Below are 115343 nucleotides of genomic sequence, written 5' to 3' on the forward strand. Positions count from 1 at the left end.
CGCCGATGGTGCCGCCCTTTTTGCATAAGATGGTGGGTTTGGGGCTACGGCCGGTCTCGGCGCAAGCGAACCTCGTCCTTCGAGACGCCCCTGCGCCGAGCCATTCGCGCATAGCGCTCATGGCCTTCCTGCGCTCCGGTCGCTCCACAGGAGCGCCCGGTCCCTGCGGGTCGCTTGGAAGCCTCAGGATGAGGTTCTCTCAGCCTCAGAACTGCCAGACCTCATGGTGAGTAGCGGCGTAGCCGCGTCTCGGATCCCGAGTGTGCTGCGCGGGCTTACTCATGTCCCAGCCCTGCCCCTATGCCTTGTCGTCGTCCCCGACGCCCGGGGTTTCTTTCCAGCGCTTGACCATGGGCAGTTCGAGATCGAAGAGGTCGAGCGCGCGGCCGACCGACTGTACGACGATGTCGTCGAGCGTCTTGGGCCGGGTATAGAAGGCGGGAACCGGCGGCATGATGATGGCGCCGTTGCGGTTGGCCTGATCCATCAGCGCGATATGCCCGGCATGCAGGGGCGTCTCGCGCAGCATCAGCACCACGCGACGCCGCTCCTTGAGGCACACATCGGCAGCCCGCACGATCAGGTCTTCATTGTAGCAATTGGCGATGCCGCTGAGCGTCTTGATCGAGCACGGCGCGACAAGCATGCCGGCGGTGCGGAACGAGCCGGACGAGATGGCGGCCCCGATATCGCGGAAGCTGTAGAGCACGTCGGCCAGCCCCTTGATCTCATCGGGACCCATGTCGACTTCATCCTGCGCCGTGCGCAGGGCGGAGGGCGACAGCACCACATGGGTTTCGACATCGGCCACCTCGCGCAGGAGCTGCAGGGCGCGGATGCCATAGATAATGCCGGATGCACCGGTCAGCGCGATGATGATGCGGCGCAAGAGGCCGAACTCCATTGAAGATGATTGATATCGTTACGAAACAAGGCCCGCACCGGACCAGCATCGACCGCTATCGGCGAGCGGGAACTGCGGCTCAAACGCCCATGGCCAGTTGCGGCTTTTCGCCCGTATCGCCATCTCCGCCATCGGTGAGATAGGCCTCGGCCGACCGGAAGGCCGACTGCGCAGAATTGGCCACATGCTGCTCGGCAGCGGCGCGGGCAGCGGCCTTGTCGCGCCGGCTGATCGCATCCACGATGGCGTCGATCTCGGCGATGGACTGCTGCTGGCGCTCAGCCCGGATGATGGAGGGCCGGCGCAGCGGCGAGGTCAGCAGCGTCAGCTTGGTGAGGATATCGAAGGCGATCGGGTTGCCGGCGCGCTTGCACAGGAGATCGTAGAAGGCGCGCTTGGCAGCAACGATGCGGTCGGCATTGCCGGATCTGTATTCGCCCTTGAGCGTCTCGGCATTGCGCTTCAGTTCGGCCACCTGCCGATCATTGGCCCGCTCGACGAACTGCTCGACGATCAGCGCCTCGAGCGCCCCACGAATGCGATAGACATTGGCGGCGTCGTCACGCGAGACCTTGGCGACGGTCAGGCCGCGATTGGACGCGTTGACGAGAATACCCTCGGCTTGGAGCTGGCGCAGCGCTTCGCGCAGGGAGGTGCGGCTCACATTGAGCTGCTCGCAGAGATCCTTCTCCACGAGCCGCGTGCCCGGCTTCAGCACGCCCGACTCGATGGCCGAGCGCAGGGAATTGATGATCTTGTTCCGCAGGGGCGCGGATTCATGCTGCAGCGGGTCGAGCCGTCCGTCGATGCGTTCCACCATGACTGCGATCTCCCTCGCTCCCGACACGAAAGCCTGCCGCCCGGCACCTGGCCGGATCGGCGCTATTGGTCATACTAACATACGAAGACTCTACGGCAAGCGCGGCATTTCACTGAGCGAAAACCGCGCTCGCGAGGCCAGTCCCGGCTAGGCCGCCGCATCCTGCAGGCTCTGCCAGATGCGCAGCGGGGTGGCGGGCATGTCGATATGGCGCACGCCGCGTGTGGCGAGCGCATCGCAGACCGCGCTCATCACGGCGGCGAGCGCCCCCACTGTGCCGGCCTCGCCCGCACCCTTGATGCCGAGCGGATTGCTCGCGGTGGGGGTGGGGTAGCTTTCCACCAGCATCTGGGGCGCATGCTCGGCGCGCGGCATGGCATAATCCATGAAGCTGGCCGAGATCAGCTGGCCGGTCTCGTCGTAAACGATTTCCTCGAGCAGTGCCTGGCCGATGCCCTGCACCACCCCTCCCCGGATCTGGCCCTTGACAAGCAGCGGGTTGATGACGCGGCCGACATCGTCGACCACGGCATAGCTCACAAGCGAGGTGGCGCCGGTAGCGGGATCGATCTCGACCTCGCAGACATGGCAGCCATTGGGGAAGGTGGCGTTCTTGGCGCTGATGAAGGCCTCGGCCTCGATGGGGCCGGAGTGGGCGGCCAGCACCTCGGTGAAGGCGATGTGGCGGTTGGTGCCGGCAACCGCGAACGAGCCCTCGGCAAAGCCGACATCGGCAGGATTGGCCTCGAGCTTTTCGGCGGCCAGGGGCGTGAGCTTTGCGACGATCTCGTCGACAGCCGCGAGCATCGCGGCACCGCCGGCCGAGAGCGTGCGCGAGCCGAAGCTGCCGGTGCCTTTCGGAACGGTGGCGGTGTCGCCGGTGACATAGGAGACTTTCGCCGCATCGAGACCGAGCGTTTCGCCCAGCACCTGCCGGAACGCCGTGCCGTGCCCCTGCCCCGTATCGACGCCGCCGGTCATCAGCATGCCCGATCCGGACGGATCGAGTGCGAGGCGGGCGAATTCGGGATTGGGCTTGCCCAGCGGCCCGCCGGCGATCTCGATGGGGTTGGAAATGCCGATGCCGCGCAGCTTGCCATCCGCTTCGGAGCGGGCACGGCGTGCGGCGAAGCCTGCCCAGTCCGCCACGACCATGGCGCGATCGAGAAGGCCGGGGAAGTCGCCGGAATCATAGGTGAAGGTCAGCGGCGTCTTGAACGGCATCTGCTCGGGCGCGATGAGGTTCCGCCGGCGGATCTCGGCCTTGTCGAGCCCCAGTTCATGGGCGGCAAGATCGATCATGCGCTCGATGATATAGGTCGCCTCGGGCCGGCCGGCGCCGCGATAGGGGGCGGTGATCTGGGCGTTGATGAACACGCCCTCGATGCGGACATGGATGGCGGGCGTGCGGTAGACGCCCGCGAGCCCGCCGATATTGGCGGTGGGCGGATGCGGCGTCGATGGCCCGATATAGGCGCCGAGCCCGGCGCGGCCCAGAACGTCGAGCGCAAGGAAGCGCCCCTCGGCATCGAGCGCGAGGGTGGCATCGACCCACTGGTCGCGGCCATGCGCATCGCACTGGAAGGATTCGAGCCGGCTCGCGAGCCAGCGCACCGGCGCGCCGACGCGGCGGGCGGCCCAGAGCACCAGCGCGTTTTCGGCAAAGGCGACATTCTTCATGCCGAAGGAGCCGCCGCAATCGAGCGCCTTGACCGCGATGCGCTCGGCCGGAATGCCGAAGACATCGGCCAGTTCGCCCGCCATGCGATGGGGGGACTGGGTGCCAAGATCGAGCTGGTATGTATCGTTCGCCGGATCGTAGCGCCCCACCGCCGAACGCGGCTCGATGGGCGCTGCGGTGACGCGGGAGATGCGCATGCGCTGGCGCACCACATGTGCGGCGGAGGCAATGGCAGCATCGGTCGCGGAAGCATCGCCCTGATCGAAGATGAAGGCGAGATTGTCCGGATACTGGTCCCAGACGCGGGGCGCATCGGGAGCAATGGCGGCCAGAGGATCGCTGACGGTCTGGCGCTCGGTGATCTCGACGACCACCGCCTCGGCCGCATCCTCCGCCTCCGCGCGGGTCTGCGCGATGACGACGGCGACGGGTTCGCCCAGAAAGCGGACTTCGTCGATGGCGAGGGGCAAAAAGCGCGGCTGGCGCATCGGCCCGCCATCGGGACCCGGATGGGTGAGGCGCGGCTTGAACGGCTTGATGCCATCGGCGAGGAGGTCGGGCCCGGTGAAGACGGCGACGACGCCCGGCATGTCGAGCGCGGCCGAGGCATCGATGCTGTCGATATGGCCGGCACCGACCCCGGAGCGCACGACCACGAGGGCGAGTTCGCCCGGAAAGCGCACGTCGGAGGTGTAGCGCCCCTCGCCCCGGATCAGGCGATCATCCTCGATGCGCAGCTGCGACTCGCCCATCCTCATGGCGCGTTAGCCCTTCTTTTCGATGTTGCGGACCGGCGTCTCGGGCTTCATGCCGCTCTTGCGACGATCGAAGGTGTTGGCGCCATTGGTGCGCCAGTCGCCCTTGACGGCGGCGTCGGCGAATGCGCTCCAGCGATCGTCCCAGTCACCCAGGTGGTAGCCGTGCCAGGGCGGCTGAGGGGTGAGCGCAGGCAGCTGAAGCTCTTCCCAGATGGTCTTGGCGCGTGACATGAACTGCTCGGCCGGCAGCGCCAGAGGCGGCATCGGGGCCTTGAGCGTCGCATCGATCATCAGCGTCGATTCCGCGCTCTTGCCGCCCGATTTCGGGCCGTGCCCGCCCGACCGGTACGGCATGACATGAAGGTCGTCGGTCATGTTGGCGCGATAGGCCAGCGACCAGAACACCGCATCGGCATTGCGCGCATCGATATCGTCGGAGACCGCGATAACGATCTTGCCGCACTGGGCCTGCAGCGTGGCAGCGCCCTGCATGCCGCGCCAGATTTCGGACTGCGGCGCCGACCGGTCGAACTGCAGGAAGAGCACCTTGCGGATATTGGTGAGCGGCTCGTGCATCACGACGTTCTTGATGCCCTTGATGTTGAGCTGCGTCTTGAGGTGATCAAGGAAGAGCGGCTCGTAAGCGACTCTTTTCAATACGCTCGATTCGCTCGGGGTCACCTGCGAGACGATCGAGACGAAGACCGGCTTGCGCTTGCGGGTGATGGCGGTCACCTGCATCGACATGTTGAAATCCTCGAGCGCCACGTGGCCGTGGCTCTCTCCGAAGGGACCCTCGGGCTCGAGTAGCTCGGTATCGATCAGGCCCTCGATGACGATTTCGGCGTCGGCGGGCACTTCGAGATCGACGGTCAAGCATTTGACCACCGGGATCGGCTTGCCGACGAGGCCGCCGGCCACCGCCATTTCGTCCTCGTCGATCGAGAGCTTCTGCGGCCCGGTGAAGATCACCGCCGGCGCGCAGCCGAGCACGATGGCGCAGGGCATCTTCTGGCCCATCTTCTGATATTTGAGCCAGTGCTGGTAGCCGCCGGCGCCTGAAAGCCGGCTCGCCATGCGCACGCCCAGCCGATCCTGCGCCTTAAGCGCGGCGCGGTAGGTGCCCATGTTGCGGATGCCGTTTTCGGGATCCTTGGTGACGCAGAGCGTTGCGGTGAGATATGGCGCGCTGTCAAAGCCGGGCGTGGAAATCGGCACGGGCAGCGAGGCGAGCCCGCCGCCAGGCCTCGTGAGATCCTCGCCCGTCATCACCACCTCCTGGCAGGGAGCGGTTTCGACACGGACCGGGGCGATGGGGTTGTTCATCGCCCTCACCCAGACATCGCCGATAGCCTCGGGCGCAACGCCCAGGCCCATGGCATAGATGGCCGGGTTGGCGGCAAGGATGCCAACGGCGACGGGAATATCGTAGCGCTCGCCCCCGGCCCCGACGACATCAGTAAAGAGGAAGCCGCGACGCTGTTCCTCGCGCAGGCCGCCCTGGAACTGCCAGCGCGCGAGGGGATGGAGTTCGCTGTCCTTGTCGATTTCGCGACCGATCCGGGTCAGGAGACCGGCCTTGTCCAGCCTCGCCAGATGGTCCTGAAGGTCCATCGGGGCTCCATCATACTCGCTCATGACTGCCTGATCCCTGATTGCTGCTGACGGGCCCGCTTGCGCTGCGGCTCTCTATTGACACATGGGGCCAAGACCTTGAAATCCCTCGCATCCGCAAGGAACCCGGCGCGCCCCCGACACCTCCGGACTTCGCCCCTGCCCGAGGCCGGACGAAATTTCCTGTTGCCAGCAATACTGTCATACATTAATACGAAGATCAACAGCGACGGACGCTGCGAACCGGCCTTGCCAAGGGCTCGCAGGCGCCGCAACAGACACGAGAAGAGGTCTCATGGCACCCTTTCCGTCTCCTGGAGACCCGGGCGACCATCGTCAGCCACTGCCCTCGGCCTGGCCCAATGACAGCTATCCGGTCCTGCGCCATGTGGGCGACAAGCTTTTTCGTCATATCGGCAAGCCGATCGAGCGCAAGGAAGATCAGCGCCTCGTGACCGGCAAGGGCCGGTTCAGCGACGACTTCTCGCTGCCCGGCCAGACCTTCGCGGCCATGGTGCGCTCGCCTCATGCGCATGCGCGCATCCGCGGCATCGACGCCTCTGCGGCGCTCGCCATGCCCGGCGTGCTGGCCGTGGTGACGGGACAGGACCTGCTCGATGCCGGCCTCGTGCCGGTGCCGCACAACCCCGTGCCCTCGACCCGCTATGACGTGAAGCTCACCGCGCCCGGTGGCGGCAAGCCGTTTATCGGTCCGCACCTTCTTTTGCCGGTCGACAAGGCGCGCCATGTCGGCGAGGCCGTCGCCATGGTCATCGCCGAGACCGCTGCCCAGGCCGCCGATGCGGCCGAGCAGGTCGAGGTGGACTATGAAGAACTGCCCTTCGTGGTCGAGACCGCCAAGGCGTTCGCGCCGGGCGCGCCGGCGGTGTGGGATGAAGTTGCCGACAACGTCTTCATCGATTCCACCTATGGCGACGAGGAGGCGACCGACCGGGCCTTTGCCGAAGCCGACCATGTGGTGAAGGCCCGCTTCCACATTCCGCGCGTCACCGCCGTGACGATGGAGCCGCGCGCCGCGCTCGGCGCCTTCGATGCCGAGACCGGCCGCTTCACGCTCTGGGCCGGCAGCGGCGGGGCGGTGCGCCAGAAGCGCGAACTCTCCGAAGTGCTTGGCATCAGGCCCTCGGCGCTCAGGGTGCTTTCCTTCGACGTGGGCGGCAATTTCGGCGCCCGCAATCGCGTCTATGTCGAATTCGGGCTGGTGCTGTTCGCGAGCCGGCTCGTCGGCCGGCCGGTGAAATATACCGCGACGCGCTCGGAAGCCTTCCTCACCGACTATCAGGGCCGCGACCTGCTGACGACGGTGGAACTGGCGCTCGACAAATCGGGCAAGTTCCTGGCGCTGCGGGCTGACAATGTCTCGAATGTGGGGATGCGCTGCGTGTCGCTCTCCCCGCTCTCCAAGGGCTCGGGGCTGATCACGGGCTCCTATGTCATTCCGCATGCGACGCTCAGGGCCCGCGCGGTGTTCACCAACACCATGTGCACCCAGGCCTATCGGTCGTCCGGCCGGCCCGAGGTGACCTATGCGATCGAGCGTATCGTCGACATCGCCGCACGCAAGCTCGGCTTCGATCCCTTCGCCTTAAGGCGGATGAACCTCGTGCCGCCCGAGGCGATGCCCTACCGCAACGCGGTGGATTCCACTTATGACAGCGGCACCTATGAAGCCAATATGGACCGGGTGCTCGAACTGGCCGGCTGGGCCGACCTGCCCGAACGCCGGGCGGCGGCCAAGAGGCGCGGGCGGCTGCTGGGCTTCGGCTTTGCCAATTACGTCGAAAGCTCCATCGGCACGCCCAAGGAGCGCTCGGAAATCACCGTCAAGGCCGATGGCAGCATCGCCGTGGTGATCGGCACCCAGCCCTCGGGACAGGGGCACGAGACGAGCTTTGCTCAGGTGGTTGCCGACATGCTCGAAGTGCCGGTGGCACAGGTCAACATCGTTCTGGGCGACACCGATATCGTCAGCGTCGGCGGCGGCTCGCATTCGGGCCGCTCGATGCGCCATGCCGGCACGGTGATGGCGCTTGCGTCCGACCGGCTGATCGAGGAAGCCCTCACTCGCGGTGCCACGGTATTCGACGTGCCGCGCGAACAGATGGCCTATCGCGACGGGCGCGTCGTGGCCGAAGGCACAAATCTGGCGCTCGACCTCTTTGAACTCGCCGAGCGGACGGAGGCCGATTTCGGGCCCCTCGCCTCGGTGGCCGACAACGAGATGCATACCCCGGTCTTCCCCAATGGCGCGGCGGTGTGCGAGGTGGAAATCGACCCCGAGACCGGGCTTGTCGAGATCACCCGCTATACCAGCGTCGACGATGTGGGGCGCTGCATCAACCCGCTGATCGTGCACGGCCAAACCCATGGCGGCATCGCGCAGGGCGTGGGCCAGGCGATGTGGGAGCTCTCCTATGTCGACCCCGACACCGGGCAGCCGCTGGCCGGCTCGTTCATGGATTACGGCATGCCGCGTGCCGATGGCCTGCCCTCCTTCACCGCCGAAATCGCCGAGGTGATCTCGCCGACCAATCCGCTCGGCATCAAGGCCGGCGGCGAGGGCGGCACGACCCCGGCGCTGGCGACCGTGACGCTGGCCGTGCTCGATGCTCTGCGTCCGCTTGGCGTCAGCGACATCAAGATGCCTGTGACCCCGCTCAATGTCTGGACCGCCATCCAGAAGGCGAAGTCCAACCCCAATACCGACCCGGAGGCCTGGCAGGAATGAGTGAGACGACCAAAACGACGGTGCGGGTCATCGCCTTTCCCGGCGCGCCCAACCTTCCGGTCTTTGCTGCCGAGGCGCAGGGCTTTTTCGCGCGCGAGGGGCTGACCCTCGAATTCACCGCAACCCCGAGCTCGGTCTACCAGGCCGAACAGCTGGCTGCCGGTACGTTCGATATCGCCTTTACCGCCTTCGACAATGTCGTGGCCTATTCCGAGGGCCAGGGCGCTGCAAAGATCATGGGCGATCCCGGCTTCTGCGTCATCGCCGGGGCGACCCAGCTCGAGCTCGCCTTCGTCGTTGCGCCCGATGTCGAGCGCTTTGAGGATCTCGGGCAGCGCTCCATCGCGCTCGATGCGGTCAATACCGGCTTCGCCTTCGTGCTCTACGACATGATGGAAAAGCACGGCATCGACCCCAAGGCCTATCCCTTTGCCGCCGTGGGCGCGACCCCGCAGCGCTGGCAGTCGGTGAAAGCCGGCGAGCATGTGGGCACTTTGACCATCGAGCCGTTCACGGCCATGGCGGTCAATGATGGCTTCCGCGTGCTGATGCGCTCGACCGAACTCTACGACGCCTATCAGGGCGGCATCATCGCCTCGCGGCGCGACTGGGTTTCGTCCAATCCCGAGACGGTCAAGGCCTTCCTGCGCGCTTATCTCGCCGGGCTCGACTGGACCCTCGACCCGGCCAATCGCGAGGCGGCCGAGGCGTTGCTGCTCTCGAAGATGGAGGCGATCAAGCCGCAGGCGGCAAAGCCGGTGATGAAGAGTCTGCTCTCGGAGCGCTCGGGGCTGACCCCAAATGCCGCGATCCTGCCCGAGGGCATGCAGAAGGTGCTGGAGCTGCGCTCGCGCTATGGCGGGGGCAAGACGCTTTCGGGCATCGATCGCTATCTTGCACTCGATGCCTATGACGCGGTGATGGCGGAACGCTGAGGCCCGACGGGCTGACGGCGGGCGAAAGGAACGGCGATGGAACTCAAAGGCGCATATCAGATCCCCGCCCCGCGCGAACGGGTCTGGGCCCTGCTCAACGATCCCGACGTGCTGGGCGCCTGCATCCCCGGCTGCGAAGGCCTGACCGGCAGCATTGAGGACGGCTTTGCCGCCAAGGTGACCACCAAGATCGGGCCGGTAAAGGCGACGTTCACCGGCGCGGTGACCCTCTCCAACATCAATGCGCCCGAGAGCTATCGTATCTCGGGCGAGGGCAAGGGCGGGGTCGCCGGCTTCGCCCGCGGCGGCGCCGATGTGCACCTCGCCGAGCAGGATGGCGGCACGCTGCTGACCTATGACGTGCAGGCCCAGGTGGGCGGCAAGCTGGCGCAGCTGGGCTCGCGCCTGATCGATGCCACCGCCAAGAAGCTCGCCGACGAATTCTTCTCCTGCTTTGCCGCCAAGGCGGCCCTGCCCGCCGATGCCCCGCAGGCCTCTGCCGGTGCCCCGTTGGCGGAGGCCCTGACGGCAGCGCCTGCCGCGGCCGCGCCCATCGCCGCATCGCAGCCCATGGCGGGCAGCATTCCCGCCGCGGCGCCGGCACGGCGCAGCATCGGCGACAGGCTGATGCCGGGCCTCATCCTCCTCGGCCTTGCGGCCACCACCATTCTCGTCATCGCCGTCAGCTGACGGCCGACCTTCGCGGAGACCACCCATGACCCATGTGACCATGACCGTGAATGGCAGGCCGGTATCCGGCGACGTCGAAGGCCGCACGCTGCTCGTGCAGTTTCTGCGCGAACATCTGGGCCTCACCGGCACGCATGTGGGCTGCGACACCACCCAGTGCGGCGCCTGCGTGGTGCATATGGATGGCCGCTCGGTCAAAAGCTGCACCGTGCTGGCGGCCTCGGCCGAAGGCGCGAGCGTTACCACCATCGAGGGCCTCGCCAATGGCGAGACGCTGCACCCCATGCAGGAGGCTTTTCGCAAGCATCACGGTCTGCAATGCGGCTATTGCACCCCGGGCATGATCATGGCGGCCGTCGATATCGTGCGCCGGCATGGCAACGCGCTCGACGAAAAAACGGTGCGCCACGAGCTCGAAGGCAATCTCTGCCGCTGCACCGGCTATCACAATATCGTCGAAGCCGTGCTGGCGGTGGCCAAGGACGCGCCGGCCCCGGCCCACACGGGCGCCTGAGGAGGATCGCATGTACGCAACCAACTATCTGCGCCCGAAATCGCTCGCCGAAGCCGCTTCCATGTTCGCCGATGCCGGCGACGCCGCTTATGTCTCGGGCGGCCATACACTGCTGCCGGCGATGAAGGGGCGGCTCGCCGCCCCCGCCAACCTCATTGACCTGCGCCACCTGCCCGAGCTCAAGGGGGTTTCGGCCGATGCCGGCCGGGTGACGATCGGGGCGGGAACGAGCCACGCCGAAGTCGCCGCCAACCCCACCGTCAAGGCGCACCTGCCCGTGCTGGCCGGGCTGGCCGGCTCCATCGGGGACATCCATGTGCGCCATATGGGCACCATCGGCGGATCGGTCGCCAATAACGACCCGGCGGCCGACTATCCCAGCGCGCTCCTCGCGCTCGATGCCATCGTCACCACCGACCGCCGCGACATTCCGGTGGCCGACTATCTCGCCGGGCTCTACACCACCACCCTCGAGGAGGGCGAGATCGTCACAAAAGTGAGCTTCGCCGTGCCCCAGAGCTGCGGTTATGCCAAGTTCCGCAACCCGGCATCGCGCTATGCCATGGCAGCGTCCTTCGTGGCACGCTTTGCCGATGGCGTGCGCATCGGCATCACCGGCTGTGGCGACGAAGGCGCATTCCGCTGGAACGAGGCTGAGGCGGCGCTGTCAGCCCGCTTTGCCGAGGACGCGATCGACGGGCTTGCACTCGATCCGGGCCGGATGATGGGCGATATCCATGGCTCCAGCGAATATCGCGCGCACCTTGCCAAAGTCATGACACGGCGGGCCGTGACCAACCAAGGAATGGTGCTGATCCAGCCGTGAGCCTGATTTCGTAAAGTTCGGTAATCGATACGCCGGAAGCAACTGTTAAAGGCTTTCGTGCATTCTCGGACGTCCGCGTCAGGCTCGGGCTGGGCAGGAGTGCGGAGGTCCTTTAATGAGTGGGTGCCGGCGAATGATCGCGGGTACATGGCGGACCTGGCCGGAGGAATGCCTTGCTCGACGCCCTCATTGCGCTCTGCACCACCGAGACGGGCCTTCTGACCCTCTCGCTGACCGCTGACATCCTTATAGCGGTCGCCTATTTCTCAATCCCGCTCTCCATGTTGTGGGTGTTCCGCAACCGGCGCTACGACCTGCCCTATCCGATGCTGTGGATCGCCTTCGTGCTGTTCATCTTCGCATGCGGCATGACCCATCTGGCCCACGCCATGACGGCCTATACCGGCAATCCGCTGCTGGAATTCCGGGCCGCGCTGCAATTGGGAACGGCTCTGATCTCGATCATCACCGCCGTGGCGCTGACGATCGTGCTGCCGCAGATCAACCTTCTGCCGTCTCCGGCGCAGCAACGCGCCGAGCTGCAACGCGCCGTCGAGGAAGCCACCCGGGAAAAGGATGCGCTGCTGCTCGAGATCAACCATCGCGTCGGCAACCAGCTGGCCAAGATGGGCGCCATGGTGCGCCGGGAGCTGCGCGACGCCGATGCCGGCGCCCTTCCCGGACTGCTGCGCATCCAGGACCTTCTGGATGAACTGGGCGAGGAGCACCATCGCCTCGCATCGCGCGATTACGGCAGCGGGCACCCGGCCAAGCGTTTCGTCATCGCCTCGCGTGGCAAGGGGGCGTTGGCTCTGGACGCATCCAAGCCTGCCGATACGGCGAACTCGCAGCAATCCTGACGCCGCAGACATCGATGCCCTGCACCTCGGGGCAGTCCGGCAAAAGCCCGATAAACCGGGCGTTTTCGTGCCCATGCAACGCTTCGCAACATTTCTCCTCGTGGACCGCGGGCTCTCATCGCCCTCTAGTCGAAGCTGAATGCGCGCTCTGATTCCCTTCGTCATGCGCGCAATATCCGTTACGGGGGCTTGGGGCGCATGGTGGGGCAAGGTTTTTCGCGGTGGGCGATGCTGTTCGGCATTGCAGCCGTCACGGCGATGGCAGCGAGCCTGGCGCCAACGTCGAGTGCGATGGCTGCGCTTGGCGATTCCTGCATCACCGCAGGCACCCTGCTGCCGGGGACCGAAGACAATGGCGGGCTCTGCCAGCCCACCACACCCGCTCCTGCCGCCGGCTTCAGCTGCGGCGACAATCTCTATTTCAATGGCAGCCAGTGCGTGGCCAACAATTCGAGTTGTACTGCCGGCACCGATCCGGGCGCCTATGTCAACGGCATCTGCGAGCCACTGCCGAGCGCACCGGTGCCGGTCACTCCGACGGCACCCGCCGGCTTCACGCTCAATCCCAATGCTGGCGAAGCCCCGGGCGGTGGTCAGCAGCCGATGTGCGTCAACGCCTCGCCCTTCATTGGCGGCGGTGTATTCGTGGTGAGCGGCACGGTGCTGTGCTACACGGGCGCGGGCAAGAACACGGCGATCTACGCCTATACCGATGCAGGCGGCAGCGGCGGCGCCTGGGACCCCTTCAACCCGGCCTCGTGGGATTCGCTCAACCTCAAGGACCTGTTCGCTCAGGACGACGTGACCGCGCTCGGCACGCTCAGTGTCTTCGGCGGCGCGCAGATCTATTCGCCCGATGGCAAGACCGGCCTGCAGATCGACAATTCCGGCGTGCTGATCCGCTCGGCCGACGATGATGGCAATGTCGCCAGCCTCACCGTGAAGCCGGAGGACATCGTCCTTGCGGCAACCGATGGCGCAGGGTCGTCGTCCTCGCTCTCGGTCAGCGGCTCGGAGGGGATCGGGCTCGTGGGGACGGTAGCCGAAGGCGGACCGGGCGTCACCATTTCGGGCATGATCGGCAGTGCCAGCGATGCGCGCATGGGCGTGGTCATCACCGGCAGCGGCCAGGGCGCCACGACCGCTCCGGCCAGCGGACCGGCCGACTGGGCCGACGTGCTTCTCGCATCCAAAAACTTCACCCTCGACAACGGGCTGGGCTCGGGCATCGTGGTCAACGACTATGGCGTCTCGGTACGCTCGGCGAGCGTGGGCAACAGCTACAACGAATTCGGCTCGGGTGCCGGCAATGCCGCGGGTTCGAGCCTCGTGAACGTCATCGGCGATGGCGGGGCCGGTAGCGTCACCAACTATATCGGCCGGGCCGGGAACACCGGCACCAACGTGGTCAACGAGATCGGCACCGCCGGCAATGGCGGCGCCTCGACCAACCGCATCGGCAACACCAATACCGGCACAAGCGTCGGCGCACAGGCCGGCACCACCTCGATGATGCTGATCAGCGGCGCGCTCGATCTCGTCACCGGCCAGGGTGGATCGGTGCTGACCAATCCGACCCAGCTTGTCAGCGGCGGCACGGCGACGGCCATGCTGGGCACCGACAGCCGACACGCCGTCGTCGACCGGAACGGCCGCGTCACGGTGGTCAACGCGCCGGCTTCGGAGGCGTCATCGGCGCTCTACATCACCAATGGCCGGGGCACGACCAATGGCGTGGTGGCGACCGAGCACGATACGACGATCTCCGGGGGCGAAAACAATGCGACCTCGGCCCGGTTCAGCGATACCGGCATGCATCTTTCCAACAGCGTCACGGGCGACCCCGTGGTGGTCTCGGGTGTGGCGGACGGCGTCGGGCCATTCGATGCGGCCAATGTGCGCCAGCTCGAAAGCGGCCTTGCCTCCGTCGCGGCGCTGACGGGTCTTCCGGGCGTTCAGCCGGGCAAGAAGAATTCGGTGGGCTTTGCCGTCGGGCATCACGGCAGCGGCGTGGCTCTCGCTCTGGGCGGAGAATCGCTCTTCGGCAGCGCCGGGACGATCAAATACGGCGCGGCCCTTTCCCATGCCAGCGGTCGCCTCGACACTTCGGCTTCGGTCGGCGTCGGCTTTTCCTGGTAGAAGCAATGGCAGGTTTGCGCCGCATGCTAGGGGTCATTGCGCTGCTCTGCGCCGTGACCCCCATGCCGCAGGCCCTGGCGCAAACCTCCGCGCAGCCGCAATTGCTGCAGATGACCCCGCTCGGGCAGGCCGCGGCTCAGCGCGGGGTCAGAACCTGCCTCGCCAATGTCGACGCCTTCGCGCGCGATCTGGGCGATCGCTACGATATCGGGGTCTACATCTTCAACAAGCTGGAACAGGCGGACAGGAACCTGTTCTCGCTATCGCTGGAACTGAGCCCCTCTCCCTCGGGAGATGCCTTCTACATGTCCGCCAGTTTCGCGCCGGCCGTGGACGGGCAGTGCCATGTGATGCTCGAGAGCACGATCATCTGGCGCAGCAGCTGCGCAGCGGTCGGGCTGGCCTATCCCGGCTTCCAGCCCGGCAATCCTCTGCTGCGCGATATCCAGTCCTTCGCAACAACAGGTGCCGAGCGGCTTTTCCTGATGCCATCGGGACCCGATGGATGCATATCGATCGAAAAGAACCTCTATTTCTCCGCCGTGCCGTCCCAGTCGCGCAATACGGCGCCGCTGAACAGATAGCCCTGCCCGCGCACCGCCAGCACCGGCAGATCGCCGCCAGCCTCGGCACATTTGCGCCGCAAGCGCGAGATCAGGATGTCGATCGCCCTGTCCTTGGGATTTTCCGCAGGCCGGCCAATCAGGGCATTAAGCACCGGGCGCGGAACCGGACTATCCTCGCCGGCCTGCACGAGCCGCTGAAGCACGAGATATTCGTTGCCGGTGAGCTTGAGGCTCGCCCCATTGGGCATGCGCAGGAGCCAATCCCCGCTCCGCAGACCCCAGCCTGATACCGGAGCGATCGTAGCCTCCGGGGGCCGGGCGATATCGGGATCGGGGACAACCGCAGTCCTCGCCTCCTGCCCGTCCTCCATGGCGACACGACCTTCGCCCGGCGCGGGGATGAGAAACTGCCGGGCACTGATCGCCACGAGTGCGATCGACATGGCGAGAGTGACGGTGACACCCAGGGCGACGATCAGGCTGTCGAAATCGGGCTGCATTTCAAGCCCGCCGACGCGCAGGTGCATCAACGCGCGGATGGCCATACCAAGCGCGGTTCCCCCTAGAGCCACCATTGCCACGCGAAGGATGACGCTGCGCGACCGCCGCGCATGGACCATGAAGCTCTGCAGGGAGACCAGCGCGAACCCTGCGATGATGGCCGAGACGAGCGCGACGCGCTGCGGCAGTTCGGCGCCCGAAACATAGGCCGCCGCGAAGGCTGCTGCCGCAACCGCAGCAAGCGGCATGAGGCCCGCCTGCGTCTGGCCGGCCATGGCGCGCGCGCCGGCAGCCATGAACGCATGACCCGCGATCAGCATCAGATTGGCGACGAGGATCGATGCCAGATCAGGGATGTTGCCGCGGAGCACGATGAGCAGGATGGCTATCGAGGTAAGCCCGCCGCTGAGGGCCCAGAGCACCAGTTGCATGGGCCTGCGCCGCAGTAGATGCGCCAGCCAGAGGCAGACGAGCGAGATCAGCGCACACAGCAGCAGGCAGAGCTGCACGAGGTCAACCGTAAGACTTGGCGCCTGCACAGTGAAGACCGCCCCTGTCGTGGAGCCGTACGAATGGCCGAACGACTCTCCCCCGCCGTCATACATGCAGAACAGCGCGGCATCCGGTCAAGTCGAGACCGGCATCATGCAGGGCAAATGGGCGCGTCGGAGCCGCTCAGGGCGCAGTGTCGATCAGCACGTCCAGCAACTGCCCCGGCACCAGCCCCGCATCATCCCGCGTCACCTCAAACACCACTTCGATGACCCGCGTATCGATGCGTTCGGCAGTGCCCCCCGCCAGCGTGGTCTTGGGCTTGAGCAGCGGCTCGCGGCGGAGGAAGGTGAGAGGCACTCCCGCATCGGGCCCGGCCCCCCGCGGATAGCCGGTTGCGGCCGAGCCATCGACCAGCAGCGGTAGATCGGCCTCCTCGACTTCTGCCCGCACCTGGAGGGGGCCGACGGGCGCGAGGGTGACGAGCGGATCGCCAGATCCACCCACCGCCGCATATTGCCCGGATCGCGTGGTGACCGTCAGCACCCGACCCGCCACCGGCGCGCGGATTTCGGTGATGGCGAGTTCGGTTTCTGCGACCACCAGGGCGGCCCGCGCATCATCGACGGCAGCGCGCAAAGGGAGGAGGCTCGTGCCTGCGCGTTCGGGATCGAACTGGTCGCGCTGTGCAGCCGCCTGGTCGCGACTGGCCTCGGCCTGGGCGAGCTGGGCGCTGGCGGTGAGCAGCGCCGTCTGCTTGCGCTCGAGTTCGCGCCTGGCGATGGCGTTTCGGCTGGCAAGCTGCTCGCTGGCGACCAGCTCTGAGGCGGCCTCGTCGCGCTGGGCGATCGCGGCGGCGACGGCAGATTCGGCCACCGCGACAGTGGCGCGCAGGGCCGGCAGGGTGCCCTCGGCCTGCGCAAGGGCGGCCTCGGCCGAGGCCACAGCCTGCCGCGCCTGCGCCAGACGAACGCGCGGCAGACGATCATCGAGGCGGAACAATACGGCGTTCTCGTCGACCATCTCTCCGGGCGCCACGAGCACCGCCGTCACGAGGCCGGCCGCCGGCGGCGCGATCGCGACCACCCCGCCCGGCGGCTCCACCGTCCCCAAGGCCCCGATGCGCAGCGGCTCGGAGGCGGTTGCCGCAACACTGGCCGCGACGGGGCTGGCATCCGGCGTATTGCTGCGGATAATGGAGAGCGTGGCCGCGCCGAGCCCGAGGCTCGCTGCGCCAAAGAGCCCGATGGCGAGAAGAGTGCGGGGGCGGATCATGGCGCGGTCCTTGCTGTCCTGCGGTCGTCAACGATGCGACCGTCGCTCATCTCCACGATGCGGTCGGCAAATGGGTAGATGCGGTCGTCATGAGTGACGACGATGACGGCGCGATTGTCCGACGCCGCCAGTTCGCGCAGCAATTCCATCACGGCCTGCCCCGATTTCGCGTCGAGCGAGGCGGTGGGCTCGTCGCAGATCAGCAGGCCAGGTTGGTGGATAAGCGCGCGGGCGATGGCGACGCGCTGCTGCTGGCCGCCCGAGAGCTGCGAGGGCAGCTTGCCGGCCTGCTTGCCGAGCCCCAGCTTTTCGAGCAGGGCAACGCCCTTGCGCCGCGCCACGGATGGGCGCTCCCCAGCCACGACCAACGGCACCCCAGCATTCTCGGCGGCATCGAGCGCCGGGATGAGATTGAACTGCTGGAAGATGAAGCCCACGCTTCGGCCCCGAAACCGCGTCAGCCGCCCGCCGCGCATCCGATCGATACGCTCGCCGAAGAGGCTGACTTCGCCCTCTTCCGCCTTGAGCATGCCGGCGAGCACGGAGACAAGCGTTGTCTTGCCGCAGCCCGAGGGCCCGATGATGAAGGTGATCTCACCCGGCATGACGGTGAAGTCGATGCCGTGCAGAACGGTGGTGCGGGTCTCTCCCCTGCCGAAGCTCTTGGTGACGCCGCGCGCATCCACGATGGGTTGCATCATCACCCCCGGAACACGGTGGCAGGATCGAGCCGCAGCACGCGCCTGAGGCTGACAAAAGTGGCGATGATCGAGATGACGATGGTTGCGACGGCCGCGGCTACGGCGATCTGCCAGGGCAGGTAGAAGCCCTTGAGATCCGAGGTCGGGCGGTTGACGCCGTCGAAAAAGCCGGATGCCGCCCAGAGCCCGATGCCATAGCCGATAAAGGCGATGACCATCGCCTGGGCAAGCACCATCAGCACGATGCGACCATTGGTGAGCCCGATGGCCTTGAGCACGGCAAACTGCCGGGTGAGATCGCCGATGAACATGTTGAAGGTGAGCCCGACGATCGCCACGCCGACGATCGCACCGAGCCCGATCACCACGCCGAACGAAAACGCGATGCCTGTATTGGCAATGACGTAATTGAGCGTCATCGCCGCAAAGGCATCGGAGGGCATCGCCTTGAGGCCCGTGGCGGCCCCGATGGCCTCGGCAACCGCCGCGCGATCTGCCCCCGGCGCGACGGTAACCAGCGCAAAGGTGGGCACGGTGCCGGTTTCGGGCGAAAAGATGCCGGCCTGCGACAGGCGGGTATTGACGATGATCGGCGCTGAAAAGCCCGGCTGGGCGTCGGTTATGGCGGCAATCACCGCCCGCCTGTCGTTGAGCTCGATGCTGCGGCCGACTTCGATGGGCGCTCCGGGCCAGAGCTTGGTGTAGCCCAGCACATCGATGGCGATGGCATCGGGACGCCGCAGATCGTCCCGCGTGCCCACCATGAATTTGTCGGTCATGCCGCGCAGGCTGGCATCATCGACGCCGAATACAGCCGCGCTTTCGGTGCGGCCCTCGGCGGTCTTGATGGTCGCGACCGAGCGCGCCAAGGGGGCGACACTCGCCACGCCCGGCACCCCGCCGATGCGGTAGAAATCCACGGCGCGCAGCGGCTGGGTGGTTTCGGCGGATTCGGTGGCCGCATCCATGACCCAGATGTCGACATCGCGGGCATCGAGCACGATGCTGGCGGAGCGCGAGATCAGCCCGATGAAAAAGCCGCCCTGCTGGGTCATCAGCAGCACGGAAAAAGCGATGCCGAACACCAGACCGATGGTCTTGGTGATGTCTCCGAACAGCATCTTGAGGGCGATGGAGAGCATGGGTGAACCGGATGGGACCGCGGTACGTTTTATATCTCAGTTGAGCTAACAAACGTCGCTTGTCTCGCGGCGGATCACGAAGCGGAACGATTTCATGGCAAGGCCACGCGGCGCCCGCAGCCAGGGCTTTGCGGACCGTCGGCGCGCGCTGCTGGAAAAGCTGGCGGCACGGCTCTCAGAACCGGATGGGCACAGGGCCAGCATGAGAACCCTGGCTGAAAGCGCCGGGGTGAGCGTCGCCACGCTGAGGCATTATTTCGACAGTCGCGAGGGGCTGCTTTCAGCCTATTTCGCCCAGTCGCGCGCGGACGGGGACCGCTATCTGCAGATGATGGCGGCAACCGAGCTGCCGCTCGACAAATCGATCGCCGAGGCGTGTCGCTGGATCGGGGAGGCCGGGCTGATCCCCGAATTCCGGGCGCTGCATGAGATCGGGCTGCGCGAGGGCCTCAACGGACCAACGGGGGGCGCCTATCTCGAAGGGGTCTTCGAGCCGACACTTGCGGCGCTGGAGGCGCGGCTGGCGCTGCATGTGGCGCGCGGGGAAATGCGGCCAGCCGACCTCAGGACGGCTGGGCTGATGCTTCTGGCGCCGCTGACGCTCGGCACCCTGCACCAGAAGAGCCTATCGGGCGAAACCATCCGCCCGCTGGATCTCGATGCATTCCTCGCCGAATTGGCAGAGGCCTTTCTCAGGGCATACGCACCACCGGCTCAGTGACTGACGCGGGGCACGTAATCGCCGCTGCCGCCGACGAGGAAATCGAGATCGGCGCCGGTGTCGGCCTGCTGCACATGCTCGACATAGAGCTTTTCCCAGCCGCGCGTATAGGGCGAGACGAATGGTTCGAGCGCCTGCCGCCGGGCTTCGAGCTCTGCCTCGTCGACCTCGAGGTGCAGCCTGCGGGCCGCGACATCGAGGGTGATGATATCGCCGTCGCGCACCAGCGCCAGCGGGCCGCCTGCGGCGGATTCGGGGGCGACATGCAGCACCACGGTGCCGAAGGCGGTGCCGCTCATGCGCGCATCGGATATGCGCACCATGTCGAGCACGCCCTTCTCCAGCATGCGGCGCGGGATGGGCAGATTGCCGATCTCGGCCATGCCCGGATAGCCCTTTGGCCCGCAATTGCGCAGCACCAGGACGGTGTTCTCGTCGATGGGCAGGTCCGGATCGTCAATGCGGGCCTTAAGGTCATCGGCATCATCAAAGACGATGGCCGGCCCCGAATGCTGCATGAGCCTTGGCGTTGCGGCAGAGGGTTTGATCACCGCCCCGCCCGGGGCGAGATTGCCGCGCAGGACGGCGATGCCGCCGGCCGGCTTGAACGGCGCATCGAGCGGGAAGATGACGTTGCGGTCATGCACTTCGGGCGAGACATGGCTCTCCCCGATCGACCGGCCCGTAACGGTGAGCGCGTCGGCCTCGAGGCGGCCGGCGATCTCACCCAGCACGGAGGGCACGCCCCCGGCATGGAAGAAGTCTTCCATCAGATACTGGCCCGAGGGCATGAGGTTGACGAGGCAGGGAATGTCGCGGCCCGCTGCATCCCAGTCATCGAGGGAGAATTCGACCCCTAGACGGCCGGCGAGCGCGAGCAGGTGCACGACCGCATTGGTGGAGCCGCCCAGCGCCGCATTGAGCCGCACGGCGTTGAGGAAGGCGGCGCGGGTGAGGATTTTCGACATGCGCAGATCCTCCCACACCATCTCGACGGCGCGGCGGCCCGAGGCGAAGGCGAAGGCCTGGCGGCGGGCGTCGACGGCGGGGATGGCGCCGTTTTCGGGCAGCGCGATGCCGAGCCCCTCGCAGATGCTGGCCATGGTGGAGGCGGTGCCCATGGTCATGCACGAGCCGGCGCTTCGCGACATGGCGGCTTCGGAGGCCATGAATTCATCCACCGACATGCTGCCGGCGCGCACCGCCTCCTTGAAGCGGATGACATCGGTGCCCGAGCCGATGGGCTTGCCCTTCCAGCGGCCCGAGAGCATCGGCCCGCCCGAGACGACGATGGTGGGCAGATCGACGCTGGCCGCGCCCATGAGGCTGGCCGGCGTGGTCTTGTCGCAGCCCACGAGCAGCACCACCGCATCTAGCGGATTGGCGCGGATAGAGGCCTCGACATCCATGCTGGCAAGGTTGCGAAACAGCATGGTGGTGGGGCGCATGTTGGATTCGCCCAGCGACATCACCGGGAATTCGACGGGAAACCCTCCCGCCGCATAGACACCGCGCTTCACATGCTCGGCAAGCGCGCGCAGATGGCCGTTGCAGGGGGTTAGGTCGGACCAGGTGTTGCAGATGCCGATCACCGGCTTGCCCTGGAACATCTCGGCGGGATGGCCCTGGTTCTTCATCCAGCTGCGATAGATGAAGCCGTAGGAATCCTGCCGGCCAAACCATTCGGCGCTGCGCAGCTTGCGGGTCTTGTCGCTCGTGCTCATGGCTCGCGAATTCCTTATTCCAGCCAGTCCAGAATGCGCCCGGTGACCACCACATGCTGGCCCTGGCGGACGCGGGCGCCCCAGGCCTGGCTGATGACGACGCCATCGACCCCGGCGCGGGCCGGCCATGCCGGCGCATCGATGCGCTCGAAATCATGCACCAGCCCAACCGTCTCGCCCGCCGAGACGCGCGTGCCGCAGGCGATCAATGGCTCGAAGATGCCCGAGACCGGCGTGGTGGTGAAGCAGGCGCGATCGACCATCTCGGCCTTGAGCTGGGTATTGTCGCGATGATGCGCGATGGGCGCGATCTCGCCTTCGAGCAGCCCGTTGCGGATGGCGGCGGCGAGCACGCCGTGGCGGCCATAGCGGATGCCAGTTTCGCTGACGGCGGCGCCCCAGCCCAGTTCGGAGCCGATAGTGATCTTGCCCAGCCGCTCGGCCTCGGATGGCAGCAGGCCGGGCGTCTCGTTCTGGTAGACGATGACGATGGGCGTGCCGAACCAGCGCGCGGTCTCCTCGATGCGTTTGCCCTGCACGGGATCGTCGATGGGGTGAAAGCTCGTGCCCTGCGCGAAGCGGCCGACCTCGCCACCGGCATGCAGATCCATCACCATATGCACATGCGGCCAGATCGCCTCGCGCACGAAGCGGGCGATGCGGTGGGTGATGCGCCCGAGCGCGGGCACGAGCCCTGCCCCATCGACAAAGGCGCGGTTGAGGTTGACGCCATCATCGAGGGTGGAATCGCGGGTGCCGGCGCGGAAAGCGGCCGGGTTGAGCACCGGCACGAGGATGATGCGGCCGCGCACCCGCCCGATATCGATCTCGGACAAAAGGTGCCTGATGACCACCGGCCCCTCATATTCATTGCCGTGGTTGGAGCCGAAGACCACGAGGCCCTCGCCGGCCTTAGCCTCGGGGCCGACCATGACGGTCAGGGGGATGAGATGATCGCCCCAGATGGAATCGTGCTCGAGGGCGACGAAATAATCCCGGCGACCGGGGCTTTCGAGATCGAGCTGATCCGGCTTGACGATCTGGCGGTGGGACATCTGAGGCCTCAGAGGGAGACGCGGTGGGCGGCGATGAAATCGAGGTCGACGGCAACTCCGCCATCCGGCCCGTCGGGAATGGCGATCATGCCCTCGGCATCGAGTGCGAAGCCGGCCCGGGCGATGCCACGGGTCAAGGCGCTCTGGCTGACATTGAACTCGACGAAGGGCGCGCGTGGCAGGCTGGCGATGAGTTGCAAACTGTAGCCGGTGAGCAGGTGCGTGAGCCAGGAATGGGGCACGAGATCGATATTGGCGCGCTCGGCCATCTGGGCGATGCGGCGCGCGACGGTGAGGCCACCGCAGCGCGACAGGTCGGGCTGCACGATATCGACGCAGCCACCCTCGATGAAGCGCTCGAACTCCCAGACCGTGGCGAGCTGTTCGCCCGCCGCGATGGGCACGGGACTGATGGCGCGGATTTCGGCGTATTCGTCGAAACGCTCGGGGTGGATGAAATCCTCGACCCAGCCGACATTGTAGTCGCCCAGCCATTCGCAGAGCGCGATGGCCTCGCGACGGCTGCGCATCGGGCCCGGTTTCGTCCAGCCGGCGGGGTACCAGCCGGGATCGACCAGAAGGTGTCGGTCGGGGCCCAGCGTGTCGCGCGCGGCGGCAACCAGTTCGCGGTCGCGCCCGGGATCCTCCCCGAACACGCCCCAGCCGAATTTGACCGCCTGGAAGCCCTTGTCGATATAACCCTGCGCCGCCTCGGCCATGCCTTCGGGGGTGGAGCGGAAAAGGGTGGAGGCATAGGCCATGACCGTGTCGCGCCGCCGCCCGCCCAGCAGCTGGGCGATGGAGAGGCCGGTCGCCTGGGCGCGGATCGACCACAGCGCATTGTCGATGGCCGAGATGCACTGCATCGCAATGCCGCGCCGCCCGTAATAGGCGCTGCCGACATAGAGCTTGTCCCAGAGCCGCTCGATATCGAGCGGATCCTCGCCGATGAGGATGTTCGAGAGCGTATGGAAGCCCAGCGTGCCCATGCCCTGCCCGGCGATGATGGCGACGGCGGCCGGCGCGAGGGTTTCGGCATCGGCCCAGGCTTCGAGCCCCTCATCGGTAGCGACCCGCACGAGCAGCTGCCAGTCGCCATTATCGGTGGCTTCGGCGCCATCGGCGGGCGAGGCATAGGCTTCCGAGCCGCGCAGGAGGATGGGTTCGACCGCGGTGATGCGCATGGATGGCCTCAGGACGGGGTTGAGAGCGGCGCCGGAGAAGCGGTTTCCTCGGCGAAATGGCAGGCGACGGTCTGGCCCGGAGCGATCTCGCGCAGCATCGGGTCTTCGACGCGGCAGCGATCCCGCGCCAAGGGGCACCGCGGATGGAAATGGCAGCCCGATGGCGGATTGAGCGGGCTCGGCATCTCGCCCCGCAGCCGCTTGCGCGAGTGGCGCAGGCGGGGATGCGAGACCGGCACGGAGGCGAGCAGCGCCTGCGTGTAAGGATGGCGCGGGGAGACATAGAGCTGCGCCTTGGGCGCCGTCTCGACGATGCGGCCAAGATACATCACCGCGATACGATCGGCGATGTGTCGCACCACCGCCAGATCATGGCCGATGAACAGATAGCTCATGCCGAGCTCGGCCTGCAGATCCTGCAAGAGGTTGATCACCTGCGCCTGCACCGACACGTCGAGGGCGGAGACCGCCTCGTCGCAGATGATGAATTTGGGCTTGGGCGCGATAGCGCGCGCAATGCCGATGCGCTGGCGCTGTCCGCCCGAAAACTCGTGCGGATGGCGCTGGGCATGGCGGCGCGAGAGGCCGACCTTTTCGAGCAGATCGCCTGCATAATTGGTGAGCGCGGCCGAAGGCTTCTCGCCCTGCGCGTAGAGCGGTTCGAGGATGATCTCCTCGACCCGCATGCGCGGATTGAGCGAGGCGTGTGGATCCTGAAAGATGATCTGGAGATCACGGCGCATGGCGCGCAGCTTTTGCGGCGCGGCGGCGATGAGGTCGGTGCCCATGAAGCGCACCGCGCCGGCGCTGGGCGCAATGAGCTGCAAGATGAGCCGGCCGGTGGTGGATTTGCCGCAGCCGCTTTCGCCCACGAGGCCGAGGGTTTCGCGCTCGCCAACGGTGAAGCTCACCTTGTCGACGGCGCGCACAACCGGGCGATCGCGTTTGAACCAGTTGTCCGAGGAGAGCTCGAAATGCTTGACGAGGTTCTCGACCTCGAGGATCGGCGCGCTCATGCGGGCACCCCGGCTTCGCGCTTGGGCGCCCGGATGCAGGCGGCCTTCTGCCCGCCGGAGAGATCGATGAGCGGCGGCTGGGCTTTCGTGCAGGCGTCGACGACCTTCGGACAGCGTGGGGCGAAGAGGCACCCCGGCGGCAGCGCGCCGGGCGAGGGCATGGCGCCGGGAATGGTGATCAGGCGCCGGGCGGTGCCCGCCATATCCGGCGTGCTGCCGAGGAGGCCCTCGCTATAGGGGTGCTGCGGGGTATCGAAGAGCTGGAAGATATCGGCCTCCTCGACCACGCGGCTGGCATACATCACCACGACGCGATCGGCGACTTCGGCCATGACGCCCATATTGTGGCTGATGAGCAGGATGGCGGTGCCCAGCCGCTCGCGCAGCCCGTTGAGCAGATCGAGCAGTTGCGCCTGGATGGTGACATCGAGCGCGGTGGTCGGCTCGTCGGCGATCAAGAGGCGCGGCGAACCGGCCAGCGCGATGGCGATCATCACCCGCTGGCGCATGCCGCCCGACATCTGGTGCGGATAATCTTCGAGCCTGCGGCGCGGCGAAGGAATCCCCACCTGATCGAGGAGTTCGACCGCGCGGTCGGCGGCCTGCTTGCGGCTGACTCCACCGAGTGCGCGCACCGCCTCGCTGATCTGGTCGCCCACGGTGAAGACCGGGTTGAGGCTGGTCATCGGCTCCTGGAAGATCATGCCGAGCTGCCGGCCGCGCAACTGGCGCAACTGGCCGCGCGAAAGACCGAGCATGTCGCGCCCTTCGAACAGCAACTGGCCCGAAAGCATGGCCGTTGGCGGCAGGAGGCCCATGACGGCAAGCGCGGTGACGCTCTTGCCCGAGCCGCTTTCGCCCACCACGCCCACGAGCTCCCCGGGGCGGATATCGAAGCTCACATCATTGACGGCCAGTACATGGCCCTTGCCGGCGGGAAAGCCGACAGAGAGGTTGCGAACGCTGAGAAGCGGCTTGTCGGTCATCCCTGCTCCACCTTCATGCGCGGATCGAGGACGTCCCGCAGCCCATCGCCCAGGAGGTTGAGGCCGAGAACGGTGATGGCGATGGCAATTCCGGGCACGAGGGTGAGCCAGGTGGCCTCGCGCATATAGGTGCGCCCCTCGGAAATCAGCACGCCCCAGCTGGGCACGGTGGGCGGCGCGCCGAGCCCGAGAAAGCTCAGCACCGCTTCAGACAGGATCGCATAGGCGAAGACGAAGCTCAGCTGCACGATGAGCGGCGCCATGCAGTTGGGCAGAATGTGCTTCCACAGGATGCGCAGATCGGTAGCGCCGGCGGCACGCGCCGCCTGTACGTAGTCGAGTTCGCGCACCACGAGGATCGAGGCACGCACGACGCGGGCGGTGCGCGGAATGTAGACCACCGAGAGCGCGATCACCGCCGTCATCGCCGAAGGCCCGAGCGCCGCCGCGATGCCGATGGCGAGCAGCACGGCGGGAAAGGCCATCAGTGCATCGGCAATGCGCATGAGGATGTTGTCGAGACGGCGATAATAGCCGGCCAGCGCCCCGAGCAGCACGCCGAACAGGGCGTTGAGCAGGATGACGGCAAGGCCGATGGCGAGGCTGAGGCGCGCGCCATAGAGCACGCGGGCCAGCATGTCGCGCCCGAGATTATCGGTGCCGAGAAGAAAGGTCAGCGAGGGCGGCTGGAAGCGGTTGCGGATCGAAAGCGCATTGGGATCGGTCGGGATCAGCATCGGGCCGAACAGCGTCGCAAGGCAGATGAAGCCGAAAAGGATGGCGCCGAGCATGAAGGAGCGGTTGGCGAACATGCGGCGCAGCGTGGCGCGCGTTCGCGCAAAGCGCGGCGGCGCGGTGGCGACGATATCGGTCATTTGCCGCCCCCGACGCGGATGCGCGGATCGAGCCAGGTGTAGAGCACGTCGACCACGATGTTGAGCAGCAAGAGCGCGGCGGTGACGAACAGCAGCCCGCCCTGGATCATCGGATAGTCACGGCTGGAAATGGCATTGCCCAACAGCGCCCCGATGCCGGGCACCCCGAAGATGCTCTCGATGACGATCGAGCCCGAGAGCAGCACCGACAGGATGAGCCCGAGCACGGTCACCACCGGCATCATGACATTGGCGAGGGCGTGCTTGCCCACCACCACCCATTCGGATAGCCCCTTGGCGCGGGCGGTGCGGATATAATCCTGGCTCAGCACCTCGAGCATCGTCGAGCGGGTGATGCGGGTGAGGAGCCCGGCCTGGAGCAGCGCGAGGGACAGCGCGGGCAGCGTCGTGGTGCGCAGCCAGCCCCAGGGATCGGTGGTGAAGGGGATGTAGCCGCCTGTCGGCAGCCAACCCAGTTGCACCGAGAACAGCACGATCAGCACCAGCGCCAGCCAGAAATTGGGCAGCGAGACACCGATCAGCGCGAAGATGGTCGCCGCCTGATCGATCCAGCGATTGTGGTTGAGCGCGGCGATGATGCCGGTGACGAGCCCCAGCACGATGGTGATGACGAGGGAGTAGATCGCCACCCCGATGGTGATCGGCGAGCGCTGGATGATGGCTTCCGTGACCGGGATGCCCAGCATCAGCGAGCGTCCGAGATCGCCCTGGAAGAGATTGGTGTAGAAGGTGACGATCTGCATGTAGAGGGGCTGGTCGAGCCCCAGATTGGCGCGGATCTGGGCGAGATCCTCGGCCGTGGCCGAGGGTCCGCCGATGACCGTCGCCGCATCGCCGGGGATCAGGTAGATGATCCCGAAGGCCATGAGGCTGACGAGGATGAGGATGGGGATCGCCTGCAACAGGCGGCTGATGGTGTATCCGATCACGCGACAATCCCCATGGCCGAAAGGTGGCCGGACGAACCGGCCGCCCTGCCCTTACTGTTCCAGCCAGACGTTCGAGACGCGGGTGTTGTAGTAGGGCTGGTAGTTCTCGACATTGGCACGAATGCCCTGGGCGTTCTGCATGATGCCGAAGGGAATGGCCATCACCTGCTCGAAGGCGATCGCCTGGGCTTCCGCGAACGCGGCGCGGCGCGTTTCGAGATCGGCGCCGGACTGGATGCGGGCGAAGGCCTCGTTGAAGGCGGCGTCGCCCTCATTGTTGACCGGCTTGTAGACATTGTTGGGGTTGGCGAGATTGCGCAGCGAGGTCGGCCCGCCCTGCGCCGTCACCGTGGCCCAGAAGGTGAAAAACACGTTCCAGCCGGCCGTTTCCTTCTCGCTGGTGGCGAGCGCCGTCGGCCAGTCGAGCACGCGCAGCTCGGCATTCATGCCGGCTGCCTGCAACTGCGCGGCCATGACGAGCGCGCTGTTGTACATGTTGGGGAACTGCTGGTTGGTGAGCAGCACGATGGGCTCGTTAGTGTAGCCCGCCTCGGCCAGCAGGGCCCTGGCTTTTTCCGGATCGGCCTGGTTGTAGAATTCCTCGCCGGCGGTGGAATAATAGCCGGTGTCGGGGAACTGGAACGACGGGTTGAGCTTGAAGGCGCCGTCGGTGGCCGCCTCCATGATCTCTTCCATGTCGAGCGCGGCGAGCATCGCCTGACGCACGAGCGCATTGTCGGTGGGGGGCGCGGACCAGTTGGGATAGGCAACGTTGAGCGCGAAATTCTCGAGCCGCACCACTTCGACCCCGGCCGTGCCGGCCAGCCGCTCCTGGGAGATGGCGGGAACGTTCTCGACAATGTGGACTTCGCCGGTTTCGAGCGCCGCCATGCGGGCGCCGGCCTCGGTCAGCATGCGGAAGGTGACGGTATCGACGCAGGCCTGCTTGTGGCCGGCAAAGCCGGAGAGATCGCCGAAGGTATCGTTGGCCACATATCCGTCATAGCGCTCGAGCCTGACATGGCTGTCGGGCACGAATTCGACGAACTTGAACGGGCCGGTGCCTATCGGCGTGATCTGATTGGCAGGCTTTGCCGCTTCCTCGGCAGGGAGGATGACGATCGGCACGGTGTAGGAGGAGAGGCTTTCGAGGAAGGTCGGCTGGGCCTGCTTGAGGGTAATGACGAAGGTAATGTCATCGGTGGCTTCCCACTTTTCGACGACATCGAGCGTGGCGCGGTTGACGCCGACTTCCTTGTAGCGATCGAAGGACGCCACGACATCGGCCGTGGTCAGCGGCTTTCCATTGTGGAAGCTGATGCCGTCGCGCAGCTTGAAGGTGTAGGTGAGCCCGTCTTCGCTGGTCTCGATGCTCTCGGCCAGATCGGGCGTCGGGGTCATCGCGGCATCGCGGATGACGAGGGTTTCGAAGATGTTCATCGCCACGTTGCGCGTGGCCGAGGAGGTGGCGGTGTGCTGATCGAGGGTGGGCACGCCCGCCTCCATCCCCACGATCAGGTCGCCACCGGTCTGCGGGCAGCTGAAGGCGGCCTGCGCCAGAGCGCTGGTGGATGTCAGAAGGCCGGCGGCCAGGGCCGGCGCGAGGAGGCTAAGGAGACGACGAGACTGCATGAGACACTCCAATTGACGGGGTTGGTTCAGATGCGGCGGTCGTCCGATCCGCCGGTCAGGTTTGCAATCCGCCGTGCCACCAGTGCTCGAACGGATTGGAATGGATGATGGCTTCGATGGTTTCCGAGGAAACGCGCGGCAGCGCGGTACCCTCGACCTGGGCGTTGATGGCCCTCAGACCGTCGATGCTTTCGCGCACGCCGGCAAAGGGATAATCGGTGCCCCAGAAGATCTTGCTGCGCTCGGAAATGCGATATTCCTGCGCCGAGATCAGGATGTTGTAGAATTGCCAGGGCCGGTAAAACAGCGCCGAGACTTCGCAATAGACATTGGGGCGCTTGCGGGCGACCACGATGCATTCATCGGCCCAGGGATGGGCCATGTGCGCCATGATCATCTTGAGATCGGGATAGCGGCTGGCGATTTCATCGACCAGCATCGGCCGGCCATATTCGATGGGCGCGTTTTCGGCAAACGTGGTGCCCATATGCATGGTGAGCGGCAGGTTATTGGCCACGCAATATTCGTAGACCGGCACCATGCGCGGATCGAGCAGAGAAACACCGTTATAGATCGGGCCGAACTTGACGCCCTTGAGCTTCAGATCCTGATGGGCGCGTTCGAGCAACGCCATCGCATCGGGGCGGCGCGGATCGACGGCGGCAAACCCCACGAACTTATCGGGATATTTCGCCACGGCCTCGGCGGTGACATCATCATCGCCATCGATGCCGGCGCTGTCGCCATAGCGCAGCGTGAAGGCGATGGCCTTGTCGACCTCGGCCATGGCCGCATAGACGGTGTCCGGATCGGCCTGCGGGCTGACCGAGCCGGGGCGGGAATAGGCCGTGCCCACCGCAAAGAGCGGCCGGACATGCTCGGGCTTCCAGAGATTGACGTGGCAATCGACGATCATCGCGTCAAACCCCTTCAGAGAACGCCGAACTCGGCATAGACCTCGGCGAGCCCGCGCCCGGCAGCGAGTGCGTCGCGGGTGTTGTTCTCGCCCTTGAGCTTGTCCCAGGCCGCATCGACGACCTGCTGCTCGATGGCCTGGGGGATGACCACGACGCCATCGGCATCGCCGAACAGGATGTCGCCGGGATGGATGAGGACGCCCGCGCATTCGACCGGCACGTCGATGGCAACGACCTTGCCCCGGCCCTTGCTGTCGAGCGGTCCGATGCCGCCGTGAAAGACCGGGAACTCGAGTTCGCGGATGTGGCGGATGTCGCGCACCAGCCCATCCATCAGCGCGCCGGACGCACCGCGCACTTTCGATACGGTGCTCAAAAGCCCGCCCCAGGGGGCGATGCGGCCGGTAGCGCCACAGGCGCAGACCGCGACATCGCCGGGCCCGAGGCTGTCGACCAGCTTGATCTCGAGCTCATAGGGGTTCTCGCCCTCGGCGGGCCGGGCATAGACGTCGGCATAGAGCATGGTGCGGGCGCGCCCGACCATCACGAGGCTTTCATCGAGCGGACGCACATGCGGGGGAAGCGCCTGATGCATGTAGCCAAGGCTATCCAGCACATCCGACAGCAGCGCCGAGAAGAAATGCTGCCGCATGGAGGCGATCAGATCGGATTGGGGCTCGCTCGCTTGGGTCATTTGGCCTCGTCCATACTTTATCGTTAAAGTTGTGACGCTCTTTCCGAGACTCGTCAAGCGGGTGGACGGATTTTTCCTTGGATCGCTAAAACCGGATCAACTGGAGAGGGCTGGCTGGAAGCCCACGGGCAGCACGATGTCGGGGGCGGAAAAGCTGCCGGTGCGGAAGGCGAGGAGCAGTTCCTCGGCGGCGCGCATGCCCATCTCATAGGCCGCAGACCGCACGGTGGTGAGCGTCGGCGTGCTGTAGGCGGCGAAATCGAAGGCGTTGAAGCCGGTGACGCGCACCCTGTCGGGTACCGGCACGCGCTGGGCGGCGAGCCAGTTGAGCGCGGCGAGCGCCATGCGGTCATTGCCGCCGATGATGGCATCGGGCAGGCCGGCAGCGCTTACCGCCACAGCCAGCGCCGCCTGGGTGTCGGCAAGCCCTTCATCGCCGCAGCGGACGATTTCGAGCCGCGCGCCGGCCGCCGCGCAGACGGCACTGACCCCGGCCTCGCGTTCGTTCATCGCCGGCCACTCCTCGGCCGGCAGCAGCATCATGATGCGGCGTGCCCCGCGCGCCAAGACGTGCCGCGCGATCTCGACCGCGCCGCCGCGATCATCCTGCCTGATGGTGCACACGCCCGGGGCGACGATATTTTCCTGCACCAGCACCAGCGGCAGATCGAGCTTCATGAGGCGCTGCAAGAGGCTGCGGCGCTGCTGCGGAGTACCCGAGAGCAGCGCGCAGACGCCATCGGCCTCGAGCTGTGCCAGAAGCGGCGCATCCTCGAAATTGCCGTAACGCACCCCCTGCAGCAGCAGCGTATAGCCCTGGCTGGCAGCGATGTTGGAGAGGCCCGAAATCACCTGGTTGGTGAAGGGGTCCGAGAGAAACGCCGGCACGTCGTCGAGCACCAGCATGCCGATGGCATTGCGCCGCCCGCTGCGCAGTCGGCGGGCCACCGCATGCGGGCGATAGCCCAGCCGCTCGACGGCGGCGTTGACCTTGGCCTCGGTCTCGGCGCTGACCTGGCCGCTGCGGCGATTGAGGACATTGGAGACCGTCATCGGCGTGACGCCGGCAAGGGCCGCCACGTCCTTGAGCGTTACAGTGCGCTGTGCCCCGAGTTTTGGGCGTCCCTGCCCTGCCATGGTCTTGATCCGGTTGACGTGCCTTGGCGCTAAGCCGGGCGTGTGCCGGCGTCAAGCACTTGCCGGCAGATCAGTCGACCTTTTCGCCGCCCAGATACACCGTGAGCGCATCCTGCCGCCGGAGAATGGCGATGTCGGAGAGGGGATCGCCATCGACCAGCAGCAGGTCGGCGAGCTTGCCCGGCGCGATGCGGCCGGCGTCGATCTCGAGCAGATCGGCATTGGTGGCGGTGGCGGCGATGATCGCCTCCATCTCGGTGAGCCCGCCTTTGACCAGAAGCGCGATCTCGCCCCAATTGTCCGCGCCATGGGTGATCATGAAGCCGGCATCGCTGCCCGAGCAGATGCGCACGCCGGCGGCGCGGGCCCGCGCCAGCGTTTCCCACTTGGCCTCGCGCGAAGCTTCGAGCCAAGCCCAGTTGCGCACCGGAACGCCCAGTTCCTCGCGGGTGAAATCGAAATTGCGCTCGTTGACGAGCAACGTGGGCACGAAATAGGTGCCGTTCTCGACCATCAGCGCGATGGTTTCCTCATCGGTGAAATGGGCGTGCTCGACGCAGTCGACGCCATTGCGGATGGTTTCGGCCACCGGCGTGCCGCCGACCGTATGGGAGGCGACCTTGACCTCGCACTGATGGGCCTCGTCGCAGACGGCGCGGATCTCGTCGGGGCTCATTTCGAGCCGACCATAGATGCCGGGCGTGCGCGTGCTGGAGGTCGAGGAATTGATCTTGATGAAATCGGCGCCGCGCTTGATCTGCTCGCGCACGCCGCGCCGGAAGCCGTCGGGCCCGTCGCAGGGCGCCGTCATGCCGGTAAAGGCGACATGGTCGCCCCAGCCCGGCTGGTCCATATGCCCGCCGCGAATGGAGAGCCCTGCCCCGCAGGCCTTGATCCGCGGCCCTCGGACATGGCCGGCCGTAATCGCGCGGCGCAGATCGATGATGGTGCCGCCGGGCGCATGCATGTCGCGCAGCGAGGTGAAACCGGCCCGCAGCGTATCCTCGGCATAGCGCAGGGCGCGCAGCGCGATCTCGGCATAGTTCATGTCGACATGCTCGGCGCGGAAGGCCTTGCGATCGAGGCTGCCGGAATAAGCAAGGTGCACATGCGCATCGATCAGCCCCGGCATAAGGGTGGCATGAGGGGCATCAACGATCTCGCAGCCCTCGGCGCTGCCGAATTCCCCGGCCGGAGCCACGGCGACGATGCGCTCGCCCTCGGTAAGCACGGCCATGCCGCCACGAGACGTGGCCGAAATACCGTCGATCAGGTGGCCGGGGCGGAACAGGCGTTTCATGGCAGATCCTTGGCGTGAGGGCGGGATGGAGCAAGAATGGGCAGAGGCATGGTCTTCGACCCACCCCGCACAGGCGCATGGAAGCCATGTGCTGAGTGCAGATCGAGCCGGACCAAAGCCGTTGCAATCGACGGCGATCTTGTAGATTGTTAGACAATCCACGACGAGGGGCAAGATGTCGAAACGGGGCGCAGCGTGATGGCAGAGACGGCGCGACCTTTGCTGGAGGTCAGGGACCTTACGGTCGAAATCCCCGGCGATGCGCACGTCTATAAGCCCGTCGATGGTGTCTCGTTCTCCGTCGCGGCCGGTGAAATCCTCGGCCTCGTGGGCGAATCCGGGGCCGGCAAATCCGTTACCGGTTCGGCCATCATCGGGCTCTTGCAGCCGCCCGGCCGCATCGGCGGCGGCGAGGTGATCCTTGCCGGCGAGCGAATCGACCAGCTCGCCCCGCGCCAGATGCGCAGGCTGCGCGGCAAGCGCATCGGGCTCATCGCGCAGGACCCGCTGACCAGCCTCGACCCGCTGATGCGGGTGGGCGAACAGCTGATCGAAACCATCACCACCCATCTGCCGCTGTCGCGCAACGAGGCGCGCAGGAAGGCCCTGGGCCTCCTTGAAGAGGTCGGCATTCCCGACCCAGAACGCCGCATCGATGCCTATCCGCACGAATTTTCCGGCGGCATGCGGCAGCGCGTGGTGATCGCGCTGGCGCTCTGCGCTGACCCCGAACTGGTGATCGCCGACGAACCCACCACCGCGCTCGATGTGTCGGTCGCTGCCCAGGTGGTGGAACTGATCAAGCGGCTGAGCCGCGAACGCGGCATGTCTGTGATCCTGATCACCCACGACATGGGCGTGATCGCCGAGGCCACCGACCGCGTAGCGGTGCTTTATGCCGGCCGCATCGCCGAGATCGGGCCGGTGCGAGACGTGGTGCTCACCCCCCGCCACCCTTACGCACAGGGGCTGATGAGCGCCATTCCTGATGTCGAGGACACGCGCGAGCGCCTCGTGCAGATCCCTGGCACCATGCCGCGCCTTGCCGCCATGCCGACGGGCTGCGCCTTCCACCCGCGCTGCACCCATGCGATGCCGATCTGCGCCCAGGTGCAGCCGCCGCTGGTCGATGGCGTCGCCTGCCACCTTTACAGCCCCGCCCCGCAGGCGGCCATCGCGGGAGCCGCCTGATGAGCGATGTGTTCGTCGAGATCGATGCCGTCAGCCGCCGCTTCGATGTCAGCAAGCCGCTGGTCACGCGCCTCATCCATCGCGAGCCCAAGCAATATCTCAAGGCGGTCGATAAGGTCAGCCTGTCGGTGGTGCGGGGCGAAACCCTCGCCATCGTGGGGGAATCGGGCTCGGGCAAATCGACGCTGGCCAATGTGATCGTCGGGCTGCTCAATGCCAGCGATGGCAGCGTGCGCTTTGACGGGCACCTGACCTCGGAAAAATCGGGCCGCGAACTGGCCCCTGCCATCCGCCGGCGCATGCAGATGGTGTTCCAGGACCCCTATGCGAGCCTCAATCCGCGCTGGCGGGTGGGGGCGATCATCGCCGAGCCGATCCATGCCTTCGATCTGGCGCGCGGACCCGATGTCGGGCGCCGGGTGGGGGAACTGCTCGAACTGGTCGGGCTGCACCCCGACGATGCCAAACGCTATCCGCATGAGTTTTCGGGCGGGCAGCGCCAGCGCATCGCCATAGCACGGGCGCTGGCCTCCGAGGCCGATTTCCTCGTCTGCGACGAACCCACTTCGGCGCTCGACGTCTCGGTGCAGGCCCAGATCCTCAATCTGATGAAGGATCTGCAGGATCGGCTGTCGCTGACCTATGTGCTGATCAGCCACAATCTGGCAGTCGTGCGCCATATGGCGACGCGCATCGGGGTCATGTATCTGGGTCGGATCGTGGAGCTCGCGCCGGCTCATGAGCTTTTTGCCACCCCCCGCCATCCCTATACCCAGATGCTGCTGGCCGCCCTGCCCGATGTGCGGATGACCGGCCGCGCCCGAACCAAGGTGAGCGGGGAAATCCCGAGCCCGATCAACCCGCCCACAGGATGCCATTTCCACACGCGGTGCCCGCATGCCAATGCCCGCTGCAAGAGCGAGGTCCCGGCGCTGCTTGATGGGGTGGCGTGCCACGCCGTTCACGAAGGGCGCATCGCCCCGATGCGCGTGACCGCCAGCGCCTGATGAGCTACCAGGCGCTCACCGAGAGGATGGCGGGCATCAGCGACGTGCTGGGCGCGATCTCGCTGCTGACATGGGACGCGCGCACGCAGATGCCGCCCGGCGGCGCCATCACACGCGGTCGGCAGATCGCGACGCTGACCGAGGTGGCGCGTGAGCATCTCGTGGCAATCGAAACGCGTCGCCTGCTCGATAAAGCCGATGCCGAGACGGCGGGGCTCAAGCCGGACACGATCGAGCGCCAGTCGATTGCCAATATTCGCGCCGCGCTCGCCTTCCACGACAGGGTGCCGCTCGACCTCCTGCGGCGGCGGGCGAACCTGTCATCCGATGCCCATGCCGCCTGGCTCGAGGCGCGGCGCGACGCCGATTTTGCCGCCTTCGCGCCCTGGCTGGAACGGATGGTGGACCTGACCCGAGAGCTGGCGGATGCCATCGGCGGAGGCGGCACGCGCTACGACGCGCTGCTCGATCTCTACGAACCCGGCATGACCTGGCCCACGCTGCAACCGCTGATGGCGGAGCTGCGCGCGGGCCTTCTGCCGCTCCTCGGCGACATCCGGAATGCAAAGGCGCCGCGCAGCGACTTTCTTCGCGGGCATTTTCCCGTGGCCCGGCAGCGCGAGATGGTGCGGCAGCTGGCGCAGATCCTCGGCTACGACCTCACGCGCGGCCGCATCGACGACGTCATCCACCCCTTCGAGGTGGCGATGGCGCGCGATGATGTGCGCATCACAGCGCGCTATGACGAAAGCTGGCTGGTGCCGGGCCTCGTCGCGGCGCTGCACGAGACGGGGCACGCGCTTTACGAACAGGCCGTTGACCCGGCCCTGCAACGCGGCGCGATGACCTGTGACCTGCGCACGCTCTATCTCGTGGGTGGCCCGAGCTTCGGCATGCATGAGGGGCAGTCGCGGCTGTTCGAAAACCACGTCGGCAAGAGCCGGGCTTTCTGGCAGGCGCATTTCGGCGTGGTGCAGGCACTGTTCCCCGAGGCGCTTGCGGGGATCGACGCGGACACCTTCTGGCGCGGCTTTTGCGCGGTCACGCCCTCGCCGATCCATTTCGGCTCGGACGAAGTCAGCCACGATTTGCACATCATGGTCCGCGTCGATCTCGAGCATCAGATGATCGATGGCGACATGAAGGTCGCCGATCTACCCGAGGCCTGGAACGCCCGGATGAAGGTCGATCTCGGCATCGTCGTGCCCAACGCCCGCGACGGCGTTTTGCAGGACGTGCACTGGCCGACCGGGCAGTTCGGCACGTTCTCGAACTACACCATCGGCTCGATGACGGCGGCGCAAATTTTCGCCCATGCCGAGACGCTGCCGGGGGTCTCGGACGGGCTCGGTCGCGGCGACAACGCCCCGCTGCTGAAGGTTCTGAGCCAAGGCCTCTATCGCCACGGCCGCCGTTTTTCGCGCGCAGAGGCAATAGCCCGGTTCACCGGCCAGCCCGATTCCGTGCAGCCCTATCTTGCCTATCTTGATCGCAAGTATCGCAACCTATACGCGCTCTGATGCAACCGAGCGCCGGACTTTCCGGAGGAGACTTCTTGATGGACGCCGTGCCCCCGATTTCAGACGCCATACGCGCCAAGCTCGGCCGCGTCGCGGTGCCCACCGTGGTATCGCTGCTGTGGCGCAAGGGCTTCAAGAACACGCTGATGTTCCACCCCAAGCCGCTCAACCCACGCGCCGTGCGCTTCATCGGCCCGGCCTATACGGTGCGCACCGTGCCCGTGCGCGAGGATCTGGTGGAAGCCCAGGCCTCGGGCTCCCGGCCCAACCTGCAGGCCCGCTCGGTGGATGAAATTCCGGCGGGCGCCGTGCTGGCGGTGGCCATGGATGGCGAGACCCGCACCGCCTTCATGGGCGACATCATGACCACGCACCTGCTGGTCAAGGGCGTTTCGGGCGTGGTGCTCGATGGCGGGGTGTCGGACACCGCCGCGATCTCGAACATCGAGCTGCCGCTCTTCTGCATGGGTGGCGCCGCGACGCCGGTGACGTCGCACCGCTTCGTGCATGACCTCAACGTGCCCGTGGGCATCGATGGCGTGCTGGTCTGCCCCGGCGATGTGCTGATGAGCGATGCCAATGGCGTTGTCTGCATCCCCCGCCATGTGGCAGAGGAAATCGCCGAAGCCGCCGCCGAGCGCGAGCTGCTCGAGGAATTCGTCGTCGGCAAGGTGCGCAATGGCGCGCCGCTTGCCGGCACCTACCCCCCAAATGCCGAAACCATGGCCGAATACGAAGCCTGGCGCGCCGCCCGAGGAGACCAGAACTGATGACCGATCTTTCCACCGCCAAGGGCGTCTATGTGATTGCGGCCACGCCCTTCACCGAGACCGGCGAGATCGACTACGCCTCGATGGATCGCATGATCGACTTCTATGGCGAGGCCGGCTGCACCGGCATCACCATTCTGGGCATGATGGGCGAGGCGCCCAAGCTCGAGGCCGAGGAATCGATCGCCATCGTCCGCCGCTTCACCGAGCGCGCCAAGGACATGCCGATCATCGTGGGCGTTTCGGCCCCCGGCTTTGCCGCGATGCGCGCGCTCTCGAAGGCCAGTATGGACATGGGAGCCGCCGGCGTGATGGTGGCCCCGCCCCCCAGCCTGCGCACCGATGACCAGATCGTCGGCTATTACAACCAGGCGATCGAGGCCATCGGCAGCGATGTGCCGGTGGTGATCCAGGATTATCCGCTGGTGCTGAGCGTGGTGATGACGCCCGAAGTCATCCGCCGCATCGTCGAGAACCTGCCCAGCTGCGTGATGCTCAAGCATGAGGACTGGCCGGGGCTGGAAAAGATCTCGACGCTGCGCCGCTTCGAGAGCGAGGGCAAGATGCGCCATATCTCGATCCTCTGCGGCAATGGCGGGCTCTTCCTCGATTTCGAGATGGGCCGCGGCGCCGATGGCGCGATGACGGGCTATGCCTTCCCCGACATGCTGGTCGACACCGTGCGGCTCTCCCAGGAGGGCAATGTCGAGGCGGCCCATGACCTCTTCGACGCGCATCTGCCGCTCATCCGCTACGAGCAGCAGCCGGGCATCGGGCTTGCCGCACGCAAATATGTGATGATGCGACGGGGTATCCTCAAGAGCGATGCGCAGCGCAAGCCGGGCGCCTCGCTTTCGGCCAAGGGCAAGGCGGAAATCGAGTTCCTGCTCGGCCGGCTCGCCCGCAAGGACAAGCGGGCCGCCCTCTGATGCGAACGATCGGAGCCGACATTGTCGTTCTCGGCTCCGGTCCCACCGGCGCGGCCGCCACCTGGCGGCTCGCCATGGCCGGCGCCGACGTGCTCTGCGTCGAGCGCGGGCATCGGCTCGATCCCGACGCCATCGGGCGCGGCGAGCCGGACTGGGAGCTGAGGCGCGAAGGCCCGCTCAACCCCAACCCCAATATCCGCCGGCATCGCGACGACCAGCCGATCGATGACGCGGAGAGCCCGATCAAGCCGATGATCGCCTCGACGGTGGGCGGCACCTCGCATCACTGGTCGACCCATGTGCCGCGCTTCCGACCCGAGGATTTTCGCACGAAAAGCCTCGATGGCGTGGGCGAGGACTGGCCGATCTCCTACGACGATCTGGCGCCCTATTACGAGATCAACGAGGCGATGACGGGTGTTGCCTATCTGCCCGGCGATCCTTCGGGACCGGTGCGGCAGGTGCCATCCAAGCCCCTACCCAGCATTGGCCCGCATGGGCGGCGCGTGGCGAAGGCCTTCGACGATCTCGGCTGGCACTGGTGGGTGGTGGATTATACCGCTGGCCGAGAAGCCGATCTGCCGCCCTGCACCCATGCCGGGCCCTGCGATATCGGCTGCCCCTCGCGGCGGCGGGCGAGTTCGGATGTCAATCATCTTGCCGCGGCGATCAAGGCCGGTGCGCGGCTCGAAACCGGGCTCCGCGCCTATCGGCTCGAAACCGACGGGCAGGATCGGGTCACCGCCCTGCTCTGCCGGTCGGATGAGGGCGATGTGCGGGTCGAGGCCAACCGCTTCGTGATCTGCGGCAATGGGCTCGCGACGCCATGGCTGCTGCTCAATTCACGCGATGAGCTGCACCCGGAAGGCCTCGCCAACAGCTCGGGGCTGGTCGGGCGCAATCTGATGCTGCACCCGCATGCCCGCATGGACGGGATCTTCGCGGACCGGCTCGGCACCTGGCTGCCGGGCAAGACCATCGGCATCACGACCCATGAATTTTTCGCCTCGCAGGGGCGCTGGCCGTTCAAGCGCGGCTTCAAGATGCAGCTGGGCGGCGGGCCGAGCCCGCTCGCCATCGCGCTTGGGGCCATCGAGGGCCACCGCCTGCCCTTCGGGGCTGCTCACCATGCCGAACTCGACGCGCTCTTTGACCATGCAATGAGCTTCACCGTCTGCATCGAGGACGAGGCGGAGGCGCACAATCGCATCGCGCTGTCTGAGACGCTCTCGGACCATGACGGCAACCCGGCGCCCAAGATGATCTACCGGCTCAGCGCCGACTCGCGCGCCTGCCTGGATTTCGCGCTGGCCCGCGCCGAGGAGGTGCTGCGCCAGGCCGGCGCGGTGCGCACCCAATGCGATCCGCTCAAGGCGCAGGCAGGCTTTCACCTGATGGGCACGACGCGCATGGGCACCGATCCGACGCGCTCGGTGGTGGGGCCGGATGGCCGCAGCCACGATATCGGCAATCTTTATGTCGCCGATGCCAGCGTGTTCGTCACCGCCAGTTCCCTCAACCCCACGGCCACGGCACAGGCCTTCGCGCTGCGCGTCGCCGATGGCATTCTGGGACGGACGAAATGACCGAGCCAAGCTTTCCGATCCTCGTCGAAACCGCCCTGCCCGGCAGCGACAACTGGCCAAGTGGCACGGTGGCACTGGGGAGAGGCGACTGGACGACGAACCTCGGCGAGGATCTCATCGCACTCTGCGCGCGGCTGGAGGCGGCGCTCGCGCCATGCGAACCGGCTGACCGCCTTGCCAGGCTCGAGGCGGAATTGGCCGGCGATGATGCCGGGCGGGCGGCGCTGCAAAAGGCGCTCTTTACCGCCTATTACACCGCCCCCGAAACCGTGGCGGCCACCGCGCGGGCGGCCGAAGCCGGGCCGGACGATCCCGATCCGCTGTTCGATCCCGCCCTCGTCGCAAACGTAGTGCGGGAGGGACGCGGAAGGATGCGGCGGATATCCTGATCAGCCCACCAGCCAGCCGCCATCGACGCGAAGACACGTGCCGGTGGTGAAGCTCGCGGCATCGCTGGCGAGAAACAGCGCGGCCCGCGCCACCTCCTCGGGCGTGCCGAGGCGTCCCAGCGGGTGCCGCCCGACCGAGCGCGCCTTGGCCGCCTCAGGATCGGGGGCGCGCGCGAAGGCCCGGCGCAGCAGCGGGGTATCGATGGCACCAGGAATCACGGCGTTGACGCGGATGCCCTCGGCGGCGTGATCGAGCGCCATGGTCTGCATCAGCGCCACGATGGCGCCCTTGGAGGCAAGATAGGCGGCATTGGCCTTGCCGCCCGAAAACGCCAGTTGCGAGCCCACCAGCACGATGGAGCCGGAGCCTGCCTCGCGCATCGGCGCTAGCACAGCCTGCGACCAGAGGAAGCTGCCGGTGAGATTGGCGCGGATGACGCCCTCCCACATCTCCAGCGTCGTATCGGGCACGGCGGTGCCGGTGGAATAGCCGGCGCAGGCAAAAAGCACGTCGACGCGGCCATGCCGGTCGAGAATGTCCGCCATATGGCGGGTGACGGTTGGCGCATCGCCGACATCGCCGGGGTGAATCGAGACGGAGGTGAGGCCCGAGAGATCGGCGGCAAGGCCTTCGAGCGCGGCGGCGTCGCGATCGACCAGCGCCAGACACGCGCCCTTTTCCGCAAAGAGGCGCGCAGCCGCAGCCCCGATGCCAGAGGCGCCTCCGGTGATGACGGCGACCCGGCCGTCGAAACGATCATCCATCGCAGGAGCTTTCAGTTGAGCGGCACGGGCGCGCCGGGCTGGCGCGAGGCGAGGTAATGGTCGGAAAGGAGCGTGAAGGCGTCACGCGTGGCGGTCGGGGCCGACACTTCCGCTAACAGCGCATCGCGCAAGGCCTTGTGGCGCACCAGCACCGTACCGAGATCGACGTCGCCATAGCGCGCGAGGTTGAAGAGAATGATGACGTAGCGCGCCATGGTGTTCCAGAGCGTCAAGGCCAGATCGTTGCGGGCCGCCTCGGCGATGGTGCGGTGGAAGGCGAGATCGCAGCGCAGCACTTCGCCCAGATCGCCATGGGCAACGGCCTGCCCGAGATCATCGAGCGCCCTGTCGAGCAGCGCCATGTCGGAGGTGCCGTTGCGCCAATGCACAATAGCTTCCCGCACGAGCAGGGCCTCGAGCGCGAGGCGCACATCGAGCACGGCGCGTGTCTTGACCGGCCCGAACTCGCCGACGCGAAAGCCGCGATGCCGCCCGCCCACGAGAATGCCTTGCGCGTGCAGCACCTTGAGGGCTTCACGCGCCGGCACCCGCGAGCAGGCGAACATGTCCGAAAGCGTCGCCTCGGTCAGCCGGTCGCCGCTCTTGAGCTGGCCGGTCGCGATCATCTCGGCGAGCCGGTCCCCGATGCGATCGGATATCGAGACGTCGTCGGCCGGCTTCTTATCCAGCATGGAGGCGGCGGTCCGCACCGGTTGCAGCGGCATTGGCGGCGAGCAGATCGAGATTGACGCAGGAGCGCAACCGGCCCTCGGTGAGATACTGCCACACCGCCGTCATCGAAAGCCGCCGCATGTCATCGAGGCTCTGCGGGGTATAAAAGGCCGCATGCGGAGTGATGACAAGCCGGCCTTCGAGCGCGCGGTCACCCGCCATCCACGCCGCGAGCAGCGGATGGTTGCGATCGGGCGGCTCGACGGGCAGCACATCGAGCCCGGCTGCGCAGAGATGGCCGCTGGTCAGCGCATCAGCCACCGCATCGAGATCCACCACCCCGCCGCGCGAGGTGTTGATGAGGATGCCATTGGGCTTCATCTGTGCCAGCGTCTCGGCCCGGATCAGCCGGTCGGTCTCCTCGGTCAACGGACAATGGAGGGTGAGGATATCGGTGACCGCGAGCAGATCGCCGAGTTCAGCATAGCGCTTGAATCCCAGCGCCAGTTCCGCCCCCGGCGGCAGATAGGGGTCGAAAAAGCGAACATCGAGTCCGAAGGCCTTGGCGCGTAAAGCCGTGGCAAGCCCGATGCGGCCGAGGCCGATGACGCCGAAGACCTGCCCGCCGAGCCGGCGGATCGGCGGCAGCGGCAGCCCGGCAGTGGCCCAGGCAGCCGCGTCCGAGGCCAGACGGCCATTGTACGTCGGGATGCCGCGCACCAGCGCGAGCATCAGGCCGATGGCATGGTCGGCCACTTCCGTGGTGCCATAATCGGGCGTGTTGCAGACCGGGATATTGCGGCGGGCGCAGGCGGCGATGTCGATATGGTTGTAGCCGACCCCGGCCTGGGCGATGATCTGGACGCGGTCGTCCAGCGCATCGATCAGGCTTCCCGGCAGCTTGTGGCGGCTGCGGCAGTTGAGGATGGCATCCACCCCACGCAATTCGAGCGGGGAGACCGGGCCATGGCCCGGCCGCAGGATGCGGAATTCGGCCTGCCCGCCGGCAACTGCCGACTCGATATCGGGCGTGGTTCCGAACTGCGGATCGATGATGGCGACGATCTTCACACTGTCACCCCGATTTCGGCCAGCGCGGTGTCGATGGCGGAGAGGATCACATACATGTCCGAGGCCTGGAGATCGCCCATCACCCCGATGCGGAAGGTGCCGGCCGAGGTCAGCCGGCCCGGGAAAATCGTGATGCCCTGCTTTTGCAGCGCCTCGTAGAAGCGACTGAACTGGTAGTTGGGGTGTTTGGGGTCATGCACCGTGACGATGATCGGCACCGCGACATCGTCGGGCAGAAGCGTGGTGAAGCCGCGCTGCCGGAGCCCATCGACGAGAATGCGCCAGTTGCTGCGATACCGCGCGCCACGAGCCGGGATGCCGCCTTCGGCGCGATGCCTGCGCACGGCTTCGCCCAGCGCCCCGATGACATGGGTGGGCGGGGTCCAGCGCCAGGCGCCGGTCTCGCTCATCATCTTGCACTGGGCGTGGAGATCGAGGGTTACCGAGCCGGACCGGCCGGCCGAGGCTTCGAGGCTCTTCTTGTTGACGATAACGAGCGCGACGCCCGGCACGCTTTCAAGGCACTTGTTGGGAGAGATCACCACGGCTTCGAGATCGAGGCCGGCCACATCGATGGCAAAGCCGCCAAAGGAGGCCACGGCATCCACGATCAGCCGCTTGCCGTGCTCGCGCGCGACCTCGGCAACCATCTCGATGGGGTTGAGCACGCCCGTGCCGGTCTCGGCATGGCAGAGCATGATGTGGGTGATGTCGGGATGCTCGGCGAGCACGCCCTCGATATCCTCGCGGCTGGGTAGCGGCAGGAGCGGCAGTTCGAGCACGACGTGATTGAGGCGCAGGCCGCGCGCCATCTCGACCAGCCGCACGCCATAATAGCCATTCTGGATGACCAGCAGCTTGCCATCACGCGGCACGAGGGTCTGCACTGCAGCCTCGTTGCCATAGGTGGCGCTGCCCTGCAGCGGCACGCAGACATGGGTCTCGGTGCCGTTGGCGATTTCCAGCACATAGTTGCAGATATCGCGCGTCAGCTGCGCGAATTCGGGGCTATTGGGGCTGCGGTCGACCAGCATCTGCTGCTTGGTCGCCATCGGCACGGTCAATGGACCCGGAGTGAGCAGATAATGCTCGTGGCGCCGTTCGATTTCCATTCCAGTTCCTCCCTTTAGACCGCGCTCGGGCCGATTTCAACCTCGAGCCGCCCGATGGCGCCGGCAAGCCGCTGCCGCGCCTCGGAAATATCGCCAACCACGGCGGCAAGGTCGGCGGCGCCGCGCTTGAGGCCGGGAATGACATCCATGAACAGCCGCTTGCGCCGCTCGTAGCGCGTGGCGGTGGGTATGCGCATCAGCGCGGCGTTGAGGCGCGACATGGTCGCATCATCGAAAACGGCCTCCCACGCCTCGCGCTCGGGGCCGAAATTGAAGGCCGCGATCGGCGGCCGTCCCGCCCGCATCTCATCCCGGAGTGCGCTGGTGGCAGCTTCGTCCACTGCCATGCCGGTGAGCACCACGCCATAATCGCGGCGTGCCCCCTCGCGGCTGACATAGCCGTAGCGCACATCGGCGAGCACCTCTGCCGGCGGCCGATCGAGCGGATCGCCGTAACCGCCGCCGCCGGGGGTCATGATGGTGACGATATCGCCGGCGCGCGCGAGGAACATGTCGAGCTTGCCCAGTTCGCGCTCGTCGGGGCGGCCAAGATTGACCACCACGCGGGCGCGCTCGCCCGGCATGCCGCCAGCCATGCCCCAGGGACGGAAGACGAAACGCTCCATGCCGCGCCCGAGCACGGCGCTGCCATCGCGCGCGATGCGCACCGTGAAGACGACGCCGGTGCCGCCGCGCCAGCGCCCAGCCCCGCCGCTATCGACGCGCAGGGCATAGTCGGCGATGAGCGCCGCCGCTTCTTCCTCGGTCTTTTCGATGGGGGTGTTGCGCTGGTTGGCAAGGCTCGAATCGCGGCCATCGACGCCATCGGCGCCTTCACGCGCGCCCGTGCCGCCCACGAGCGACTGCAGCACCATAACCCGGCGCTGCCCGCTGGCGGGGTCCTGTTCGACCAGCACGGAGGGGATCATGATGCCGCCGCTGGGGGCCGGCATCAGGCCCGGCTTGGCCATGGCCATGGCACCCACCAGCGCCTCGTTGAGGCGGATGGCGGTGGCGCTGCGCACCCCGACCGCCGCCGGCGGCTCGGGATTGACCACCGTGCCGAGCGGCGCGGTGACGGTCACATGCTCGAACATGCCGTAATTGAGCGGCACGGTCTTGTCGTGGCTGTAGATGAAATGCATCAGCTTGAGCGTCAGCCAGGGATGCCGCTTGCCGCCGGTGGGGATGTTGTAGGCCGCCTCGACCTGCGGGTCGGACCCGGTGAAATCGAGATGGATATGCCCATCGGTGGCCTCGAGCCGGACGCGGACGCGCACCGGGACGGGCGAGTTGAAATCATCGTCGAGCAGATCCCAGAACTCATAGACCCCGTTCGGGATCTTCTTTTGCACGGCCAGCGCCTTGGTGCCGGCATAGTTGACGAGATCGTGCTGCACGTCGATGAAGGTCTGAGCCCCATGCGTCTCCATCAATTCCTGGATGCGCCGGTCCCCCACCGCCAGCGCCGCGATCATGGCGCGGATATCGCCCAGATTGACGTCGGGTGTGCGACAGTTGGAGCGGTAGAGATTGAGGAACTCGGTATTGAGCACGCCCGCCTTGACGATCTTGGTGGGCGGGATCTGCAGCCCCTCCTGGAAGAGATCGGTGAATTTGGGCGAGATCGACGAGGGCACCCCGCCCCCGATATCGGCCGAGTGGATGAAATCCCAGGCATAGGCGACGATCTTTTCGCCATAAAAGATCGGCCGGATCAGGTGCAGGTCCGGCATGTGGGTGGCCAGACCATCGCTGAGATAGGGATGGTTGGTGATCACTACGTCGCCGGGCACCAGATCGGTGAAATGGGCCATGGTCGGGCCGACATTGCTGTCGAGAAAGCCCGAAACGCCCATCACCGCCGGATAGGCGAAAAAGCGCCCTTCGGGGGTAGCGAGCGCCGTACCGAAGTCGCCCGCTTCCTTGACATAGGTGGTGCGTGCGGAGCGTTGCAGCGTGATGGCCATCTCCTCGGTGATGGCCGTGAGCTTGTGCATCAGGATTTCGACGAGGACCGGATCGAGCTTCATGGTCAGTTCCGAGTAAGACGCAGCGTGCCGAGACGGTCGGCGCGGGCGGTCCAGTTGGGCAAAACGAGGATGGTGGTGTCGGGCTGGTCGATGACGGCGGGGCCCGCCACCACCTCGTCCGGCCCGATCGTGGCGCGCTCATAGACCTGGGCGTCGAGCCACTGGCCCTTGTGGCGCACCTTGCGGATGCCGGTGGACTGGGCCTTGCGCAGCGGCGCATCGGGCAGCGCCACGGCCGCGACCTTGCCAATCACGGCGAGGCGGATGGTGGAGGTCTGCACGGCGCTGTCGGGCTCGGCAAAGCCATAGAGCCGCTCATGCTCGGCATGGAAGAGGTCGAGAAGCTTTTGCGGGTCGAGCGTGCGGCGGGTCTCCTCGTCGAGCACGATCTCGATCTCGTAGGCCTGGCCGGGATAGCGGATGTTGAAGGAAACCACGAAGCCGTGTTCGCCCACCAGATCGCCCTCATTGGCGATCCAGGCGCGGGCCTCCTCGGCGAGTTCGGCAAGGTGCCGCTGCACCTCGGCCCAGCCCTCGCCCCCGTCGCGCGAGACCATGAGACGCGCGGTGCGCACATAGTCGCGGCGGATATCGGCGAGAACGGCGCCAAGCGCGCAGAACGTGCCCGGCGCCATCGGCACCAGCACCGAGGTCAGCCCTGCATCCTCGGCAAGATAGTTGGCGTGGGTCGGGCCGGCCCCGCCATAGGCGACAAGCGAGAACTGGCGCGGATCGACACCGGCCTCGGCGAGGAGCTTGGTGATCTCGGTCGCCATCTTGGCGGAGGCCACGCGAATGCCGGCTTCCGCCGCACCCACCGCCGCATCTGGCCCCGAAAGGCCCAGCGGCTCGGCGATCTTGGCGAGCGCGCCCAGTGCCGCGTCGCGATCGAGCGTCATGCGACCGCCCAGGAACCGGGTGGGATCGACGATGCCGAGCGCCACATAGCAATCGGTGACGGTAGGCACGGTGCCGCCGCGCCCATAGCACACCGGCCCCGGATCGGCGCCGGCCGAGACCGGCCCGACCTTGAGCAGCCCCTGCTTGTCGAGCCAGAGGATGGAGCCGCCGCCCGCGCCGATGGCTGACACGTTGACCACCGGCATGATCAGCGGAAAATCGCCGACATGGGTGGTGGTGGTGAATTCAAGCCGCCCGGCCCGGCACACCGAAATGTCGGCGCTGGTGCCACCCATGTCGAAGGTGATGAGCTGGCCGGTGCCGGCCGCCTTGCCTACCGCCAGCGAGGCCACGACGCCGGCCGCGGGGCCAGAGAGAATGGTGTTGATCGGCCGCGCCCGCGCCGTATCGAGGCTGAGAGTGCCGCCATTATTGGCGGTGATGTAGATCGGCGCCGCGATGCCCAGCCCGGCGACGCGGGAGGCGAGCTTGTCGAAATAGCTCGATTTCAGCGGCTGGATATAGCCGTTGAGCGCGCCCACGAGGCAGCGCTCATATTCGCGCACCTCCGGCCAGATGACCGCGGATTCCGAGACCAGAAGAGCCGGCAGCCCGGCCCGGAGCCGCTCGGCCAGCTCGATCTCGAGCGCGGCGGAGCGGTAAGAGTTGAGCAGCATGATGGCGACAGCGTCGACCTTGGCCTCGGCGATCTTGCCGATCAGGTCATCGACCTCGCCTGCGTCAAGCGGGGTATCGATGCTGCCATCGGCGCGCATGCGGGCCGAAACTTCGAACACGAGGTCGCGCTCGACCAGCGGCTGCTCGCGCGGCTCGGTGAAATCATAAGAGCTCGGCATGCGCAGGCGCGCGATTTCGAGCACGTCGCGATTGCCCTTGGAGACCACCAGCGCGATCCGCGCGCCGCGGCGCTGGATGATGGCATTGAGCCCGATGGTCGTGCCGTGCACGATGAGCTCGATGGTCGCCGGATCGATGCCCTGCTGGGCCACGAGCGCCGCCAGCCCGCGCTCGACGGCGAGGGAGGGGTCGGGGGGAACGCTGGGTTCCTTGTAGAAGGATAGTCGTGCCCCCGTCAGGTCCGCGAGTACGAAATCCGTGAAGGTGCCACCGACGTCAATGCCGATGCGATAACGGGGGGTCTGCATGTTGGGTCCGGCCTGGATTGGAAAGACGGGGGCCACCTCATGGCGGCCCCCGCATGTCTTTTACTCGATGGTGGCGAAGCGGATGTCGAACCAGCCGTCGGCGCGGACATTGGTGTCCACCCGATCGCGCATGGCATAGACGATGAGCTGCTGGTGCACGGGCACATAGAGCTGGTTTTCGGCAACCCAGCTGTAGACGGCCTTGAGCTTTTCGGCGCGGCCATCGCGATCGAGCGTGTCCTTGGCCTCGGTCACCAGCGCATCGAGCTCGGCATCACCATTGCCCGAATAGTTGTAGATGCCTTCGCCGGTCGCCTGGTCCTGCGTCATAAGCACGGTTTCGGCGAAATAGGTGCCGTCGAAATAGGGCGAGTTGAAGCCCATGATGTAGAACGAGGTGTCACGCTCCCACAGCTTGGGCAGGAACTGCGCGCGCGGCAGGAGGTTGAGATCGAGCTGGATGCCGATCGGCGCCAGCATGGTGGCTACGGCACGGCAGATCTGGTCGCCGTTGACATAGGAATCGGTCGGGCAATCGAGGGTGACGCGGAACCCGTCGGGATAGCCGGCCTCCACCATCAGCGCCTTGGCCTTCTCGATATCGACCGGATGGACGGCATCGAGATCTTCCGCATAGCCCAGATTGTCGGGCGAGATCACCATGCCGGTGGGGCGCGACAGGCCGCGCATGATGCGCTGGCTGATCGCCTCGGCGTCGATGGCATAGGCCACCGCCTGACGAACCTTGACGTCAAGGAAGGGATTGCCCTCGACGCTGGCATATTCGAGGTCTTCCGACCCCAGGTCGAAGCCGAAGAACACCGTGCGCGTGTCGTTGCGGGTCAGAACCTTGACGCCTTCGGTGGATTCGAGGCGCTGCACGTCCTGGCTCGGCACGTCGAGCACGAGATCGACTTCATCCGAGATCAGCGCGGCGATACGGGTCGGGGGGCTCGAGATCGGGGTAAAGACGACGCGCTCGAAATCATCGGCGGTCTCGCCCCAATAGTCGGCATTGCGCACGAGAACCGTGCGGGTATCGGGCTCGCGGCTTTCGAGCTTGAAGGGCCCCGTGCCGTTGGTGTTGAGAACCGCGAAGGTTTCCTGGTTGTTGCGCAGATCCTGCGGCTGGCCCACCGAATTGGCCTCTGCCCAGGCGGAATCGATCATCAGCACATAGGTGAGCTTGTCGGCCATCAGCGCGTCGGGCTTGGTGGTAACGATCTCGACGGTCATGTCGTCAACGGCGCGGACTTCGGCGATATTGCCGACAAAGCCGGCGAACTGCGAGGTCGGCGCCTTGGCGCGGGTGATGGAATAGACGACGTCTTCGGCCGAAAAAGCCGAACCGTCATGGAAGGTCACGCCTTCGCGCAGGGCAAAGCGCCAGAGCGTCGGCTCGACATTTTCCCACGAGGCGGCGAGACCGCCGATCAGCTGCTGGTCGGCATCGCGCATCACCAGCGGCTCGTAGATCATCGACTGGATCGAGAGAGTGATCTGGGTGTTCTGGGCGTGCGGATCCATGGTGCCCGCATCGGCCTGCGCGGCAAGCCGCAATGTATCGGAAGACTGGGCGAATACGGGCGCAGAGACAGAAAGCGCGCTCGAGGCGAGAAGGGCGAGAGCGAGGCGTTGGCAGTACGTCTTCATGGCAGTCTCCAGTTTCGGCGGGGAGGAGGGAGGAGAAGGAAGAAGGTCGAAGTCATCGCAGCCGCGGATTGAGGGCATCGCGCAGAAAGTCGCCCAAAAGGTTCACACACAGCACCAGAAGGGCGAGCACGGCCCCGGGGAAGATGGCCATCCACCATTCCCCCGAGAGCAGGAAGCCGTTGCCGATCGAGATCAGCGTGCCCAGCGAGGGGGTCGTCGGCGGAATGCCGAGGCCCACGAAGGACAATGTGGCTTCGAGAATGATCGCGGTGGCAAGGTGGATGGTGGCCAGCACCAGCACCGCGGTGAGAACATTGGGCAGGATGTGCCCGAACATGATCGAGAGCTTGGAGATGCCGATCAGCCGCGCCGCCTTGACATATTGACGCTCGCGCTCGACCAGCGTGGCCGCGCGCACCGAGCGGGCATATTGCACCCAGCCCGAAAGCCCGATGGCGATGATGAGCACGATCACCGAGAGCTGATCGCGCGCTGCCTGCCCCACCGCGGCCCGCGCCACCCCGTCGATGAGCACGGCGATGAGGATAGCCGGAAAGGTCAGCTGGATATCGGCGATGCGCATCAGGAAGGCATCGAAGGCGCCCCCGAAAAAGCCGGCCACGAGCCCTGCCACCACGCCGATGAGCAGCGCCAGGATCACTCCCGCGATGCTGACCATCAGCGAGATACGGATGCCGTAGATGGTGGCCGAGATGATGTCGCGGCCCTGATCGTCGGTGCCGAGCGGAAAGCGCCAGTCCCCGCCATCGAGCCAGACCGGCGGGATGAAGGAGTCCATCAGGCTGATCTTGGTCAGGTCGAAGACCTCGTAGGGCGCAAGCAGGCCGGGGGCGATGGCTGCAAACACGTAGATCAGCACCACGATGAGGCTGATGAAGGCGAGCGGAGCGCGTCGCAGGGCTCGGAACAGGTCGCGCATCAGGCATGCCCTCCCATCGGGCCATCGGCACGGATGCGCGGATCCATGATGTAATAGAGGCAGTCGATGATGAAATTGGTGGTGACGAAGATGAGCGCCACGAGCATCAGGAAGGCCGACATCATGCTCACATCGGCCGCCTGCACCGATTGCAGGAAGAGATAGCCCAGCCCCGGCCACTGGAAGACGGTCTCGGTGATGGCGGCGAAAGCCAGGATCGAGCCGAACTGCAGCCCGATGATTGTGATCACCTGCAACAGCGCGTTGCGCAGCCCGTGGCTGATATAGATGGAGCGCGCCATGAGGCCGCGCGCCTGGGTGAAGCGGATGAAATCGGTGCGCAGCACTTCAAGCATTTCGGCGCGCACGAGGCGGATGATGATGGCGATCTGGAAGATCGCGATCGAAAAGGCCGGCATGATGATGGCGCGCCAGCCGCTGGGGGTCAGAAGCCCGGTCTGCCAGGTGCCGATGGTCACGAGCTGGCCGCGCCCGAAGGACGGGAACCAGCCCAGATTGACCGAAAAGACCCAGATCAGGATGACCGCGACGAAAAAGGACGGCACTGAAATGCCGAAAAGCGAGACCGCCAGGATGACCCGGCTCGCAGCCGAAGCCGGCCAGATGGCGGTGACGAGCCCGGCCGGAATGCCGATCAGAACGGCAAGGGCCACGCCCACGATGGTGAGTTCGATCGAGGCAGGGGCGCGCTCGGCGAGCACGGCCGCGACCGGTCGGCCGAGCCGGTAGCTCATGCCGAAATCGCCCTGGGCGCTGCGCCAGACGAAATCGGCGAACTGCACGACCAGCGGCCGATCGAGCCCGAGCTGGATGCGCACCTGATCGCGCTGGGCCGCGGTGGAATCGGGCCCCAGGATCGTGGCCAGCGGATCCCCGAGAAAGGTGTTCATCATGAAGGCGATGGCTGCGACGGTCAGCAGCACAAGCAGCGCCTGCACGATGCGCCGGAAGAGAAAGGCGATCATGCCGGCACTCCAAGTTCGGCAATGACGCCGGGCAGCGCCGCCGCGAGGGCCTCATACTGGCCCCAGTGATTATAAGCGTGGGCCGAAACCCTCATCCACATCGCGCCGCCAAAAGCCACGGCGAGGCTTTCGATGCCATGCTGCTGGCGCAGCCGCACGCGCAGCGCTGTCGCCAGATCGAAGCTGGCCGGAAGTCCCGGCAGGCGGATGCTGGCCATGGCGCCCCGCATGCTGGCGGGCCCGAGGATCTCGCCGCCAACGGCGTCGGCGATCAGCCCCGCTGCCGCATCGGCAAGCGCCCTGTTGCGGGCTCGAAGCCCTGCCCCGCCCAGCTCTTCATGCAGGGCGAGCGCCGACGGCACCGTCAGCATGGAAGAGGGGTCGCGCGTACCGATCTTGCGGAATTCGGCGGGAAAGCCCTGCCCATAGGCGTGTGAGATGACAAGCGGATGGGGCGCCGGAGCATCGGCGCTGCGCGCGAGAAAGGCCGCGCCCTTGGGCGCACACAGCCATTTGTGGCAGTTGCCCACATACCAGTGCGCGTTGATGGCATCGACATCGAGCGCGATCATGCCTGGCGCATGCGAGCCATCGACCAGCACCGGAACGCCGGCCGTGCGCGCCACAGCAACGATCGCGGCGATCGGGAAGATCAGCGCGCTGGCCGAGGTGATATGATCGACCACCAGCAGCCGGGGCGCCGTGGCAAGGGCCGCCGTGATCGGGGCCAGCACCGCATCCTCGTCCTCAGGATTGGGCGGCAGCATCACTTCGTCGACGACTACGCCATAGCGTTCCGACAGATGCTGGAGCGTGTTGCGCACCGCGCCATAGACGTGGCTCGTCATCACGACCCGGTCGCCCGGTCGGAAGTCGAAATCGGCCAGCACCGTGGCCATGCCGGCCGTGGCATTTTCGACGAAGGCCAGACGCTCCGGCGCCACGCCGACGAATCGCGCTAACGGCAGCGCCGCGTCGGCAAGCTCGGAGAACAGCTCCTCCATATAGAACCGCGCCGGATTGAGATCGATGCGGTCGCGCCAGACTGTCTGCGCCGCGCGGATGGAGCGGGGAATGGCGGAAAAGGCGCCCTGGTTGAGATAGGCGAGCTCAGGATCGAGGAGCCAGTCGGCCTGTGGCGAGACCGCAGGAAAATCCGGAGCGGCCTGCTTTGCGATTGGCTCTGCGCGATGCTGCACGCTGTCGTCCCCCGGCCGCTCCCGATATGAAGCCCGTGGATTGTTAGACAATTCGCCCATGCCGATCAAGTAGGCATGGGCAAACTATGCGCAATTAATAACCAGCGCAAAAACACCAATGTTTTCAGGGGAATGCCGAAGCGGGACCGTAGAGGCAGCTAACAGCGGACCAATGAGCGGTCTCTGGCTCGCAGAGCATGGTCCCCCATCCGGATCTAAAAGGGAATGCGAAAAATGCCGGCCCTGACCACAACGCACCAAAAGGCCGGCCCACCCGAAGATGAACCGGCCCCAGATTTTGTGCCCGACCGAGGGTCGGAAAGCGAATTACCAGGAGAAGTTGGCGCCCGCACGGCCACCAACGGCACCACCCGACGCCAGGCCGACGGCACCGTTGAACGTCAGACCATCGCTGGCCTGGAAGGCGCCGCTGAGACCGATCGCGGTGGAGCCGCCGAAGGTGCCGACATTGACGCCCACGCCAAACGTCTTGCCCGCATCGATCACGGCACCCGGCAGGGCCAGCGCGATGGCCGCACCATCGGCACTGCCGCCGAGTTCGGTGCACTCGTCGGTGCCGGGGATGTAGGCGGTACCCTCGTCGCCATCGCACACCCTGACATAGTCCACCGGCTCGGCCTGAGCCGGGAGGATAAGGGCGCCAGCGGTGGCGAAGACAAGCGCGAGAGCGGAAACTGTACGTAGAATCATGGAATTGCCCCTTTGATACAAGGGGCTTTCTGAGCGGCAGACCCGCATCTCCTCATTTAACTATGACACATCATAGCCCAAAAGTTGACACGCTGCAGCCACAGTCGTGTTGGCGCGTCACCGTTTCAGTCAGCGCTTGGTGATCGCTGGTGTCTTGCAATCGGCTCGCGCCTGTGCGATCTGGCGGGCGCAGTGCCGGGCCCCTCTGACGGAAGCTCATGCTCCGTGATGTCGGAACTGCTCCGACTGACATGGAGATGGTCCGGCGATGGATTCGCTAATTGCCGCCCTGATGGGCGATTTTCTCGGTACTCCCATTTATTTCTGGGTGGCGTTCATCGCCATCGTGGTCGCGCTTCTCGCCTTCGACCTTGGCGTGCTCAATCGCGGCGACAAGGAAATTTCTGCCAAGCACAGCCTGCTACTGTACTCATTCTACGTCACCGTGGCGGTGATCTTCGGCGTCTGGGTGTGGTTTTCGCGCGGCGCGCAGGCCGGCCTCGAATTCTATACCGGCTACCTGATCGAACAGAGCCTCGCGATGGACAACATGTTTGTCATCGCAACCATCTTCGGCTTTTTGGCCATTCCCCGCAAATACCAGCACCGCGTGCTCTTCTGGGGTATTCTGGGCGTGATCGTTTTCCGCGCGATCCTCATCGGGCTCGGCGCGGCGCTGGTCTACCAGTTCAGCTGGATCCTCGTGATCTTCGGTGCCTTCCTGATTTTCACCGGCATCAAGATGTTCACCAAGCACGATGACACGCCGGACATCGAAGCCAACCCGATCCTCAAATATCTGCGCCGGCACTTCCCGATCAGCAACACTCTGGAAGGCCACAACTTCACCACCCGCATGCCCGACCCCAAGACGGGCAAGATCGTGCGCGCCCTGACCCCGCTCGGGGTGGCGCTGATCATGGTGGAAACCGTCGACCTGATCTTCGCCGTCGACAGCGTGCCGGCCGTGTTCGCGGTGACGCAGGACACGTTCATCGTCTACACCTCCAACATCTTCGCCATCCTTGGCCTGCGTGCGCTCTATTTCGCGCTGGCGGCGGCGATGAACCGGTTCAAGTACCTGCAGGTTTCGCTGGCTATCGTGCTGGTGCTGATCGGCATCAAGGTTGCGCTGGTTCCCTTCGGCATCAAGATCGATACGACGCTCTCGCTCGTGACCACCATCTCCATCCTCGCCGGCGGCGTCTTCTACTCACTGTGGAAGACCCGCAACGAGCGCAATGTTTCGGCCGCCGAAGATCCGCGCCAGGGCCAGCTCGAGCCGTAAGCGGCTCGCAGCCCGTCTCGAAACAAAAAGGGCGGCCTCCGGGCCGCCCTTTGCTTTTTCAGTCCGTGTCCACCCTGCCCCTCAGGCTCTTGACGCCGGAGCGCAGGCTCTTGCGCTCCAGCCGTCGCCGCTTGGAGGCGAGCGTTGGTCGCGTCGGGCGGCGCGGGGTGGGCGGAATGGCCGCCTCCTTGAGCAGCGCGACGAGCCGTTGCAGCGCATCTTCGCGATTGTCCTTCTGGGTGCGGAAGCGCACCGCCTGGATGGTGATCACCCCATCCTTGCCCAGCCGGCTGCCGGCCAGCACCGCCGCGCGGGTCTTGACCGGTTCGGGCAGCGAGGGCGAGCCCATGAGGTCAAAGCGCAGCTGGACGGCGGTTGCGACCTTGTTGACATTCTGCCCGCCCGGTCCCGAGGCCCGCACGAAATTCTCCTCGATCTCGGAGGGATCGATCGCAATGCGGCCGGTGATGGAGATGAGGTCGGCCATGGATGGGGTCTCGCCTGTTTTGGCGATATGACCCGAGGGCAGGCCGCGACGCAATGCGCAGAGTTCAAGGCATAGCGGGTGAGCGTGACGCCCACCCGCCAAAACTTAGGCTGTTCAGATATCAGGCCGCCTTGAGGTCGGGCGGGGTGGCTTCGGCGAAAAGCTCGGCGATTGCCGCGTCGAGCGTCATCACCTGCTGGCCTTCGCGGCCGAGGCGGCGGACGGAGACGGTGCCCTCCTCGGCCTCACGACGTCCCAGCACGAACATCAGCGGCACCTTTTGCACCGAATGCTCGCGCACCTTGTAGTTGATCTTCTCGTTGCGGATATCGAGTTCCGCACGGATGCCATGCGCCTTGAGCCGCGAAACGAGGCTGCGCGCCGCATCGTCGGCCTCGGACACGATGGTTGCCACCACCACCTGGGTCGGGGCGAGCCAGAGCGGCATCTTGCCGGCATAGTTCTCGATCATCATGCCGATGAAGCGCTCGAGCGAGCCCAGGATGGCGCGATGCAGCATCACGGCGAAGTGGCGCGAGCCATCCTCGGCCACATAGGTCGCGCCGAGCCGCTCGGGCAGCACGAAATCGAGTTGCAGCGTGCCCACCTGCCAGCTGCGGCCGATCGCGTCCTTGAGGTGGAATTCGAGCTTGGGCGCGTAGAACGCCCCCTCGCCCGCCGCGATCTCGAACTTGTGCCCGGTGGCGAGCAGCGCATCGCCGAGCGCCTTTTCGGCCATGTCCCAGCGCTCGATGGTGCCGCCGAACTTTTCGGGGCGCGTGGCGAGCTTGATGACCACATCGGCAAAGCCCATGTGCTCATAGACCGAATAGAGCAGATTGACGAAATGCTCGGTCTCGGACTGGATCTGGTCCTCGCGGCAGAAGATGTGCGCATCATCCTGCGTCATCTGGCGCACGCGCATCAGCCCATGCAGCGCGCCATGGGCCTCGTTGCGGTGGCAGCAGCCGAATTCCGCCATGCGGATCGGCAGATCGCGATAGCTCTTGATGCCCTGGTTGAAGATCTGCACATGCGCCGGGCAGTTCATCGGCTTGAGGGCCATGAGCTCGCCCTCGCCCGAAAAGACCGGGCCGGCATCCTCGGTGCTGGGCACCTCGTCGGGCACCACGAACATGTTCTCGCGATACTTGCCCCAGTGGCCAGACATCTCCCAGAATTTCGAACTCATCAGCTGGGGCGTCTTGACCTCGACATAGCCAGAGCGGGTCAGGCGGCGCCGGATATAGGCTTCCATCTGGTTGTAGAGCACATAGCCCTTGGGGTGCCAGAAGACGCTGCCCTGCGCCTCGGGCTGGAAATGGTAGAGATCCATCTCCTGGCCGATCTTGCGATGGTCGCGCTTTTCGGCCTCCTCCATCATCAGGAGGTAGGCATCGAGCTCCTTCTGGGTCGCGAAGGCGGTGCCGTAGAGCCGGCTGAGCACGGGATTGCGGCTGTCGCCGCGCCAATAGGCGCCCGCCACCTTGGTGAGCTTGAAGGCCGTGCCGACATCCTTGACGCTGCGCATATGCGGGCCGCGGCAAAGATCGAACCACTGGCCCTGCCGGTAGATCTTGAGATCCTGCCCTTCGGGGATGGCATCGACGAGCTCCACCTTGAAGTCCTCGCCCTTGGCGGCAAAGACGCGCCGCGCCTCCTCGCGGCTCCACACCTCCTTGGTGAAGGCGGCGCCGCGCGCGATGATCTCGGCCATCTTCTTTTCGATGGCGGGGAACTCCTCCTCGCGGAACGGCTCGTCGCGCTTGAAGTCGTAATAAAAGCCGTTCTCGATCACCGGGCCGATGGTGACCTGCGTGCCGGGGAACAGCTCCTGCACCGCTTCAGCCAGCACATGCGCGGCATCGTGGCGGATGAGCCCCAGCCCGTCGGCGCTCTCGCGCGCGACGAATTCAATGCGACCATCTGACTCGAGCGGATCGGAGAGGTCCGACAGCACGCCATTCCACTTCATCGCCACCGTCTTCTTGGCGAGGCTCGTGGAGATGGCTTCGACCACGGTGGTGCCGGTGGTGCCACGCGGATATTCGCGGACTGCACCATCGGGGAACGTCACCTTGATCATTTTCATCTCCAGAATGGGTGAGCGCCGCTCCTTATGCGGCGACGGCGCCTCTTAGCATGGATCGCGCCTATTTCCACCGCCCATAGCGCCACGGCAGATACCAGCGGGCGCGCGCCGGGATCGTCTGCGGAACCGGGTCGAAGCCATGGGTTCCGCCCGGCCGGCAGCGGGATAGACGGGCGGCGCCCATCCACCCGCCGGGCCAAAAACCGAAGCGCCAGATGGCGTCGGCGGTGAATTCCGAGCAGGAGGGCGCGTGCCGGCAGGTGCGCCCCACAAAGGCCGAAAGCGTGTAGCGATAGAGCGTGATCAGGGCCACGGCGAGCACCTTGAACGGCAGATCGACAAGTGCGGCGATCCGCGCGCCGAGGCCCGCCGCCCGGCCCGGATCGGTCACTGCGCGGCAGCCTTGTCTAGGGCTTCGCACACCGCATCGAACACCAGCAGTGTCGAGGCATGGCGGTTGGGAAAGTCGCGCACCGGCTCGAGATAGCGCAGTTCGCCCCAGCGCTCGCCCGACGGCGGCGGACCGCCCGCCTTCAGCATCGCGGTCATTTCCTCGCGCACGCGCCGGAATTCGGCGACCGGCGTGCCTACCACATGGCTGGCGACAATGGCTGCCGAGGTCTGCCCGAGCGCGCAGGCGGAAATCTCGTGGCCATAGCCGCTGATGGTTCCGTCCTTGAGCGCTAGGTCCACCTCCACGATCGATCCGCAGATGCGGCTGCTTTTTCGCGCGCTGGCATCGGGGGCTGCGAGCCGGCCCGGCACCGGCTGGTTGGCTGCGATTTCGAGGATTTTGTCGGAATAGAGATCGCTCAGTTCCATTTGCGCTACCAATGTCGTTCTTGTGGGCCGGCGGGCCAGCAATATATATGTGCGGTTCGGCAGAGTGTCAGCGTCCTCCGTGGAGCGCGGCCGACTGGTCCGAATTCGGTGAGGCTTCGTAGCAAGCGCAGTCTCCGACGCCAGAGGAAATGCGCGAATGGACGCCAGCGCCAAGCTGCAGACTGTGAAAACCCTGGAACAACCCCGCCAGATCGTGCGCCCGAGCCAGGCCGAGGCGGAAGCCGCCGTACGCACCCTGATCGCATGGGCCGGCGATGATCCGGAACGCGAAGGTCTGCTCGACACCCCGCGCCGCGTCGCCAAGGCCTATAAGGAACTCTATGGTGGCTACGGTCAGAACCCCCGCGAGGTGCTGGAGCGCACCTTCAAGGAGGTGGGTGGCTATGACGATATCGTGCTCGTGCGCGATATCCCGTTCCATTCACATTGCGAGCACCACATGGTGCCGTTCGTGGGCAAGGCCCATATCGCCTATCTGCCCCATGACGGGGTCGTCGGCCTCTCCAAGCTGGCGCGTGTCGTCGAAGTGTTCGCACGCCGCCTGCAGACGCAGGAGAACCTCACGGCGCAGATCATCGATGCGATCAACGAGACGCTGAACCCGCGCGGCGCCGCCGTGATGCTCGAAGCCGAGCACATGTGCATGACCATGCGCGGCGTGCATACGCATGGCGTTTCGACGCTGACCCATCGCTTCACCGGCGTCTTCGCCGAAGACCGCAACGAGCAGGACCGCTTCTACGCCCTGGTCGGCAAGCGCGCCTGAGCCGATCAGGCAAGTCCCGCAAGCTTGAGCCCGCGCAGATATTTCGAGAGAAGCGCGGGCTCCATGAAGCGCAGGGTATCGCCCAGCGAGACGATGGTCACGGACGGCCTGAGGGTCAGGAATTTGTCCAGCGCATGGCGGGCAGCGGCGAGATCGCCGTGATGGGCGTAATAGGTCGCAAGATCGCGATAAGGCCAGGTCAGCCCCGGCCGCTCCGCCAGAGCACCTCGTGCGAGCGTGATGGCCTGCTGATGCCGGCCGGCTGAAAAATGCGCCAGCCCCATGCCGAGATGGCAGTTGAACGCAAACGGATCGAGCGGGGAGTGCCGCTTGGCGGTTTCGAATGCGGCCAGCCCCGCCTCCGGATCGCCGAGATAGACCCGCCCGAACCCGCGCCGCATCCAGGCCCAGGCATGGTTGGGGTCGATCTCGAGCGCCTTGTCGGCAAAGGCGGCAGCCTGCGCGACGTCTCCACCCAATTGCATCATCGCCGAGGCCAGCGCCGTGAGCCCTGTCGGCTGGTCGGTCACCATCATCGCCGCCTGCTCGATCATCCGCTCGCCGGCTGACCGGTCGCGGGCGATGTCGGGGCTCCAGTTATAGGCAACCTGCTGGCCATGGGCCCAGGCCGAGAGAGCGGCGGCAAGCCCGTAGCCGGGCTCGAGCGCGAGCGCCTGCCCGAGGTAATCGATGGCGCGCGCATTGTCGGCGGCCCGATGCGCCCAGAGATGGGGCAAGGCCCGCATCACCAGATCATAGGCAGCGAGCACCTCCGGGCGCTTGGAGCGCGCGCGCTCGACCTCGGCCCAGCGGATGGAGGGATGGAGTGCGCTTGCCACCTCCGCCGCCATCCGATCCTGCAGGTCGAAGAGATCGCTGACCGCCCCGTCGATCTTGTTGGACCAGATATGGTTGCCCGTGTCGGTCTCGACGAGCTGCGCGGTAATGCGCACCCGCTCGCCAACGCGCCGGACGCTGCCCTCAACGACGTAGCGCACGCCGAGCTCGCGCCCGACCTGCCGGACATCTATGGCGCGGCCCTTGTAGGCAAAGGCGGAATTGCGCGCGATGACGAAAAAATCGCGGATGCGCGACAACGTCGCGGTGATCTCCTCGACCACCGCATCGGCGAAATAGCCCTGCTCGGGCTCGCCCGAGAGATTGTCGAAGGGCAGGACGACCACCGATGGCCGCTCGGAGGGCAGCGCCACGGGCGGCGGCCGCAGCGGCAGCTGCTCATCGGGATGCCAGGCAAAGAGCCGCACGGTCCGCGAGATGTTCTTGAGCTCGGTGGGTCCCAGATCGATGAATTTGAGATCGGTGGTGCCATCGAGATACTGGAACATCCATTTGGTGATGCACATGCCGCCGGGCGGCGAGTGGTTCTGCACCCGCACGGCAAGGTTGACCCCTGCCCCATAGAGGTCCTCGCCTGCCACCAGCACATCGGCAAGCACGATGCCGGCGCGGATTTGGAAGATCTCGCCGCCAGGCGTGCTGAGCTTGCGCTCATGAAGCTGGCGCTGCAGGTCAGCGGTCCATTCCACCGCATCCACGACGCTCGAAAACTCCGCGAGGAGCCCGTCGCCCATGGTCTTGAACACCCGACCGCCGCGGTCTCCGATGGTGCGCAGAATCAGCCGGTCATAAACGCGCTGCACGAGGCGCAGCGTCTGGCGTTCATCGTGCCGCACGAGCCGGGAATAGCCGACCACGTCGAGCGAAACGATGGGTGCGAGACGGCGTTCTGACTGCGGCATGGGTCGCGATGGGTTGAAGCCATCGCGTGCTTAGCATTTCACGAATTGTTGCGAAATGTCGGATAGCGCGCCCGCCCGACAATTCTCGCGCAAAGCGCGTTGAGCAAGTCCCGTCAGCCCCGACCAGCCTTTTTCAGCAGACGGTCCTTGGCCTGGTTGATGCGGGCAGCGAGATAGTCGGATCCGCCGTGATCGGGATGCACCGCCATCATCAGCTTTCGATGGGCGGTGCGGATGTCCTCGGCGCTTGCCCCGGGTGCAAGCCCCAGCACCGCCCAGTCCTCCGCGTCGGGATCAAGCCCGGCATCGCCCTGCGCCGTACCATCATTGCCCTCGCCGGCGAAATACTCCCGCCATCCGGCGCGATTGCGGTCGAGCCAGCTTTCGAGCAGCGCGACGCTGTCGGCATCGCCTTCGATCTCGTCGATGAGCGCGCGCGTCTCGAATTCGTCGAGGTCGATGAGGTCGCGGCCCGCAAAGGCGCCGGCAACCACCCTGCCCTCCACCTCGCCGCTCGAATGATCGAGCCGCATCTCGAAGAAGCGGCTCCTGACCTCGGAGCGATTGTCTTCCGACAGGTCGGGACCACCCCCGAACACCAGCGGACCGATGCGGCCGAATTTGAGGATCGACCAGGCCCCAGCCCCCACGATGCTGCCGATGCCGACCTGCCCGCGCAGCACGAGGACCACAGCTGCAAGCGCCGCCAGCCCACCCACGATCCAGCGCAGCGCACGCACCAGCTTGCGCATGTCGGCCCGCTGGAAGGCGTTCCACAACAGCACGATCCCAATCAGCGCGATGCCGCCAGCCAGAACATAGGTCATGCTACTTCAACTGCTCGAGCAGGAGGGTCGCGGTGCGCGTGCCCTGAAGCCTGAGCGCGTGGCGCCCGCCCGAGGCATAGGCGGCCACCGCACGCAGCAGCGCCGCCAGCTCGCGCGGCGCGGATGCATCGAAGCGCGCATACGCCCCCTTGCTGACGCGAGCGAATTCGCGGAAGGCCCGCTCGGCGATCGGGTCATGCCCCTCCTGAAAAACGAAGATCGGGCAACCCAGAAGCCCCAGTTCGCCGGCCTTCTGCGCCAGATCGTCGACACCCTCCTCCATGGCGTCCCCGACATAGACCAGCGCATTGACCTTGCTGCGGCCCTGCTCGGCCCGTGCATGTGAAAAGACGCGGCCAATCTGGGTATTGCCGCCGGCAACTGTGATGCCGGTCATCAGTCGCGCGAGGCCCGCGGCGTTTCCCACCCATTTCGAGGCGCGGCATTCTCCGAAACCACGGAAATAGACCAGCTGCACATCGAGCGAGCCATCGGCGGGCAGCGCCTCGAACATCTCGGACTGCAGAGAACACGCGAGGTCCCAGGTCGGCTGACGGCTCATCGTGGCATCGAGCGCGAACATCAGGCGACCGCGCTGCGCTCCGGGCGCGCGCGTCTTGCCCATCGCATCCACCTGCGAGAGAAAAGCCGCCACATCGTTGCTGACGGGAGCCTCGGTCTGCGAACGGATCGGGGCGGTACCCGGTTTGGTGCTGGGCGGTTTCACGCGGGCTGGATCTCCCTGGGCATGCGATGCATTGCCCGAATATGTGGGTCGCGGCGCGCCCTCGCAAGCGCAAGCACGATCAAACGCACGACACCTTGCCCGTGCCAATGTCGCAGGGCCTCGGGCGAGAGCGTTTAAAGGCGAAGTGGATACCGGTTCGCCGTTCGGAAACGTGACAAAACAAAGACTTGGAGCTTCCACTGGTTCAAGGAACTGGTGAAAAGCTCCAGCGGGGAGGAGAAGCGCATGTCGGCGATCGCCAAGATCATCTGGTACATCGAAAGTCACTTCCGCCGGGATGTTTCGCTCGAGGCGATGGCGGAGACCATCGGCCTTTCGCGGTTCTACCTCTCCCGCATCTTTCCCCTTGCTACGGGCCTGACGATCTCGGCCTATGTGCGCGGGCGCCGTCTCAGCGCGGCGGCCAGGGAGCTTGCCGCGGGCGCCCCCGATATCCTCACGGTGGCGCTGGATGCAGGCTATGGCTCGCACGAGGCCTTCACCCGTGCCTTTCGCGACCAGTTCGGCATCACGCCCGATGCCCTGCGCCGCATGGGCACGCTCGATACGATCCCACTTATGGAGCCTCTCGCAATGGAAGCCCGACTGACCGGAACACCCCTCGCCCCGCGCATCGAGACCCATCCCGCCATGACGCTCGCCGCGCTCCGGGAGCGCCAGTCGATGTCGGGCGGAGCCGGCATACCCGAACAATGGCAACGCTTTTCCCGCTGGCTCGGACATCTGGACGGAGAGATCGGCGGGGCCACCTTCGGCATCGTCGGCGAGATGTATGCCGATTGCGACGATTTCGACTATTACTGCGCCGTCGCGGTGCGCCCGGGCACTGACCTGCCCGCCGAACTGGTGCGGCTGGAGCTGCCCGGCCAGCTCTATGCCATCTTCACCCATGAAGGGCATATCACCGGCATCCGGGGCACGATCGCGTCGGCCTATGGCGAGTGGCTGCCACGTTCAGGGTATCGGCCGACGGAAGAAGGCTTCGGCCTCCTCGAACGCTATGGCGAACGCTTCGACCCCGTCTCAGGCACGGGCGGAGCCGAAATCTGGATCGCCATCAGGCCCGCTTGAGCACAGCCCCCGCTGGCGCGGGTCCTGTCGCTGCGCTAGAAGCCCGTCATGAGCACACCGACCTTCACCGACGCCACCACCCTCTCCCACCACGACCGCGAGGAAGGGGATCGGTTCGCTCCGCGTTTCGATGCCCATGGGCTCGTGACGGCGGTGACGGTGGATGCCAAAACGGGCGAGGTGCTGATGCTCGCCCATATGAACGCCGCAGCCCTGCGCGCCACGCTCGAAACCGGCATCGTGCATTACTGGTCGCGCTCGCGCGGCGCGCTCTGGAAGAAGGGCGAGACCTCGGGCGAGGTGCAAAAGCTCATCGAGATGCGCACCGATTGCGATCAGGATGCGGTGCTAGTCACGGTCGAGCAGACCGGGCGCGGCGCCGCCTGCCACACGGGCCGCGTCAGCTGCTTTTACCGCGCGGTGCGGCTCGAAGGCGGGGAGGCCCGGCTCGATCAGGTCGGGGGCGACCCGCTGTTTGATCCGAAGGCGGTCTATCGCTGAGCGCTGCGCGCGTCAGGCGTCCTCGCCGCGCTTTTCGAACAGCGACACGATCAGCAAGCCCGTGAAGAACCCGCCCAGATGCGCCTGCCAGGCGATGCCGACGCTTTCGCCCGTGATCATCGGCAAAAGCGGGATAGCCGCGTTGAGCAGCACCCAGATCAGCGTGAAGATGCGCGCCCGCTTCTCGCGCAGAAGGTCACGCAGGCTCGCGAGCCTTCGCCCCAGCGGCCGCACCTCGCCGGTTATGGGATCGCGGCCGAAGACCACCGGCTGGAACATGAAGCGCACCGCCGCCCCGGTTAGCCCCGCAACGCCGCCCGAGGCGCCGATCAGCACCTGAAGCTCCGGAAGGGTGGTTGCGGCAAACGCCAGCGCGCCGACCACCGCGCTCAAAAGGAAGATCACCAGCATCGGCACCGCGCCATAACGACGGGTGACCGGCGTTGCAAAGATCACGAGCCAAGCGGTGTTGACCAGCAGATGCTCCCATCCTGCATGAAGGAAGGCGTGCGTGACGGGGGTCCACAGGAGCGGCAGCCAGCCTCCCTCGAACTGGTCGGCGATGATCGCGCGAAGGGGAATGAAGCCGAACCAGAAGGCGAGTTGCGCCTGCCCCTCAGCGTTAAGAACCAGGGTTGATGCAAGATGAATCGCTGCGAGCAATCCCGCCAGCACGGTGACCGACGCGGGCAGCAGGAAAATCGGCTGGGGGCCGGGAGGCTCGCGGTTTTCCGGGGGATCCGGGAGCTGGCCGCCATCACTCATCACGCGTCTCCGACCCGGCGGCAGAAGGCCGCCCGCCCCGCACTTATCCACATTCTCGCTACCGCGTTAACCTTAACCAATGTTTAAGCGCGATTTTGCCGCGGGCTTTTGCCACTGTCCGGCGAGGCGGCCGTTAAGGATTCGCGGCCGGGCGGGCACCAATCGGACTTCATCTAAAGCCATGCAAAAGACGACCACGCGCACGCTCTACGACTACTGGAACACCCTGCGCGGGGCGCGCAGTGCGCCGGACCGTCGGGACATCGATCCCACGCGCATCCGCACCGCGCTGGCCAACACCTTCATTCTCGAGCTCAACGACAAGAACGAGTATGACTTCCGCCTCGCCGGCAGCCACCTCTGCTCGGCCTATTGCCGAGAGCTCAAGGGGCGGTCCTTCTCGGCGCTCTGGGACAAGCGCGACCGCGACGCGCTCGAGACGCTGATTCGTGCCGTCACCGAGGACCACGCAGCGGCGCTCGTCACCTTCCAGGGCACCACGCCCATTGCCACCAAGGTCGCGATGGAGGTGCTGCTGCTGCCCATCCGCCACAACGGATCCACCCAGTCGCGGCTGCTCGGCGCCATGTCGGCCATCGACGATCCCTATTGGCTCGGCGTCCAGCCCATCATGGAGCAGCGCATCACCGGGCTGCGGCTGATCTGGCCGGACGATGTGTCCCTCGCCGACATGGCGCGCGATGTGGCCGCTTCGGTGCCGCGCGAAGTCGTGTTCGCCTCCGCCGGCAGCCCGGCGGGCCCGGCACGGCCGCCCTTGGCCGCCACCGTCTTCGGCCGGGCGGCGCGGCGCTATGCGCATCTGGCGGTGATTGACGGCGGACGCAGCTGAGGCTTTACCGCCCTTGTCCAACGGCGTTACACTTGTTGGCAAATGAAACGGCGCGACCTTACCTTCGGTTAACCACGAAGAACTAGGATGCGCGCCATCACGAGCGTCGACGGGGCTGATGGCTGGACATGCTGATTGAGGACGACAGTCCCCCCACACCGGCGCGCCCCCAGCGCAATTACGCGCAGATGCCGCGTTTCCAGCGTGTCAGGGTTTCGGTTCTCGGCCGCTACATGCTGTCGGACCGGCGCGAATTCCCCTGCCAGGTGCTCGAGATGTCGCCCGGCGACGCCATGGTCATCGCGCCCGTGCCCGGCGCGGTCGGCGAGAAGGTCATCGCCTATCTCGACCATATCGGCCGGGTCGAAGGCGCGATCATGGAAACCATCGACGGCGGTTTCCTGATGGATGTGCAGGCCACCCAGCGCAAGCGCGACAAGATGGCGGCGCAGCTGACCTGGCTGGCCAACAAGGACATTCTCAACCTGCCCGAGGACCGGCGCCACGAGCGCGTCGTGCCCGACATCCGCCATTCCACCGTCGTGCTCGAGGATGGCCGGCGTTACAATTGCAAGATCATCGACATCTCGCTCTCGGGGGCGGCGATCGAGCTGGCTGTGCGGCCCGCGATCGGTACGCCCGTCACGCTGGGACGGATGCGCGCGCGGGTGGTGCGGCATTTCCAGGATGGGGTCGCGGTGGAGTTCGCCTCCGCCCAGGAGATGCTCAATGTGGTGCAACAGAACCTGCGCATGAACTGAGCGAGAGCGGCGAGCCGCACATGGTAAACGGCACCCTGCCGCAACCCATCATATTCGCCTAAAAACTCCATAGCAGTTTTCTCATCGCCGCAAGCGCGGTCCGGCATCGTGGCTCCATCAGGGGGCTTGATCGATGTCGATGCGTTTTGTTCTTGCGATTGCCGCGCTGGCCGGAGCCATGCTGATGGCGGCCCCTGCGGCAAAGGCGGTGGATTTCACCCATATCGCGTTCGCCCAGATCAAGCAGGAAACCAGCATCCCCGTCGGTCATGCCGATTTCTGCCGCGACCGCCCGTCCGAATGCCGCCCCCATGCCGATGTCGTGGGGGCCATGAGCCTGACCGAACAGCGCTGGCAGGATCTGGTCACGATCAACGCCCATTATAACGACACCATCGTGCCGGTCACCGACCAGGACTATTACCAGGTCGCCGAATTCTGGACCTACCCCACCGAGGGCTATGGCGATTGCGAGGATTTCGCCCTCGCAAAGCGCGCCGCGCTGATCGCCGCGGGCTGGCCGGCGAGCACGCTGCTGCTCACCGTGGTGCGCGAGGCCAATGGCAACGGCCATGCCGTGCTGATGGTGCGCACCGATCGCGGCGATCTCATTCTGGACAATCAGCAGAGCCGCATCGAGCTCTGGACCGATACGCCCTACACCTATCTCAAGCGCCAGTCGCAGGCCGATGCCGGCCGCTGGGTCGATTTCGTCGACGGCAACGCGGTGCGGCTGGCGCGCCGCTGAGTTCAGGCACGTCACAAAAAAGCAATCGATGTCATGGCATTAACGCGCCGTTAAACATAACCGGCGCCCTATGGAGCGTCATTCCAACGCTTGAGGGCTGGGTTCCAGGCTCAGATGCGATCCATTTCCGCTGCCGGCAGGCGGTTTTTCGAAGGCCACGCCTATAATCTGGGCGTCATCACGCTGGCGATTGCGCTGGGCGGGATCGGGCTGGCCTACGCCATCGACGGCGCCGTCCGGCACATCGCGGACCAGTCGACTCCCACCGACGGCCGGATGTTCGCACGCACCATAGCGGACCGCACCCTCACCATCCCCTCCGCATGGTTCAGAACCGAGGACGTGGCTTCGGGTGATTTCTCGCGCCAGGTCGATCTCTCGGTCATGCTGCCACTGGGCGCCGAGGGGAGCCCGGTGCGGGTGGATGTGTCGCTGATGCCGCGCAGCGCGGTGCGCCCCAGTTCAGGCCTGCTCGATGGGGTTTACCTGCACATGTTCCAGCCCCAGCAGGTCTCGGGACCGCCCGGGCTCATTGGCAAGCCGCTACGCAACATGGATGGCTATTCGGGCGAAACCGTCTGGTACGACGCGCTCTCGGCCGAGCCCTTCGTGGCCAAATGCATGGTGCCGGTGGCCGAAGGCGCGCCCGCCCAGTGCCTGCGCGCCGTCTATCTCCAGACGGGCATCGCCGCCGTCTACAGCTTCGATCAGTCCCTGCTCTGGGCGTGGCGCGATTTCGATGCCGAAATGAGCGAGAAGCTTCGGACGATCGGCGCGCTCTGAGACTGCATGCTGCCGTATTTCAAGGCGGAGCAGCTGTCGGTCGTCGTCAGCGCGCGGAAAGGCACATGAGGCGCCCTGCCCGGCCCGTACCGCACCATCGCGGCAGAGCCAGAGCGGCGCCAGAGGCTTATTTCACCTCGTCGAGATCGACGTCGAGGATGGCCATCTGGAAATTGTAGGAGCGGTCGCCGTCTTCGTCATCGACATAGATGAGGCCGAGGAATTCCTCGCCGAGATACACCTCGACGGAATCGTTCTGCTTGTTGCGGGGACGCACGTCGATGGCGCGGTTGTTGAACTTCTGCTGCAAAAATTTCTGCAGCTTGATGATCTCGGGATGGTTCACGATGCCTGCCGGAGCTGGTTGCGAGGAAGCGCCACAATAGGGATTGAAAGCCCCGAGACAATGGCGGTTCTGACATTATCGCGTGGAGCGGCGGAAAAAAGCGGTTGCCCGCGGGGGCTCAGTTCTCGTGCACCATGACCACATGGTCCATCACCGAAGCCGGCTGCGCGCACCCTGCTTCACCGATGACCTTGGCCGGAACGCCGGCGACCGTCGAGCGCGGCGGAACTTCCTTGACCACCACCGATCCGGCAGCGACGCGGGCGCAATCGCCCACCTTGATGTTGCCCAGCACGATGGCGCCGGCCCCGATCAGCACGCCATTGCCGATCTTGGGATGCCGATCCTGGTCGGACTTGCCGGTGCCCCCCAGCGTCACGCCCTGCATGATCGACACATGGTCGCCGATCACTGCCGTCTCGCCCACCACGAAGCCGGTGGCATGATCGAGCATGATGCCCTTGCCGAAGCGGGCGGCCGGGTTGATGTCTACCCCGAAGACCTGGCTCGAACGGCTCTGCAGATAGAGCGCGAAATCGCGTCGCCCGCCCTTGAGCAGCGCATGGGCGAAGCGGTGGGTCTGGATGGCGTGGAAGCCCTTGAAATAGAGGAAGGGCTCGATCGCCCGGTGGCAGGCCGGGTCGCGCTCGAGCGTGGCGGCGAGGTCGGCGCGCGCTTCGGCGCCGATCTCGGGCCGCAGCGCGATCGCCTGCAGGAACGCCTGGCGGATGAGGTCGGCCGAGACGTCGGGGTGGTCGAGGCGCTCGGCGATACGGTGCGCCAGCGCGGCTTCGAAGCTCTCGTGATTGAGCACGCTCGCCATCACGAGAGCGGCGAGCGAAGGCTCGTCCTCGACGATCTGGCGCCCCCCGGCGACCACCGCGTCCCATACCGGGTCAACGGCCTTGATCTGGGTAGCGGTGCGCACTGTGCTCATGAGCAAATTCCCTCGGATGCCGTCCATATAAGGCACGGCATGCTACTCTACCAAGTCCGCCGGCAAAATTTGGTTCACTTCGGCGCGTTCGGCGCAGTTCGGCGCTCGAGAAAATCGAGGGCCGCGGCCTTGAAGGCCTTGTCGCCGGTGGCCCGCATGTGATCGCGCCGCGGGACCACGAAGGCCTCGGCATCGGGCAGCAGCGCGGCAAGTTCGGCGGGGTCGCCCGCCATCGTGTCGTCCTCGCCTACCGCAACGAGCGTCGCCACGGCGATGCGCCGCAAATCCTCCTCGGCCATGGGCTGGCGGGAGTTGATCATGCAGGCGGCGAGCGCCGCCCGGTCGGCCCCCGTGTGCTCGGCAAAGATGCGGAACTGCCGGCCGGTGGGATGGGTCACCTGCGACAGGCTCTCGGCGGTCAGCGCTGCGATGATCGGCTCTGAATCGGCGAGCCCCGTGACGAGATTGCGCCCCATGCCGCCCAGCACCAGCGCCTCGACCCGCTCGGGATGGTCGAGCGCGAGGAAGGCGGCGATGCGCGCGCCCATCGAATAGCCGATGACCGGCAGGCGCTTAATCCCCAGATGATCGAGCAGCCGCACGGCGTCGCGCGCCATCTCGCGGGCAAAATAGAGCTGCGGATCATAGAGCTTGCGGGATCGGCCATGGCCGCGATTGTCGAGCGCAATCGCCTGGTACCCCGCCTTGAGGAGGGTATCCACCCACCCCGTCGCGACCCAGTTGACCTCCGCGCTCGAGGCAAAGCCGTGGATGAGGAGGATCGGGCGGCCCTCGCCATGCACCTCATAGGCGATGGCAATGCCTTGCGAGGAAAATTCAGGCATTGGCGAGTTGTCCCCTCGATCGATCGGCTGGAGGCCTGCCCATAGCAGCAACTGGCCGGCCAGGCCAAGCGCAGCCGGCCTTTCCTTTGCCGGACCGCTTCGCTATGGTCCGCGCCGACGAACCGCAGCACCGCAAGGCTTCGAGAATGGCGCATTCGAGCACTCCGCATTTCCACAACACCGAAGGGCTCGCCCGCATCGCGATCGGCGCCAAGGAATTCCAGTGCATCGGCGCGTTGCCGCCTTTCGACCATCCCCACGTGTTTCTCGACATGGGCAAGGACAGCGACATCGTCTGTCCCTATTGCTCGACCCTTTATGTCTTCGACCCGGCCCTGCCGGCCGGCACCTCCGAACCGCTCTCGGCGGTCTATTCCCCCGATCACGCCTGATCGCGGCGGGAAGCTCGCGCGTGCAGCCCCTCGCCCAACGCGCCGACACTTCGGAAACCCGCACCATCTATGTGGTGGGCGCCGGCATAGCGGGGCTGACGCTGACGCTGGCCCTTGCCAAGTTCGGCGCACGGGTCGTGCTCCTCGAACGCGCTTCGGCGCTGAGCGAGGTGGGTGCTGGGCTTCAGGTCAGTCCCAACGCCCGGCAGGTGCTCAACGGCCTGGGGCTTGATCGACCCATTGCCGATGCGAGCTTTGAACCCGCCGGCATCGACGTCTATCCCCATGGCGCGGGGCGCCCCATAGGCCCCCTCCTGCTCGGGGCGGCGGCCGAGCGCCGCTTTGGCGCGCCCTACGCGGTGATGCACAGGGCCGATCTGGTCGATGTGCTCTATCGGGCTTGTCGGCGCTTCGCCAATGTCGACATGCTGTTTGGCATCAAGGGTTTTTCGGCCGAGGTGCAGGGCACCGGCGTCGCCCTCGAGATCACCGAAGCCGATGGCAGAACCCGTGGCGGCAGGGGGTTCGCGCTCGTGGGCGCAGATGGCGTCCATTCGCAGGTACGGACCCAACTCCTCGGCGAGGCCGCTGCGCGCCCGACCGGCTCCGTCGCGTGGCGGGCCATGCTTCCAGCCGGCACCGTCGCGGGGGTGCTCTCGCCTCAGAACACCAGCCTGATGCTGGGCTCGGGCTATCACGGCGTCATCTATCCCCTGCCCCATCGCGACCAGGTCAATGTGGTGGTGATCACCCGGCAGCGGCCAAGCGATGCCAGCAGCTCGGCTCCCCGCATCGGCTGGTCGCTCACCCGCTCGGGCCGGCTCGAGGCCGTGCTGGCCGCTGCGGAGGGCCGCTGGAGCCACTGGCCGCTGCTCGAGGCTCGGCCGCGCGCCTGGCATCGCGGCCCCATCGGGCTTGTGGGTGATGCCGCCCACGCCATGCCTCCCTTCCAGGCCCAGGGCGCGGCCATGGCCATCGAGGATGCGGCCACCCTGGCCCCGCTGCTCGTGAGCCAGCCCAGCGCGGAGGCAGCCTTTGCCCGCTACGGTGCCGCCCGGCGCGGCCGGGTCGAGCGGGTGCGCAAACAATCCTCGGCCAATGGACGCATCTTCCACCTGCCCTGGCCGTTGAGCGTGGCGCGCGACACGGTCGTGCGTCTGGGCGGCGGCGAAGGGCAGTTGCGCCGCCTCGGCTGGCTCTATGGCCACAACGCCATGGACGGCACGGGGCACAAGCGCGATTAGCGGTGGCAAGCCGGCCCTCGCTTTCGGGCGCCGCTTGCCTTGGCGGGCGGCTCTGTGTCAACTGCCGCGCACGAATAGGGAGCGTCCTGGCGCATGGTCAAAGTCACCAATCCGAAGCTGACGCTCTCCTGCATCCTGATCACTATCCTTCTCGACATGATCGGGCTCGGCATCATCGTGCCGGTGCTGCCCGAACTGCTGGAGGAACTGACGGGCGGCAGCGTCGCGGAAGCCGCGATCATCGGTGGCTATCTGGTCTTTGCCTACGCCTTCATGCAGTTCGTGTTCTCGCCGGTGCTGGGCAACCTCTCCGACCGCTTCGGCCGACGCCCCATCCTCCTGGCATCACTGCTCGGGCTCACTTTCGACTATCTGATGATGAGCTTTGCCACCGTCGTCTGGTACCTGTTCGTCGGGCGCATCATCTCGGGCATCGCCGGTGCGGCGGTGGCGACGGCCACGGCCTACATGGCCGACATCACCCCCGCCCATAAGCGCACCCACCGCTTCGGGCTGATCGGCGCCGCCTTCGGGCTCGGCTTCATCATCGGTCCGGTGATCGGGGGCGAACTGGGCGAGCTGGGGCCGCGCGTACCCTTCTACGCCGCCGCGGGCCTCGCCTTCGCCAATTTCCTCTTCGGCGTCTTCGTGCTGCCAGAAAGCCTGCCGCGCGGGCAGAGGCGCAAATTCGACATTCGGCGCGCCAATCCCTTCGGCGCCATCCTTGCCCTCAGGCAATATCCGGTGGTCATCTGGCTTCTGGGCGTGCTCTTCATGTTCTCACTGGCCGCCCAGGCCTATCCCTCGGTGTTCAACTATTTTGCCATCGAGGTCTTCGGCTTCTCCTCATCGCAGATCGGGCGCGCGCTGGGCGCCTTCGGCATCGGTTTTGCCATCTGTCAGGCGCTCCTGGTGGGTCCGGCGGTCAAGAAGGTGGGCGAGAGCCCCGTGGTCATCGCCGGCATGCTCGCGGCCGCGGCCGCATTTACCGGCATGGCCTTCACCACGAGCCAGACCTGGCTCTATGTCTACCTCCTGATGGGGGCCTTCGCCGGCCTCGCCGCCCCCGCCATCAACGGCGTCCTCTCCCGCGAGGTGCCAGACAACGCGCAGGGCGAACTTCAGGGCGCGGTCAACGCCGCCAATTCGCTCGCCACCATCATCGGGCCGCTGGCGGCGACGCAGATCTTCAGCCTCTTCACCCATCACGATACACAACTGCCCTATTTCCCCGGCGCACCGTTCATTGCGGCGGGGGCGATGCTCGTGGGTGCGGTCGCGGTGTTCGGCTTCGTGGCCCTGCGCTACGACTTCGCCCACAAGCCGCCCGTTGCGAAAAAGCCCGTGGTTCCCGAGATGGCACCGCCCGGCCAGATCCACATTCCCACAGAGATCGATGACGACGACGATCGGGACGACGGAAACGCCAGCGACACCCCTCGGTCACCCGGCCCCCGGGGCTGAGCTCATCCCCTGCTGAGCAGGCTGCCCCGACCGCATGGGCCGGTGTCGCATTTCTGCGCAGTCCTTCATAACATTGTGCTATACGATCATCCTTAACTTCGATTTGACTTATGCCCCTGCTCAGCCGACGCTGCTGATGACGACGGGGGCAGTTGAAGGGACCGCCTCCTGACAAGGAGCAGCCCATGAAGTTCAACAATGCCGAATTCGTCGCCGGCGGCGTCTTTGTCCTCATCGGAGCCGGCGCCGCGATCATGGCCCTGGGCTACGGGATCGGCGCGCCCAACCGGCCGGGCGCAGGTGCGTTTCCCGTCATCGTCGGCCTGTTGCTTGCCTGTGCCGGCATCGCGCAGATGGTCAAGGGCTATCGCCTCGCCGACGCCGGATCGGCCGTGCTTGCCTTCGATCTCAGGGCGATGGCCGCCATCGTCGCGGCCCTGATCTTCGGTGGCATCACGCTCACGAGCCTCGGCGTCCTTGTCGCGGTGCCCGGGTCGGTGGTGATCGCCTGTCTCGCGGCAGGCCGGCTCCAGCTCGTTCCCACCCTGGCGCTCGCCGCCTTCCTCACCGCCTTCGCCTGGCTCGTCTTCATCGTCGGCCTCGGCCTCAGGCTGCCGCTTCTGCCGGGAGTGTGGTGATGGATCTCTTTGCCAACCTCGCCAACGGTTTTTCCATCGCGCTGACCCTGCAGAACGTCTTCCTCTGCTTCATCGGCGCCTTGCTGGGCACCGCGATTGGTGTGCTCCCCGGCCTTGGTCCGCTCGCGACCATCGCGATGCTGCTGCCCCTCACCTATGCGCTCGAACCCGTCTCGGCGCTGATCATGCTCGCCGGCATCTATTACGGCGCCCAGTATGGCGGCTCGACCACCGCAATTCTCGTCAACCTGCCCGGCGAATCCGGCTCCGTCGTCACCTGCATCGATGGCCATCAGATGGCGCGCAAGGGCCGCGCCGGCTCCGCCCTCGCCATCGCCGCCGTCGGCTCGTTCTTTGCCGGCACGGTGGGCACGCTGCTCATCGCCGCGCTCTCGCCCTATCTGGCAAAAGTGGCGCTGTCCTTTGGTCCCGCCGAATATTTCTCGCTGATGGTGCTGGGCCTCATCGCCGCCGTAATCCTCGCCTCGGGCGGCGTACTCAAGGCGGTGTCGATGATCCTCGTTGGGCTGCTGCTCGGCTCGGTCGGCATCGATGTCAGCAGTGGCGTGCACCGCTTCACCTTCGGCTCGTTCGAGCTGGTCGATGGGCTCGATTTCGCTGCCCTCGCCATGGGCCTCTTCGCCTTTTGCGACATCATGGCCAATGCCCGCGGCAGCCATGCAAGACAATTGGCGACCGGCAAGATCGCAAGCCTCTGGCCCAGCCGCGATGAGTTCCGCAAGGCCTGGCCGGCGGTTCTGCGCGGCACCGGCTTGGGGTCGGTGCTGGGGCTTCTGCCCGGCGGGGGCGCCACGCTCTCCTCCTTTGCCTCCTACATGATCGAAAAGAAGATCGCGCGCGATCCGTCCGAGTTCGGCAAGGGCGCACCCGCCGGCGTCGCAGCCCCCGAGGCGGCCAACAATGCCGGCGCGCAATCCTCGTTCATTCCCATGCTGACGCTCGGCATCCCGAGCAATGGCGTCATGGCCATGATGATCGGGGCGATGATGATCCACAATATCGTGCCCGGCCCGCAGATCATGACGCGTAATCCCGACCTCTTCTGGGGCCTCGTGGCCTCGATGTGGATCGGCAACGCCATGCTGGTCATCATCAACCTGCCGCTGATCGGGCTCTGGGTGCGCTTCCTGCAGATCCCCTATTTCTACCTCTTCCCCGCGATCCTGATCTTCTCGATGGTCGGCCTCTTTTCCATCGAGAACAGCGTCACCGCCATCTATATGGGCGCCGCCTTCGGCCTGCTGGGCTATGTGCTCAATCGCCTGCGCTGCGAGCCGGCGCCGTTGCTGCTCGGCTTCATCCTCGGCCCGATGATGGAAGAATATCTGCGTCGCGCCCTGCTGCTGTCGCGCGGCGACCCTTCGGTCTTTGTCACCCGCCCGCTCTCGGCCGTGCTTCTGGCCGGGGCGCTGGTGCTGCTCGTGACCGTGATTTTCCCCTCCGTTCGCAAGAAGCGCGAGGAAGTGTTCGCCGAAAACTAGCGGCGGCCGCATCGGCGCACCACGCGCCACAGACGATCCAAGGAGACTTCTATGCCTGATATCATGGGCGAATATGTCGACAGGCTGGTGACTGTCGAAATGCGAAACCGTGGGATGAACTACGGGATCGTCAAGCAGATCTACGACGCCGCCCGTGCCGAAGGTGGCGGCCGGCCGATCAGCGCCCGCGCCGCAGAAGCGCTGGTCGCAACCGTGAAGCCCGGCGACGTGGTGTTCATCGTCACCGGCGCCGGCTATGCCCCCGAAGTGCCCAATGGCGAGAGCGATGGCCCTCCGGGCGCCGCGGCGCTCGCCCGCGCCATCTACTGGGGCCTCAAGGCCGTTCCGGTCTATGTCACCGAAGAGTGCCACGCCCCGCCGGTCATCGCCTCGTCCAAGGCTGCCGCCGTCATGGTGCGCGAGTTCGAACTCGCCAAGACGCGTCGCATGGGGGGCGCCATCATCACCGCTCCCGAAGACCGCAGCATCACCGCCGACTGGGCCCGCGAGGCCGTCGCCACCTACAACCCCAAGGCGGTGATCTCGATCGAACGCCTCGGGCCCAACGACCAGGGCATCGTGCATGGCTCCACGGGCGTCGCCAAGAACTGCGTCGATCTCGGCCACATCTTCGTCGCCGCCAAGGAAAAGGGCATCCTGACCGTCGGCATCGGGGACAATGGCAACGAGATCGGCTTCGGCCGCATCTACGACTTCATGCGCGATTTCCACCCCTATGGCCGGGAAACCCAGTATCCGGGCGGCACCGGGGTAATCAGCGTCATTGCCACCGACGTCTTCCTGCCCGCCTCGATTTCGAACTGGGGCGCCTATGGCATTGCAGCGATGATCGCCTTCCTCATCAAGGATCAGGACGTTCTCCAGACCCCGGAGATGGAGCGCAAGATCCTCGAAGCCTGCCTCGATGCCGGCGGCTGGGAGATGCGCTACTGCACCTCCCGTTTCATCGTCGATGGCACGGCGGGCGAAAGCTCGATGTCCATCATCCAGCTGCTGCGCGACATGCTGCGGCTCAATCTCGCCGCACCCGATCGCGGCCTTTCCCACGGTAAAATGAAGGAGACTGCACAATGATCAGACTGATCGCCACGGCCTTCGCGCTGGGCGCCGCCGCTCTCTCTGGACCGGCAGCAGCACAGGACTATCCTAACCGCGCCATCTCGATCATCGTCCCTTACGCTCCCGGCGGCCAAGGCGACATCACCGGCCGGCTGATCGCCGAACACCTGGCCCCGCGCCTCGGCCAGCCGGTGACGGTCGAGAACAAGCCGGGCGCCAATGGCGTCATCGGCATCGATGCCATCGCCAAGGCCGCTCCCGATGGCTACACCATCGGCGTCGTGGTGGCCTCGCACGCCCTGGCGCGGGCGCTCGTGCCGAACCTTCCCTATGATCCGGTCACCGATTTCGTGCCCATCACCACCACGGCCCGCACCCAGATGGTGATGGTCGTGCCCCCCAGCGTCGAGGCCGATACGGTGGAGGAGTTCATCGCTCTGGCCAAGGAGAAGTCCGGCGAGCTCGCCTATAAGTCCGCTGGTCCGGGCAGCAACTCGCATCTGTTCGGCGCCTGGTTCGCCGATGCCGCCGGGGTCGACATGATCCATGTACCCTATTCGGGCAGCGGCGCCTCGATGCCCGATTTCCTCTCCGGCATCGTGCAGCTCGGCTTCGATACGCTGCCGGCCGTGCAGCAATATATCGACAGCGGCCAGCTCAAGCTGCTCGCGGCCGGAGGGCCCGAGCGCTCGCCGCAATATCCCGATGTTCCGACCGTCGCAGAAGCGGGCGTCCCCGGCTTTGCCGCCAACTCATGGGGCATGGTTCTCGCGCCCAAGGGCATCCCGGCCGAGATCGTCGACAAGCTCAACGCCGAGATCAATGCCGTGCTCGAGATGCCCGAGGTGCAGGAGCGCTTCGCGACCATGGGCGCCACGGTCGTCGCCAATACCCCGGCCGAGGCCCTCGCCATGCTCGAGACCGAGGAAGCGCTCTATACCGACCTGATCCGCAAACTCGACATCACTCTGGGCAACTGAGTCCTTACGTCGCGGGCGGCGCAAGCCGCCCGCAAATCGGCCGCAAGGGAGTTGCGCTCGGCGCGCCTTTGCGGCTCATGCTTGTTCCATGAGCCGTCACCTGCGTCCACTGAACCCGCGCCAGCTCGAAGCCTTCCGCGCCGTCATGCTCACCGGCAGCATGACGGGGGCCGGTCGCCTTCTGTCGATCTCCCAGCCCGCCGTCACGCGGCTCATCCGCGATCTCGAGGCCGATCTGCGGCTGACGCTCTTCCTGCGCGATGGCGCGCAGATTTCGCCCACCGCCGAAGCACGCGAGCTTTATCGCGAGGTAGCCCGGCATTTCGTGTCGACCGAACGCATCCGCGAGGCAGCCATGGCGATCCGGCAATACAATGCCGGCCGCATCCGCGTCGCCTCGATCCTTGCGCTCAGCAGCTCCTGCATGCCCAATGCCGTCGACGCCTTCGCCCGCACCTATCCGGAAATGGTGGTCTCGGTGCATAGCGGCGCCTCGGTCGATATCATCGACCTCGTGGTCAATGGCAGCGTCGATGTCGGTTTCGTCGCCATGCCGCCGGGCCGCAACGATCTTGCCGCCGAGCCCCTGCCCGCTTCCGAAGTGGTCTGCCTCATGCCGCGCAATCATCCGCTGGCACGTCGCGAGGTCATCACCCCTGCCGATCTCGACGGGCAGGATTTCGTTGCCTTGGGCTCATCGAGCCTCATGCGCCTCGAACTCAACGCGCTCCTGCAACTCTCCAACGCCCAGCCGCGCATCCGGGTCGAGAGCCTCTTTTCCTCGACCGTCGCGGCCTATGTCGATCGCGGGCTGGGCATGGCCGTGGTCGATCCGCTGGCTGCCAGCGTCGCCGATCCGGCGCGAACCGTGGCGCGCAGCTTCCGCCCTGCCATTCGCTACGAATTGTCCGTGGTCTATCCGCCCCACACCAACCGGCCACCGCCCTTGCAGGACTTCGTGAATTTCTTTTCCGAAGCCTATGCGCGCGAGCTTGAGGCGACCCGCGCGCTGGTGGCGCGCGCCTGACCGGCCAGTGTGTCCGACTTTCCACAGGCATGTTTCGCGATCAAGGAACCGAACGTGCCGCGGTGTCTTGATAGGGCAGCGTCATCGTCCACCGGAGACATGACTGATGCCAGCCGAACCCGCTCCCGCCGTACTTGTTGTCGAAGACGAGCCCCTCGTCGCGATGGACATGGAGGGCATGCTTTTTTCTCTCGGCTGCGCCACCGTCTCGGTCGCCTATACGCTGGAGGAGGGGCTCAAGCTCGCCGATGAGCAGGCGCTCGACTTCGCCATTCTCGACTTCAACCTCAGCCGGCAAACAGACTCGATCCCCATCGGCCAGCGCCTGATCGAGCGCGGCGTGCCCTTCGTCATCGTCACCGGCAATGCGCGGCAGGCGGCAGCCGCCTTCCCCGCAGCGTCAGTGATCTCCAAGCCTTTGAGCGAAAAGATGCTGGGCGAGTTGCTCGACCAGGCAACTGCCGCGTGACCGGCTGCCCGCGCCCGCAGTCACGCGCGCGCGGCCACCGACGACAGCTTGGCATTGACTTCGAACACCACGCCATCGGGCCGATAGTCGATGCGCGCAAGGCCGTCCACAGATGCGGCGAGGGCCTTTTCGATCATGCGGGTTCCAAACCCGGTCCGCTCGGGCGGCGATACCGCAGGCCCGCCGATCTCGCTCCAGGTCAGCGTGAAGCTCTCGTCATCAAGCGTCCAGGCAATGCGCACCCGGCCGCGATCGCCCGAGAGCGCGCCGTATTTGACCGCATTGGTCGCCAGCTCGTGCAGCGCCATGGTGAGCGCGCTGCTCGCCCGGTCGGAAATCTCGATGTCGGGCCCGAGAAAATGGATCCGGTTCTGCCCGTTGAACGGCAGCACCGCGCGCTCCACCGTCTCCCGCAGACCGGCACTGTCGAGCCCCCGCCCGATCAGCACGTCATGGGCGCTGCTCAGGGCCTCGATGCGCTGCGAGACGGCGTCGCGCACCTCCGATGCCGGCTGGCTGGTGCGCAGCGACTGGCTGACGATCGACTTGACCGTCGCCAGGATGTTCTTGATGCGGTGGCCGAGCTCACGGTTCATGAGCTCGCGTTCGGCCTCGGCTTCGCGCCTGTCGGTGATGTCGATGGAAACGCCGCTCATCTGCAACGGGCGACGTTCGGCATCGAAGCGCGTTTCGGCGCGCACCTCCACCCATCGCACCGCGCCATCGGGCATAACGACGCGATATTCCACATGCAGTTCGCCATCGGTTTCGAGCGCTTTGGCGACCGTCTGCCGCCAGCGATCGAAATCCTCGGGATGGATCGCCTCCTGCAGATCGTCATAGCCGAAGCTGTCGGTGGCGGAGCGCCCGAAATTGGCCTTGCAGATCGCCGACGCCACCAGTCGCCCGGTCTGCAGATCGAGCGTCCAGGTGCCGAGCTTGCCGGCCCTGAGGGTGAAGCGCAGCCGCTCCTCGCTGGCCGTGAGATCGGAGATGCGCTGTTGCAGGCCCTGCTCGAGCGCGTCGCGATCCTGCCCGACGCCGATCGTGCGCTCGCGCGTCACATCGAGCTGCGAGGCGAAATAATAGGTCAGTTCACCGTCATCGAAGACCGGCGATACCAGGAGGCGGTTCCAGAAGATCGAGCCGTCCTTGCGGTAATTGAGGAGATCGATCTCGATAGGCACGCGCTCTTCGATGGCGGCGCGCACCCGGCCTATATCGTCGGCATTGGTGCCCGGCCCCTGGAGGAAGCGGCAGTTGCGCCCCAGCGTTTCCTCGCGCGAATAGCCCGTCAGCCGCCCGAAAGCGTCGTTGACGAAGACGATCGGATTGTTCGGCTGCCGTGGATCGGTGATGATCATCGGCATCCGGGTTGCCCGCATGGCGGCCGCGAAGGGGTCGGAACCTTGCCGGGCGCTGTGGATTTCCCGGTCGATGCGTTGCTCTTCGGAGGTATCGCTCATGAGCAGCCTTATATGGAGTTATATCTTTGGCCGGAGTGTTCTTTGACGTGCAGCCCGTCGATTTCACCCGGCCCAGGCTCATTTTCAGCTGCCGCTAGAAGACAGGAAAGCGGCGCGGGCAAGGCGGTCTATGCCGCCACGAGCGAAAAACTCGTGGCCCGGGCAAAGGTTTCAACTTCCGGCCGGCCAAAGAGATAGCCCTGGAAGAGCGCAACCCCGGCATCGCCAAGGGCGGAAGCCTCCTCTTGCGTCTCGACCCCCTCGGCCAGCACGGTGATGTCGAGCGCCGCCGCGATGCCGATGATGCCGCGCACGATCGCCTGTCGTGCCGCCGAGCCATCGATGCCGCGAACCAGCTCCATATCGATCTTGATGAGATCGGGCTGAAACCGCGCCAGCAGTCCGAGCCCGGCATAGCCCGCCCCGAAATCGTCGAGCGCGGTGGTAAACCCCATCGCCCTGTAGCTCTCGATGATGCGCCCGACATGGTCGCTGTCGGTGATCTTCTCGTTCTCGGTGAATTCGAACATCAGCCGACGGGGATCAAAGCCGGTGCGCTTGGCCGCCGCGAGCGACGCACGAATGCAGGCCGCCGGCTCATAGACCGCGTTGGGCATGAAATTGATCGAAAGCTTCGCGCTCGAGCCACGCATCATGTGCCGGCCGGCCAGCTCGATGGCCTTGACCCGGCAGGCCTGGTCGAAGCGGTAGCGGTTCTCCTCCGTCACTGCGGCGAGGATTGCGCCGGCCCCCTCCCCGTTCACGCCGCGCACCAGCGCCTCATAGCCCCAGATGGTCGCCGAGCGGGCCATCACGATCGGCTGGAACGCCATGGTGAACGCAATGGGAAAGTCGTCGCCGCCGCTGCAGCCGGCGCAGGAAGGGGAAGGAGGCACTGGATCATCCGTAATCGCGAAGGGAATGCCGGTCCCGCCAAAACGCGATGAGGAGCCGACCCAAGAATCGCGACACGGTCGCAGGACCGGGCAGCAGCGCGCTATTCAGTTTGATGTAGTGTCAGACGGTTACGACATGGCTTCGGCGGACCGCCCGGAAATCCGGGCCGTCCGCGCCTGCCATCATGTCGCGGGCCTCTGGCCCTACCAGGTCGCCCGGAGACTGGTCTGGGCCTGGTAGCCGACGATTTCGCCGGTATCGATGCCATAGGCACCCTTGAGGTCCGTCGAAACCTTGAAGTTCCGCGCCACGCTCGCTTCGAAGCCGGCGCCGACCTCGACCTTCATCCCGCCCATGCCGCTGGTGAAGTCGAAGCCATCAGTGCTCGTGGTCTTGACCTCCGCGAAGTCGTGGCTAACCGCGACGCCCGCATAGGGCGCGAAGCCGTAGAAGCTGCCGGACGCCCTGACGCCGCCGCGCACCTGCATGGATTCCTTGTTCTGGAAGACGACGCCATCCACCCAGTCCGTATCCAGATTGCCCAGATCGCTCAGGTGGTAGACGAACTGCCCCCATGGGGTGATGGTCGCGTGGTCGTTGCCGAACCCGAGCCCCGCCTCGACAGCGGCCGTCACCGTTCCGCCGCTGAGCTTCATCTCGCTGGCATCGGTGGGGGTAAAGGCCCATTCGCTCCACCCATACTGGCCGAGCGCTTCGAGGTAGACGCCCCCGCTCGCCCAGCTGGCATGCACGCCACCGGCATAAAGCGTGCCCGTCAGCTGGTTGATACCGGTTTCGGTCGTCACGTCGCTGAAGGTATTGGCATAGGAGCCGAGGAGGCCGGCCCGCAGATCGCCAAGTTGCACGAGGTCGCCGCCGATCTGCGTGAAGCCGGTGGTCTGGCTGCTCGACACTGTATCGATGATCTGGGCGTGGGTGGCGCCGGCGCGCATCCAGCTGGTCTGGCGATCTTCCCCGCGACCCGGCCCGCGCCGATCGACATAGGTGCCGAGCGTATCGCTCGTGGCCAGATGCGTCGATCCCACCAGCGTTGTTAGCGCATAGGTCTCGTCCTGGATGATCGAGGTCAGCCCATAGACGATCATCTCGCCCGCCCCGAAGAAATCGACCTCGGTCTCGGGACCCACCGTGCCCACCACCGAGGCTCCGGCATCTGCATCGCGCAGGCGCCGGTCGAGAAGCAGTTCCCGGCCGTTCTGCACGAAGCGCTGGGCAAGGTAGATGTCGCTCGAGGGCGCCTCGCTGCCACCGATGCGCAGCAATTCGATCGCCGCGAGATTGCCCAGCGGCGTCGACTGATCGGATTCGTGGCGCTCGAGCACGATGCCGAGCGTGCCCGGCCCGACGCCGCCCAGCCCGGTAAAGGCATTGCGCACGTTGATCTGCGCATAGTCATTGCCATCGCCGGGCAGCGGGTTGGCCTCGCCAAACCGCACCGACATCAGATAGGCGCTGTCATTGCTGGCAAAATTGGTGGTGTTGTAGGCACCCGGGGATTCCCCGGGGGCCACCAGCCCATTGCTGTTGAGCGTAAAGGTATCGAGCACGTTGAGATTGCCCGTCACCGAATTGAGCTGCGCCCCGGCCTCCGCGGTCAGGTTGTTGAGCACGCTGTCGATCTCGAAATGCGCCGAGGCGCCGCCTTCGACATAGAAGTCGGCAGCCACCACCCGGCCTCGCCAGTCGACGCCCTCGGCAATGCGGACATCGGTGCCGCCCATGCCGGGCGCGCGGATGGCATCTTCGTCGAGAATATCCCCGACCACCGACGCACCATTGTCGATGACGAAGTTGACATTGCCCAGTTCCGACCCGGCTCCCGTGCGGGAGACGATCAGCAGCGCGCCGTCATTCTGCAGCACCGTTCCGGCCCCGAGGGTGATTTCGGCCGGTCCGTTGGCCACATCGTAAGCGCCGTTGAACAGCACCGCGACGGCCGGATGCGCTGCATCCGAGACGATCGTGGTGTCCGTCGCGCCGATCGTGCCGCCATTGATGACCGAGAGCGGCGACCGGCCCTGGCCGGAGGCATCGATGGTCCCGCCCGAGAGGGTGAGCGTGCCGCCATTGGCGGCAAAGAGATTGGCCGCGACCGTCTGGGTTTCGGCAAACTCGAGATCGAGCGCGCCTCCCGAGACGCCGAATGCTCCCGTGCCGGTGACCAGCCCGGAGAACGTGCCACCGGTGGCATTGCTGACGGCCAGAGTGTTGCTGCCCAGAACGATTTCGCCGTCCCCGAAAAGATCGAAGACCGAGGTGCCGAGCGGTGTGAGCCCCCCGATGGTGTTGGGCGTGGTGATGCCAGAAATGTCGAGCGTGCCCGCGACCTCGACGGTCGAGCCGGTGATGCTCCCCCCGAGTGCGAGGAAGAGCGTCGCATCGTCCTCGATCGTCGTCTTGCCATCGAAATCCGGGCTGGCGCCCGTCAGCGTCAGCGTGCCGCCTTCGAGCGTGAGCCCGCTTGTCGCACTGCCGAGGATCGTGCCGGCAAAATCCGAATCCCCGGTGCCCGTGAGCGTCAGCGTGCGATCGCCCAGCTCGATCTGGCCGCTCGCGGCGCCTCCGAGCCGGATGATGTCCGCGCCCGGGGCGTTGGTACCTTCGATATTGAGAAGGCCATCAACCTCGACCAGTTCGGAGGCAGCGATGCTGCCAGCGCCGGTAAGGAAGAGTTCGCCCCGCGTCGTGGGGCTCGCATCCTCTATCACCGTGAAGCCCGTATAGGTATTGACGCCGGTCAGCGTCTGCCGGCCATCGACGATGCTGAGGCCGCCGGCGCCGGAAATGACGCCCGCAAAGCTCGATCCGACCGGATTGCCGATCGTCGGCGGCGCGACATCGAAGGCATTGGCATCGGTGATCGTCAGGCGCTCATCGCCCAAAACAACGCTCGAGGTCGAGAGCGCGCCCTCGAGCCCCTTGATCTCGGCACCGTCATTGGTCTCGGCGATATCGAGCGTGCCATCCACGACCACGCGCACGGAGTCGGCGATGCTGCCATCCGGCGAGCCGGGATCGGACGGATCGGAGGCAACGAGCTTGAGCTCGGCATCGGCCAGAACGTAGGTTTCCCCGGTATAGGTGTTCACCCCCGAAAGGCTCTGCACCCCGGACTGGATGGCCAGATCGCCATCGCCCCAGATGACGCCCGAAAACAGCGAAGCGGCATTGTCGATCACCAGGAGCTTGGTGCCCAGCGCCACTTCGCCGCTGCCGCTGAGATCATTGATCAGCGTGCCTTCGGGTCCGGCCGTACCAACCGACAGTGGTGAGGTCACGCCGGCAATGTCGAGCCGCCCGTTGACCTCCACCCCGCTCGACTCCGAAATGCTGCCCGCGCCCGAAAGCGCCAGCGTGCTGCCGTCATCGATCACGGTGGTGCCGGTATAGGTATTGATGCCGGTCAGCGTCAACGTGCTGTCGGGGTCGGCGGCATCCCCCGCGGTTCCGCCGGTGAGCACGATGTTGCCGTCGCCCGTGATCACCCCCGCGAACTCGGATTGACCATACTGGTCGATGGTCAGGGTCGGCGCATCGGTGCCATCGCCCAGCAGGACCGTGCCCTCGCCACGGAACTGCTGCACGGTCAGGGTGTGTTCGGTGTCCGTGCCGTCGGCCAGCACCCAGAGGAACGCCCCCGGACCGTCATTGAAGAAGTCGCCGTAGAAATTGGGCTCGGGATAGGTTGCGGGGTCGTCCGCATAGGGGAAGCCCGGGCTGAGATCGATATCGGCCATCATCAGCACCGACCCCGCATTGCGGATGCCGAGCGCCTTGAGATCCGCGCCCACGGTCAGCGCGCCCTCATTGTCGATGAGGCCCAGTTCCAGCCCGTCCGTCAGAACCTGGAAATTGCCTCCTTCCGAGATGTCGACATCGGTGCCGGTGGCGAGCGTGCCGCCGTTCGCCACGGCCAGGGTGCCCGAGCGCAGATCGATGCCGCCGGTGAAGGTGTTCTGGCCGGTGAGGATCAGCGTGCCGTCCCAGAAATCGGTGCCGGCCTCGCCCACGATGAGACCACCCGTCCCGGAGATCGCACCCGCCATACGGGCGAAGTGCGTGGCGAGCGGATTACTGGCCACGAGGATCTGCCGGTCGAGCGCCCCCAGATCGATGCGGTTGAGCCAATGCACCGCCGAATCGGCATGTTCGGAGCCGAACACCAGCGCCGCCGTGTCGATGGGGCCGAGCGGCCCCGTAGGATCGCCGTCGGGCGGCCCGATGAAGAAACCGGGCGTCACGCCCCAGAAGAGCTTCTGCGGGGTTGGCAGATTGCCGATATTGACGACGAGGTCACCGCCCTTGGCGGCAAAGCCGCCGCTGCCGGTCCATTGCACCTGCGTGCCGGCAGTGCCGAGCTGGCGGCCGAACACCCCGGTCGTCATGATGACGCCGGCCTGCGCGTTATCGAAGAGGCTGGCTCCGCCCGTGCCGTCCGTACGGCCCGTGCCGTTGAAATTGAGGTTGCTGTAATTGCTCAGCCCCCAGCCATCCTTGGCCTGGAGCACGCCGCCTTCCATGCGGGTCTGGCCGGTATAGGTGTTGCGGCCGTTGAAGATCACGAGGCCCTTGCCGATGGTCAGGCTGGCGCCGGACCCGCGGCCGTTGATCGCTTCGTCGAAGCTTTCGCGGCTGTCATCGCCGATCGAGCCGTTGAACGTCACGACATTGTCGACCACCGTGGTGCCGACAAGGCGCGTGCCCGGACGGATCGCGACGGTGGAATTCTTCATCATGAACAGGTCGGTGCCGGCGGCATTGCCGGCCTGGCCCATCAGCCCACCATCGCCACCCTCGGCGCGGTTGAAGTTGAAGGTGGAATTGCCGGTGATCGTCAGGCTGCCGCCCTGGCGCACGAATATGGCGCCGCCAAAGCCTGCGCCGCCTTCCCCGAACTCGCCATAGCCATTGGCGCCATCGCCGCCGCCGAAGCCGCCCTTGCCGCCCCGTTCCCCTAGGCCATCGGCCGCATAGAGGCCGCTGCCCATCGTGCCGGCGCCGCCGCCCATGCCGCCACCGCCGCCGAAGCCGCCATTGCCGCCCCAGCCCCCATTGCCACCATTGCCGGCCTGCCCGATCGGCAGCGCCGCATCGCCGCCATCGCCGCCCAAGCCCCCGACGCCGCCGCCGAAGAAGTCCGAGCCATTACCGCCCCAGCCGCCCGCGCCGCCATCGCCGCCGGCTCCGTTATAGCCATCCGAAAGCAGGGCATGCCATTCCGCCAGTTCGCCCACGGCGAGCCCGACATCGACATAGGCCTTGGCAGCCTGCAGCGCCACGCTCACCGATTCGGCGACGTCGGGCGGCACGCTGGCCAGGGCCGATGCCGCCTCGGCGGTGAGGAACGCCGCATCGATGACGATATCGGCGAGGCCCTTGACCAGCGAGGGGTTCCAGGTGAGCCCCGAACTGCCGTCCCCGCCCTGCCCGCCCGTGCCACCGACCCCGACGGTGCCGGCCCCGGCACTGCCGGCATCCTTGCCGTCGTCGCCCTCGCCATCGCTCCACACCACGCTGGGGGGCACGCCATTGATACCGTCATATCCCGGGTCGCCGGTGACGGTCTGGGCGATGCCGTTCATCGAGCCGCCCTGCGAAAGCGCGTCCCCGAAAGTCAGGTTGGCGAGCGCGGTGGCATCGACGATGTCGCTCGAAAGCGTGATCGTCAGTCCATCGGCACTGATGGAATCGACCGTGGTGCCCGGCTCAATGCCCGCCCCGGTGATCACCATGCCCTCCACGACGCCTTCGAGAAGGCTGGCGTCGATCATCGTGATGGTGTTGGTGCCGGTGCCCGCCACGCCCGAAAACGACAGCGAGGTGGGCTTGTCGGTCAGGTTCTGGCTCAGCGTGATGGTGCCATCGGCCGGATCGATGGCCGTGATCGTCGTGCCGGGAGCCACCCCGGTCCCGGACACCGTCATGCCCACCACGAGCTTGCCCGACCCCGCATAGACGATGTTGGAACCGGCCGCCGCCTGTTCGAGCGAGGCGGTGAAGCCCATCAGCGGATCGGAACTGCCGGTGATGTCGCCGGCAACCACGATGCCGCCATTGGCATCGATGTCGATGATTTCGGCGCTGCCTCCCGGAATGCGGTCGTCGGTCAGCACCATGCCGGGCTTGAAGAACGCATTCGGCTGCGCGAGGGCGATCGTGCTGTTGGTCCCGTCATAGGTGACGCTCTTGATATAGGTCACATCGAAATTGACGAGGTTGACGAACTCGAAGTCCGGCCGATCCGCCGGATCGCTGGCGGAAATGTCGCTGAGCACGCCCGCCGGCACGATGCCTTCGACCGTCACCGAGGTCTCGGTGTAGCTCTTGACCCGATATGTGGTGGTCGGATCGCCATTGATGACGAGCGTGCTGCCCGGCTTGATGTTCTGCCCGAAGCTGTTGAAATTGAGCACCGTCTCGTTGGTGCCGGCGGTGCCGCTATTGGCCTCGCCCGGATCGAAGACGAGCCCGGTCGAGACGGGCGCGCTGCTGGCAAGGGTGATGGTGCGTCCATTGGGGCTGACGGTCAGGATTTCGACCGGCGTGGTCGAACCCGGCAACAGCACGCGCATGCCCGGCTTCAGCGAAGTGTTGGCTCCCTCGGGCGGCAGCGTCAGCGTGGTCACCGTGTAGCTGCCATCGGCGCCACCGAGCTGCGGCGAGATCTGGAAGGCCGAGAGCGGCACATAGGGGACTTCGATATCGGCGACCCCGATATCGACCTGCGAGGTGACGCGCAACGAGGGATCGCTCCCGCCCGCTCCGCCCACCACCGTGTTGCCGTGGAAGTCGACATTGTTGAGCGTCAGCGTCGCGCCCCGGTCGACATAGAACACGCCACCAAAGCCGGCACCGCCGCCGCTGCCCGCGCCGCCCTGCGTCAGGAAATTGGTGAAGATCGCGTCGGAGACCGAATAGCTGCCGGTGGTGCCCTGGATGACGGTGCCCACCGAGGTCATCGTGGCGATGGCGCCGGTTTCGCCATCCACCGCGCCATGGCCCGCCGAAGCCAGAATGCCGTCGCCGGCGTCGGAGAGCACCGGCGCCAGCGCCGTCGCGGTCGCATCGTTGAGGAGGATGACGCCGCCCCCGCCCAGCCCGTTGACGACCGTGCGTGTGTCCTGCGCCTTGGCCACACCCGGCTGCAACAGGGGGAAGGCGAGACAGAGCGCTAGCAGCGACACGCCGGCCTGCGCCGTGCGGGAAAGCCTCGACAGCACTTCTGGCGACCGGCTCGGCCCTTGGGCCGTATAGGTCGTCTGCACCATGGATCTGGCTGCCATGCTGATACCCTCCCCAAGGGTTGGCTGCGTCCGCGCGCACGCAACCTGAGCGGAGTTCACCTCATAACCTTTCGTTAAGCAATCAAACGCTCTTGCGCCCGAAAACCACCGGGCCACCGAAAGATTCGAGTGGCCACAACAGCTTAAACCCTAAAGAAAGATGAATTTTCGGGTCATCTTCGTGGCATCGTCGCAACACTGTCCGACAAAACAGACGCGCGTCCGTCGGCTCAGACCGCCGAACCCACCTTTTGGAGATGCACAGGCCCCCACGACCGGTCCGCCGACGCGCGCGATTCTCGGGCGTTTGCTGTAGCTCCGCTGCTCTTGGTACGCGGACCAGCCAGCGGGCCGTCGTCACGCCCTTACCAGAACCGGCTTACCGTGCCCTTGAGCAGGAAGGGATTGGGAATGTCGACGCGGCGCAGGTCGGCGCGATGGTCCTCGTCCACATGCAGCGCGATGCGCCAGAAATTGAGGATGCCGGAGCGCGAGGAGTTGCGCGTAGTCCATTCGAGCGTGGCGCCGGTCGTCGTGTTGGTGATCGTCCAGGGCATGCCGGGCACAGCGACCGGCACGCCGAATTCGGGATAGGCCCAGGCGATGCGGGGGATGATGTCCTGGGCCGACAGCGTCCGGTTCGGATCGAGGATGGCGAGCGCCCGCAGCAGGCTGGCGATGCCGTCGGACCCCACGCTGCGAAAGCGCGGAAAGGCCGGGTTGCCGCCCGCAACATCGCCATAGCCCTGCACAACGGCCTCGCTGCCTCCGATGATGGCGCGCAGTGGCACGAGCGTGCCGATGGCCAGCGTTTCGGCAATGTCCTGCGGAACCGGCTCGAGCGCCACGATGCCGGCATCGACAGTATGGGCCGCCGCCACGGCGCGCCAGAATCGTTCCTCGGCCGCAGCGCGGTCCTCCGCTCTTGGCTCGACCATCAGGGCCAGCAGCGCGGCGATAAAAATCGCCAGCCGCCCCAAGGCGCGGCGCAGCATCGGCGTCCCACTGGCAGATGAGAAGCCGGACAGGACCCTGAGAGGGCCGCCCGGCGAGGGGACGCAAAACCATGCAAGAAGGATCATCGCTTTGCAATCGGCCCTTGTCGACCCGTTGCCAAGATGCTCTCCAGTGGAGGTGAGTAAGGTGCCACGGTCCTTTGCCTTGATGCCCAATCTGGTTGACCCGGCCATCGGCCCGTCGCCCGCCATTTCCGACGAGACGCTCATCGCCCGCGCCCGCGCCGGCGAGCGGCATGCCTTCGGCCAGCTGGTCGAGCGGCACTACGATTTCATATTCCGCACCGCCTGCAAATGGGCCGGCGCGCGATCTGACGCAGAAGATATCGCGCAGGAGGTGTGCATCAAGCTCGCCACCGCCATCGCCAGCTTCGACGGGCGCTCGGCCTTCACCTCCTGGCTCTATCGCGTCACCGTCAATGCGGTGCGCGACATGCAGCGGGCGCGCGGTCGACGCGGCCGCAATGTCGACCGCTTCGCCGAAGTCAGCCCCGACAGCGCCCTGCCCGACCAAGAAGAGGCCACTGCCGCCGGCGAGGTCTGGACCGCCGTCGACCGCCTGCCCGAAAAGCAGCGCATGGCCGTCATTCTCGTTTATGCCGAGGACATGAGCCATGCCGAGGCTGCCGAAATCATGGGCTGCAAGGAGAGCACCGTCTCCTGGCACCTGCACGAGGCCCGCAAGAGCCTGAGGGGGCTTCTATGACCGACAGGATCGACGAGAAGCTGGCGCTGCTCAAGCGCCGCGACATTCCGGCTCCCGATGCCGCCACGCGCCGCGAGGCGATCAATGCTGCCATGACGGCGTTCGACATCTCCCAGGCTGACAAGGTCCGCAAGGCGGCCCAAGGGGGCGGCCTCATCGGGCGTCTCAGGTCCATACTCCCCGATTTTGCGAGGAACTGGACCATGGATACCCGTACCGCCTTCGGGCTGAGCACGGCTGCCGTCGCGCTTGTCATGCTGCCTTTGGGCTGGCAGCTCTATTCCACCACGGCGCTCCAGCCCGGTCGCCCGCTGCCCGCCGCGATCGAGATCGCAGCCCGGCCCGAGGCGGCGCAGGCGCCGGTGGAAATGGCCTCGCGCCAGGCCGATGCGGTTGTTTCGCAGTCGATGCAGGAGCGGGCCGAAGAGATCATCGTGAAGGCCGAGCCCGCCCCCTCGCCGCCTCCAGCCGCAAGTGCCCCTACCGCTATTGCCCCGGCGCCACAGCGCACCGGCGGGGTGCGGCTTTCGGCCGGCGAGACGATGACCAAGCGCAGCGCCGATGGCATGTCGGCAGCCATGCCGCAGGCAGCCGCACCCGCCTCGCCCGCCTCGCAGGTCGGTGTCTATGGCGAACAGAACCGCTTCCGGCCGATCACGCCCTTCGAGCCGATGACGGGCGACAGCTTTGCCCCGTTTACCGAATCCGGGCTGGTGCGCACCAACCAGCAGCCGGTTTCGACCTTTTCGGTCGATGTCGACACCTCGTCCTATTCCTATATGCGCCGGGCGTTGACCGAAGGCTGGCTGCCCGCCCCCGAGGCGATCCGGCTCGAGGAGCTGATCAACTACTTCCCGTACGACTATCCGGCGCCGGTCTCGGCGGAGGAGCCGTTCTCGACCAGCATCTCGGTCTATCCCTCCCCCTGGAACAGCCGCACGCAGATCCTGCACGTGGGGATCAAGGGCTATGCCCCCCTGGCCGGGGAGCGCCAGCCTGCCAACCTCACCTTCCTCATCGATACCTCGGGCTCGATGGACGCGCCGGATCGGCTGCCGCTGCTCAAGCGGGCCTTCGCGCTGCTGCTCGACCAGCTGGGCGAAGGCGACACGATTGCGATCGTCGCCTATGCCGGCTCGGCGGGGGTAGTGCTTGAGCCCACGTCGGCCGACGACAAGGCGACGATCCTTGCCGCGCTCGACAGGCTCTCGGCCGGCGGCTCCACGGCCGGCTCGGCAGGCATCGAGCTCGCCTACCGGCTGGCCGAGCGCAACGCGGATGGGCCGGGCATTGATCGAGTGATCCTTGCCACCGATGGCGATTTCAATGTCGGCATCGATGATCCAGAGGCGCTCAAATCCTTCATCCGCACCAAGCGGGCGAGCGGAGTGAGCCTCTCGGTCCTGGGCTTCGGACAGGGCAATCTCGACGACACGACGATGCAGGCGCTGGCCCAGAACGGCAATGGCAACGCCGCCTATATCGACAGCCTGCGCGAGGCGCAGAAAGTGCTGGTCGAACAGGTCGGCGGCACGCTCCAGACCATCGCTTCGGATGTGAAGGTGCAGGTGGAGTTCAACCCGGCCCAAATCGCCGAATACCGCCTCATCGGCTACGAGACCCGGGCGCTTGAGCGCGAGGATTTCAACGACGACCGCGTCGATGCCGGCGATATCGGGGCCGGGCACACGGTGACGGCGCTTTACGAGATCACCCCCGTGGGCTCGGGCGCAGAACGCTTCGATGCCCTGCGCTATGGCGAGCGGCCCGCCGCGCCGGTGGCGGCAACCGAACCCAGCGACGAGCTCGCCTTCGTCAAGCTGCGCTACAAGCAGCCGGGCGAGGCCGAGAGTCGGCTGATCGAGATCCCCGTGGGCCCCTCTTCGGTGCTCGACAGCCTCGATGCGGCCAGCCCCGACATGCGCTTTGCCGCGGCTGTAGCGGCCTTCGGACAGACCCTGCGCGGCTCGGATTTCGGCACCATGGACTATGCGGCCATCGAAGCCCTGGCGCGAGGTGCGCGCGGAGCGGATGAAGGCGGCTATCGCGCCGAATTCATCGCCCTCGTCGGTCTGGCCCGGACACTGGGCCGGCCCTGACAGCCGACCACCGATAGTGCGAAACAAAAAGAGGGGCCCTTGCGGGTCCCTCTTCACGTCCGGCCTGAGGTCAATCGCCGTCAGACGAGCGGCTTGAGATTGGCCTCGATCGCCGCCCGGTTGGGCTCGAGGAAGGGCGGCAGCGACAGGCTTTCACCCAGGGTCTCCAGCGGCTCGTCGGCGGTGAAGCCCGGCACGTCGGTGGCGATCTCGAACAGCACGCCGTTGGGCTCGCGGAAATAGAGCGAGGTGAAATAGTAGCGCTCGACCTCGCCCGAGGAGCGGATGCCGAACTGCCCGACATGGCGCACCCACTGGCGCAGGCTGTCCTGGTCAGGCGTGCGGAAGGCCACGTGATGCACCCCGCCGGCGCCGGGCCGGGTCGTCGCCATGCCCGGATCGACGCTGACATGGAGCTCGGCCCCCGGTCCGCCCTCGCCCATCTCGAACACATGCACCTCGCCATAGCGCTCATGGGCGGGGTAGGTGCGCACCTTGCGCATGTTCATCACCTGGGTCAGCACCGCCTCGGTGCGATCGAGCCGCGGCACCGACATGGTGATGGGCCCGAGCCCGACGATCTGTCGCTCGGCCGGAACTGGGCTCTTGTCCCACGCCACGGCCTTCTGGCCCTCGGCCACCACCATGCGGAAGCGCTGGCCCTCGAAATCCTCGAAATCGAGCGAAAGATGCCCGGCCCGCTCCTTGATGGCGCTGGTGCCGACCCCGGAGGTCTGCAGGTGATCCTTCCACCACTTCAGATCGTCCTCGCTGCCGACGCGCAGGCCGGTGCGGATGACCGAATTGCTGCCGCGCTGCTCCCGACCGACGTCGAAATCAAAGAAGGTGAGGTCCGCGCCCGGCGAAGCGACGCCATCGCCGTAAAACAGATGATAGGCGGTGGTCTGGTCCTGGTTCACGGTCTTCTTGATCAGCCGCATGCCCAGGGTCTTGGTGTAAAAGGCCAGGTTGCGCACCGGCTCGGCGGTGACCGCGGTAAGGTGGTGGATGCCTGAAAGCTCGAGTGCCATCGAAAAGTCCTCCGTGTTCGTGTGACGCTTAGCTAAGGGCTTTTGCGGCCGGGTGCGAGTGGCCGTCCCACAACAGACCGTTGCCCTCCAACGAACGATGTCTAATCACATCGGTTCGCGCCGGCGAACAATCACACTTGCGGGCAGCCTGTCTTTTTGGGGTGCACAGCACCGGTCGATCGCGCTAGGAAAGAACAAAAAGGGAACTTTGATGGCCACTCTCACGCTCGATCGCAAGCTCGCCATCCTCTCGGATGCCGCCAAATACGACGCGTCCTGCGCCTCGAGCGGCACAAAGAAACGGTCGAGCGCCGGCACGGGCGGCATCGGCTCCACCGAGGGCAGCGGCATCTGCCATGCCTATGCACCGGACGGGCGCTGCATCTCCCTGCTCAAGATCCTCCTCACCAATTTCTGCGTATATGACTGCGTCTATTGCGTCAACCGCTCCTCCTCCAACGTCCCCCGGGCGCGCTTTTCCGTCGAGGAGGTGGTGAAGCTGACGCTCGACTTCTACAAACGCAATTACATCGAGGGCCTGTTTCTCTCCTCCGGCATCATCCGCTCCCCCGACTACACCATGGAGGAGATGGTGCGCGTGGCAAAAAGCTTGCGCACCGAGCACAAATTCTTCGGCTATATTCATCTCAAGGTCATTCCCAACGCCGATCCCGACCTGCTTGCCGAAGCCGGGCGCTGGGCCGACCGGCTTTCGACCAATATCGAAATGCCCACCGATGTCGGGCTCGAGCATTTCGCGCCCGAAAAGCGGCCGGCCGAAATCCGCACCGCCATGGCGCGCATCCGCGGCCGGCTCGACGAGGCCAGGCCCGAGGGCAAGTCGCGCAGCAAGCCCAAGGCCTTCGCCCCCGCCGGACAATCGACCCAGATGATCGTGGGCGCCGATGCGGCCGACGACGCGGCGATCCTCAACCGGGCGGCGGGGCTCTATTCGGGCTATTCGTTAAAGCGCGTCTATTATTCCGCCTTCTCGCCGATCCCCGATGCCAGTTCGCGTCTGCCTCTCAAGCCGCCCCCGCTGATGCGCGAGCATAGGCTCTATCAGGCCGACTGGCTGCTGCGGTTCTACGGCTTTTCGGTCCCCGAAATCGTGGCGGGGGGCGAAGGCGGGCAGCTCGACCTCGCGATCGACCCCAAGCTCGCCTGGGCCCTCAAGAACCGGGGTGATTTTCCGGTCGACGTCAATCGCGCCAGCCGCGAGACGCTACTGCGCGTGCCCGGCCTGGGCAAGACGGGGGTCGATCGCATTCTCTCGACGCGCCGGCACCATCGCCTCCGGCTCGACGATATCGCGCGGCTGGCCGGCAGCATCGAGACGATGCGGGCCTTCATCGTGTGTGCCGACTGGACGCCGGGCGGCGTGATCGATTCGCCCCATCTGCGCGCAAGGCTCACCCCCAGGCCCCAGCAGATGGAGCTCTTCGGATGATCGCGATCCGGCTTGACGGTTACGCCGATTTTGCCGAATGGCGCGGCCATGCCCGCGCCCTTCTCGCCCATGGCATAGAGCCTTCGGATGTCGCATGGATCGGCCCCGACGCCTTCGAGCAATTGCTGGCGGGCGATGCGCCTCCGCCCGCACCGGCAGAGGCCGTCACCCGCGTTTCGCCCGATTTCCTCGAAAAGGCCGAAGCGGCGCTCTGCCACCGCGACCCGGAGCGTTTCGCGCTTTGCTACCGCATCCTCTGGCGGCTCAAGGGCGACCGCAACCTGCTCGAAGTTGCGAGCGACCCCGATATCGTGCGACTGCGCCAGATGGCCTCGGCGGTGCGGCGCGACGCACACAAGATGACCGCCTTCGTGCGCTTCCGCAAAGTCGAGATTGCGGACGAAGCGGAGCGCGAGCGCTTCGCCGCCTGGTTCGAACCCGATCACTATGTCCTCGAACGCACCGCCCCCTTCTTCATGCGGCGCTTCGACGGCATGGATTGGGCCATCGTCACCCCCTATGCCAGCGCCGTCTGGAACGGGCAGGCCCTCGCCTTCGGCCCGGGCGGCCGCAAGGGCGACGTCCCGTCCGAAGATGCGGTGGAGGCCGCCTGGACCACCTATTTCGCCTCCATCTTCAATCCCGCGCGCCTCAAGGTCGCGATGATGAAATCCGAGATGCCGGTAAAATACTGGCGCAACCTGCCCGAGGCGCGGCTCATTGATCCCCTGATCCGCGGCGCAAGGGAGGCAGAGATGGCGATGATCGAACGAGCCGCGAGCCAGCCTCCGGCCCGGCACCTGCGCCAGGCCGGGCGCGAGGCTGACAGTCCGGCCAATGCCACCGACGATTTCGCCACACTGTCTGAAGCTCACGATGCCCTGGCCTCTTGCCGCCGCTGCCCGCTTTACGAGCAGGCGACGCAGCCCGTATTCGGCGAAGGGCCGGCAGATGCAGAGATTGTCTTCGTGGGCGAGCAGCCCGGTGATCAGGAGGATCTTGCCGGCAGGCCCTTCGTCGGCCCCGCCGGGCAGGTGTTCGATGGGGCGCTCGCCGAAGCGGGGATCGATCGGTCGCGCGTCTATGTCACCAATGCGGTCAAGCATTTCAAATTCGTGCCGCGCGGCAAGAGGCGCCTGCACCAGAAGCCCGATGGCAGCGAGATCGCCGCCTGCAATGTCTGGCTCTCGCACGAATTGCGGCTCGTGCGCCCCAGGATCATCGTCGCCCTGGGCGCAACCGCTGCGCAAAGCCTTATGGGGCGGAGCGCGACGATCTCGAAGCTGCGCGGCGCGCCCATTGCCCGCGAGGATGGCAGCGTGCTCTTTGTCACCAACCACCCCTCCTACCTGCTGCGCATTCCCGATCGCGCCCTTGCGGCCAGCGAGCGTGAAAAGTTCATTGCCGACCTGGCGCTCGTGGCACAGGCGATTGCCGGACCTGCGGCTGCGGCAGACGCTTGACAGCGGCATGGTCCCCGCCTAATTACGGCGCGCACCGGGGCCGCCGCACGGCCCCTCGGGGCGGAGTAGCTCAGTTGGTTAGAGCAGCGGAATCATAATCCGCGTGTCGGGGGTTCAAATCCCTCCTCCGCTACCACTTTACCCCCCCGACGAAAATTGAGACGGTGCGAGGAAACGCGCGAGATCGCCATTGACCTCGACATGCGGACTGGACGAGGTCGGATCCGGCGTAACCACTATGCTCTCCACCAAGTCGCGCACCGCCTTAAACTCCTCCGTCTCGTAAGGACCCTCCGGACCTTTTAAAGCACCCTCCAAGCTCCCCAGCGCTTCGAGGTAGGCGTCAGCTATCGCAGGATGGATTGTCAAATCCGGCACGACATCGTCGATAGCTTCGCGCTCAGCGATCAGAACCGCCCGTTCTGCCTTGAGGTCCTGGATCTGTGTAGCGCCCTTTTCCTCTTCCAGAAGGCCTTGGATCATATAGTCCGTCGCTCGACCGAGATTCGCATCGATGGTCGCTAGGCGGCGCTGAAGCTTTTCAGAACTCCGGCTCGATCTCCCATCAGGCGTCGACGCTCGTCCGTGTAGACCTTTACGTAGCGGTCGAGCGCCGTGCGGTTGCCAAGCTGTTTCCGCAGACCGCGAGAGATCCTTCCCTCGATCTCATCTAAGTAAAAATGGCGGCGGTTTGCGCAGTCGCCCCCCTCCCTAGACCGGGTGCAAACAAGCCGAACCCGACCATGGTCTCGATCCTTGACGGACAAGCCTCCCCCGCAACAACCACACTTAAGCAGGCCCGAGAACAGGTGCTTGGCCTTGCGACGACAAGGGGCCGGCACGTGTGAAAGCGCGGCCTTCCTTTCTTGCACCGCGACGAAAAGCTCAGTCGATACGATAGCGAGGTGTGGCGCGGCCGCCGTAACCCACTCGGCACTATCATTTACCCGCGACACGCGCTTTCCGGTGTCCGGGTCCTTGATCATGCGGATGCGGTTCCAAACGATGTTGCCAGCGTAGATGGGATTGACCAGGATGCCGTGACCTCGCGAGGCATTGCCGTTCAGCGTGGAGGCAAGCCAAACAGCCCCACGCGGCGCCGGAACCCGATCTGCATTCAAGCCAGTCGCAATTTCGCGTGGCGACCTGCCCGAACGAAACTCTTCGAAGATGCGTCGAACCACAGCTGCTTCGTCCTCGACAATCTCGAGCTCGCCGGGATGCCCAAGCTTGGGCCTGTAGCCGTAAGCACGTCCTCCTGCATGGCGACCGTCGCGGACAACGCCATCCATACCACGCCGCACCTTGTGCTTGAGATCGTCGAGGAAAAGCGCACTGACTAGCCCCCGAATTCCAACCTGAATCTTATCGGCCTTGCCGTCATGAACGCTAACGATCTCGATACCAAGAAAGCTCAGGCGTTTAAAAATGCCGGGAAGATCCTCCTGGTCGCGCGAGATACGGTCCAACGCCTCCACAACGACGACATCGAAGTCGCCGGCGCGCGCTCGGCTCATCAGCTCAGTCAGCCCATCTCGGCCTATCGTCGATGCACCTGACCGGGCGCGGTCAGAGAAGCTCGCGATATAGAGCCAGCCCTTCTGTTCAATGAACCTCCTGCAGAGTCCGACCTGATCCTCGATGGAACGGTCACTTTGCAGCTCGGTCGAGTAGCGAGCGTAGATGACGGCCTTCGTCATGGTCTTAATACCCTATGTTGGCAGCGTGGTGATCGCGCCGTGCGGCCGAGCGGGCCAGTGCGTCGATGATACAACCGATCTCATCAGGCAGCGCATCATCGTTGTCGGCTACCAACCGGCAAGCCGCTTGCGAGCTTTCGCGTCCTTTTTCGTGCTTTTGAGCGCCTTCCACCGGTTCACCTTCGTGATCGAAGTTGGTCGCGCCGAGATTCGGCTAGAAGGCAACGTCGATCTATTTAGTTTATAGCTGGACGACCGTCGGAGTTCTGACGGCAGCACGAGGGAGCGACCTTTTCTTCGTGTAGGGCGACGCCTGCCGAGCACCCGCACCATTGATCCGGGTGCTGGCATTGACGCTACCGCGACAGAGCCTCACGCTCCTGCGTTTCCTCGACCAACTCAACGATCTGCTCCGCGAGTTCGTAGGTGCTTACCTGCTCAACACCTTCAACCGCACGGTTCAGTGCAAACATGACGTAAAAGACCAAGCGATCACGCGAAGTCGGTTCTTCAACAGTGTTCGGAACGATCGGCATTAGACAAGCGCCCCTTCGGTCACTGCCGGCGCCAAAAAGCGAGGGTGCCTGTCGTGCTCGTCCCAAGCATCACTCCAAGCCTGCCAGGCCTGGCTGCCCTGATCCTTGGGCTCGGCGCCAAAATGGGCCTCGATCGAATGGAGACGCTTGAAGGAGTGAAAATCTGCCAAGACCTTCCGCAAGGTGTTGGCATAGGTGTCCATGCAATTGGCAAGCGAGTGCAGATACTCCTCAGGCTTGTCCGCTTCGGTGAGGCGTTCGATAATCAGTTCGCTAGCATCCTCCAGGTCGTCATACTCGTCAGAGATTTTCAGATAGCTGATCGGCTCGTAGCTCTCGTTCGAACAAGCCGGCCCGAAATTGGTGCTCGAGTGCACAGCAAGCTCGATGAAGGCCGCAAACAGCTCCCGCTCGGTGACCATTGCAGGCGTTTCCTCGGACATGGTAGTGTCCCTTTCTGGCCCGTGGGCCGGTGACGGCATTGCAGAATGCTCTGCCGGTAGCGCCGCCAGGGTGGGTGACGATTGCAACCCGATGCCCACCCGGCGGAATTTGTTTAGTTAGAGACGTTGCCCTTGACACTGAACTCGGCGAAAGACCGCCGAAACGACTTGCCCTCAAGCCGCTCCTTGATGGCCTGCAATGTCACGATGTCACTGAGAGCTCTGGCCTTGACCTCTGGCAGCGATAGGTCAGCCTTTTCGATCTCGGCGATTCGGGCAGAAATTTCGTCCAGCTTGTATTCGTTGATGGCGTGGGCTAGCTCAGAAGCCGTATCGAGCAGCAGGCTCACAATGCTCTCAGCCCGCCCTAGCGAGTCTCTCGAGTAAGCTTCCCACACGTCACTGCCGATCTGTTCGACGGCACCATCGTATGACCGCGGGCAGCGGTCATCATCGAACGCCGGACCCTCTACACCCATTGAGTTCCAGTAGAAGTCCAATTCGCGGAGGCGCCCAGCAGCCGCTTCGAAGAAGGTCCTGCGAAGGTAGTTGGTCGTAAGGTCGGGCGCGGCCCTCTGAGCGGCCTTTCGTTTCGCCCTGAGCTCGCGGCTCCGTTCTGTCGATGTCTTGGCCATCCGCTGCTACGCGCTCCATTTCGTTGTCGTTGCTTCTAATGCAACGGAAACGGAATGTCAAGCACTTGTTTGGTTTTGCCGAGGGGCACAGTCGGGAAGCCCGCATCAGCAGGGACGTAAGCGGATCCAGCAATTTCGCCATCATAGTAGCGCGGCAGGAGACTTGCGATCGCAGTTGGATTTCTGCTGAGCTTTATCGCGGACTCGCATAGCTGCCGCCGCATAAGTAACCTGAATCGAGTCGAGTTGGCCTTCGGCGAGTGACCGACGGTCTTCGGCGACGCCAAGATGACCACGGCGCTCCTCGATAGGCTCACCCACAACTGCGACATCGTCGATACCAGTAACGACCGCTGGCGCTTCAAGAACCGCGCCTGAACGCTGTTCCGAGACGGCTGCGCACCCCCGACCAGCGTCTACAAGTCGGATCGGCTCATCCCCCTCAGGGGGTCAATATTGCCTGCCGATCCGTGGTCAATCTTCGACGCAGTTGGACAGCATCGAGATCGACACACACTGCTGTTATGCGATCAAGCCGCTTCAACAGGTGTCAAGCGGTCGTAGCAGACCAAGGTTTGCCACGTTGCTCGCTCATGCAGCCCACACGGACCGGCTGCCCGCTGCGGTCAGCAGCCTCACTCTTGCCTCGCCTGCCGCGGGCGTCACGATATAGCCGGTATCGAGGTCCCCGAGCACCAGCATGCGATCCCGCTCGTCGAACATCCAGAGATATCCAACGAGCGCGCAGATCACGCTGTCCAACATGTCCTGGTGCGACTTCTTAGGGGCTGGATGGTTGCCCAAGGAATGAAGAGGCTCCACCAGTTCTGGAACGTGATTGGCAAGGGCCTGTTCCACTAAACATTCCAGCACGCCGTGCCAATGCTCCAAGCGAAAGGTGCGGCGCCTGCCTGGGTTGTATCGCGGTCCAAGCAGCCGTCCACAATATGCGGGCGCAAGCGACGGCAACGCCAGGGCCGGGAAAACCTCGATGAGATGACGTCCTGCCACCGCGATCCGTGCGGCTTCGGGATCGTCGTTCGCAGTCAGCCGCGCCTTGAATCGCCAGATGGGCGCGCCATCGTCGAACATCCCGATGCGTGCTCGGCTGGCGGGCTGGACGCCGCCTCCCAACCATGAAATCAGCGACCCTGCGACACGATCGACCGGACGTGCGCCAGTGAGGTTGGGCACGATGGTCGGTTGGTCGATAGCAACCAGGCAGCGATCGGCGGCTGATGCTTCACTTTCAATGATATGAAGGGCATGCTCGAAGGTCGACAGCTCCGGGCCGGTGATCTGGACAACTTTCGAGCCCTCACACTGAAGCACGCAAACAGCTCCCGAAATGCCGGGTCGGTCAGTCCAGGCGGAATCGAACCCGACGATCGCCGTTCTCACTTCTGCTGCCTCTGAAACGCCGCCTCGATGCCCTGCCACGCCGCCTCGTGGGAGCCGTCGAAATTAGCCATGCCCGGCGCCGTGAGGGTGCCCTTGGGGGCGGTGTAGCTCTGGATCGTCTTTACCGGCCGTTCGTGCCAGGAGATGTTGAAGGCCCAGAGCTTGGGGAAGAAGTAGAGCCCCGCATGGGGCAGGTGATCATGGATCCACCACGCCAGCTTCTGCCAGTCGCCCTCCTGCTGGAAACTGTCCCAGAAGCTCGGAACCACAATGCAGGCCGTCGCACCCATGTAGCCATCGGCGTCACGCTCGTCCCAGATGTGGCCGGCGTAATTGCTTTCGTTGGCAGCGCAGTTGTAGCCCGCCTTGCCGGCCCGCTGCATCTGGTTGCCGAAGCCATTGACCTCCTTGGAGCGAAAGGCCGAGCGGATGGCGATCCGGCCGAAGCGATCCTGCAGGGGTTCGAGCAACTCCTCGCAAAGCCGGCTGCCGGCGGCGATGGCGAGATCCGGATCGTCCGGCACATTGTTGAAGCCATGCACCGAGGCGATGTCGGAGAACAGGAAGTCGCGCATAAAGAAGGTCTTAGAGAGGCGCACTCGCCCGAAGTCGGTAAGGCTCTGCACTGTGGTGGATTTACGCATCATCGGGTTCAAGGCCTTGGGGACAGTTGAGAATGGTCGACCACCGGGAGCTGTCAGACGATCCGGCCGTAGCGGCTCCGCAGACCAGCGAGGGTAGCGCTCTCGATGATCGCGCTGTCCGGCACGAGCAGATAGGCCCACGGCTTGCCTACGCCTGCTTCTGCCAAAGCATTGGCGTGAATCACCCACTCGGCGGCAGCCCGCGCCTTGTCGCGGACGACGGGGTCATTCATCTCGGCTACGGACTTCACCTCGACGATCAGCTTTTCGGTTTCGGTCTCGACCACGAAGTCGGGCTCGTAGGACCTGCCAGAGTGATACTCGATGCCGAACTGGCCAGGTCCAGGCTTGAGCCAGCGCAGGACGCTCTTCTCGAACGCCGAATCGATCATTGCGGCAAAGCGGCGCTCGGGATCGGAGTCGAACCGGTGCAGGGTAAACGGGCTCTTGGTGGAGCCGCCGAACAGATGCCGGCGGGTTTCCGACAGCGGGTTGGCCGACCTCTTGAGGTCAAGCACCCCGTTGCCTGTGCCAGCCGACACGGCGAAGGGCTGCAGGGTGCGGAACGCCCGGACGACCTTCGCACGGTAGTCTGCTGGGGTCTCGTGGTAGTGCCGCCGCATCTGTTCAAAGATCACGTCGGCCAGTTGTCTGCCGCGAACGAGAGCGACGTTTTCGACGTCATCCTCGGTTTCAAGGTAGCTGCGCAGATGGCTGATCATCTGGCCGGCGAGCTTGTAGAGCAGGTCGGCCTGAGTGTCGTAGTCGATCTGCGGGCTCTCGATCAGATGCCGAATGATGTAGTTCTCGACCTGACTTTCGCGCGCTCCGGTCGCGGCGCGAGCGAGCTCACGCTGGGTCTCCAGCCTCAGGTTGCGAATGAGGATGGTCTCTGACACGGGCTGGAAGCGCACATGGCCCAGGTCCTGCAGCTCGAAGTCCTCGAACCATAAGGTAACCTCGCGGCTGGGCAAGACGGCAATTTCGGGGATCTCGATCAGGTTCTCGACCAGCGACTGCGTGACCGCGTCGACGACCTTGTCGAGGTCTACCACGGGCGCGATGCCCTCGAACGTCTGATGAACCGGCTCGAGCTGGCGGCGCACGTCCTCGATGAGGCGCTGCCGCACCTCCGGAGTGCAGAGCTCGGCAGCGCGGCTGAGTTGGCGCTCATACTTGTGCCGGATGAAATCAAGGGTCACTGCGGCGGCCTGCCGAGAGGCCGCATCGTCCAGCACAAAGGGCTCCTGCGTCGCGCCATCGCTCAACCCGGAGGGACGGCCTGTCAGCAGCGTGTCGAAACTCGGGCGACCCTCGATGACGCGGCTAGCCGTCTCGGGCACGTCGCCCCCCGGTCCGATAGTGAGCTCCTTGACCCTCACGATCGAGTCGGCTGCACGCGCCTGTTGAATCACGGCATCGAACCGGTCGTGGGCGATGACGGTAAGAGTGTCGACCGTTTCCACCCCGGTGCGCTCGCCGTAGGGCAGGCGGAGGCCGCGACCCAGCGTCTGCTCGGTGAGGATGTCGGAGGCCGAGGCGCGTAACGGCACGATGGTGAAGAGGTTGGTGACGTCCCAGCCTTCCTTCAGCTTGTTCACGTGGATGACGATTTCTGTCTTGGCGTCGGTCTCCAGCCCAACCAGACGTGCGACGGCTTCGTCGCTTTCCTCGCCGCTCAGCTTGGAGTCGACGCGGATGACAAGATCCTTGTAAGCCCCACCGAAGAACTGCTCGGACTGGATGACCTGCCGGATGCGCTCGGCATGGTCAGTGTCCTGCGCCACCACGAGGACGAACGGATGCACGCGCTGGCGGCCAGTCTGGCGGGCGTAGAGCTCGAGCTCGGTGCGGACCTGTTCGTGGTAGTGAACGGCATCTTCGAGCATGATCTGCTCGAGCTGGTCCTTGTCGAAGTCCTCGCGGCGGAAGTTCGCGCGCGTGGCGACGGCGGGCTCTTTGACGAACCCGTCCTTCATGGCGTCCCCGAGGCCATACTGGAAGATGACGTTGTTGAACGCCTGCGAGCGCGTGCCGACCGATTTCGGTGTGGCGGTCATCTCGAGCCCTAGGATGGGCTTGAGCTCGCTGATCGCCCTCATGCCGGCCGAGCCTCGGTAGCGGTGGGCCTCGTCCATCAGCAGCACGAGGTCCGGCAGGCCGGCGAGATAGTCGAAATAGCTTTCGCCGATCGTTTAGCGCAGGGTGCGGATGCGACCCTATCCTTGTTGATCTTGTCGACGTTGAAGATATTGATGATCGCGTCGCTGCCGAACAGGTCTGATCCGCGCACGCCGCGGCCTTTCTCCCAGGTGTCGCCGGTGACGATGATCGGCGGGGTCTGCGCGAACTGGGCGATGCCGCGGAACACATATTTCGGCGAAGTCTGCCGCGAGAAGTCGGCGACCAGCTTGTCGTAGATCGTGGTGTTGGGGGCGAGGACGAAGAAGTTCTTCGAGTGGCCGGTAAGGAGCAGGAAGGCGATGAAGGCGCCCATCAGCCGGGTCTTGCCGACGCCGGTGGCGATGGCGAAGCAGACCGACGGGAACTCACGCTCGAAGGCGGTGACGCTCGGGTAGAGCTTCTGGATCTCGGCAAGGGCCAGGTCGGGGTCAAGCGTCTTGTCGAACTCTACGGCCTGGACCAGGTTGGCAAGGATCTGCAGCGACTTTTCCTGCGGCGCGCGCAGGGACAGGCGCTGGGAGATCTGGCGGAGATGACGCTGCTCGTCGCTCATGCCTCTCCGTCCTCTTCATCGAACAGAGGGAGTGATTTTGCCGCTCGGGAGCCGCCGGCCTTAGGCCGCTCCTGCGGGGTAGCCGGCTCTTCGGCATCGGGAAGGTCGGCGATGGCGAGGGAGTAGTCGTCGCGGCCCCATTCGCACTTCTTGAGGATGGCGGTGGGGATCTTGACGAGGGTCAGGTTGTCGAAGGCGTCGGGATTGGCGCTGTAGGCCTTGCAGCAGATGAGCAGCGAGCGGTCGGGCCCGACATCGTCCGCTATCCTCCTGCAGGCATCGTGGGTGAGCTGCTGGGTGGTGACGTAGATGAAGTCGGTCTCTGTGGATTGGCCGTGCTTCCAGTATTCGTCGGCGTTCTGGCTGGGTGCGTAGGTGTAGCCCATGTGCTTGCAGAGCGCCTCGGCCAGCATGGCCGGGTTGTAGTCCTTCGAGATGACCCAGTTGCCGTATTTGTCCTCGCTCAGCAGTGAAGGCGCGAGGCGGAAAAAGCGATAGCCGCCGCCACCGTGCCAGCCGAGCGCCTCTGTGACGCCGCCAGGATCGGTGCCGTTAATCACCTTTTTGAGGCGCGGAACGATATGGGTCCTCGCGTGCTCGCCGAGTTCGACCATAATCCAGCGTCGGCCCATCTTGTGAGCGACCGCACCAGTGGTGCCAGAGCCAGCGAAGGAATCGAGGACGAGGTCGCCAGGGTTGGTGGCGATGTTCAGAACCCGCTCAATAAGTGGCTCTGGCTTAGGCGTTTCGAAGGATGCGTCGCCGGGAAAGAGGGAGCGCATCTCGTTCTTCGAGGTCCGGTTGCTGCCTACTACGTCCTTTTTCCAGAGCGTTCGAGGAACGAGATCGGCGACTTCCGAGAGATACTTCTTTATGCTGGGGCGAGCGCTGCCATTTGGCCCCCACCAAACCTGTCCATCTGCATCGAGAGCCCGCAGCCGCTCCTCGGAGGTTCGCCAGTATCGACCAGGCGGCGGAGAAAAGACGCGACCAGTGGGGCCTGTGATCGAGAAGAGGCCCTTGGAATAGGGCTTGTTAGCGAAGGGGTCGCCGGCCAACCAAGGACCGCGAGGGTCGTCATCTGGGTTGCTGTAGATCGAATCTGCCTCGGCCGTCCGAGCCAGCCGCTTGGGGCGCCAATCAGGTGTTTTGCTATAGACAAATATGTGATCGTGGTCGGTTGAGAACTGCCGAGCAGAATTCCTTGGCGAGTCGGCTTTCTCCCAAACTATGTTTGTTACGAAGTTTGCACGACCAAATATCTCGTCGCATAAAATTTTTAGGTAGTGCGCTTCCGTATCGTCGAGGGAAATCCACAGGGAGGCATCCTCGCTCATGAGCGTGCGGATAAGCTCAAGCCGATCGCGCATCATCGTCAGCCAGAGTGAGTGCTCCAGCCCGTCGTCGTAGTGCTCGAATGCGGAGCCCGGATTGTAGGGCGGGTCGATGAACACGCACTTCACCTTGCCGGCGTAGTCCGCCTCCAGTGACTTGAGCGCCAGCAGGTTATCGCCCTAGATCAGTATGTTGTCGTAGATGGCGCCCTCTCGCGCCGTCGCCGCGTGGTGCGACAGCACAGGATCCTCGATCAGGATGCGCGGCTCGAGGCGCGGCCGCTCCTCCTTGCCGATCCAGGACAGTTCGAGCTTGGGTTTCTTGGACATGAGGGTCGGACGCTTTCGGGCGGACTTAACTAGGCGACGACGCTAGTTAAGGAAATGCCATTTGGCTTAACTAAGGAAGAGGCGTAGGTAACGATTGAACACATAGAGCCGGTCTCGTCTCTGGCCGGTGATCTCCTCCAGAATGCCAAGCACCATCAGGTCGCGAATAAGCGCGTTGGCCGTAGGCGTCGTCACGCCTGCATAGAGTTCGACATCCTTGGCGGTGACGATGGTTCGCTGGTAGAGCAGGTCCAGCACCTTGCGTGCATTCGGCGCGCGCTTTCCCAGCGTGAGGCACTGGGTTTCTACCTCATCTCTGAGCGCCAGAATCTTTTCGAACGTCTCACGCCCCTTGGTGGCGATTTCCAGCACCCCGGCCAGGAAGAACCGAATCCACTGGTTGAGATCCCCTGCCGTGCGCACACGCATCAGCCCATCAATGTAGGACGCTCGGTGTCGCTCAAAGAAGTCTGAAAGATAGAGCGAGGGCTTTTGAAGAACGCCTTTGCTGAGCAGATACAGCGTGATCAGAAGCCGTCCGATGCGCCCATTGCCATCGTTGAACGGATGAATGGTTTCGAACTGGTAGTGCGCTATGGCAGCCCGCACCAGATCCGGGACTGCAGTCTGGTCGTTATGCAGGAACCGTTCGAGATCGGCCAGTAGCTCCGGGACCTCTGAGGGATGCGGCGGCACGAACGCTGCGTCCATCGGTCCGGAGCCTCCGATCCAGTTCTGCGCCGTCCGAATCTCGCCCGGGTTCTTCGTCTGGCCCCGCACGCCGCGCATGAGAACCCCATGCGTCTGACAGAGCAGACGGACAGAGATCGGCAGACGCTCCAGCTCGCTTACGGCGCCATTCATCGCGTCGATGTAGTTCTGGACTTCATGCCAGTCATCGCGCTTTTCAGGCGCGATGGCCTCTTCGGGCATCAGCGCTTCTTCAATCTCAGTCCTTGTGCCCTCTATCCTGCTGGAGGTCTGTGCCTCCTTGGTGACGTGCATACGAATGAACAGATCGACATCCGGCACGATGCGGGAATATGCATTCAATTCACCAAGCGCCCGTGTCGCTTGCTCAAGCAGCACGTTTATTCGCGGGTCATCCCAGGTCCAGTCGTGGTCGATAAGCGACGGAGAAAAGCTCTTATACTGATACTGCTTTTTCCAGCCGCCCGGCTTGAACTGCTCAATTTTCATTCGCTACGAACACCCTCGATCGGGAATCAGGCGCTTTTCCTTCAATCTCACTATCCTATCAGGCGCTTCTCGGGAGGCATTCACGCCATCCACCAGTGCATCATGAACGGGCACTCGCTATTCGGCTCCCACCCTGTTGCCTCCACCACCAATGGCAGCCCCGCTATACGAGGCCCACGCCCTTCATCCAGTCGTGATACTCGTCGATGTCGGTCTTCGCTTTGACTGCGCCCTGCCCCAGCAGGTTGCAGGCGGCGTTGTCGATCGGCTCATCTGACTGAAGTGAAGCCCGACGGGCAGCTCGTTGCATCATCTTCGCGCTGGCCGAAAGGTCGTGGCCTTCCTCGGGTGTCAAACTTCGTGCTCGCCCCTTTGCCTTCAGCTGGCGCCGTGCCTCGCGCTTCTGCTCACGCGCCGTCTCGATCTCGGCGAACCTGGCGGCTCGTCTGGCGTGCCGGACATGCTGTTGCTGCTCTTTCGACCATTGTGCGAATTCAGCCCTCGCGGCCTCGCGCTTTGCCTCCTGCTCGGCTTCCTCGCGCCGCCTCTGCTCGATCCGCTCTGTCCATTCCCGGCGCCGTTCCTCGCGCAGCATGTCGAGTCGGGCCCGCCTGTCCTTGCTGCTCTCATCGTCATACTGCCGATCCCAGGCCAGTCGGGCCTCGGCAATCCGATTGCGACGCCGCGGCGGATTGGGACCGAGGAAGAAGCTGTCTGACCGCTCCTGGCTGTAGACGCGGTCGAAGCGGTGCCTTGCGGTCCAGCGCACTGTTTGGAGCTCCTCGACCTCGCCATGGTTCGCCAGCGCCATGACGACGTCAGCCTCGAGCGTGATGACCCCCTCCCGAATTCCGGCGAGCCGCCGCACCAGCCATGCCGCAGCCGCCGACTGCTTTTCCTCGAACATGGCCACCAACTCGCCCAGGCGGCTCCGCTTCTCCTCAGTGGCGTCAGGGGAACGGCGCTGGCGCCGCAGCGTAGCGATGTAGGCATCGGCCTCGGCAAGAACCATTTCGCCCCTCGCCTGCTCAGTAGCTACGCGCACTGCTGCTTCGGCCTCCGCTTCTCGCAGCATTGCCAAGTGGCGCAGGTCGCAGCGGCCGAGGAAGTCCCAGAACAGCATCTCGCTCTGGGTGTCGAGGTCGTCGGGGGGCACCTCGTCCAATTCCTGGGGCCCCGAACTCCGCATCGCGAGAAACGCAGAGGATGCCTGCAGGCCCAACGCCTCGCCATCGTCGGTGCGTGCTGCGATCAGGGTGCTTCGCCAAGTGCTGATCGGCGTCTCCATCTTGGCGTGCGAGATCTGCATCCATCCACTCCGTCCGCGGAGCTGCCGCCTCACCCATCCGGGTCCCTCGTAGGTGTCGAGGAAGACGTCCACCGCAAACGGCAACGACCCGGAATGATACCTCTGGATCACCCGGGTTGATGTCATTTTAAACCACCGACCAGCGCATCGTGAACAGGTGCGTGGTAACTGGCCGCACGGTGAGGCTCTCTGCGATCTCGTCCATCATGTCCCCCACCTGACGACGGATCGCCCTACGCTTCTCGAACTTGGAGAGCTTCAGATCGTCCATGGCGCCCTCGCGCCGCTTGATGTCACGGCCGAGCTTTAGCTTCTCCTCCATGCCCAGTTCGGGGGAGCGGCGCCGGCGCTGCATCTCTTTGATCTCTTCCTCGAGGGCAGCTATCTGGGCGTCGAGCTCAACCTCGAGGTCCCTGGCATAGTTGTCGAGACGCGACTCCTCCTCATCGAGCCACCGGGCGTTCTCCTCGTTGATCCGCCGCTTGAACTCCTCGAGATGCTCTTCCTCCACAATGCCGAGCCTGCTGCGATCACCGGGCAGGCTGGCAACGCTCTCGGCCACGACGGGGACCATAAGCAGGCGATCGGCTGTCGCGGGCTCCACCAGTTCGCCGCTGTCGGTCAGGCATGAGAGGAGGATGGTATCCTTCGGTGCCCCGTTGCGCGTCACCGTCACTCGCGAGACCTGCAGCCATCCTGACTGCCCCCTGAGATTGGCGACGTCCGCCAGCTGCCCGGGGAAGGGGTAGAGTGAGGGCGACAGGGTCAGTGCCGCTGCCTCTCCCTTGTGGTCGCGCTGGCGGGCGCCCTCCAGCATCTGCGTCGCGAGATTACCATCCGCCAGTCGGAAGAATTCCCAACCACGGTCGTCGGCGTCCGGCCACATCGTGGTGTAGGTTTTGCCGTCGTGCCGGAAGCGGATCGCACCCGGTTCGTCGAAAACAGCTCCAGGGAGCTCCGCACGGGCCGCGAGCAGCAGCCGGCGGGTGTAGTCGCCAATCGCCTGCTGCACGCTTCCCTGGCGATCCTTGAGCCGGGAAACCACATCCTGATCGAGGTTCTCCAGCACCTTTGCGCGGGTGGACTTGATGTCGTCGTCTATCTTGCTCTTGAGGCTCTCAGTGAGCTCATCGAACTCGCGCTTGATGTCGTCGTCGGTGCGGCAGCGCTGCAGGATTTCGAGCACAGTGCGCTCAAAGTCGATGCCACGCTCGATGGTGCCCAACACTTCGTCGCTGGATCCGAAGACGCCGTCAAACAGCTGGAACTTCTGGCTCAGGAGCTCATAGATACGCTGCTCCGCCTGGTTCTTCAGGTTGAGCATATTCACGACGACGACGTCGATCTTCTGGCCATAGCGATGGCAGCGGCCGATACGCTGCTCGATACGCTGCGGGTTCCACGGAAGATCGTAATTGATCACCAGGGAGCAGAATTGCAGGTTGATGCCCTCGGCGCCGCTCTCCGTAGCGATGAGGATAGTCTTGTCGTCGCTCTTGAAGGCCTCGACGATGGCCGCTTTCATGTCGGCGCTCTTCGACCCTGAGCGCTCGGCCTTGTCTGGGTGACGTGCCTTCCATTCCTCGTAGATCTGCTTGCTTAGCGGGTCGGTGTTGGAGCCGTTGAGCAGCACGGTCTGGCCCGCATAACCGTTCTTGACCAAGAGATCATTGAGGTAGGTCTGCGTGCGAACGCTCTCGGTGAAGATCACAGCCTTGCGAGCCCCGCCACGCGCGATGATCTCATCGAGGACAGAGGGGAGCTTGTTCAGCAGGGCCTGGCCCTTGGCGTTGCTGCCGATGGATCGGGCGAGCTTCAGATACTCGTTGAGCTCGAGGATCTCGCGCTTGAGCTTCTCGGGGTCGACCTCTTCCTCTTCCTCATCCTCATTATCGAATTCGTCGGCCAACTCGTTAAACGCGTCGAGGTCGTCGGACACATCGATGCCGATACTGCGCTGCTTAACCTGGAGGCGCTCGATGACCTTCTCGAGATATTTGCTGACGGCGAAGGTCGATGAACCGAGGATCTTCATGACCTGCAAGTGCACGAGCTGGTTAGGCTTGTCGCCATAAGCGACTGATGTGCCGCTCTGCAGAAATGAGGACACGCTTTGGTAGAGCAGCACCTCGTTGGCGTCGGGCTCAAAGCTGAAGGTCTTGGCGTGCCGGCGGGTGAAGTTGATGTGGCCGGCCTGCTGCACCTGCTTGCGCAGAGTGCGATGGCAGATCGGCAGCAGCCGTTCTCGAAGCGCCTCTAGCGATGCTGGGTTCGAACGGGCGCCGGCGTAGAGGGTCCGGAACGAGTCCTCGCCACCGAAGTGGTCATCGTCGATCACCGAGACTAGGCCGTAGAGCTCCATTAGGGAGTTTTGCAGCGGCGTCGCCGTGAGCAGCACCTTAAATCTGCCGTCCAATGCCTCCCTTAGCTCCTTGGCGCGCATTGAGGAGCCCTTCTTGTAGACGTTACGAAGCCGGTGCGCTTCGTCGATGACCACGACGTCCCAGGTGATCTTCTTCAGCTCTTCTGCCTTCCGAGCCGCGAACTCGTAGCTGCTGATCACGACGCCACGCAGGGCGGCGAAAGGCCGAGCGTGCCCATTGGCCTTCAGGTCTTTGTAGGTCGAGGCTTCGACGATGGTGCTCTCGAGGCTGAACTTCTCTGCCAGCTCCTGCTGCCACTGTTTGCGCAGGGACGCCGGGACGATCAGGAGAATGCGGCGGCGCTGCTCGGCCCAGCGCTGGGCGATAACGAGGCCGGCTTCGATGGTCTTGCCGAGCCCGACCTCGTCGGCCAGGAGCACGCCCTTCGACAGCGGCGAGCGCAGCGCGAAGAGAGACGCATCGACCTGGTGCGGGTTCATGTCGACGCGCGCAGCGGCCAGCGATCTGGTCAGCGACTCGTCGCCGGAGCCGGCCAAGGTTAGGTGATGGGCTAGGTAATGCCCCTGCAACAATGAATACGCGATCAACTGACTTCCCTCAATGACGGACAGACTATCCGAAAAACCCGCTGCCGCAACCTGACGCTGCGGCGGCATGTGTTGTAGAGGTGACCCAATATGGCTTGCATTTAGGTGGTCGGGCCAATAGTTGCCGTCTCCGCTACATGATCCCGAATCATTCTGGGCAGCCATCGTTTCCTCGGCCGTCGATGCGCAGGCGAAGCAGCTCGCTAACCGTCTCTTTGGGCTGCTCGAACACTGTCCAGCAAAGGGGAAATCAGTGTCCCCGCCTGCCGTCCCTTAGGAACGGGCCGCTCGTGAGACTTGCAAGATCGAGGCATGCACATGCGAGCACAAGGCCGCTACTGCCTCTGCTGATGGCTTCAAGGGGAACGAGGCTCCAAGACGTGCCGGGTGTCGCTCGGGGAGACTTCGCGGCGAATCGGTGTAGGTCGATCACCGGCGTCCATGCCCGGCGTTGTTCAGCACGGTTCCCATGACCAAAATACACAGTGTCGCCTTGCGCTACTTCAAGTCAGATAAGGCCCCTGTGGTGCTCAATTACAGGCAGGTAGCGCCCGGTCATCGCCAGGCACGTCTGGCCGGACGAGAGGGTCTCGTGCCCGAGATTGCGCTAGACCAATACTCATGCAAGGCCGTCATTGACTGGATCGAAATCGACTTGCAGTTGAGCAGGATCACGCAGCAGCAGTGGTTGGCGGACGCCATCGCTGGATTTGGTCGACGCCCCTTCATCAAGCCGATAGGCCCAGGGGAGGGTAAGGAGAGTTCGCGATTTCAAGTGAAGTTCCAAGAGCCTGATTTCCCGAAGCTGCGCCGGATCCTCGCGGCGATAGACCGCAAGCATGGCATCGTCTCTGAACCGGTCGTTATTGGGATGGAGGTGAGTGTCGACTTCACACCAAGAGCACCCTCTGACGAAGCGAGGGCGCGAATGATGGGCGTATTAGCCAGGCAGCTGGCTCCGAGCCTGGACGTTTTCGCCGCACAGGCTGGTATGCCGCGCCACTCTTGGGGAAGGGGCCACCGGTGGGCTCGCATCCAGAAGGTCCCACTTGGTCGCGACCCCTACAGTTTTGCCGTCAATGACATCACGAGCTCCCCGGTGGCGGACACGACTACATATTTCGGTGCGGACGACTCGGACGACATGGTCAGGGTGATGGACAAGGTTGTTGATCGCCAGAACACCTTTGCCGGCACAAGCGACGTTCTGGCAGCAAAAGACCAACGATGCCGGGTTGAAGTGACCCTCAGGCAAGGAAAGCTTGAGGAGCTGGGCGTTCGCCACATCAACGACGTCGCACGCTTCAAGTTTGCAGCGTTGCAGGGCTCATACTTCCAGTTCAAGCTCGCCACCGTGCGATCACTTTCCGGCAGCGAAGGCCCGGTGGCCGCTTATCAAGAGAGACAACGTGTCCAGAAGTTCCTGCTGACCGGGATCTCGGGGTTAGCCAAGATGGATCTCACGCTCCTCGAGCATGACACGGTAAAGAGACCGGTCGTCCGCAGAGCGCTGGCCAAACTGGGAAGGACGCTGCCCGGCCGGCCGCGCACAGGCCCAGGAGCTTATGGCACCGCGTTCGCTTACGAGGGACTTTGCAAGACCGTCCAGACAGCGCTCTCCAACCTCTCGAGGAAGCTGAGGGGAGAACGGGGTGAGGAAGAGGCGTAGTAGTCGCTAAGACAGTTAGAAGGTCTGCATCGAGCGGAAAATGACGGCTGTTCGACGTTCCTTGGGGATCTTCATCCCGCCTCGGCCTGAAAAGGCTCGTTTCGTGACAGGAAAAACTTGCAACCGTCGGTCGCCTCGCGCCGGCCCTCTGGCTAACTGGGGGCTGATGACGACCGCGGAGGCTGCAGCCATTGATCTCGGCGGACGTCTTGCGCCAGACCGAAATGCGGTCGCCATCTAGCCGCTCTCGTGCCGATGGGGCGTCTTTATCTCGACGGCCAGGCCCGACTATAAATCGCAGCGGTGAGTGCCTCCAGACCCAACAGCGGGGTCGTCATTCCCTCCAATGCAGCGACTGAAACGCGGCCGATCGGCACCGGCTGGATGACCAACCTCGCAACATTTTCGTGCAACCAAAAGCGGCTCACGCGACCCATCTCGCTTGACCCGGCTCTTGATGGCGTGCGTTGCTGCGCAACGTGCGCAGCCTCTGGAGGCCATGAAATTGCCGTTTCGCTGCATCTGCCTTCCCATCGCCGCGGTGACATGCGCGTCGGCGCCCCTGCTCGCGCAAGATATCGATGCCGGTAGGCAGCTGGTCCAGACCTATTGCGCCGAGTGTCATGATGTGGGTCCGGAGGGTGGCATCAGCCCTCTGCCAGGCGCGCCGCCCTTTTCGACGCTCCACGAGCGATACGACGTCGACTTGCTGGAGGAGGCGCTTGTCGAAGGCCTGGTGACCGGGCACGAGACAATGCCGGAGTTCGAGTTCGATCCCAGCCAGGCTCGTGCGATCATCGACTATCTGCAGGGTCTCGAAACCTTGCGCATCAAGCCGCCAGGTGATCCGCTTCAGCGCCCGGCCTCGGCGACGTTCGGCGAGTTGACCTTCCAGTTCTACTGCAGCACTTGTCATGGCAAAGAAGGCCGCGCCGACACTCCGGCAGCTGCCATGTTCTCGGCCACCGACCTCGGCTACCTTGCCAGCGCTAATGGAGGCACGTTCCCGACGGAGCGCGTCCGGGCTATCATCGATGGCCGCGAGGACATCGTCGGGCATACCGGAGTGAGAATGCCACCTTGGGCTCGTCTGTTTGCGCACGAACTTGAGAAGGTTGGCTCGGACGAGGAGCGGGAGAGACTGATCGCGTTGCGCATCGCTGACCTGGTTGCCTATCTCCAGTCCATCCAAGTGGAGTGAAGCAGCGGAGCGGGTCGTCTCCCAGCCTGCTGATTCTGAAGCGGTGCCAATCGTTCCAAGCCCGGATTTCGGTAGTCTGGAAACCGCTGTGAGCGCTCATCTGCAGATCAATGCGGCATATAGCGGAGGGTCTCAGGCATCCGGGTGCGTGCAACCAGGTGGACGGCCGAGAGGAAGTCCTCTGGTGAGTTTGTCGAAGCGTATCGCGACAAGTCTGAAATACTCAAAGCGCGGGAACATCGTCTCGATCGGCCAACGGTCCTTGTTTCGACGCCCGCCCGGCAGGATGGGCAGGTTGCGAACTCGTGGGGCAGAATGCTCGGACCTCGCCTCGGTCGGCGACCCGTCTCTCCCTATGCCTCCATGGCTCAATAGCTATTTCTGCCTTGTCTGACTAAGCTTTTCGGCCGCGTCGCCCTCGGCCTTTCCCTGGGCGCTGACGCTGCAATTAGTGGCTTTGGTGTCGTTGCGCGGTGACGATCACCGACCTTGGGGGGCTGCGCCTCCCAGGCGAACGTCTTCCTAGTGTGTGTATGTTGACAGATCAGGCAAAACTGCGATTTCGGCTGGAAGCGTCAACATAAGGGAAACATCTGGTTACGGCACTCTGTAGGCGCAAACAGAGTGAG

At 65.2% G+C, this 115343-nt stretch carries 101 protein-coding genes, 1 tRNA gene and 1 pseudogene; 42 read left to right on the forward strand and 61 right to left on the reverse strand.

Going from position 1 to position 115343, the window contains the following annotated elements; genetic code table 11:
* Window positions 1–298: 298 nt before the first annotated feature.
* From BT183_RS07685 to BT183_RS07700, 4 genes are all read right to left on the reverse strand, one after another.
* Window positions 299–889, reverse strand: coding sequence for a UbiX family flavin prenyltransferase (locus BT183_RS07685; protein ID WP_072341738.1), 591 nt, complete (start codon window positions 887–889; stop codon window positions 299–301).
* A 94-nt stretch (window positions 890–983) separates the two neighbouring features.
* Window positions 984–1724 (reverse strand): GntR family transcriptional regulator, encoded by a 741-nt coding sequence (locus BT183_RS07690; RefSeq protein ID WP_084603318.1) that lies wholly within the window; start codon window positions 1722–1724, stop codon window positions 984–986.
* 147 nt (window positions 1725–1871) lie between these two features.
* Window positions 1872–4163 (reverse strand): xanthine dehydrogenase family protein molybdopterin-binding subunit, encoded by a 2292-nt coding sequence (locus BT183_RS07695; protein ID WP_072340547.1) that lies wholly within the window; start codon window positions 4161–4163, stop codon window positions 1872–1874.
* A 6-nt stretch (window positions 4164–4169) separates the two neighbouring features.
* Entirely contained in the window at window positions 4170–5801 is a 1632-nt protein-coding gene (locus BT183_RS07700; RefSeq protein ID WP_072340550.1) for a UbiD family decarboxylase, read from the reverse strand.
* A gap of 271 nt (window positions 5802–6072) precedes the next feature.
* On the opposite strand from BT183_RS07700, the gene BT183_RS07705 reads away from it, so the two are divergent.
* From BT183_RS07705 to BT183_RS07740, 8 genes are all read left to right on the forward strand, one after another.
* Window positions 6073–8526 carry a xanthine dehydrogenase family protein molybdopterin-binding subunit gene (locus tag BT183_RS07705; RefSeq protein WP_084603319.1) on the forward strand — a complete coding sequence of 818 codons (2454 nt, stop codon included), beginning with the start codon at window positions 6073–6075 and terminating at the stop codon, window positions 8524–8526.
* Window positions 8523–9461 carry an ABC transporter substrate-binding protein gene (locus BT183_RS07710; RefSeq protein WP_072340553.1) on the forward strand — a complete coding sequence of 313 codons (939 nt, stop codon included), beginning with the start codon at window positions 8523–8525 and terminating at the stop codon, window positions 9459–9461. Before BT183_RS07705 ends, BT183_RS07710 begins: the two co-directional genes overlap by 4 nt.
* Before the next feature lie 36 nt (window positions 9462–9497).
* Window positions 9498–10151, forward strand: a complete 654-nt coding sequence (locus tag BT183_RS07715; protein WP_072340555.1) for an SRPBCC family protein — start codon at window positions 9498–9500, stop codon at window positions 10149–10151.
* 25 nt (window positions 10152–10176) lie between these two features.
* Window positions 10177–10665 (forward strand): (2Fe-2S)-binding protein, encoded by a 489-nt coding sequence (locus tag BT183_RS07720; protein WP_072340558.1) that lies wholly within the window; start codon window positions 10177–10179, stop codon window positions 10663–10665.
* A 10-nt stretch (window positions 10666–10675) separates the two neighbouring features.
* Window positions 10676–11491 carry an FAD binding domain-containing protein gene (locus BT183_RS07725; RefSeq protein ID WP_072340561.1) on the forward strand — a complete coding sequence of 272 codons (816 nt, stop codon included), beginning with the start codon at window positions 10676–10678 and terminating at the stop codon, window positions 11489–11491.
* A 173-nt stretch (window positions 11492–11664) separates the two neighbouring features.
* Complete coding sequence (locus BT183_RS07730) at window positions 11665–12351, forward strand: sensor histidine kinase family protein (protein WP_072340564.1); 687 nt, start codon at window positions 11665–11667, stop codon at window positions 12349–12351.
* Window positions 12352–12549: 198 nt separating this feature from the next.
* Window positions 12550–14490 (forward strand): YadA-like family protein, encoded by a 1941-nt coding sequence (locus BT183_RS07735; protein ID WP_084603320.1) that lies wholly within the window; start codon window positions 12550–12552, stop codon window positions 14488–14490.
* Window positions 14491–14513: 23 nt separating this feature from the next.
* Window positions 14514–15074 (forward strand): hypothetical protein, encoded by a 561-nt coding sequence (locus BT183_RS07740; protein WP_072340570.1) that lies wholly within the window; start codon window positions 14514–14516, stop codon window positions 15072–15074.
* On the opposite strand, the gene BT183_RS07745 is transcribed toward BT183_RS07740, so the two are convergent.
* The 4 genes from BT183_RS07745 to BT183_RS07760 all read right to left on the reverse strand — a co-directional run bounded on the left by BT183_RS07745 (window position 15020) and on the right by BT183_RS07760 (window position 19167).
* Entirely contained in the window at window positions 15020–16096 is a 1077-nt protein-coding gene (locus BT183_RS07745; protein WP_177282426.1) for a helix-turn-helix domain-containing protein, read from the reverse strand. The genes BT183_RS07740 and BT183_RS07745 overlap by 55 nt on opposite strands.
* 136 nt (window positions 16097–16232) lie before the next feature.
* Window positions 16233–17324 carry an HlyD family secretion protein gene (locus BT183_RS07750; RefSeq protein WP_072340575.1) on the reverse strand — a complete coding sequence of 364 codons (1092 nt, stop codon included), beginning with the start codon at window positions 17322–17324 and terminating at the stop codon, window positions 16233–16235.
* Window positions 17321–18022 carry an ABC transporter ATP-binding protein gene (locus tag BT183_RS07755; RefSeq protein ID WP_084603413.1) on the reverse strand — a complete coding sequence of 234 codons (702 nt, stop codon included), beginning with the start codon at window positions 18020–18022 and terminating at the stop codon, window positions 17321–17323. Before BT183_RS07755 ends, BT183_RS07750 begins: the two co-directional genes overlap by 4 nt.
* Window positions 18023–18024: 2 nt before the next feature.
* On the reverse strand, window positions 18025–19167 hold the full coding sequence (locus BT183_RS07760; RefSeq protein WP_072340581.1) for an ABC transporter permease: 1143 nt from the start codon (window positions 19165–19167) through the stop codon (window positions 18025–18027).
* A 94-nt stretch (window positions 19168–19261) separates the two neighbouring features.
* Here BT183_RS07760 and BT183_RS07765 point away from each other — a divergent pair, with 94 nt between their 5' ends.
* Complete coding sequence (locus BT183_RS07765) at window positions 19262–19888, forward strand: TetR/AcrR family transcriptional regulator (RefSeq protein WP_072340584.1); 627 nt, start codon at window positions 19262–19264, stop codon at window positions 19886–19888.
* On the opposite strand, the gene BT183_RS07770 is transcribed toward BT183_RS07765, so the two are convergent.
* The 12 genes from BT183_RS07770 to BT183_RS07825 form a co-directional block, all read right to left on the reverse strand.
* Window positions 19882–21612 carry an IlvD/Edd family dehydratase gene (locus BT183_RS07770; protein ID WP_072340586.1) on the reverse strand — a complete coding sequence of 577 codons (1731 nt, stop codon included), beginning with the start codon at window positions 21610–21612 and terminating at the stop codon, window positions 19882–19884. The two genes, BT183_RS07765 and BT183_RS07770, sit on opposite strands and share 7 nt — an antisense overlap.
* 14 nt (window positions 21613–21626) lie before the next feature.
* The gene (locus tag BT183_RS07775; protein ID WP_072340588.1) at window positions 21627–22667 is read right to left on the reverse strand and encodes a M14 family metallopeptidase; all 1041 of its coding nucleotides are present in this window, start codon (window positions 22665–22667) and stop codon (window positions 21627–21629) included.
* 8 nt (window positions 22668–22675) lie between these two features.
* Window positions 22676–23851 carry a mandelate racemase/muconate lactonizing enzyme family protein gene (locus BT183_RS07780; RefSeq protein ID WP_072340591.1) on the reverse strand — a complete coding sequence of 392 codons (1176 nt, stop codon included), beginning with the start codon at window positions 23849–23851 and terminating at the stop codon, window positions 22676–22678.
* Between the two features lie 8 nt (window positions 23852–23859).
* A complete protein-coding gene (locus BT183_RS07785) occupies window positions 23860–24867 on the reverse strand; it encodes an ABC transporter ATP-binding protein (protein WP_072340593.1) in 1008 nt (335 codons plus the stop codon).
* Window positions 24864–25853 (reverse strand): ABC transporter ATP-binding protein, encoded by a 990-nt coding sequence (locus BT183_RS07790; protein WP_072340596.1) that lies wholly within the window; start codon window positions 25851–25853, stop codon window positions 24864–24866. The genes BT183_RS07785 and BT183_RS07790 overlap by 4 nt, the downstream gene beginning before the upstream one ends.
* Window positions 25850–26728: an ABC transporter permease gene (locus tag BT183_RS07795; RefSeq protein ID WP_072340598.1), complete on the reverse strand. Its 879-nt coding sequence runs from the start codon at window positions 26726–26728 to the stop codon at window positions 25850–25852. The genes BT183_RS07790 and BT183_RS07795 overlap by 4 nt, the downstream gene beginning before the upstream one ends.
* On the reverse strand, window positions 26725–27678 hold the full coding sequence (locus BT183_RS07800) for an ABC transporter permease (protein WP_072340601.1): 954 nt from the start codon (window positions 27676–27678) through the stop codon (window positions 26725–26727). Before BT183_RS07800 ends, BT183_RS07795 begins: the two co-directional genes overlap by 4 nt.
* A 51-nt stretch (window positions 27679–27729) precedes the next feature.
* Window positions 27730–29310, reverse strand: a complete 1581-nt coding sequence (locus BT183_RS07805; RefSeq protein ID WP_072340603.1) for an ABC transporter substrate-binding protein — start codon at window positions 29308–29310, stop codon at window positions 27730–27732.
* A 55-nt stretch (window positions 29311–29365) separates the two neighbouring features.
* Window positions 29366–30226, reverse strand: coding sequence for an amidohydrolase family protein (locus BT183_RS07810; RefSeq protein WP_072340606.1), 861 nt, complete (start codon window positions 30224–30226; stop codon window positions 29366–29368).
* A gap of 14 nt (window positions 30227–30240) precedes the next feature.
* Window positions 30241–30921: an RraA family protein gene (locus BT183_RS07815; protein WP_072340608.1), complete on the reverse strand. Its 681-nt coding sequence runs from the start codon at window positions 30919–30921 to the stop codon at window positions 30241–30243.
* A 96-nt stretch (window positions 30922–31017) separates the two neighbouring features.
* Entirely contained in the window at window positions 31018–32058 is a 1041-nt protein-coding gene (locus BT183_RS07820; RefSeq protein WP_072340610.1) for a LacI family DNA-binding transcriptional regulator, read from the reverse strand.
* 70 nt (window positions 32059–32128) lie between these two features.
* Complete coding sequence (locus tag BT183_RS07825) at window positions 32129–33358, reverse strand: metal-dependent hydrolase family protein (protein ID WP_072340613.1); 1230 nt, start codon at window positions 33356–33358, stop codon at window positions 32129–32131.
* Window positions 33359–33556: 198 nt separating this feature from the next.
* Between BT183_RS07825 and BT183_RS07830 the strand changes: the two genes are divergently transcribed.
* The 7 genes from BT183_RS07830 to BT183_RS07860 are packed head-to-tail and all read left to right on the forward strand — an operon-like array spanning window position 33557 to window position 40750.
* Window positions 33557–34549: an ABC transporter ATP-binding protein gene (locus BT183_RS07830; protein ID WP_072340627.1), complete on the forward strand. Its 993-nt coding sequence runs from the start codon at window positions 33557–33559 to the stop codon at window positions 34547–34549.
* Window positions 34549–35556 (forward strand): ABC transporter ATP-binding protein, encoded by a 1008-nt coding sequence (locus tag BT183_RS07835; RefSeq protein WP_072340629.1) that lies wholly within the window; start codon window positions 34549–34551, stop codon window positions 35554–35556. Before BT183_RS07830 ends, BT183_RS07835 begins: the two co-directional genes overlap by 1 nt.
* The gene (locus BT183_RS07840; protein WP_210185444.1) at window positions 35499–37076 is read left to right on the forward strand and encodes a carboxypeptidase M32; all 1578 of its coding nucleotides are present in this window, start codon (window positions 35499–35501) and stop codon (window positions 37074–37076) included. The genes BT183_RS07835 and BT183_RS07840 overlap by 58 nt, the downstream gene beginning before the upstream one ends.
* Window positions 37077–37114: 38 nt before the next feature.
* Window positions 37115–37846, forward strand: a complete 732-nt coding sequence (locus tag BT183_RS07845) for an RraA family protein (RefSeq protein ID WP_072340634.1) — start codon at window positions 37115–37117, stop codon at window positions 37844–37846.
* Window positions 37846–38775: a dihydrodipicolinate synthase family protein gene (locus BT183_RS07850; protein ID WP_072340637.1), complete on the forward strand. Its 930-nt coding sequence runs from the start codon at window positions 37846–37848 to the stop codon at window positions 38773–38775. Before BT183_RS07845 ends, BT183_RS07850 begins: the two co-directional genes overlap by 1 nt.
* Window positions 38775–40361 carry a GMC family oxidoreductase gene (locus BT183_RS07855; RefSeq protein WP_072340639.1) on the forward strand — a complete coding sequence of 529 codons (1587 nt, stop codon included), beginning with the start codon at window positions 38775–38777 and terminating at the stop codon, window positions 40359–40361. Before BT183_RS07850 ends, BT183_RS07855 begins: the two co-directional genes overlap by 1 nt.
* Window positions 40358–40750 carry a hypothetical protein gene (locus BT183_RS07860; protein ID WP_072340641.1) on the forward strand — a complete coding sequence of 131 codons (393 nt, stop codon included), beginning with the start codon at window positions 40358–40360 and terminating at the stop codon, window positions 40748–40750. Before BT183_RS07855 ends, BT183_RS07860 begins: the two co-directional genes overlap by 4 nt.
* Here BT183_RS07860 and BT183_RS07865 read toward each other — a convergent pair whose 3' ends face one another.
* From BT183_RS07865 to BT183_RS07915, 11 genes are all read right to left on the reverse strand, one after another.
* Complete coding sequence (locus BT183_RS07865; protein ID WP_072340643.1) at window positions 40751–41515, reverse strand: SDR family oxidoreductase; 765 nt, start codon at window positions 41513–41515, stop codon at window positions 40751–40753.
* Between the two features lie 11 nt (window positions 41516–41526).
* Window positions 41527–42207 (reverse strand): GntR family transcriptional regulator, encoded by a 681-nt coding sequence (locus BT183_RS07870; RefSeq protein ID WP_177282428.1) that lies wholly within the window; start codon window positions 42205–42207, stop codon window positions 41527–41529.
* The gene (locus tag BT183_RS07875; RefSeq protein ID WP_084603323.1) at window positions 42197–43258 is read right to left on the reverse strand and encodes a C-terminal binding protein; all 1062 of its coding nucleotides are present in this window, start codon (window positions 43256–43258) and stop codon (window positions 42197–42199) included. Before BT183_RS07875 ends, BT183_RS07870 begins: the two co-directional genes overlap by 11 nt.
* On the reverse strand, window positions 43255–44370 hold the full coding sequence (locus BT183_RS07880; protein ID WP_072340649.1) for a 2-aminoethylphosphonate--pyruvate transaminase: 1116 nt from the start codon (window positions 44368–44370) through the stop codon (window positions 43255–43257). Before BT183_RS07880 ends, BT183_RS07875 begins: the two co-directional genes overlap by 4 nt.
* 14 nt (window positions 44371–44384) lie before the next feature.
* Window positions 44385–46403 (reverse strand): hydantoinase B/oxoprolinase family protein, encoded by a 2019-nt coding sequence (locus BT183_RS07885; protein ID WP_072340652.1) that lies wholly within the window; start codon window positions 46401–46403, stop codon window positions 44385–44387.
* A gap of 2 nt (window positions 46404–46405) precedes the next feature.
* Entirely contained in the window at window positions 46406–48469 is a 2064-nt protein-coding gene (locus BT183_RS07890; protein ID WP_072340654.1) for a hydantoinase/oxoprolinase family protein, read from the reverse strand.
* A gap of 60 nt (window positions 48470–48529) precedes the next feature.
* Entirely contained in the window at window positions 48530–50122 is a 1593-nt protein-coding gene (locus tag BT183_RS07895) for an ABC transporter substrate-binding protein (RefSeq protein WP_072340657.1), read from the reverse strand.
* A 52-nt stretch (window positions 50123–50174) separates the two neighbouring features.
* The gene (locus BT183_RS07900; protein WP_072340659.1) at window positions 50175–51062 is read right to left on the reverse strand and encodes an ABC transporter permease; all 888 of its coding nucleotides are present in this window, start codon (window positions 51060–51062) and stop codon (window positions 50175–50177) included.
* Window positions 51062–52048 (reverse strand): ABC transporter permease, encoded by a 987-nt coding sequence (locus tag BT183_RS07905; RefSeq protein ID WP_072340661.1) that lies wholly within the window; start codon window positions 52046–52048, stop codon window positions 51062–51064. Before BT183_RS07905 ends, BT183_RS07900 begins: the two co-directional genes overlap by 1 nt.
* A complete protein-coding gene (locus tag BT183_RS07910; RefSeq protein WP_177282429.1) occupies window positions 52045–53247 on the reverse strand; it encodes an aminotransferase class V-fold PLP-dependent enzyme in 1203 nt (400 codons plus the stop codon). Before BT183_RS07910 ends, BT183_RS07905 begins: the two co-directional genes overlap by 4 nt.
* A gap of 327 nt (window positions 53248–53574) precedes the next feature.
* The gene (locus BT183_RS07915; protein ID WP_072340664.1) at window positions 53575–53958 is read right to left on the reverse strand and encodes a YadA-like family protein; all 384 of its coding nucleotides are present in this window, start codon (window positions 53956–53958) and stop codon (window positions 53575–53577) included.
* Window positions 53959–54226: 268 nt separating this feature from the next.
* Between BT183_RS07915 and BT183_RS07920 the strand changes: the two genes are divergently transcribed.
* On the forward strand, window positions 54227–55246 hold the full coding sequence (locus BT183_RS07920; RefSeq protein WP_072340667.1) for a TerC family protein: 1020 nt from the start codon (window positions 54227–54229) through the stop codon (window positions 55244–55246).
* Window positions 55247–55304: 58 nt separating this feature from the next.
* On the opposite strand, the gene arfB is transcribed toward BT183_RS07920, so the two are convergent.
* From arfB to BT183_RS07940, 4 genes are all read right to left on the reverse strand, one after another.
* Window positions 55305–55733, reverse strand: coding sequence for an alternative ribosome rescue aminoacyl-tRNA hydrolase ArfB (gene arfB / locus BT183_RS07925; protein ID WP_072340669.1), 429 nt, complete (start codon window positions 55731–55733; stop codon window positions 55305–55307).
* A 121-nt stretch (window positions 55734–55854) separates the two neighbouring features.
* Window positions 55855–57819 (reverse strand): threonine--tRNA ligase, encoded by a 1965-nt coding sequence (gene thrS / locus BT183_RS07930; RefSeq protein ID WP_072341750.1) that lies wholly within the window; start codon window positions 57817–57819, stop codon window positions 55855–55857.
* A 67-nt stretch (window positions 57820–57886) separates the two neighbouring features.
* Window positions 57887–58216 (reverse strand): membrane protein insertion efficiency factor YidD, encoded by a 330-nt coding sequence (gene yidD / locus BT183_RS07935; RefSeq protein WP_084603327.1) that lies wholly within the window; start codon window positions 58214–58216, stop codon window positions 57887–57889.
* Window positions 58213–58647: an iron-sulfur cluster assembly scaffold protein gene (locus tag BT183_RS07940; RefSeq protein ID WP_072340672.1), complete on the reverse strand. Its 435-nt coding sequence runs from the start codon at window positions 58645–58647 to the stop codon at window positions 58213–58215. The genes yidD and BT183_RS07940 overlap by 4 nt, the downstream gene beginning before the upstream one ends.
* Before the next feature lie 157 nt (window positions 58648–58804).
* Between BT183_RS07940 and folE the strand changes: the two genes are divergently transcribed.
* A complete protein-coding gene (gene folE / locus BT183_RS07945) occupies window positions 58805–59434 on the forward strand; it encodes a GTP cyclohydrolase I FolE (RefSeq protein ID WP_072340674.1) in 630 nt (209 codons plus the stop codon).
* Window positions 59435–59439: 5 nt separating this feature from the next.
* Here folE and BT183_RS07950 read toward each other — a convergent pair whose 3' ends face one another.
* From BT183_RS07950 to BT183_RS07960, 3 genes are all read right to left on the reverse strand, one after another.
* Window positions 59440–61194, reverse strand: a complete 1755-nt coding sequence (locus tag BT183_RS07950) for an adenylate/guanylate cyclase domain-containing protein (protein WP_072340677.1) — start codon at window positions 61192–61194, stop codon at window positions 59440–59442.
* 113 nt (window positions 61195–61307) lie between these two features.
* Entirely contained in the window at window positions 61308–62021 is a 714-nt protein-coding gene (locus BT183_RS07955) for a J domain-containing protein (RefSeq protein ID WP_072340680.1), read from the reverse strand.
* A gap of 1 nt (window position 62022) precedes the next feature.
* On the reverse strand, window positions 62023–62748 hold the full coding sequence (locus BT183_RS07960) for a vWA domain-containing protein (protein WP_084603328.1): 726 nt from the start codon (window positions 62746–62748) through the stop codon (window positions 62023–62025).
* 246 nt (window positions 62749–62994) lie between these two features.
* Between BT183_RS07960 and BT183_RS07965 the strand changes: the two genes are divergently transcribed.
* Complete coding sequence (locus tag BT183_RS07965) at window positions 62995–63840, forward strand: AraC family transcriptional regulator (RefSeq protein ID WP_072340683.1); 846 nt, start codon at window positions 62995–62997, stop codon at window positions 63838–63840.
* A gap of 48 nt (window positions 63841–63888) precedes the next feature.
* The gene (hisI, locus tag BT183_RS07970; RefSeq protein WP_072340685.1) at window positions 63889–64341 is read left to right on the forward strand and encodes a phosphoribosyl-AMP cyclohydrolase; all 453 of its coding nucleotides are present in this window, start codon (window positions 63889–63891) and stop codon (window positions 64339–64341) included.
* 12 nt (window positions 64342–64353) lie between these two features.
* Here the strand turns inward: hisI and BT183_RS07975 are convergent, their stop codons facing one another.
* Window positions 64354–65106, reverse strand: a complete 753-nt coding sequence (locus tag BT183_RS07975) for a rhomboid family intramembrane serine protease (RefSeq protein WP_072340688.1) — start codon at window positions 65104–65106, stop codon at window positions 64354–64356.
* Between the two features lie 181 nt (window positions 65107–65287).
* Between BT183_RS07975 and BT183_RS07980 the strand changes: the two genes are divergently transcribed.
* The 4 genes from BT183_RS07980 (at window position 65288) to BT183_RS07995 (ending at window position 68248) form a co-directional block, all read left to right on the forward strand.
* Complete coding sequence (locus tag BT183_RS07980) at window positions 65288–65956, forward strand: PAS domain-containing protein (RefSeq protein WP_072340690.1); 669 nt, start codon at window positions 65288–65290, stop codon at window positions 65954–65956.
* Window positions 65957–66144: 188 nt separating this feature from the next.
* Complete coding sequence (locus tag BT183_RS07985) at window positions 66145–66717, forward strand: PilZ domain-containing protein (RefSeq protein WP_072341758.1); 573 nt, start codon at window positions 66145–66147, stop codon at window positions 66715–66717.
* A 139-nt stretch (window positions 66718–66856) separates the two neighbouring features.
* Window positions 66857–67465 carry a transglutaminase-like cysteine peptidase gene (locus BT183_RS07990; protein WP_244545263.1) on the forward strand — a complete coding sequence of 203 codons (609 nt, stop codon included), beginning with the start codon at window positions 66857–66859 and terminating at the stop codon, window positions 67463–67465.
* 114 nt (window positions 67466–67579) lie between these two features.
* On the forward strand, window positions 67580–68248 hold the full coding sequence (locus BT183_RS07995; RefSeq protein WP_072340696.1) for a hypothetical protein: 669 nt from the start codon (window positions 67580–67582) through the stop codon (window positions 68246–68248).
* A gap of 127 nt (window positions 68249–68375) precedes the next feature.
* Here BT183_RS07995 and BT183_RS08000 read toward each other — a convergent pair whose 3' ends face one another.
* The 3 genes from BT183_RS08000 to BT183_RS08010 form a co-directional block, all read right to left on the reverse strand.
* A complete protein-coding gene (locus BT183_RS08000; protein ID WP_072340699.1) occupies window positions 68376–68594 on the reverse strand; it encodes a DUF3126 family protein in 219 nt (72 codons plus the stop codon).
* 118 nt (window positions 68595–68712) lie between these two features.
* Window positions 68713–69531, reverse strand: a complete 819-nt coding sequence (gene cysE / locus BT183_RS08005) for a serine O-acetyltransferase (protein ID WP_072340702.1) — start codon at window positions 69529–69531, stop codon at window positions 68713–68715.
* Between the two features lie 74 nt (window positions 69532–69605).
* On the reverse strand, window positions 69606–70376 hold the full coding sequence (locus BT183_RS08010; protein ID WP_072340705.1) for an alpha/beta fold hydrolase: 771 nt from the start codon (window positions 70374–70376) through the stop codon (window positions 69606–69608).
* 146 nt (window positions 70377–70522) lie between these two features.
* Here BT183_RS08010 and BT183_RS08015 point away from each other — a divergent pair, with 146 nt between their 5' ends.
* From BT183_RS08015 to BT183_RS08055, 9 genes are all read left to right on the forward strand, one after another.
* A complete protein-coding gene (locus tag BT183_RS08015) occupies window positions 70523–70768 on the forward strand; it encodes a zinc-finger domain-containing protein (RefSeq protein ID WP_072341762.1) in 246 nt (81 codons plus the stop codon).
* Window positions 70769–70788: 20 nt separating this feature from the next.
* Complete coding sequence (locus BT183_RS08020; RefSeq protein WP_072340708.1) at window positions 70789–72012, forward strand: FAD-dependent monooxygenase; 1224 nt, start codon at window positions 70789–70791, stop codon at window positions 72010–72012.
* A 93-nt stretch (window positions 72013–72105) separates the two neighbouring features.
* Window positions 72106–73476, forward strand: coding sequence for a TCR/Tet family MFS transporter (locus BT183_RS08025; RefSeq protein WP_072340712.1), 1371 nt, complete (start codon window positions 72106–72108; stop codon window positions 73474–73476).
* Between the two features lie 185 nt (window positions 73477–73661).
* Window positions 73662–74114, forward strand: a complete 453-nt coding sequence (locus BT183_RS08030; protein ID WP_072340715.1) for a tripartite tricarboxylate transporter TctB family protein — start codon at window positions 73662–73664, stop codon at window positions 74112–74114.
* Complete coding sequence (locus tag BT183_RS08035; RefSeq protein ID WP_072340717.1) at window positions 74114–75616, forward strand: tripartite tricarboxylate transporter permease; 1503 nt, start codon at window positions 74114–74116, stop codon at window positions 75614–75616. The genes BT183_RS08030 and BT183_RS08035 overlap by 1 nt, the downstream gene beginning before the upstream one ends.
* A 51-nt stretch (window positions 75617–75667) precedes the next feature.
* Window positions 75668–76711, forward strand: coding sequence for a glutamate cyclase domain-containing protein (locus tag BT183_RS08040; protein ID WP_072340720.1), 1044 nt, complete (start codon window positions 75668–75670; stop codon window positions 76709–76711).
* Complete coding sequence (locus tag BT183_RS08045; RefSeq protein WP_072340722.1) at window positions 76708–77676, forward strand: Bug family tripartite tricarboxylate transporter substrate binding protein; 969 nt, start codon at window positions 76708–76710, stop codon at window positions 77674–77676. The genes BT183_RS08040 and BT183_RS08045 overlap by 4 nt, the downstream gene beginning before the upstream one ends.
* Before the next feature lie 88 nt (window positions 77677–77764).
* Window positions 77765–78703 carry a LysR family transcriptional regulator gene (locus BT183_RS08050; RefSeq protein WP_072340724.1) on the forward strand — a complete coding sequence of 313 codons (939 nt, stop codon included), beginning with the start codon at window positions 77765–77767 and terminating at the stop codon, window positions 78701–78703.
* Window positions 78704–78809: 106 nt separating this feature from the next.
* Window positions 78810–79172, forward strand: a complete 363-nt coding sequence (locus tag BT183_RS08055; protein WP_072340727.1) for a response regulator — start codon at window positions 78810–78812, stop codon at window positions 79170–79172.
* Between the two features lie 20 nt (window positions 79173–79192).
* Here BT183_RS08055 and BT183_RS08060 read toward each other — a convergent pair whose 3' ends face one another.
* The 4 genes from BT183_RS08060 to BT183_RS08075 all read right to left on the reverse strand — a co-directional run bounded on the left by BT183_RS08060 (window position 79193) and on the right by BT183_RS08075 (window position 89834).
* A complete protein-coding gene (locus BT183_RS08060) occupies window positions 79193–80638 on the reverse strand; it encodes a PAS domain S-box protein (RefSeq protein WP_072340728.1) in 1446 nt (481 codons plus the stop codon).
* A gap of 128 nt (window positions 80639–80766) precedes the next feature.
* Entirely contained in the window at window positions 80767–81471 is a 705-nt protein-coding gene (locus tag BT183_RS08065; RefSeq protein WP_084603333.1) for an EAL domain-containing protein, read from the reverse strand.
* Between the two features lie 267 nt (window positions 81472–81738).
* The gene (locus tag BT183_RS20745; protein ID WP_177282430.1) at window positions 81739–88839 is read right to left on the reverse strand and encodes an autotransporter-associated beta strand repeat-containing protein; all 7101 of its coding nucleotides are present in this window, start codon (window positions 88837–88839) and stop codon (window positions 81739–81741) included.
* Window positions 88840–89204: 365 nt separating this feature from the next.
* Complete coding sequence (locus tag BT183_RS08075) at window positions 89205–89834, reverse strand: hypothetical protein (protein ID WP_072340737.1); 630 nt, start codon at window positions 89832–89834, stop codon at window positions 89205–89207.
* A 169-nt stretch (window positions 89835–90003) separates the two neighbouring features.
* Between BT183_RS08075 and BT183_RS08080 the strand changes: the two genes are divergently transcribed.
* Together BT183_RS08080 and BT183_RS08085 are read left to right on the forward strand one after the other, a co-directional pair.
* Complete coding sequence (locus BT183_RS08080) at window positions 90004–90561, forward strand: RNA polymerase sigma factor (RefSeq protein ID WP_072340740.1); 558 nt, start codon at window positions 90004–90006, stop codon at window positions 90559–90561.
* Window positions 90558–92660, forward strand: a complete 2103-nt coding sequence (locus tag BT183_RS08085; RefSeq protein ID WP_072340743.1) for a vWA domain-containing protein — start codon at window positions 90558–90560, stop codon at window positions 92658–92660. Before BT183_RS08080 ends, BT183_RS08085 begins: the two co-directional genes overlap by 4 nt.
* Window positions 92661–92740: 80 nt before the next feature.
* Here BT183_RS08085 and BT183_RS08090 read toward each other — a convergent pair whose 3' ends face one another.
* On the reverse strand, window positions 92741–93691 hold the full coding sequence (locus tag BT183_RS08090; protein ID WP_072340746.1) for a ring-cleaving dioxygenase: 951 nt from the start codon (window positions 93689–93691) through the stop codon (window positions 92741–92743).
* A 211-nt stretch (window positions 93692–93902) separates the two neighbouring features.
* Between BT183_RS08090 and BT183_RS08095 the strand changes: the two genes are divergently transcribed.
* The 3 genes from BT183_RS08095 (at window position 93903) to BT183_RS08105 (ending at window position 96740) form a co-directional block, all read left to right on the forward strand.
* Complete coding sequence (locus BT183_RS08095; protein ID WP_072340749.1) at window positions 93903–95141, forward strand: putative DNA modification/repair radical SAM protein; 1239 nt, start codon at window positions 93903–93905, stop codon at window positions 95139–95141.
* Complete coding sequence (locus tag BT183_RS08100) at window positions 95138–96604, forward strand: UdgX family uracil-DNA binding protein (protein WP_072340751.1); 1467 nt, start codon at window positions 95138–95140, stop codon at window positions 96602–96604. Before BT183_RS08095 ends, BT183_RS08100 begins: the two co-directional genes overlap by 4 nt.
* Before the next feature lie 59 nt (window positions 96605–96663).
* Window positions 96664–96740 (forward strand) — tRNA-Met (locus tag BT183_RS08105).
* 2 nt (window positions 96741–96742) lie between these two features.
* Here the strand turns inward: BT183_RS08105 and BT183_RS20230 are convergent.
* Window positions 96743–97087: a hypothetical protein gene (locus BT183_RS20230; protein ID WP_084603334.1), complete on the reverse strand. Its 345-nt coding sequence runs from the start codon at window positions 97085–97087 to the stop codon at window positions 96743–96745.
* Between the two features lie 38 nt (window positions 97088–97125).
* The gene (locus tag BT183_RS08110) at window positions 97126–98304 is read right to left on the reverse strand and encodes a recombinase family protein (RefSeq protein ID WP_084603335.1); all 1179 of its coding nucleotides are present in this window, start codon (window positions 98302–98304) and stop codon (window positions 97126–97128) included.
* Here BT183_RS08110 and BT183_RS08115 point away from each other — a divergent pair.
* Window positions 98288–98551 (forward strand): hypothetical protein, encoded by a 264-nt coding sequence (locus BT183_RS08115; protein ID WP_143145702.1) that lies wholly within the window; start codon window positions 98288–98290, stop codon window positions 98549–98551. The genes BT183_RS08110 and BT183_RS08115 overlap by 17 nt on opposite strands.
* Before the next feature lie 109 nt (window positions 98552–98660).
* Here the strand turns inward: BT183_RS08115 and BT183_RS08120 are convergent, their stop codons facing one another.
* The 3 genes from BT183_RS08120 to BT183_RS08130 form a co-directional block, all read right to left on the reverse strand.
* Window positions 98661–98840, reverse strand: coding sequence for a hypothetical protein (locus BT183_RS08120; protein WP_072340756.1), 180 nt, complete (start codon window positions 98838–98840; stop codon window positions 98661–98663).
* Entirely contained in the window at window positions 98840–99283 is a 444-nt protein-coding gene (locus BT183_RS08125; protein ID WP_143145703.1) for a hypothetical protein, read from the reverse strand. The genes BT183_RS08120 and BT183_RS08125 overlap by 1 nt, the downstream gene beginning before the upstream one ends.
* A 113-nt stretch (window positions 99284–99396) precedes the next feature.
* Window positions 99397–99918: a hypothetical protein gene (locus BT183_RS08130; protein ID WP_072340762.1), complete on the reverse strand. Its 522-nt coding sequence runs from the start codon at window positions 99916–99918 to the stop codon at window positions 99397–99399.
* Between the two features lie 246 nt (window positions 99919–100164).
* Between BT183_RS08130 and BT183_RS08135 the strand changes: the two are divergent.
* Window positions 100165–100296, forward strand: a pseudogene (locus tag BT183_RS08135) (ATP-binding protein); the annotation flags it as partial.
* 213 nt (window positions 100297–100509) lie between these two features.
* Here BT183_RS08135 and BT183_RS08140 read toward each other — a convergent pair.
* The 9 genes from BT183_RS08140 to BT183_RS08170 all read right to left on the reverse strand — a co-directional run bounded on the left by BT183_RS08140 (window position 100510) and on the right by BT183_RS08170 (window position 111844).
* Entirely contained in the window at window positions 100510–101319 is an 810-nt protein-coding gene (locus tag BT183_RS08140; RefSeq protein ID WP_072340765.1) for a DUF429 domain-containing protein, read from the reverse strand.
* On the reverse strand, window positions 101316–101963 hold the full coding sequence (locus BT183_RS08145; RefSeq protein WP_072341765.1) for a hypothetical protein: 648 nt from the start codon (window positions 101961–101963) through the stop codon (window positions 101316–101318). The genes BT183_RS08140 and BT183_RS08145 overlap by 4 nt, the downstream gene beginning before the upstream one ends.
* 53 nt (window positions 101964–102016) lie before the next feature.
* Window positions 102017–104110, reverse strand: coding sequence for a restriction endonuclease subunit R (locus BT183_RS08150; protein WP_342078401.1), 2094 nt, complete (start codon window positions 104108–104110; stop codon window positions 102017–102019).
* Window positions 104101–104700 (reverse strand): DEAD/DEAH box helicase family protein, encoded by a 600-nt coding sequence (locus tag BT183_RS21155; protein WP_280173920.1) that lies wholly within the window; start codon window positions 104698–104700, stop codon window positions 104101–104103. The genes BT183_RS08150 and BT183_RS21155 overlap by 10 nt, the downstream gene beginning before the upstream one ends.
* Entirely contained in the window at window positions 104697–106154 is a 1458-nt protein-coding gene (locus tag BT183_RS08155) for a site-specific DNA-methyltransferase (RefSeq protein ID WP_210185445.1), read from the reverse strand. The genes BT183_RS21155 and BT183_RS08155 overlap by 4 nt, the downstream gene beginning before the upstream one ends.
* A gap of 60 nt (window positions 106155–106214) precedes the next feature.
* A complete protein-coding gene (locus tag BT183_RS20915; protein ID WP_210185446.1) occupies window positions 106215–106364 on the reverse strand; it encodes a hypothetical protein in 150 nt (49 codons plus the stop codon).
* Between the two features lie 66 nt (window positions 106365–106430).
* Complete coding sequence (locus BT183_RS08160; protein WP_072340767.1) at window positions 106431–107564, reverse strand: Fic family protein; 1134 nt, start codon at window positions 107562–107564, stop codon at window positions 106431–106433.
* 163 nt (window positions 107565–107727) lie between these two features.
* Entirely contained in the window at window positions 107728–108873 is a 1146-nt protein-coding gene (locus tag BT183_RS08165) for a hypothetical protein (RefSeq protein WP_143145705.1), read from the reverse strand.
* A 127-nt stretch (window positions 108874–109000) separates the two neighbouring features.
* Complete coding sequence (locus BT183_RS08170; protein ID WP_244545264.1) at window positions 109001–111844, reverse strand: SNF2-related protein; 2844 nt, start codon at window positions 111842–111844, stop codon at window positions 109001–109003.
* 469 nt (window positions 111845–112313) lie between these two features.
* Between BT183_RS08170 and BT183_RS08175 the strand changes: the two genes are divergently transcribed.
* The gene (locus tag BT183_RS08175) at window positions 112314–113513 is read left to right on the forward strand and encodes a hypothetical protein (RefSeq protein WP_072340773.1); all 1200 of its coding nucleotides are present in this window, start codon (window positions 112314–112316) and stop codon (window positions 113511–113513) included.
* Between the two features lie 499 nt (window positions 113514–114012).
* On the forward strand, window positions 114013–114714 hold the full coding sequence (locus BT183_RS08180) for a c-type cytochrome (RefSeq protein WP_084603414.1): 702 nt from the start codon (window positions 114013–114015) through the stop codon (window positions 114712–114714).
* Window positions 114715–115343 lie beyond the last annotated feature (629 nt).

It is taken from the genome of Devosia enhydra (assembly GCF_900119845.1).
Taxonomy (GTDB): Bacteria; Pseudomonadota; Alphaproteobacteria; order Rhizobiales; family Devosiaceae; genus FPKU01.

Bases quoted from the DNA above. Each gene is read 5' to 3' on its own strand.
- BT183_RS07690 (WP_084603318.1), bottom strand. From the start codon at position 1,724: ATGGTGGAACGCATCGACGGACGGCTCGACCCGCTGCAGCATGAATCC.
- BT183_RS07695 (WP_072340547.1), bottom strand. From the start codon at position 4,163: ATGAGGATGGGCGAGTCGCAGCTGCGCATCGAGGATGATCGCCTGATC.
- BT183_RS07700 (WP_072340550.1), bottom strand. From the start codon at position 5,801: ATGAGCGAGTATGATGGAGCCCCGATGGACCTTCAGGACCATCTGGCG.
- BT183_RS07705 (WP_084603319.1), top strand. From the start codon at position 6,073: ATGGCACCCTTTCCGTCTCCTGGAGACCCGGGCGACCATCGTCAGCCA.
- BT183_RS07710 (WP_072340553.1), top strand. From the start codon at position 8,523: ATGAGTGAGACGACCAAAACGACGGTGCGGGTCATCGCCTTTCCCGGC.
- BT183_RS07715 (WP_072340555.1), top strand. From the start codon at position 9,498: ATGGAACTCAAAGGCGCATATCAGATCCCCGCCCCGCGCGAACGGGTC.
- BT183_RS07720 (WP_072340558.1), top strand. From the start codon at position 10,177: ATGACCCATGTGACCATGACCGTGAATGGCAGGCCGGTATCCGGCGAC.
- BT183_RS07725 (WP_072340561.1), top strand. From the start codon at position 10,676: ATGTACGCAACCAACTATCTGCGCCCGAAATCGCTCGCCGAAGCCGCT.
- BT183_RS07735 (WP_084603320.1), top strand. From the start codon at position 12,550: ATGGTGGGGCAAGGTTTTTCGCGGTGGGCGATGCTGTTCGGCATTGCA.
- BT183_RS07740 (WP_072340570.1), top strand. From the start codon at position 14,514: ATGCTAGGGGTCATTGCGCTGCTCTGCGCCGTGACCCCCATGCCGCAG.
- BT183_RS07750 (WP_072340575.1), bottom strand. From the start codon at position 17,324: ATGATCCGCCCCCGCACTCTTCTCGCCATCGGGCTCTTTGGCGCAGCG.
- BT183_RS07755 (WP_084603413.1), bottom strand. From the start codon at position 18,022: ATGCAACCCATCGTGGATGCGCGCGGCGTCACCAAGAGCTTCGGCAGG.
- BT183_RS07760 (WP_072340581.1), bottom strand. From the start codon at position 19,167: ATGCTCTCCATCGCCCTCAAGATGCTGTTCGGAGACATCACCAAGACC.
- BT183_RS07765 (WP_072340584.1), top strand. From the start codon at position 19,262: ATGGCAAGGCCACGCGGCGCCCGCAGCCAGGGCTTTGCGGACCGTCGG.
- BT183_RS07770 (WP_072340586.1), bottom strand. From the start codon at position 21,612: ATGAGCACGAGCGACAAGACCCGCAAGCTGCGCAGCGCCGAATGGTTT.
- BT183_RS07775 (WP_072340588.1), bottom strand. From the start codon at position 22,667: ATGTCCCACCGCCAGATCGTCAAGCCGGATCAGCTCGATCTCGAAAGC.
- BT183_RS07780 (WP_072340591.1), bottom strand. From the start codon at position 23,851: ATGCGCATCACCGCGGTCGAACCCATCCTCCTGCGCGGCTCGGAAGCC.
- BT183_RS07785 (WP_072340593.1), bottom strand. From the start codon at position 24,867: ATGAGCGCGCCGATCCTCGAGGTCGAGAACCTCGTCAAGCATTTCGAG.
- BT183_RS07790 (WP_072340596.1), bottom strand. From the start codon at position 25,853: ATGACCGACAAGCCGCTTCTCAGCGTTCGCAACCTCTCTGTCGGCTTT.
- BT183_RS07795 (WP_072340598.1), bottom strand. From the start codon at position 26,728: ATGACCGATATCGTCGCCACCGCGCCGCCGCGCTTTGCGCGAACGCGC.
- BT183_RS07805 (WP_072340603.1), bottom strand. From the start codon at position 29,310: ATGCAGTCTCGTCGTCTCCTTAGCCTCCTCGCGCCGGCCCTGGCCGCC.
- BT183_RS07810 (WP_072340606.1), bottom strand. From the start codon at position 30,226: ATGATCGTCGATTGCCACGTCAATCTCTGGAAGCCCGAGCATGTCCGG.
- BT183_RS07815 (WP_072340608.1), bottom strand. From the start codon at position 30,921: ATGACCCAAGCGAGCGAGCCCCAATCCGATCTGATCGCCTCCATGCGG.
- BT183_RS07820 (WP_072340610.1), bottom strand. From the start codon at position 32,058: ATGGCAGGGCAGGGACGCCCAAAACTCGGGGCACAGCGCACTGTAACG.
- BT183_RS07825 (WP_072340613.1), bottom strand. From the start codon at position 33,358: ATGAAACGCCTGTTCCGCCCCGGCCACCTGATCGACGGTATTTCGGCC.
- BT183_RS07830 (WP_072340627.1), top strand. From the start codon at position 33,557: ATGGCAGAGACGGCGCGACCTTTGCTGGAGGTCAGGGACCTTACGGTC.
- BT183_RS07835 (WP_072340629.1), top strand. From the start codon at position 34,549: ATGAGCGATGTGTTCGTCGAGATCGATGCCGTCAGCCGCCGCTTCGAT.
- BT183_RS07845 (WP_072340634.1), top strand. From the start codon at position 37,115: ATGGACGCCGTGCCCCCGATTTCAGACGCCATACGCGCCAAGCTCGGC.
- BT183_RS07850 (WP_072340637.1), top strand. From the start codon at position 37,846: ATGACCGATCTTTCCACCGCCAAGGGCGTCTATGTGATTGCGGCCACG.
- BT183_RS07855 (WP_072340639.1), top strand. From the start codon at position 38,775: ATGCGAACGATCGGAGCCGACATTGTCGTTCTCGGCTCCGGTCCCACC.
- BT183_RS07860 (WP_072340641.1), top strand. From the start codon at position 40,358: ATGACCGAGCCAAGCTTTCCGATCCTCGTCGAAACCGCCCTGCCCGGC.
- BT183_RS07865 (WP_072340643.1), bottom strand. From the start codon at position 41,515: ATGGATGATCGTTTCGACGGCCGGGTCGCCGTCATCACCGGAGGCGCC.
- BT183_RS07870 (WP_177282428.1), bottom strand. From the start codon at position 42,207: ATGCTGGATAAGAAGCCGGCCGACGACGTCTCGATATCCGATCGCATC.
- BT183_RS07880 (WP_072340649.1), bottom strand. From the start codon at position 44,370: ATGGAAATCGAACGGCGCCACGAGCATTATCTGCTCACTCCGGGTCCA.
- BT183_RS07885 (WP_072340652.1), bottom strand. From the start codon at position 46,403: ATGAAGCTCGATCCGGTCCTCGTCGAAATCCTGATGCACAAGCTCACG.
- BT183_RS07890 (WP_072340654.1), bottom strand. From the start codon at position 48,469: ATGCAGACCCCCCGTTATCGCATCGGCATTGACGTCGGTGGCACCTTC.
- BT183_RS07895 (WP_072340657.1), bottom strand. From the start codon at position 50,122: ATGAAGACGTACTGCCAACGCCTCGCTCTCGCCCTTCTCGCCTCGAGC.
- BT183_RS07900 (WP_072340659.1), bottom strand. From the start codon at position 51,062: ATGCGCGACCTGTTCCGAGCCCTGCGACGCGCTCCGCTCGCCTTCATC.
- BT183_RS07905 (WP_072340661.1), bottom strand. From the start codon at position 52,048: ATGATCGCCTTTCTCTTCCGGCGCATCGTGCAGGCGCTGCTTGTGCTG.
- BT183_RS07915 (WP_072340664.1), bottom strand. From the start codon at position 53,958: ATGATTCTACGTACAGTTTCCGCTCTCGCGCTTGTCTTCGCCACCGCT.
- BT183_RS07920 (WP_072340667.1), top strand. From the start codon at position 54,227: ATGGATTCGCTAATTGCCGCCCTGATGGGCGATTTTCTCGGTACTCCC.
- arfB (WP_072340669.1), bottom strand. From the start codon at position 55,733: ATGGCCGACCTCATCTCCATCACCGGCCGCATTGCGATCGATCCCTCC.
- thrS (WP_072341750.1), bottom strand. From the start codon at position 57,819: ATGATCAAGGTGACGTTCCCCGATGGTGCAGTCCGCGAATATCCGCGT.
- BT183_RS07940 (WP_072340672.1), bottom strand. From the start codon at position 58,647: ATGGAACTGAGCGATCTCTATTCCGACAAAATCCTCGAAATCGCAGCC.
- folE (WP_072340674.1), top strand. From the start codon at position 58,805: ATGGACGCCAGCGCCAAGCTGCAGACTGTGAAAACCCTGGAACAACCC.
- BT183_RS07950 (WP_072340677.1), bottom strand. From the start codon at position 61,194: ATGCCGCAGTCAGAACGCCGTCTCGCACCCATCGTTTCGCTCGACGTG.
- BT183_RS07955 (WP_072340680.1), bottom strand. From the start codon at position 62,021: ATGACCTATGTTCTGGCTGGCGGCATCGCGCTGATTGGGATCGTGCTG.
- BT183_RS07965 (WP_072340683.1), top strand. From the start codon at position 62,995: ATGTCGGCGATCGCCAAGATCATCTGGTACATCGAAAGTCACTTCCGC.
- hisI (WP_072340685.1), top strand. From the start codon at position 63,889: ATGAGCACACCGACCTTCACCGACGCCACCACCCTCTCCCACCACGAC.
- BT183_RS07975 (WP_072340688.1), bottom strand. From the start codon at position 65,106: ATGAGTGATGGCGGCCAGCTCCCGGATCCCCCGGAAAACCGCGAGCCT.
- BT183_RS07980 (WP_072340690.1), top strand. From the start codon at position 65,288: ATGCAAAAGACGACCACGCGCACGCTCTACGACTACTGGAACACCCTG.
- BT183_RS07985 (WP_072341758.1), top strand. From the start codon at position 66,145: ATGCCGCGTTTCCAGCGTGTCAGGGTTTCGGTTCTCGGCCGCTACATG.
- BT183_RS07990 (WP_244545263.1), top strand. From the start codon at position 66,857: ATGCGTTTTGTTCTTGCGATTGCCGCGCTGGCCGGAGCCATGCTGATG.
- BT183_RS07995 (WP_072340696.1), top strand. From the start codon at position 67,580: ATGCGATCCATTTCCGCTGCCGGCAGGCGGTTTTTCGAAGGCCACGCC.
- cysE (WP_072340702.1), bottom strand. From the start codon at position 69,531: ATGAGCACAGTGCGCACCGCTACCCAGATCAAGGCCGTTGACCCGGTA.
- BT183_RS08010 (WP_072340705.1), bottom strand. From the start codon at position 70,376: ATGCCTGAATTTTCCTCGCAAGGCATTGCCATCGCCTATGAGGTGCAT.
- BT183_RS08015 (WP_072341762.1), top strand. From the start codon at position 70,523: ATGGCGCATTCGAGCACTCCGCATTTCCACAACACCGAAGGGCTCGCC.
- BT183_RS08025 (WP_072340712.1), top strand. From the start codon at position 72,106: ATGGTCAAAGTCACCAATCCGAAGCTGACGCTCTCCTGCATCCTGATC.
- BT183_RS08030 (WP_072340715.1), top strand. From the start codon at position 73,662: ATGAAGTTCAACAATGCCGAATTCGTCGCCGGCGGCGTCTTTGTCCTC.
- BT183_RS08035 (WP_072340717.1), top strand. From the start codon at position 74,114: ATGGATCTCTTTGCCAACCTCGCCAACGGTTTTTCCATCGCGCTGACC.
- BT183_RS08040 (WP_072340720.1), top strand. From the start codon at position 75,668: ATGCCTGATATCATGGGCGAATATGTCGACAGGCTGGTGACTGTCGAA.
- BT183_RS08045 (WP_072340722.1), top strand. From the start codon at position 76,708: ATGATCAGACTGATCGCCACGGCCTTCGCGCTGGGCGCCGCCGCTCTC.
- BT183_RS08050 (WP_072340724.1), top strand. From the start codon at position 77,765: ATGAGCCGTCACCTGCGTCCACTGAACCCGCGCCAGCTCGAAGCCTTC.
- BT183_RS08055 (WP_072340727.1), top strand. From the start codon at position 78,810: ATGCCAGCCGAACCCGCTCCCGCCGTACTTGTTGTCGAAGACGAGCCC.
- BT183_RS08060 (WP_072340728.1), bottom strand. From the start codon at position 80,638: ATGAGCGATACCTCCGAAGAGCAACGCATCGACCGGGAAATCCACAGC.
- BT183_RS08065 (WP_084603333.1), bottom strand. From the start codon at position 81,471: ATGGCGTTCCAGCCGATCGTGATGGCCCGCTCGGCGACCATCTGGGGC.
- BT183_RS20745 (WP_177282430.1), bottom strand. From the start codon at position 88,839: ATGGCAGCCAGATCCATGGTGCAGACGACCTATACGGCCCAAGGGCCG.
- BT183_RS08075 (WP_072340737.1), bottom strand. From the start codon at position 89,834: ATGCTGCGCCGCGCCTTGGGGCGGCTGGCGATTTTTATCGCCGCGCTG.
- BT183_RS08080 (WP_072340740.1), top strand. From the start codon at position 90,004: ATGCCCAATCTGGTTGACCCGGCCATCGGCCCGTCGCCCGCCATTTCC.
- BT183_RS08085 (WP_072340743.1), top strand. From the start codon at position 90,558: ATGACCGACAGGATCGACGAGAAGCTGGCGCTGCTCAAGCGCCGCGAC.
- BT183_RS08090 (WP_072340746.1), bottom strand. From the start codon at position 93,691: ATGGCACTCGAGCTTTCAGGCATCCACCACCTTACCGCGGTCACCGCC.
- BT183_RS08095 (WP_072340749.1), top strand. From the start codon at position 93,903: ATGGCCACTCTCACGCTCGATCGCAAGCTCGCCATCCTCTCGGATGCC.
- BT183_RS08100 (WP_072340751.1), top strand. From the start codon at position 95,138: ATGATCGCGATCCGGCTTGACGGTTACGCCGATTTTGCCGAATGGCGC.
- BT183_RS20230 (WP_084603334.1), bottom strand. From the start codon at position 97,087: ATGATCCAAGGCCTTCTGGAAGAGGAAAAGGGCGCTACACAGATCCAG.
- BT183_RS08115 (WP_143145702.1), top strand. From the start codon at position 98,288: ATGACGGCCTTCGTCATGGTCTTAATACCCTATGTTGGCAGCGTGGTG.
- BT183_RS08110 (WP_084603335.1), bottom strand. From the start codon at position 98,304: ATGACGAAGGCCGTCATCTACGCTCGCTACTCGACCGAGCTGCAAAGT.
- BT183_RS08120 (WP_072340756.1), bottom strand. From the start codon at position 98,840: ATGCCGATCGTTCCGAACACTGTTGAAGAACCGACTTCGCGTGATCGC.
- BT183_RS08125 (WP_143145703.1), bottom strand. From the start codon at position 99,283: ATGTCCGAGGAAACGCCTGCAATGGTCACCGAGCGGGAGCTGTTTGCG.
- BT183_RS08130 (WP_072340762.1), bottom strand. From the start codon at position 99,918: ATGGCCAAGACATCGACAGAACGGAGCCGCGAGCTCAGGGCGAAACGA.
- BT183_RS08145 (WP_072341765.1), bottom strand. From the start codon at position 101,963: ATGCGTAAATCCACCACAGTGCAGAGCCTTACCGACTTCGGGCGAGTG.
- BT183_RS21155 (WP_280173920.1), bottom strand. From the start codon at position 104,700: ATGAGCGACGAGCAGCGTCATCTCCGCCAGATCTCCCAGCGCCTGTCC.
- BT183_RS20915 (WP_210185446.1), bottom strand. From the start codon at position 106,364: ATGTCCAAGAAACCCAAGCTCGAACTGTCCTGGATCGGCAAGGAGGAG.
- BT183_RS08160 (WP_072340767.1), bottom strand. From the start codon at position 107,564: ATGAAAATTGAGCAGTTCAAGCCGGGCGGCTGGAAAAAGCAGTATCAG.
- BT183_RS08165 (WP_143145705.1), bottom strand. From the start codon at position 108,873: ATGCAGATCTCGCACGCCAAGATGGAGACGCCGATCAGCACTTGGCGA.
- BT183_RS08175 (WP_072340773.1), top strand. From the start codon at position 112,314: ATGACCAAAATACACAGTGTCGCCTTGCGCTACTTCAAGTCAGATAAG.
- BT183_RS08180 (WP_084603414.1), top strand. From the start codon at position 114,013: ATGAAATTGCCGTTTCGCTGCATCTGCCTTCCCATCGCCGCGGTGACA.